Source organism: Streptomyces sp. NPDC001100, assembly GCF_053598575.1.
Genome location: NZ_JBSFKO010000031.1, coordinates 30014 through 125379, shown reverse-complemented (window position 1 = coordinate 125379; position 95366 = coordinate 30014). Strand labels below are relative to the sequence as shown.

Here is a 95366-nt window from a genome sequence, read left to right as displayed (position 1 = left end):
CAGCCACCCGGCGCCTACCCAACACCGGCCCAGCTCCCCGGCACCCACCCACCACCGGCCCAGCTCCCCGGCGCCCACCCCACACCACCCCACATCCCCGGCGCCCACCCACCCCCACCCCCCAACCCCCAGGAGCCCCCCATGTACATCGGAATCGACGTAGGCACCTCCACCGTGAAGGCCGCCGCCTTCGACCGCACCGGCCGTCAACTCGCCGTGGCCTCCCGCCCGGTGGAGCTGGCGATGCACGGCGGCTACGTCGAGCAGGACATGGACGAGGTGTACTCGGCGGTGGTCGCCGTGCTGGACGAACTCACCGCAGCGACAACCGACCCGATCGAACTGGCCGGCCTCACCGGCCAAGGCGACGGCGTCTGGCTGGTCGACACAACGGGCCGCCCCGTCCGCCCGGCCGTGTCCTGGATGGACGGCCGGGCACACGAACTGCTCGACCAGTGGCTGGCGGACGGAACCTTCGAGACGGTGTTCCGGCGGACCGGCAGCGCGATGTTCCCGGGCTGCCCCGGCCCGGTGCTGGCGTGGTTCGAGGCGCACGAGCCGAAGGCGCTGGACACCGCAACGCACGCCCTGTTCTGCAAGGACATGGTCTTCCAGCGGCTCACCGGGGCGCCTCCCACCACCGACGTCTCCGACGCCTCGATGCCGTTCCTCGACCCGAGGACGAGGTCGTACGACAACGGTGTCGTCGAACTCCTCGGCCTGACCCGCCGCAGGCGTCTGCTGGCCCGGGTCAGCGACCCGGTAGCGACGGCCGAGACCCTCGGCGAGGGGCTGCCGACCGGCACCCGCATCGCGAACGGCCCCTACGACCTCCCCGCCTGCGCGCTCGGCGCGGGCGTGACGGAACCCGGCGACGGACTCCTCATCGTCGGCACCTGCCTGGCCAGCCTGGTCGCCACCACCGACCTCGACCTCTCCGGCGAACCGGCCGGCCTGTACATCTCCCTCGACCGCCCCGGGCACTGGCTGCGCGCGATGCCGGCGATGGTCGGTACGGCGGCGTTGGACTGGGTGCTGTCGACGACGGGCGTCCGGCACGACGAGGTGGACGCGCTGCTGGCGGCGACACCGCCCGGCGCGAACGGGGTGCGGGTGCTGCCGTACTTCGCACCCTCCGGCGAGCGCGCCCCCTTCGTCGAGCCTCGGCTGCGCGCCGAACTGACCGGTGTCTCCCTGGAGTCGACGCCCGCCGATCTGGTCAGGGCGACCTGCGAGGGCATCGGTTACGCGGCCCGGCACTGTCTGGAGGCGGCGGGCCTGACGGGTTCGCTGGCGGTGTGCGGCGGCGGCACCCGCAGCCCCGCCTGGATGCGGCTCCTCGCCGACGTCCTGGGCCGGCCGCTCCGGGTGGTCGAGGGCGAGGTGGGCGCGCGGGGCGCGGTGCTCGCGGCGGCGGAGCGGTACGGGGTTCCGCTGGACGCAGCCGTCTGGACGCGGCCGACGGAGGTGGTCGAGCCGGACGCGGGGCGGGCGGCGTACTACACGAAGGGGTACGCGGACCATCTCGCGCGGCTGGCGGTGGCCCGGGGGCGGGAGCGGCACTGAGTACGGCGGGACGGATTCCGGGCTGCCGCCGTGGCCCTGTGAGACCTATGCTCGCAAGGCCACGGCCTCGGTTGTCGGGGCCCGTCCGACGGGGGACATCCCATGGTTTCCAAGCGCTGCCCCAACTGCGGCGACAGCATGGAGGACTTCAACCCGGTGACCGACGAGGAGTGGCAGCAGATCAAGGGCGAGATTCCGAAGCACGTCCGCAGGGCGGCGGTCCTCCGCTGCGCCAACGGAAACTGCCGGCGGGTCCAGCAGCGGGGCAACCGGCATGTCGGCGCCAACCTCCCGGAGCCGAAGTCCGACTGACCCCTGCTGCCCCTACAGGTTGCTGAAGTCCGGCCCCTTGGTGCGCGAGCGCTTGATCTCGTAGAACCCGGGGACGGAGGCGACCGCGACGGTCCCGTCCCACAGCCGTGCGGCCTCCTCGCCCTTGGGGGCGGGGGTGACGACCGGGCCGAAGAAGGCGATCTGCTCGCCGTCGGGGCCGGGGACGGCGATGACGGGGGTGCCGACGTCCTGGCCGACCTTGTCGATGCCCTCCTTGTGGGAGGCGCGCAGCTCGGCGTCGAACTCGAAGTCCTCCTGGTCGGCGTAGTCGATCAGGTCGGCGGGCAGGCCGACGTCCGCGAGCGCGCCGGCGATGGCCTCGACGGTGGGGCCCTCGCCGTTGTTGTGGATGCGGGTGCCGAGCGCGGTGTAGAAGGGGCCGAGGGCGTCCGCGCCGTGCTTCTGCCAGACGGCGGTGACCACCTTGATCGGCTTCCAGGCCTTGGTGGCGAGCAGCTCGCGGTACTCCTCGGGCAGCTCGTCCAGCTTGGGCTCGTTCAGGACCGCCAGGCTCATGATGTGCCAGCGGACCTCGATGTCGCGGACCTTCTCGACTTCGAGCACCCACCGGGAGGTCATCCAGGCCCAGGGGCACAGCGGGTCGAACCAGAAGTCCACGGGGGTCTTGGCGGTCTCAGACATGACGCTCCTCGGAATACGGCTGTTTCCCCACGGCAACACCGCTTCTCGCCACCTCATTCCCGGGTGCCCGCGGTCAGGGGCGCATGGCAGGATCGGCCCTGACCAGACTGCGATGTCCAACAGCGATGACCATCCGAGGGAGTGCCCCCGTGCCCGGTGAGAATCTGTCCCGCGACGAGGCCCGGGAGCGGGCCGCACTGCTGTCCGTCGACGGGTACGACGTGTCCCTCGACCTGCGCTCCGCGGTGGGCGACGAGGTCGGTGACGGGGACGGGCCGCGGACGTTCCGGTCCGTGACCACGATCCGGTTCCGCTGTGCCGAGCCGGGTGCGGCGAGTTTCGCGGACCTGATCGCGCCGGGTGTGACGGCCGTGTCGCTCAACGGCAGGGACCTCGATCCGGGCGAGGTCTTCGACGGTGTCCGGATCCAGCTGGAGGACCTGGCCGCGGAGAACGAGCTGATCGTCGACGCGCGGTGCGCGTACTCCCGTACCGGCGAGGGCATGCACCGCTTCGTCGACCCCGAGGACGGCGAGATCTACCTCTACACCCAGTACGAACCGGCCGACTCGCGCCGGGTCTTCGCCAACTTCGAGCAGCCGGACCTCAAGGCGCCGTTCCGCTTCGAGGTGCGGGCGCCCGAGGGCTGGACGGTGTGGAGCAACGGCGCCGGCGAACTGGCCGACGGCGTATGGAGGTTCGCCGAGACGAAGCCGATCTCGACGTACATCACGGCGTTCCTGGCGGGCCCGTACCACTACGTCACGGACTCCTACTCCCGTACCTTCGACGACGGTACGACGCTGGAGATCCCGCTCGGCGCGATGTGCCGCAAGGGTCTGGCGCCGTACTTCGACTCCGACGACGTGTTCCTGGTGACGAAGCAGGGGCTGGACTTCTTCCACGACCACTTCGACTACCCGTACCCGTTCGGGAAGTACGACCAGGCGTTCGTGCCCGAGTACAACCTCGGCGCGATGGAGAACCCGGGGCTCGTCACCTTCCGCGAGGAGTACATCTTTCGGGGGAAGGTGACGCAGGCGTCGTACGCGGGGCGGGCCAACACGATCCTGCACGAGATGGCGCACATGTGGTTCGGCGACCTGGTCACCATGGAGTGGTGGGACGACCTGTGGCTGAAGGAGTCCTTCGCGGACTTCATGGGGGTGTTCGCGAGCGTCGGCGCGACCCGCTTCACCGACGCGTGGATCAGTTTCGCCAACCGCCGCAAGGCGTGGGCGTATCGCGCGGACCAGCTCCCGTCCACGCACCCGATCACCGCCGACATCCGCGACCTCCAGGACGCGAAGCTCAACTTCGACGGGATCACGTACGCCAAGGGGGCTTCCGTACTGAAGCAGTTGGTGGCGTACGTCGGCCAGGAGGCGTTCCTGGAGGGCGCGCGCCGCTACTTCAAGCGGAACGCGTACGGCAACACGCGCCTCGGTGATCTGCTGTCGGTCCTGGAGGAGACGAGCGGCCGGGACATGGCGTCCTGGTCGCGGTCGTGGCTGCAGACTGCCGGGGTCAACTCCCTGACTCCGCAAGTGGTGTTGGACGTGGAGGGCGGGCGCGTCGCCGAGCTGACGGTGCTTCAGGAGGCGGCCGAGTCGCACCCCGAACTCCGCCCGCACCGGGTGGTGGTGGGCCTCTACCGGACGGAGAACGGGCGCCTCGTCCGGTACGAACGGGCCGAGGTGGACGTCGAGGGCGCGCGGACGGTCGTAGTGGAGCTGGCGGGTGCGGACGCGCCGGAGCTGGTGCTCGTCAACGACGAGGACCTGACGTATGCCAAGACCCGTTTCGACGCGGTGTCGTTGGCGACCCTGCGGGACCGGCTCGGGGCGCTGACCGACCCGATGGCGCGTGCGCTGTGCTGGTCGGCGCTGTGGAACATGACGCGGGACGCGCTGCTGCTCGCACCCGACTTCATCGACCTGGTGATGCAGTTCGGGCGCCGGGAGACCGACATCGGTGTGCTGCAGATGCTGCACGCGTGGGCGAACTCGGCACTCGTCACCTACTCGCCGCCGTGGTGGCGGGAGACCGGCGCGAAGCTGCTGGCGCACGTCGCGGAGCGGGATCTGCGGGACGCCGAGGCCGGCAGCGAGCAGCAGCTGGCCTGGGCGCGTTTCTACGCGTCGGTGGCGTCGGCGCCGGAGGAACTGGCGCTGCTGCGGGGCCTGTTGGACGGTACGGAGAAGATCGACGGGCTGGTGGTGGACCAGGAGCTGCGCTGGGCGTTCCTGGAGCCGCTGACCGCGCACGGGGTTGCCGACGAGTCCGTGGTGGCCGCCGAGCTGGCCCGGGACGACACCGCGTCCGGCAAGCGGCACCAGGTCCGCTGTCTCGCCGCCCGCCCCTCGGCGGCGGTCAAGGCGCAGGCGTGGGCGCAGGTCGTGGAGTCGGACGCGCTGTCCAATGCCTTCGTCGAGGCGACCATCGCGGGCTTCGCTCAGCCGTCGCAGCGGGAGCTGCTGGCGCCGTACACGGAGAAGTACTTCGCGGCGATCGAGCGGGTGTGGGAGGAGCGGTCGATCCAGATCGCGATGGATGTGGTGAAGGGTCTGTTCCCGGCGTTCCCGACCGCCGAGGACGGCCCGGCCACGCTGGCCGCGACGGACGCGTGGCTGACCTCCCACAAGGGTGCGGCCCCCGCCCTGCGCCGACTGGTGCTGGAGGCGCGGGACGATCTGGCGCGGGCGCTGCGGGCGCAGGAGGCGGACAACGGGGGCCGCGGCGCTCAGAACTGACAGGCCGACGGGCCGACGGGCTGATCGTTGGCCTGCGATTCGCCGCTCCGTGACCGTTACTGAATACAGGTAATCGCAGCCGTAACCCCTGGTCCACCCCATCCGGACCAGGGGTTTTCGGCGCCTACTCGGCATCCGAACGCCTGTCCTTTAGTACCGCATCGTCCGGATTTGTCGACGAGCGTGTAACAGCGGTTAGGGAGCGGATCCGGCGCGGGAAACCCCGTTGCATGAACCACAACACCCCCCTCTCCCCCCGCCCTCTCAGCCACCTCTCCGAGGTGCACCGCCGCGTTCTGACGACGGCTCAGCTCCGCGCCCACGGCATCCCGGCCGCCGAGGTGAACGAGCAGTGCCGTCCCGACGGCCCCTGGCAGCAGCTCCTCCCCGGCGTCGTCCTGCTGCACTCCGGTCCGCCCACCGGTGAGGAGCGGCTGCACGCGGTGCTGACGTACGCGGCACGGGAGCGGACGGCGGGTGTCCCGGTCCAGCCCGGCGCGGAGGAGCCGCACCGGCCGACGTACGGCGAGACGATGGTCACCGGTCTGGCCGCGCTGGCCCTGTACGGCTTCACCTCGGCCGGGCCGCTCGCCTCCCTCGACCACATCGACGTCCTGCTCCCCCGGATGCGCCGGCTGCGCTCCACGGGCTGCGCCCGCGTCCTCCGCACCCCGGCACTCCCGGCCGCGCGACAGGTGAAGGGCGTACCGGTCGCCCCGGTGCCGCGCGCGGTCGCGGACGCGGTGGCCGGACTGTCGGACGCGAACGCGGTCCGCCGGCTGCTCACCGAGGCGGTGCGCGGCGGCCACTGCGAACCGGCGGCGGTGGTACGGGAGTTGAACGACGCGAAGCTGCTGAGCCGCCCGCACGTGGTGGACGCGGTGGACTCGCTGCTGGCCGAGGGCCGCGCGATCGCCGAGGACCGCCTCTACCGGATGGTGAGCGAGTACGGCCTCCCCGACCCGGTCTGGAACGTGGACCTCCGCCTGCCCGGCGGCCCGCACCTGGGCGGCCTGGACGCGTACTGGCCCGAGCAGGCGGTCGCGGTCGAGCTGGACACCCGCGCCCCGCGCCAGGACGAGGACGCGCTGTGGTCGGAGTACGCCCGCAAGCGCGAGCACCTGGAACGGCTCGGCATCACCGTCGTCCACATCACCCCCAGGAAGCTCCGCGAGGGTCTTGAGCAGCAGGCGGCGGTGGTCCGTACGGCGCTGATGGCGGCGGCGGACCGCGATCCCGCCGCGTATGTCGTGGTGCTGCCCCGGTAGTGACGGACCGGGACGGCATCAGGAGGGGAGAGGAGGGGCCACCGGGGGTCGGTGGTCCCTCCTCATTTGTGGCTGCTTTTTTTGGTTACAGGGGTTCGGGGAGAGGGGGCGGGGTCGCGCTGGTAGTGGTGTGGCTGGTGTGGAGGCCGTCCAGGAGGGCGGCGTAGGAGGCGATCATGCGCGTACGGCTGAAGCGTTCGCGGCTGCGGGCGTGGGCCTTGGCGAACTCCGGGCGGCCGATGACCGCCTCGGTCCAGGCCGACGCGACGGCCTCCGGGTCGGGGGGCGTGATGATGCCGTGCCCGGCGACGATGGAGGCGCTGTCGCCGATGTCGGTGGCGACGGGTACGGCCCCGCACATCATGCCCTCGATGAGGCACAGCGGCGCGGCCTCGCCGAAGGACGACGTGAGCGCGACGACGTCCGACCCGGCGTAGACGGTCTCCATGTCCCGCCGCACGCCGAGCAGATGAAGCCGAGAGGCGAGTTGCTCCCGCTCCTGCCCGAAGGCGGCGTCGATGTCGGCGGCGAGGGCGGGCTGGTTCTCGGCGGTCATGCCCGTGCCGCACATGACCACGTGGCCGGCGGGTTCGCGCCGTAGCCACTCGTGGGCGGCGCCGAGGAAGAGCGGGATGTTCTTCATGGTGGCGTAGCGGGCGGCGAACACCACGACGGGAGCGGTGTCCGGAATCCCCAGGGAGGCGCGGAAGGCGAGCCGCCGGGCCGGGTCGGGCCGGAAGCGCAGCAGATCGACCCCGTTGGGGATGACGTGGAGGACCTCGGGCGGGATGCCGGCGGCCTGGTAGGCGTCGCGGGTGGACTCCGCGCAGCAGACACAGGCGACGACCTTGCCGTCGGCGATGGCGGCCTTCAGTTCGTCGAGGGCGGCGCCCTGGTGTTCGGGGTCCGAACGATGCAGGCACACGACGACCGGGCGGCGCGGCAGGCCTCCCTGGTTCAGCAGGGAGAGCGGCTGCTCCTTGAGCGACAGGACGACGTCGGCATCCGCCAGGGCGCGGGCCGCGTCGGCGAGCTCGGGCCCGGTGAAGCCGGTACTGACCTGGCCCTCACCGCCGCCGAGGCTACGGCCGAGGGTGGAGACCCCGACCCCGGCCGCGGTCAGCTGTTGATAGCAGGCGTCGTTCTCCATGGCCTGTCGGGTCGCTTCCCGATGGACCTCGCCGTGGATGCTCAGCACCGAATGATGCTGACCGCCCTCCACCAGTCCCAGAACGACGTCGCTGTGGACGATCCGGGCTCCTCCGGAGAAGAAGCCCTCGTAGACCGACAGCACGTGCAGTTCGTGTCTAGCGCGCACACGACCACCCGCCTTGCGTATGAATCGAGCCATCCCCGTGAACAGCGGGTTAGCCGTTATGAGGCGGCACGGACATTTCGCATGAATGAACTGGGCGTCTCGTATCCGAGTCCGGTTGGTTATCCCGGGGTCAATTGGTGGCGAGGCGGGCGCGGACGGTCCTGCCGATGTCGCCCCGCAGAAATCACAGGAAACTCCAGCACCGGGTCCGACACGTCGATCGTCGGCGCGGAGTTCTGTTCTTCGTCTACGGCGCCCCGAAGCCAGACCTCGTGACCGGGTCGGCGTCCGTGCCGTACCGCGGCGGCGTCATCGATGTCACCGGACCAGTTCGGGCCGACAGCGAACTGCATCGAAGCCGCCCGCCTCGGCCAGGGAACCAACTCCGCAAAAGCGTGACACTTCGACGCCAACCGTCACACTTCTACGACCCCCCTCCCCCTCCCCGGCCGGTTTGCGGACCCGGAGGTTGACGGTGGTGTGGCCCCGCGCGCCGAGGCCGAGGAGGAAGACATCGCCCAGCGTCCACGCGGAGGAGATCGGTGCGAGGTTCGCCGTACCGTCCGCGTTCTCCGTGGACAGGACCACGACGGGTGCGCCGAAGTACAGGATGCTGGGCGTGAGGACGCGGTGCGTGCCCTCGTCTGCCAGGGGGTCTGGGGAGTCATGGGCTCCATCGTGCGGGCCGGACCGTTCGACGCCGGCCGAACCATCGGACCGCGGGCGAGCCGGCCCGGTACGCCGGTGTCGCCCGCTCGACGGCCACCGAGCACCTGAACCTGCTCGTCGCCGCCGGCGTGCTCGCCGAGGAGCGTCAGGGCAGGCACCGGGTACCTGCGGCCGGCCGGCACCGGCATCGCCGAGCCGATCGAGGCGCCGGCCTCGCACACCCCGCCCCCGGCCGAGCGCCGGCACACACTGCGCGCCGCGACGACACAGGCGGCCCTGGCCCGCGCCAGGACCTGCTACGACCACGTCGCCGGAGCGTTGGGCGTCGCGATCACCGACGCAACGACCAGCAGGGCCATGCTCGTCCGGCACGACGGCTGGGCGCCCACCTCCACCGGTCTGGCCTGGTTGCGGGAGGTGGGCGTGGCCACCGGGGCACTGCGCCGGACCCGCCGCCCGGCGGTGCGCGGCTGCCTGGACTGGACCGAGCGCCGTCCGCACCTGGCCGGGGCCGCCGGGGCGGCTGTCCGCGGCCGGTTCTTCGACACCGGACGGATCGAACGGATCGGCTCCCACCGCGCGATCCGACTCGGCGCGACGGGCGGAACCGTACTGCGAGACCAACTCGGCCTGGACTGGAGCACGTTCGGCGGTCGGCACGACTCACGCGACTGACAGCAGGTCAGGCCGCCGCGCGTTCCCCGTGTGCCCGCCTGCGCAGTGCCGTTCGCTGGATCGCCGGCGGCGCGTACGCCATGTCGAGGGTGCCGACGTCCGTGCCGGGCGGGACCAACTCGTCGATCTCGTCGAGGAGTTCGTCGGACAGGACGGTCTCCGCGCCGGCCAGGAGGTCGTCCAGGTGGGCCATCGTGCGGGGGCCGATGATCGCCGAGGTGACACCGGGGTGGGCGATCGTGAAGGCCATGGACAGGTGGGTCGGGGACAGCTCCGCTTTCTCGGCGAGGGCGACCAGTCGCTCCACCGTGTCGAGCCGGCGCTCGTCGGCCAGGTACTTGAAGCCGTAGGCGGCCCGGCGGCTGTCGACGGTCCGGCCCTTGCGGTAACGGCCGGTGAGCTGGCCTCCCGCGAGCGGGCTGTAGACCAGGACGCCCATGCCGTAGCGCTCGCAGACCGGCAGCACCTCCCGTTCGACGCCCCGGTTGAGGATGGAGTACGTCGGCTGTTCCGTGCGGAAGCGGACCAGGCCGCGCCGCTCCGCCACCCACTGCGCCTCGACGATGTCCGAGGCGGGGAAGGAGGACGTGCCGACCGCCCGCACCTTGCCCGCGCGCACCAGGTCCGTGAGGGCCGCGAGGGTTTCCTCCACGTCCGTGTCGGGGTCGGGGCGGTGGATCTGGAACAGGTCGACGTGGTCGGTGCCCAGGCGGCGCAGGGAGTTCTCCAGCGCGCGGACCAGCCAACGCCGGGAGTTTCCGCGCTCGTTGGGGTCGTCGCCCATCGGGAGGTGTGCCTTCGTGGCCAGTACGACGTTGTCGCGGCGGCCCTTCAGCGCCTTGCCGACGATCTCCTCGGACTCGCCGCGCCCGTAGAAGTCGGCGGTGTCGACGAAGTTGACGCCCGCGTCCAGCGCCTTGTGGATCATCCGGACGGAGTCGTCGTGGTCGGGATTGCCGTCGGCCCCGAACATCATCGCGCCCAGGCAGTAGGGGCTGACCTTGATACCGGTGCGGCCCAGCGTGCGGTAGTGCATGGCTCTCCTCGGACGACAGATAAGCGGAACGGCGTTCCGGAACACCATACGGAACACCGTTCCGCTTACGCAAGCCCAGCCCGCCCTACGGCTCAGCCCTTCAGACCCGCCCTACAGCCCGGCCCTACTGACCGCAGAACTCCCCCACCACCACCGCCCCCGCATCCCCCGACCAGTCCCCGTTGAAGTTGAACGCCAGCGAATGGCGGCCGTCCGGCGTCGCCACCACCACCGACGACGAGCCGTGGATACCGCCGTCGTGGCCCCAGAGATGGACACCGCAGGGCAGCTTGATGTCGGAGATGCCGAGGCCGTAGCGCGTGGTCGGGCTGTCGCCCGCCGGCACCGTCGTCTGCATCTCCTTCAGCTGCTTCACCGGAAGGAGCTTTCCGCCCAGCAGCGCGCCGTAGAAGCGGTCCAGGTCGGCGGAGTCGGAGATCATCTCGCCCGCGGAGGAGGCGATGGACGGGTTCAGCTTCGTGACGTCGTACGTCGGGCCCGTCGTCTCCTCCGCCAGCTTGCTGTAGGCGCGGCTGCTCGGGTTCGGCACCGTCACCTTCGTGCCGGGGAGTGAAGTCGCCCTCAGGTGCAGAGGGTTGATGATGCGGTCGCGGATCTCCGTCGCGTACGAGTGGCCGGTGACCTTCTGGATGACCATCCCGGCGAGCACGTAGTTCGTGTTGGAGTAGTGCCACGACGTGCCCGGCGCGAAGTCCGGCTTGTGGGACATCGCGATCGCCACCAGGCCGGCCGGGGTCTTCGTGTCGTAACGGTGCTGGAAGAAGCCGTCCTTGGTGAAGTACGCGCGGCCGAAGCCTTCGTCCTCCGTGTAGTTGTAGATGCCGCTGGTGTGGTTGAGGAGTTGGCGGACGGTTATCCTGCCGCCGTCGTTGCCGTTGCCCCGGACCACGCCCGGCAGCCACTTCTCCACCGTGTCGTCGAGCGACAGGCGGCCCTCCGCCTCCAGTTGGAGCAGCACCGTCGACACGAAGGCCTTGGTGATGCTGCCGACCCGGTACCGGTCGTCGGCCGAACGCGGCTTGCCGGTGCGGAGGTTGCCCACACCGGCGGTCGCCGACCAGGTGGTGCCGCCGTCCTTCACCGTCGCCGTGACGCCGGGTACGCCGTCCCGCACGGCAGCCTTGATCGCCTGCCGGGTCGCCGCGTGGTCCCCTCCGGCGGGTGTCGCCATCGCGGGACCCGCCACTGCCACCGACAGCGCCACCGCCGTCGCACCCATCACTACCGCACGAACTGCCATGTCTTCCCCCTTCGTTGAGCCCAGTCGAAGGCTCGGTCGGGGGAAGGGACACAGCCACGCGATACGAAGGTTGCTCCGGTGTACGCCAGTTGAGCGTGTTTCAGCCGTTCTGAAGGCTCAGCCCTTCTTGAGGATCAGCCCTTCTTGAGGATCAGCTCGGTGTTGCGGTCCTTCGCGTCGCCGCCCAGGACCGTGCTGGAGCCCGGCGCGTTGTAGGAGAGTTCGCGGTAGAGGGCCGCGAGGCCGGTCTGGGTGAGGTCGGAGAAGTCGGTGCGGTGCGGGGCCGCGGACTCGATGAGCGTGGTGAAGAGGGAGAGCGTGCCGTCCTTGTTGTCCACCAGCTCGATGACCCGGGCGAGTTGGGGATAGTCGACGTGCGAGGCGGTGGAGATCTCCCAGAAGCTGCGGCCGTCGGGCGCCGAGTGCGGGGTGATGACGTTGCGGTGGATGTGGCCGTTGACCCAGGCCAGCACGTTCGGGTGGCTGCCGAGGAGGGAGACGACCGCCGAGCCCTCGTAGCGGCGCTCGGTGGGGTGCGCCGGGTCGGGGCGGGTGTTGTCCATGGTCTTGCTGGTGTGGTGGCTGAAGATCACCGCGTAGGAGTCCTTGTTGTCGCGCAGTGTCTTGTCGAGCCACCTCAACTGCGTTGCCCCGATGGACCCTTCGTAGTGGCCACCCGCGTCCGTGGTGTCGAGGCTGATGCCGATCACGTCGTCGGCGATGCGGAACGCGTAGTACTGCGTGCCCGCGTCGACGTTCGCGGAGGAGTAGCCGTGGCCGACCGGGCCGAGGCCCTGGTAGGCCGGGTCGAGGTGGGCCTTGAGGTACTCGGCGGAGGTGTAGGGGGCGCGCTTCTCGTCCGGGGTGATCGAGCGCGCGGAGCGGGCGTGGGCCTTGAGGAAGTCGCGGTAGCCGGTGCCCTTGGGGTCCTTGGCGTCCCGGATGGAGTTCTGGAGCTTCTTCGCCTCGGCCGCGGTCGCTGTCATCAACTTCTTGCCGCCGATGGCGAGTTCGGTGAGGTACGGGTCCGCGTGGGAGCCGAAGCAGCCGAGCGGGAGCGCGTCGTGGTTGCCGACCGTCGAGTACCAGGGCAGGTTGAGGCCGGGGCTGCGGACCTCGCGGATCGCGGCGGCCAGGAAGCCCCCCAGGTGCGGGAAGCCGAGCTGCTTGTCGCCGTCGCGCAGCGTGGAGTCGGGCTGCCAGTACAGCTTGAGGCCGCTGTTCTGGACGCCCTCGTAGTGGCGCGGGTCACCGGTGTTGGGGGTGAACCGGCCGCCGCTCATGATCTTCATGAACCATTCCAGCTCGGACTTGGCGTTGTTGTCCGTGTTGTCGCCGGTGGTCATCACGAAGTGCAGCGGGGAGCCGGTCACCGGGGCGCCGCGCAGCGCGTTGACCCGCTCGACCAGCGAGATCCCGCCCTGCACGGTGAGCGCCTCGTGCGGGCGCCAGGCGTGCTTGTCGGTCGAGCGCAGGTACTCCAGGCGCAGCGGGTGCTGGCTGTCCATCAGGTGCAGGTCGGTGAACTGCACGAACGACGCGAGTGCCGTACGGCGGCCCGCGCGCCCGGACTTGGCGGCGGCGAGGTCGGCGCGCACGACGCGCTTCCAGCCGGCGCCGTCGCCGAGGCGGCGGTAGCCGGAGTGGGTGCGCGGGGCGGCGACCGTGGCGAGGGTGGTGCCCTTGGTGTACGGGGCCAGGGGTGCGGCCGGTGCCACGCGGGAGTGCGCCACGGGCGCCTCGGCTGCGGCATTGGAGGCGTCGGTGGCGTCGGTCGTGGCGGCCTGGCTGTCGGTGGGCCGCAGGGCGTAGCCCACGCCCGCGGAGACGGACACGGCCGCGGTGGCGGCGAGGACGGTACGGCGGTTGACCCCCAGCGCGGAGCTGGCGACAGAGCGTGTGCGCGACATGGCGCGATCTCCCCGAGTACGAACTGCGTCGGCAGTGGTCGCGGGTGTTCGCGTCGACCGGTTTTCGATCGCGGTCGCGAACTGCCCGCTCGTACTGGATGCTTGGCATCGGGGATGACCTGCGCGTAAACGAGACGGCAACGCGTAGCGCCGATCACCGTACGTGGATCTTGGCGCCCCCTGTGCGTTCGTGAACGCTCGTCGAGTCGCCGGGAGGCGGCTACTCAGCGTTCATCTGCCGGGGTACTGAAGCTATTCCGGGACGCGTTCGACCCGTCCTACGGCCGGCCGCTCGCGCCACAGCCGCAGCGCGACGTCGATCAGCCCGACCCGGCGCAGGCTCGACACGTCGTCCAGCGGATGCCAGGCCGCCATGTCGGTGGAGCCGCCGATCTCGTGGCGGAGCTCGCCGCCGACGATCCGGGCCTCGTACACGAGCCGCAGGCCGTGCTGGTCCACCTTGCGTCGGTAGCTCCACGGAATGACGTGGTGGATCGAGTCCATGCCGAGGAAACCGGTGACCTCGATGTGGTAGCCGGTCTCCTCCTCCAGCTCGCGTACGACCGTGTCGTTGGGGTGCTCGCCGTGGTCCATGCCACCGCCGGGGAGGACCCACTCGTGGCCTCCGCCCTCGGCGGGGGAACGGGCGAGCAGGAGTTGGCCGTCACGGACGCAGACGGCGTAGGCGGCGACCCTCAGCTTTTTGCGCATCTGGAGACGTTAGGTGGTCTGTGGGAAGGGTCGCAATGTGAATTCGTTCGGCTTGCGCGCCGTTGGGGCTGGTCGCGCCCACGCGGCGGAGCCGCACATCGATACGGCCCCGCGCCCCTGACGGGGCGCCTCAGCGCGCCGGGGTTGGATTGGCAGGCGAGTATTCGGGAGGCGACCAGCGCAGCGGGATCGCTGCGGCGCTCTCGATGACCTCTTCGAGGGTGAAACGCACCCTGCGCTCCCCGTCCTCCCCGAACTCCGTCCTTGCCTCGCCGGTGAGTTGGAGGGTCGTGCCCGTCGTCCAGTCGAGGAAGAGGAGGCCCGCGCGCGGGTCGGTGTGGAGGTTGCCCAGGCTCAGGAACATGGCGTTGCCCGGGTAGTCCTGCCAGGTCAGCTCGCGGGGCGAAACGGCTTGTACGAAGCCGGAGTTGCCGCCCCGGTGGCTGGCGTCGGCGCCGTGCTGGTGGACGGTGGCGAGGAAGAAGGTGTCGGCCGCCGCGATGAACTCGGCCTGGGCGGTGGTGAGTTCGCCGCCGTGCCGGGCGGGCGCCGGCACGCGGTCCGCGACCGTCTCGTACGACTCTCTGCGCTGGATGTACTTGGGGCAGTTGGAGAACACCCGCTCCGCCTCGATCGCGAACCCCCGCCCGGTGGACCGGAGTCGGCCGTCGACTCGCATACGGCGGCGGGTGCGGGGGTCGAGGGCGATCGTGCCGACCGGCAGGTCCCGTGCGTCGGTGAGGGCCGGAGTCAGGGGGTCAGCCGGGCGGGTGCCGCCGGTGACCGAGATCTGGTGGGGGCCCGTCGCCCGTACGAAACCGGGTGGGCCGGTGAGCGGGGACGCCCAGACCCGGCCCGTCGCCGGGTCGGCGGCGCCCACGACGAGGAGTGGCTGGAGTTCGAGGAAAGCGGCGGCCACGGGTTTGATGCCCCGGCCGATGATCTGGCCGACGTGGTCGGCGATGTCACGCACTCCCGCCCGGTCCTGCACGGCACGGGATCCCGCGTGATAGGTCTGCATGGCGGCCATGGCTAGAAGAAGCCGCAGGTCGGGGCTTCGGCGTGCGGGGCCGTGGCGTGCTCGGCGCCGGTCGGCACGGAGATCTCCAGGCGGGTGCCGTCCGGGTCGTGGAAGAAGATGCCGCCGGAGGCCGCGCCCTCGCGATGGGCGACCACGCCTTCGTACGCGAAGTCGGCGCCGTAGGCCTTGAGTGCCTCCTCGTAGTGCTCGACCCGCTCGATCGAGTCGGCCGCGAAGGCGAGGTGGTGGAGGCCGGCGCGGTCGGCGCCGTACGGGCCCTGCGCCTGCTGCCAGAGGGTGAGGACGGGGTGGTCGCCGCCGTCGCCCAGGAACGCGTACCGGCGGTCGTCGTCCTCCTTGCCCTCGGCGAGGACCGCGAAGCCGAGGACGTCCCGGTAGAAGGCGAGCGAGCGGTCGAGGTCGGTGACGTTCAGGCCGACGTGGCCGGTGTGCAGGGTCATGAGAAGCCCTCCTCAGATCTAACCGTTGTCAATGACGTTAGCGGTTAGAATCGAGAGGGTCAACCGGTCACGTAGTCTTGACCGGTTAGATCAGAAGGGAGCATCTCCGTGGCCACGACCTCCGACCCCCGCCCGCTCGTCGGCGAACCGCTCGCGCTCGACCTGCTCAACACACGGTGGATGAAGGAGGGATCCGTCCAGGACCTGCTCACCGACGTCGACGGGCTCGGCGTGTGGCTGGCCGCGAACGGGCTGGACGGCGGGTACTTCCCCGACACCAGGATGCTGAGCCACACCCTCCAGGCCCGCGAGGCGCTGAGGACAGCCGTCGACGGGTCACTGCGCGAGGGGGCCCCGCTCGTCGACGCCGTACTCCGCAACGGGCGCGTCCGGGCCACGCTCACCGCCGAAGGTCCCGGCGAGATCCCCGAGTTCGACGACCCCCGGTGGGGTCCCGGCTGGCTCGCCGCCCGCAACTACCTGGAGTTGCTCGCCGCCGCCCCCGACCGCATCCGCCACTGCGCCCACGAGGCGTGCGTCCTGCACTTCTACGACACGTCGCGGAACGGCACCCGCCGCTGGTGCTCGATGGCGGCCTGCGGCAACCGCGCGAAGGCGTCCCGCCACTACACACGCGTCAAGGAGTCCTGAACCCCCATCCGGATATGGGGTTTTCCCCATACATCCATATCGATTCGGTCAACACTTCCCAAACAACTGTCCCTTGGGTAAAGCTGTGCGCTCGTCCGGCACTGGATTCTTCACCTACAAGGGATGCCGATGACCCTCACCCCCAAGAGACGCGTGGCTCGAATATCCGTGGCCGCCGGTCTCGTCGCCGCGCTGTCCGCGGCCGGGCCGATACCCATGGCCTTCTCCGCAGATGCCCCTTCCAGCACGGCGCCCACGGACGGGACCGTCAAGTCCGCCGCCGCCAAGCTCGGTTCGGACGACGCCGATCTGCTCGCCACGGCCAAGGCCGACGGCGACAAGAACGTCACGATGATGATCGCGACCGCTCCGGGCCAGACCGAGCAGGTCGCCGACCAGCTGGACGCCGTCAAGGGCGGCTCGGTGGGCCGTACTTACGACAAGCTCGGCTACGTCCGCGCCACCGTCCCGACGGGCAGGGCCGACGCGGCCATCGCGGCCGCCGCGAAGCTGTCCTCCGTGCACGCGATCGACCTGCGCCAGGAGATCGCGCTCGACGACCCGACCCCCAGCGCGGACACCGCGAAGGGCGCCGCCAGGGCGACGAAGACAGTCACCTACTCGGGGCCGAGCAAGAGCACCCCCGCCAAGAACCCGTACAACCCGTCCTTCGAGACGGGCGCCGTCGACTTCGTGAAGAAGAACCCGAAGGCGGACGGCCGCGGCATCACCATCGGCATCCTCGACTCCGGCGTCGACCTCGGCCACCCCGCGCTGCAGAAGACCACCACCGGCGAGCGCAAGATCGTGGACTGGGTCACCTCGACCGACCCGGTCAACGACGGCGACGGCACCTGGCGGCGGATGACCACGGCGGTCGCCGGCCCGTCCTTCTCCATCACCACGGCCAGCCAGGGCACCGAGGCCTTCAAGGCCCCCGCGGGCGACTACAAATTCAACTACATGTACGAGTCCGCCACCGCGGGCGGTGACGAAAAGGGCGACTTGAACCGGGACGGTGACACCACCGACGCCTGGGGCGTGCTCTACGACCCGGCCGCCGGCACCGTCCGCGTGGACCTGAACGACAACCTCGACTTCACCGACGACACCCCGATGAAGCCGTACAAGGACGGCTACCAGATCGGCTACTTCGGGACGGACAACCCTGCGACCGACGTCGTCGAGCGCGTCCCGTTCGTCGTCGAGATCCGCAAGGACGTCGTCTACAACGCCTCCGGCGCGAAGGCGGACTACGTCAACATCGGCGTCATCGAGTCCGAGCACGGCACCCACGTCGCCGGTATCACCGCGGCCAACGGCCTGTTCGGCGGCAGGATGAACGGCGCGGCCCCGGGCGCGAAGATCGTCTCCTCGCGCGCCTGCACCTGGACCGGCGGCTGCACCAACGTGGCGCTCACCGAGGGCATGATCGACCTCGTCGCCAACCGCGGTGTCGACATCGTCAACATGTCGATCGGCGGCCTGCCCGCGCTGAACGACGGCAACAACGCGCGCGCCGAGCTGTACACGCGGCTCATCGACACCTACGGCGTGCAGCTCGTGATCTCGGCCGGCAACTCCGGTCCGGGCGCCAACACGATCGGCGACCCCGGCCTGGCCGACAAGGTGATCTCGGTCGGCGCGGCCATCTCCAAGGAGACCTGGGCCTCCAACTACGGCTCGCAGGTGGAGCGGAAGTACCAGCTGCTGCCGTTCTCCTCGCGCGGCCCGCGTGAGGACGGCGGCTTCACACCGACGCTCGTCGCGCCCGGTGCCTCGATCAACTCCACCCAGACCTGGCTGCCGGGCTCCCCGGTCGCCGAGGCGGGCTACACCCTGCCGGCCGGCTACTCGATGCTCCAGGGCACCTCGATGGCCTCCCCGCAGGCCGCGGGCGCCTCGGCGCTGCTGCTGAGCGCCGCCAAGCAGAAGCACATCGCCCTCACCCCGGCGACGCTGCGCACCGCGCTGACCTCAACGGCCCATCACATCAAGGGTGTTCAGGCCTACGAGGAGGGCGCGGGCCTCATCGACATCGGGGACGCGTGGCAGTCCATCAGGGACGGCGCCACCGCCCACGACTACACCGTCAAGGCCCCCGTCGACACCGCGATCGACTACGCGCTGAAGACCCCGGGCTTCGGCACGGGACTGTACGACCGCGAGGGCGGCCTCAAGGCCGGCGCGAAGAAGACGTACGACGTCGTCATCACGCGAACCACCGGTGCGGACAAGGCCGTTCGGCACGAGCTGAGCATCGCGAACAACGCCGGCGGCACCTTCCGGATCGTCGGTTCGGACGAGGTCAAGCTGCCGCTGAACCAGCCGGTGACCGTCAAGGTGCAGGCGGCGCCGAAGAGTTCGGGCATCAAGAGCGCGATCCTTGAGGTCGACGACCCGAAGACCGAGGGCGTCGACAAGCAGATCCTGACGACGGTCGTGGTCTCCACTCCCGTCAACTACACCTACTCCAAGTCGAGTTCGGTGCAGCGCAACAGCACGCAGTCGTACTTCCTGACCGTTCCCGAGGGCGCCAAGGCCTTCGAGGTCGCCATCAGCGGGCTGAAGGACAAGAGCCAGACGCGGTTCATCTCCATCCACCCGTACGGCGTTCCGGTCGAGGACACCGGCACCCCGTACTGCTACAACAACTACCTCGACGGCAACGGCTGCAAGCCCGACGTGCGCTCGTACGCCGACCCGCAGGCCGGTGTCTGGGAGATCGAGGTCGAGTCGCGCCGTACCTCGCCGCTGCTCGACAACCCGTACAAGCTGGACGCCACCGTCCTCGGCGCGGCCTTCGACCCGGAGACCGTGACCGTGCCCGAGGCCAAGGTCGGCGTCCCGGCCACCGCCTCGTGGAAGGTGACCAACAGGTACGCGGCGCTGGACGGCACGCTGAAGGGCGGCCCGCTCGGTTCCTCGCTGACCGCGCGGCCCACCATCACCGAGGGCGTCACCCAGACCACCACGGTCGACGTGCCCGCCGGCGCCACCTCCCTGGACGTGTCCATCGGCAACGTCTCGGACACGGCGGCGGACCTGGACCTGACGGTGAAGAACGCCGCCGGTACGGTCGTCGGCCAGTCCGCCGACGGCGACTCGGAGGAGGCGGTCTCGGTCGCCAACCCGGCCGCCGGGACCTACACGATCGAGGTCGCGGGCTACTCGGTGCCGTCCGGCTCGACCGCCTACGACTACCTGGACGTGTTCTACTCGGCCGCGCTCGGCACGGTCACCGTCGACGACTCGACGCCGGTCAAGCTCGCGACGGGCGCCTCGGCGACCGTCTCCGGCAGCGTCACCGCCCTCGCGGCGGCTCCGGCGGGCCGTGAGTTCTTCGGCCGGGTCCAGCTGGTCAACGCCCACGGCACGGTCGCGGGCCTGGGCAGCGTGAAGATCGAGAAGGTCACGCCGTAGCAGTCGGTACGGCGATGAGGGGGCGGGCGTCCGTGCGGGCGCCCGCCCTTCTCGCTGTCAGCCGGTCGGGCAGGCGGCCGTGCCCGCGCCGGCTCCGGTGAGTGCCTCGACGATCGCGGCCCGGTCCGCGGCGACGGCGTCGTCGCCCACGGTCCACAGGTTCGCCGTGTCCGAGCCCTTCGGGACACCGACCAGCACATGCTGCCCCTGACGCGGCGCCGGACTCGTCCCGGCGGCCAGCACGACCGTGACGTGGGCCGGGCCGTGCGCGGGCCGGTAGGAGCGGGTGACGGCGAGCGTGATCCGCTTGCGGGGGTCCGAGCCCGGCCGCACCTCGGTCACGGTCCCCTCGACGAGCAGGCGGGAGCAGGCCACGTACAAGGCGGGGTCGGACAGCGGACTCGGGGCCGTGGAGCCCCCGCCGGAGCCGCCCGCCACCTTGGACCCGGAGTCCGCGCTGCTGCTCGACGCGGAGTTCGCGCCCCCGTTGTGCGCGACCAGCCAGGCGAGCCCGGTGATCATCCCCGCCACCACCGCCATCGCGAGCGTGCCGTAGGCGAGGGCACGCAGGGCCGGATGCCGCCGCCGGGCGGGACGCGGTGTGCGCACGGGCGCGGGTTCCGGTCGCGGCGGCGGTGCGGCCAGCGCCTCTGCGATGATCCCCAACTGCTCCCGCAACAGCGCCACATCGACCGTGGCGGCCCGGTGCTCGGCCAGGTAGGCGGCGTCCGCGCGGGCCGCCTCCGGCACCGGCTCGCCCGTGATCGCGGCCATCAGCGCGTCCACGCCGTCGTACTCCTCGTTCTGCGTGGCCACGTCACACCACCTCGTCCTCGTGCAGGCGGTCGCGCAGCGCGCGGACCGCCGTGTGCAGCCTGCTCTTGACCGTGCCCTCCGGGATGCCCAGCTCGTGCGCTATGGAACGCACCGGCAGATCGGCGAAGAAGCGGAGGACGAGGACCTGGCGCTGCTGGTCGGGCAGCTCGTCCAGGCCCTGGGCCACCGCGAGGGACAGGACGCTCGTGTCCTCGCCGGAGGGGTGCGCGAGCTGGCGCAGGGAGGCCAGCCGCTCCCCCACCCGCTCCTGGCGGCGTCTGGCCCGATGCCAGTCCATGGCGAAGTTCGAGGCGACGACCGCGGCCCACGCCGAGACGTCGCGCGGTGCCTCGTCGCCCTTCGCCGCCCGCTCCAGCAACCGCAGCCGTACCTGCTGGACCCCGTCCGGCAGATCCGCCTGCGGCACCCCGCCGAGCGCGAGCACCGCCCGCACCCGCCGCTCCTGGGCCGCGTCCAGTGGATCATCACCCTCCCGGACCCGACGGGCCATTCTGCGCAGCACAAGCCACCCCCTTCCCGCGTTTCCTCTACGACGCCGCAGCGCACGGAAACGTTCGGAGACGTAGGTCACACTGCCAGGGGCCGTGTCCCACTCCTCGGGCATGCGGGGCAAAGAATTGGACAGGTGGGCCCGGGGCGGCCGCATGATGGAAACGCCGCAGATGTACAGGAACAGGTGAAGGAGTCGCTGTGAGGGTCGGAATCGTCGGAGCCACCGGTCAGGTCGGCACGGTCATGCGCAGGATCCTCGTCGAGCGGAACTTCCCGACGACCGAGCTGCGTCTGTTCGCCTCGGCCCGTTCGGCGGGGACGGTCCTCGACGGTGTGACGGTGGAGGACGCGGCCACCGCCGACTACTCCGGGCTGGACATCGTGCTGTTCTCGGCGGGCGGCGCGACCTCGAAGGCGCTGGCCGAGAAGGTCGCCTCGCAGGGCGCCGTCGTCATCGACAACTCCTCGGCCTGGCGCAAGGACCCCGCCGTACCGCTCGTGGTCTCCGAGGTGAACCCGCACGCGATCGTCGACCGCCCCAAGGGCATCATCGCCAACCCGAACTGCACCACCATGGCCGCGATGCCGGTCCTGAAGCCGCTGCACGCGGAGGCGGGACTTGAGGCGCTGGTCGTCGCCACGTACCAGGCGGTGTCCGGTTCCGGTGTGGCCGGTGTGGCCGAGCTGCACGGCCAGGCGCTGAAGGTCGTCGCCGACGCGGACAAGCTCACGCACGACGGCTCGGCGGTCGACTTCCCCGAGCCCCAGGTCTACAAGCGGCCCATCGCCTTCAACGTGCTGCCGCTCGCGGGCTCGATCGTCGACGACGGCCTGAACGAGACCGACGAGGAGCAGAAGCTCCGCAACGAGTCCCGCAAGATCCTGGAGATCCCGGAGCTCAAGGTCTCCGGCACCTGCGTCCGGGTCCCGGTCTTCTCCGGCCACTCCCTCCAGGTCAACGCCCGTTTCGCCCGCCCCATCTCCGTGGAGCGCGCGACGGAGATCCTCGGCGGCGCCCCGGGCGTGGCCCTGTCCGAGATCCCCACCCCCCTCCAGGCCGCCGGCCAGGACCCCTCCTACGTCGGCCGCATCCGCGCCGACGAGACGGTCGACCACGGGCTCGCCCTCTTCATCTCCAACGACAACCTCCGCAAGGGCGCCGCGCTGAACGCGGTGCAGATCGCGGAGTTGGTGGCGGCGGAACTCCAGGGCTGACACCGGCCGGGTTTTCCTCGCCCCCCGCCGCCCCTACCCGCCCCATCCTCCTGGGGCTCCGCCCCAGACCCCGCTCCTCAGACGCCGGAGGGGCTGGTTCTTCAGCCCGTCCGGCGTCCGAGGACGAGGCCCCTTCAGGGCCGATAGGGGTCTGGGGGCGCAGCCCCAGGACGCTACGCCCTGCGCACCTCGAAGAAGAAACAGCCGTACTCCACCGCCCGGACGTGGACGAGAACCACGGCCGGGTCGGTGAAGGCCCTGCGGAAGGCCTCGTCGTCCAGGGTGTCGACCAGTTCGCCGCCGAGGATGCGGCCCTCGGCGGAGTAGCGGCGGATCACCCGGTGGGCGTCCGCGAAGGGGTACCCCGAGTCGGCCGCGGGCCCCCCGCACTCCTCCGCGTGGACGAACACCGGCCCCACCTCGTCGTACGCCCCCGGATCCACCCCCGTCTCCGCCGCCCGGCGCCGCAGCGGGGCGTACGAGACAAGGGCGATCCGCTCACCGCGCTCGCTGCGGCGCAGGCAGCAGCGGAGCGGAGCGCCGCCTTCCTCATCCGTCGCGGGAACCATTCCGCGCCCCGCATCGTCAGCAGAGCGCAGCTCCTTCAGAACCGTGGGGTCGATGGGTCGTGCCGTGTACGTCGTCATGACTCCAGGCTCGCGCTCGTCCACCCCGCTGACCGGCGGGATACGGACATCGCGTTCCGGTCAGGTCCCGTGGAAGGATGGCGCAACCCACACATAACGAGGAGATGACCGCGTGCCTGGCACAAACCTGACTCGCGAAGAGGCGCAGCAGCGGGCGACGCTGCTCACCGTTGACTCGTACGAGATCGATCTCGACCTCTCCGGCGCGCAGGAGGGCGGGACCTACAGGTCCGCGACGACGGTGCGCTTCGATGTGACGGAGGGCGGCACCGAGACCTTCATCGACCTGGTCGCCCCGGCCGTCCACGAGGTGACGCTGAACGGCGACCCGCTCGACCCCGACGAGGTCTTCAAGGACTCGCGGATCGCCCTGGCCGGGCTGTTGGAAGGGCCGAACATCCTGCGCGTGGTCGCGGACTGCGCCTACACCAACACCGGTGAGGGACTGCACCGGTTCGTCGACCCCGTCGACCAACAGGCGTACCTCTACACCCAGTTCGAGGTCCCGGACGCGCGCCGCGTGTTCGCGAGCTTCGAGCAGCCGGACCTCAAGGCCACTTTCCAGTTCACCGTGAAGGCGCCGACGGGCTGGACCGTCGTCTCCAACTCCCCGACGCCCGAACCCCGGGACGACACCTGGGTGTTCGAGCCGACGCCGCGTATCTCGACGTACATCACGGCGCTGATCGTCGGCCCGTACCACTCGGTGCACAGCGTGTACGAGAAGGACGGGCAGTCCGTCCCGCTCGGCATCTACTGCCGGCCCTCGCTCGCCGAGTACCTCGACTCGGACGCCATCTTCGAGGTCACGCGGCAGGGCTTCGACTGGTTCCAGGAGAAGTTCGACTACGCCTACCCCTTCAAGAAGTACGACCAGCTCTTCGTCCCGGAGTTCAACGCGGGCGCGATGGAGAACGCCGGTGCCGTCACCATCCGGGACCAGTACGTCTTCCGTTCCAAGGTGACCGACGCCGCCTACGAGGTGCGCGCGGAGACCATCCTGCACGAGCTGGCCCACATGTGGTTCGGCGACCTCGTGACCATGGAGTGGTGGAACGACCTGTGGCTGAACGAGTCGTTCGCCACCTACACCTCCATCGCCTGCCAGGCGTACGCGCCCGAGTCGCGCTGGCCGCACTCGTGGACGACGTTCGCCAACTCGATGAAGACCTGGGCGTACCGGCAGGACCAACTGCCGTCCACGCACCCGATCATGGCCGAGATCCGTGACCTGGACGACGTCCTCGTCAACTTCGACGGCATCACGTACGCCAAGGGCGCGAGCGTCCTCAAGCAGCTCGTCGCCTACGTCGGCATGGACGAGTTCTTCGCGGGCGTGCAGGCGTACTTCAAGCGGCACGCGTACGGCAACACCCGCCTGTCCGACCTGCTCGGCGCGCTGGAGGAGACCTCGGGTCGCGACCTGGGCGCCTGGTCGAAGGCGTGGCTGCAGACCGCCGGCATCAACATCCTGCGCCCGGAGATCGAGACGGACGCGGACGGTGTCATCACCGCCTTCGCGATCCGCCAGGAGGCCCCGGCCCTGCCCGCCGGCGCCAAGGGCGAGCCGACGCTGCGTCCGCACCGGATCGCGGTCGGCCTGTACGAACTCGACGAGGACACCGGCAAGTTGGTGCGCGACGAGCGCGTCGAACTGGACGTGGACGGCGAGTTGACCGCCGTACCGCAGCTGGTCGGCAAGCGCCGTCCGGACGTGGTGCTGCTCAACGACGACGACCTGTCGTACGCGAAGGTCCGCCTCGACGAGCAGTCCCTCGCGTTCGTCACCGAGCACCTCGGCGACTTCGAGTCCTCCCTCCCCCGCGCCCTGTGCTGGGCCTCGGCCTGGGACATGACCCGCGACGCCGAACTCGCCACCCGCGACTACCTCTCCCTCGTCCTGTCGGGCATCGGCAAGGAGTCGGACATCGGTGTGGTGCAGTCGCTGCAGCGGCAGGTGAAGCTGGCGATCGAGCTGTACGCCGACCCGGCCGCCCGCGAGACGCTGCTCACCCGCTGGACGGACGCCACGCTGGCGCACCTGCGCTCCGCCGAGGCCGGCAGCGACCACCAGCTCGCGTGGGCCCGCGCGTTCGCCGCCACGGCCCGTACGCCGGAGCAACTCGACCTGCTGGACGCCCTGTTGGAGGGCACCCAGACGATCGAGGGCCTGGCCGTCGACACCGAGCTGCGCTGGGCGTTCGTCGAACGCCTCGCCTCCGTGGGCCGGTTCGACGAGGCGGAGATCGCCGGCGAGTACGAGCGGGACAAGACGGCCGCCGGTGAGCGCCACGCGGCGACCGCCCGTGCCGCCCGCCCGACCGAGGAGGCGAAGGCGGAGGCCTGGGCGCAGGTCGTCGAGTCCGACAAGCTGCCCAACGCCCTTCAGGAAGCCGTGATCTCGGGCTTCGTCCAGACCGACCAGCGCGAACTGCTGGCGCCGTACACGGAGAAGTACTTCGCGGCGGTCAAGGAGATCTGGGACGCCCGTTCGCACGAGATCGCCCAGCAGATCGCGGTCGGCCTCTACCCGTCGATCCAGGTCTCCCAGGACACCCTGGACCGCACGGACACCTGGCTGACCACCGCTGAGCCCAACGCGGCCCTGCGCCGCCTGGTCTCGGAGTCCCGGTCCGGTGTGGAGCGCGCGCTGAAGGCCCAGGCGGCGGACGCGGCGGCTTCGTAGTCACTTCTTCCACGGCCATGAGGGGCGCCCGGCGTGAAGCCGGGCGCCCTTCGCCGTCACCCCGGGAACATCCCGCCGGTGACGTTGACGAACGTACCGGTGATGCCCGCCGCGTGGTCGGAGGCGAGGAACACGGCGGTCGCGGTGATCTCCGCGAGGGTGGGGTTGCGGCGCGTCATGCGCAGGCTGGACAGATGGCCGAGGATGCCCTGGATCGCCGCCTCGTTGAGGTCCGGGTTGACCTTGCCGAGCTTCTCGATCGTGAGCGTCTCGGGGATGCCCGCGGCCCACAGACCGACCGCGCGCACTCCGCGCGGGCCCAGTTCCATCGCCAGGTTGCGCACCAGGCTGTCGGTCGCCGCGTCGGCCGGACCGGTGCCGCCCATCATCGGACTGCCGTGCGCGGAACCGCTGTTGAGGGTGAGGACGACACCGCTGCCCCGCTCGGCCATCCGGCGGGCGGCGGCGCGGGCGGTGATGAAGTTGGCGCGGACGCCGTTGAGGACGGGCCGCAGGAAGTCGTCGACGGGCATGTCGGTCATCGGCAGGCCCTGGACGTCGCCGCGCGAGACGAGGTTGAAGGACACGTCCACGTCCCCGACGCGGGCGAGGTGTTCCTCCACGGCCGCCTCGTCGAGCGCGTCGACGACGGCCACCTCGGCGTCCTTGACACCGAGGTGCTCGATGTCGGCGGCCACGGCCTCCAGCGTCTCCCGGGTGCGTCCCACGAGGTGCACGCGGGCGCCCTCGGCGGCGAAGGCACGGGCGACCGCGCCGCCGATCGAGCCGCCGGCGCCGTAGACGACCGCGGTCCTGTCGGTGAGCAGCATGGTGATCTCCTTGCGGGTCGTGAGGTACGTGTCGTTCGTGTCGGCCATACAGACGCACAGGGAGCCCACCACTCATCGCTCACAACCGCAGCGGGAGTCCGAAAACCGGGAACAGGTGCGGCTCGAAGGAGGTGATCTCCACGATCCGGTCGTCGGGGCCGAAGCGGAGCACGTCGAGAACCTGGGCGCGGTAGACGGTCGTTCCGGGCCGTCGGACGTAACCACCGGCCGCGAGCTGCCCGTTGGCGCGGGCGGGGAGATGGCGCCAATGCCCGAGGAACATGGGCGAGTCGGCGTCGAGGCTGACGCTCAGGAATTCGAGGAGCGCGTCGCGGCCCGTGAACCAGAACGGGTTCGGCGGCATGGTGAGGGTGACGTCCTCGCTGAGCAGCGCGGCGACCTCGGACAGGTCGAGGCGTTCGGCGGCCGCCATGTACCGCTTGACCAGGGTGCGTTGATGCTCGGTGGGCCCGTCGGCCGTCCAGTCCGTACGCCGGCCCGGGAGCCGGTCGCGCAGGGTGGGGCGGGCGCGTTGCAGCGCGCTGTTGACCGAGGCCACGGTCATGTCGAGGGCCTCGCCGGTCTCGGCGGCGGTCAGCCCGAGCACGTCCCGCAGCACCAACACCGCGCGCTGGCGCGGCGGGAGATGCTGGACGGCGGCCAGGAAGACCAGTTCGAGGGTCTCGCGGGAGACGGCGGCGGCCTCCGGCTGCTCCTCGGCGGAGGGCAACTCGTCGTCGGGGTAGGGCTGCAGCCAGGTGATCCGGGCGGGCGGCTCCCCGCCACCGTGGTTCATGCCGGGCAGGGGTTCGTACCGCTTGGGGCGGCGGGCCGTACGGCGCTGGAAGTCCAGGCAGGCGTTGGTGGCGATGCGGTACAGCCAGGTCCGGGCACCGGCCCGCCCCTGAAAGGTGTCCCGGGCCCGCCAGGCCCGCATGAACGTCTCCTGCACCAGGTCCTCGGCGTCGTCGTAGGACCCGGTCATGCGGTAGCAGTGGACCTGGATCTCGCGACGGTGGGACTCGACGAGCGCGGCGAAGTCGCCTTCGTCTAGAGGGACTTCGGCGACGGCGGGAACTTCCGTAACGGGTGCGCGGGTGACGGATTCCTGAGCGGTGTCGCGCGCCGTGCGGGCCACTCGCCGCAGCCGCGCGACGGACGAGGACAGTTCCGTCACCCCGGAGTAGAGGACGGAGGGCGGCTGCGGCACCAGCTCCTCCACTTGCCGCCCGATCTCCTTGATCAGTCCCTCGACACCGACCTCGGCACTCCCCTGCCGCTCCCGGTAGGCCTTCTGCCGGCAGGCGGCGGAGCAGTACACGGAACGCCGGCCGGTACGGCCCGTCCGCGCGGTGAGCGGCTTGCCGCAAGTGGGGCAGGATTCATCGGCCACGGGCGCCTCCGGCGTTGCGTCACGGCGTTCCCGCGTGACGCTACTCCCCGAACGAGCACCCGAGGCGTACGCGCCCCGATCTGCCCGGCCACCGTCGTCCCGAACGCCAGCGCCATCCCCGCCAGCTGCAACGGTGTGAGCGCCTGCCCGAGCGCCGCCCAGCCGACGACCGCCGCCGTCAGCGGGGACAGCGGGCCGAGGAGGGTGACCTGGGTGGCGGAGAGCCGGCCGATACCGCGGAACCAGAGCCAGTACGCGATCGCCGTGTTCGCCAGCGCGAGGTACAGATAGCCGCCGACCGCCCGCCCGTCGAGCGCGGGCGGCGCCCCCTCGGCCAGGAAGGCGACCGGGGCGATCAACAGACCGCCCGCGGTGAGCTGCCAGCCGGTGAGGGCGAGCGGGCCGACGCCGTCCGGGCGGCCCCACCGCTTGGTCAGCACGGTGCCGGTGGACATGGAGGCCGTGGACGCGAGGGCCGCGAGCACACCGACCGGGTCGAGCGCTCCGGCCGCCTTCAGTACGACGAGACTGACGCCGAAGGCCGCGAGGGCGCCGGTGAGCACGCTCCGGACCGTGGGCCGCTGCCCCAGCAGGACCGCCGAGAGGCCCACGACGATCAGCGGACCGATCGAGCCGACGACCGCCGCCATGCCGCCCGGGAGCCGGTACGCGGACAGGAACAGCAGCGGGAAGAAGGCGCCGATGTTCAGCGCGCCGAGCACGGTCGCCCGCCACCACCAGGCCCCGCGCGGCAGCACCCGGGCCAGCGCGAGGAGCACGAGACCGGCGGGGAGGGCGCGCATCAGGCCGGTGAAGAGGGGGCGGTCGGGCGGGAGGAACTGGGTGGTGACGGCGTAGGTGGTGCCCCAGGAGACGGGGGCGAGGGCGGTGAGGACGATGGTGGCGGAGCGGTTCATGCCATCTCCTTCATAAGTAACTTGCCGCTAATTAGCTTAGCGGCAAGCAACTTTCCGTCAAGTCACTTTCTTGCGGGCGACCCGTCGACCGGCCGATACTCGACGCATGAGTGCACGCCCCGAGCAGCGCAAGGACCCCGTCGACGCGATCGTCGAGCAGTGGGCGGCGGTGCGGCCCGACCTGGACACCGCCGCGATGGAGGTCTTCGGGCGGATCTTCCGGCTCTCCCGCGCCATGGGCGACCGCATGGAGAAGGCGTACGCGCCGCACGGCATCTCGCGCGGCGAGTTCGACGTCCTCGCGACCCTGCGCCGCGCCGGCGAGCCGTACACCCTCTCGCCGCGCGAGCTCTCCGCGACGCTGATGCTCACCACGGGCGGCATGACCGGCCGTCTCGACAAACTGGAACGGGCCGGTCTGCTCCGCCGCTCCCCCGACCCGCACGACCGGCGCGGTCTCCAAGTGACCCTGACGGAGAAGGGGTTGACGCTCATCGACGAGGCGGTCGGCGCGGGGCTGGCGGCCCAGCAGGAGGCCCTGTCCGCCGCCCTCGACGCGGAACGGGCCGGACAGCTGGCCGACCTGCTGCGGGAGCTGCTGAACGGGACGGCGGCCGCCGCGCGGGAGTGACGGCTCCGGGATCGCGATGCGATGGGGGCTCTCGTGTCAGGTGCGTCGCTCGTCCCGCCGCCGGGGCGACTGCCCGTACGTGCCGCGGTAGGCGCGGCGGAAATGGCTGGGGTCGGCGAACTGCCAGCGTGCCGCGACGTCGGCGACGGTTAACGGGCTGCCCGGAAGGCCGAGTTCGCGGTGGGCGCCTTCGAGACGGCGGCGGCGCACATGGGCCATGACGGACTCGCCGTCGGCGAAGGCCCGGTGGAGGGTGCGGACGGAGACGTTCAGCGCCCGGGCGATGGCGGCCGGGGTCAGCTCCGGGTCCCTCAGCCGGCTCCGCCCAGCTGCACGCACTGCGCGCCGCCGACGACCTCGACCGCGCCGCCGCCGAGGCACGGCAGCTCACGGTCGCGGAGCGCGCCCGGATCCGTATGGACACCGCGGTCGCCGCGACCCTCAGCCGCGAGGCGGTGGACCGCCCGGTCTCCGTGTCCGGCGCGAGCACCTTCGCCCTGGCCAACCCGCTCCAGCGGATCTGGCGCGACCTGGGCACCGCCTCACGCCACGGCGTCGTCAACCCCGATCTCGGCCGCGAGATCTACGGCCGCAGCCTGCTCGGCATCGCCGAACAGCCCACGTTCATCATCTGACCGGCGGGAGAACACACCGAGAGCGTCCGCCTCACCGTGGTGGTGGGGCGGACGCCCTCGTGAAGCGTGAGGTCAGACCTTCGCGTCGGCTGCGGTGCCGGCGCCGGTCTTCGTGGCGGACTTGGCCTTCGGCGCACGGTCCTTGGACTTGTCCAGCACCAGGACCAGGCCCGCGATGATCGCGAACAGGGCCAGCGGGCACAGGACAAAGAGCCCCAGCGTCTCGGCGACGCTCAGGCCGTTGCCCGGGTCGTCACCGTCGTCGCGGGTGAGCGCGAGCGCGGGGGACGTCATGAGCAGCATCATCAGCGTCGTACCGGCAACCAGGGCACCGGCGCGCAGGGCGTTCTTCTTGTCCACACCGCAAAAGTAGCGAACGCCCGAACGAGCCGCGCGCCCGGGGGTGCCGTATGGGGCGTACGGGCGTCACGGCCCCCTGTCCGCACCCCCGTCCACACCTCCGTCCGCACCTCCGTCCGCACCTCCGCCCAAGCCCGTTCCCGCACCCGAATCCGCTTCCGTACCGGCCTCCAGCCCCACCCGCAGCACGTCCACCAGCGCGTGCAGCCGCGGTGACGCGGCGAGTTCCTCCAACGTCACGGGGCGGCCCTCCGCGTCGGCGAGCGGGAGGCGCCAGTTCGGGTACTGGTCCCACGTGCCGGGGAGGTTCTGCGGGCGGCGGTCGCCGATCGTGTCGGGGAGCCAGACGCCGATCATGCGGGCCGGGGTGCGGAGCAGGAAGCGGTGGACGGCGTGGATCTCCGCCTCCTCCTCGGACGCGGGCCGCCCGCCGCCCGTCGCGGGTTCGTAGAGACCGAGCCGGGCCAGCAGGGCCAGCCACTCCCCCACGTCGGTTGCGGCCTCGACGCGCTCCTCCTCGACCGGACGAGTCAACAGGCCCAGCCGGTAACGGAGTTCGACGTGCTCGCCGGTGAGCCGGGCCGCGGTGGGCGGCAGGTCGTGGGTGGTGGCGGTGGCGAGACAGTCGGCGCGCCACCTCTCGGGCGCGAGGGGGCGGCCGTCGCCGTCCCAGTCCCGTTCGAACCACAGCACCGAGGTGCCGAGCACCCCGCGCTCCTGCAACTCCTCGCGCACACCCGGCTCCACGGTCCCCAGGTCCTCGCCGATCACCACCGACCCGGCGCGCGAGGCCTCCAGCGCGAGGATCGCGAGCATGGCCTCGGCGTCGTGGCGGACGTAGGTGCCCTCGGTGGGCGGTCGGCCCTGGGGGACCCACCACAGGCGGAACAGGCCCATGACGTGGTCGATGCGCAGGGCGCCGGCGTAGCGGAAGAGCGCGCGGAGCAGACGGCGGTAGGGGGCGTAGCCCGACTCGGCGAGGCGGTCCGGGCGCCACGGGGGCAACCCCCAGTCCTGGCCGAGGGAGTTGAAGGCGTCGGGGGGTGCGCCGACCGACATGCCGGCCGCGAAGTGGTCCTGCTGCGCCCAGGCGTCCGCGCCGTCGGGATGCACCCCCACGGCGAGGTCGTGCACGACGCCGAGCGGCATGCCCGCTTCGCGTGCGGACCTTTGGGCGGCGGTGAGTTGGGTGTCGGTGAGCCAGGCGAGCCGGGAGTGGAAGTCGACGCGGTCCATCAACTCGGCGCGGGCGCGGGCGGTTTCGGGTGAGCGGGGGTCGCGCAGACCGGCGGGCCAGCGGTGCCAGTCCGAGCCGTGCACCTCGGCGAGGGCGGACCAGGTGGCGTGGTCCTCCAGCGCCTCGCCCTCGCGGGCGAGGAAGTCGACGTAAGCGGCCCGCCGTCCGGGCCCGAGGGGGACCCGCCGTACGAGTTCCAGCGCCTCCCGCTTGAGCTCCCACACGGCGTCGCGGTCGATCAACGCGCCCTTCTCCAGGACGGATTCGCGCAGCCGCGCGGCTCGTTCGAGGAGTCCGCGCACCTGCTCGCGCTCCTCGACGTAGGCGAACTCCGGGACGTCCTCGACGCGCAGATACACCGGGTCGGGGAAGCGGCGGGAGGACGGGCGGTAGGGCGAGGGATCGGTGGGGGCGCCGGGCACGGCCGCGTGCAAGGGGTTGACCTGCACGAATCCGGCGCCGAGCGCCCGCCCGGCCCAGGCGGTCAGCTCGCCCAGGTCACCGAGGTCGCCCATGCCCCAGGAGTGCCCGGAGAGCAGCGAGTAGACCTGCACCATCAGTCCGTACGACCGTCCGGCGGGCGTCGGCAACCGGTCCGGGGCGATGACGAGATGGGCCTCGGCGCTGCGGCCGTCCGGGGCGGTGGCGGTCAAGTGGTGGACTCCGGGCGGGAGTTGCTCGGTGTCGGTCCGGGTCTCGCCCTGTTCGGTCTCGATGTGCAGCCGGGTGCCCTCGGGCAGTGCGTCGAGCGCGGCGGGGGTGCCGCCGTGCCGGCCCACGACGGTGGGCGGCAACAGCCGCTCGGCCAGCTCCTGTTGGCGGGCGGCGAGCGCGGCGCGGACGGCCTGCGGGGTGCTCGCGTCGACGCCGAGGGCGGCCAGTACGGCGACGACGGCGCCGGGCGAGGCCGGGACCGCGTGGTCCGGGGAGGGGCTGTAGGCGGTGGCGACGCCGTGCAGTTCGGCGAGCCGGGACAACTCCTCGCCGAGGGCTTCGGCCGGCCGGGGTGCTGTCATCTAGGGCCTCGTCGAGTCCGGGTCGGCGAACACCGCGGACTCGCTGGTGAGCGGGGCCGTGTCGGCGAGCGGGGGCTCGCTGGTGAGGGGTTCGGCGTCGGTCAGCGGGGGTTCGCTGGTGAGCGGGGTCTCGGCCCAGGCGCCCTCGGAGTCGACGTGGAAGAGGTCGGGTTCGAGGACGGCGGACGGCTCCGCGGTGCGTTTGGAGCGGGCCGGGAGCGGAAGTGATGCCGATGCGGCCACGGTGGCCTCCTTGTCGGGTTGGTCGGGTCGGGCGACGGTCCGGTTACCGCAGCCCTACCCAGTGGGCGCGACGGCAGACCTCCAGGTTGGGGTACGGGCGGCACCGGGGCCACTCCCCTACCGCACACCCGCCACTTTCCCACTGATCACTATTCACTCAGTACATGTATTCAGTGTATACTGATGCCCATGAGCACCCGCCACATCCTGCTGGGCCTGCTCGCCGGAGGACCGAGCCACGGCTACGACCTCAAGCGACGCCACGACGAACGCTTTCCGCAGGCCCGCCCGCTGGCCTACGGGCAGGTCTACACGACCCTGCAACGCCTGGTCCGGGACGGTCTCGCGGAGGTCGACGGCACCGGCTCGGACGGCGGCCCGGAGCGGACGGCGTACCGCTCGACCGCCGAGGGCGCGCGTGAACTCGCCCACTGGGCGGGGGAGATCGCGCCGCCCGCGCCCTTCGTGACGAACGAGATCTTCGCCAAGGTCGTCGTCTCGATCCTGTCCGGCGGCGACCCGGAGGCGTATCTGCGGGCCCAGCGCGCCGCCCACATGGAGCGGATGCGCGAACTCACGGCACTCAAGACCGCCAAGGGCGCCGACCTGGCGACCGTCCTCTCGGCGGACTACGCCCTCAACCACCTTGACGCGGACCTCCGTTGGATGGCGACGACGGCGGCCCGGCTGACCACTCTGACCGCGGAGGTCGACACAGCATGAGCGACATCGGGGGTACGGCGGCGCCGCTGCTCGCGGCCCGGGACCTCGCCAAGACGCACGGCAGGACCCGGGCACTGGACGGCGCCTCGGTCGACCTGGCCGCCGGCGAGATCCTCGCCGTCACGGGGGCCAGCGGCAGCGGCAAGAGCACCCTGCTGCACTGCCTGGCCGGGATCGTCCGCCCCGACGAGGGGACGGTGACGTATGCCGGGGAGCGGCTGGACGAGCTGCCGGAGAAGCGGCTCAGTGAGCTGCGGCGGACCGAGTTCGGGGTGGTCTTCCAGTTCGGGCAGCTGATACCCGAGCTGACGGCCGTCGACAACGTGGGCCTGCCCCTGCTGCTGGCCGGGGCGACCCGTGCCGAGGCGCAGCAGCGGGCCGGTGAGTGGCTGGAGCGGTTCGGGGTGCGCGGGCAGGCCGAGCTGCGGCCGGGCGCGATGAGCGGCGGCCAGGCCCAGCGGGTCGCGCTCGCCCGGGCCCTGGTGACCGGCCCGAGGATCGTCTTCGCGGACGAGCCGACCGGAGCGCTGGACTCCCTGGCGAGCGAGCAGGTGATGACGGCCCTGGTGGGCACGGCCCGCGAGTCGGGCACGGCGGTGCTGCTGATCACCCATGACGCGCAGGTCGCGGCCTACGCGGACCGCGAGATCCGGCTGGCGGACGGGACCGTGGCGCGGGCGGGGGTGACGGCGTGAAGTCGTTGCTCGCCGATCTGCGGCTGGCCTGGCTGCTCACCCGGGGCTCCGACCGCCGGGAGTGGTGGCGCGTCCTGCTCACCGCCGTCGGGGCGGCGCTGGCGACCGGCCTCGGGCTGGTCGTCGCCGTGCTGCTGCCGCTGAAGGGGTACCACACCGTGTCCGTGGGCGGCGGCCTGCTCGACCGGGCCGATACCCGGATCGGTGTGGTCGCCGCGCTGCTGCTGCTGTTCATCCCGGTGCTCGGCTTTCTGGGCCAGTGCGCCCGCGTCGGCGCCGTGCACCGCGACCGGCGGCTGGCCGCGCTGCGGCTCTCGGGGGCCACCCCCGGCCAGACGCGGCGGATCGCGGCCCTGGAGTCGGGACTGGCCTGCCTGGCGGGCTCGGCGGTGGCAGCCGCCTTCGCCGTACCCGCCCTCTTGCGGCTGTGGCACAGCCCGGCCCCGCTGGCCTGGGCGGGCATCACCGTGGTGGCCGTAGGAGTGCCGGTGCTGGGCGCGGCGGTGAGCGCGCTGATGCTGCGCCGGGTGGTGACCTCTCCCCTGGGCCGGCTACGGCGGCTGCGGCCGGCCGAAGGGCCGGGGCGGCTGTTCCGGGTGGCGACGGCGCTGCTGGCACTGTCCGTGGTGTACATCGTGACCACCCCCTTCCACGACGTGCCCTTCGAGTTCGCCCTCACCCCGCTCACGATCTTCGGCGTGTGCCTGCTGATCGGTGCCGTGGCGGTGTGGCTGACCGGCGCCTCGGCCCGGCAGCTCGGTGAGGGCCTGGCCGCCCGCGCCCGGCGCCCGGCGGTGCTGATCGCGGCGGAGCGCCTGCGCGACGATCCCTGGGCGGCGGCCCGTACGCATGCCGCGGTGCTGCTGGTGACGGTCGTCGGCTCGGGCTTCATGGGGATACGGCAGGTGCTGCTGTCAGTCCTGCGCGACCGGGCGGATCAGTACCCGAAGGGCATCGGGTTCTACGAGAACGGCCTGAACCTCGTGGGCCTCGCGCTCCTTTTCGCGCTCGCCCTGGTCCTGACCGCGCTCGCCGTCGGCACCGCCGAGTCCGTCGCCACCCGGCGCCGTGGACTCGCCGCCCAGGTGGCGGCCGGAGTGCCGTACCCGGTGCTCGCGCGGGCGACCCTGCTGGAGACCGCGGTACCGCTGGCACCGGCGCTCACGGTGGCGGGCCTCGGCGGCCTGACGATCGGCATCTGGTACGGCAGCACCGCCTCGGAGCACACGGCCGTCCCGGTGCCGTACGACGCGCTGCTGGTCCCCCTCGGCGTCTACGCGTGCTGCCTGCTGGCGGCGGCCACGTCACTGCCGCTGCTGCGCCGCTCGGTGCGTCCCGGCGAACTGCGCTACGCATGACCGTCCGCCCCGGGGGCACAGGGGACTCCCGGGGCGGACCGCTCCGTACCGTCGTACGGAACCGGGTGTTGCGGGGTACAGCGGGGTACACAAAAGCCCGGATCGTCAGGCGGAGATGCCGTCGATCCGGGCCATCGCGTCCTCCGCGCCGTATGGCTGCAGGTACGGCAGCCAGCGCGGGTCCCGGTGCCCGGTCCCGATGATGCGCCAGGCCAGGCCGGTGGGTGGGGCGGGTTTGTGGCGCAGCCGCCAGCCGATCTCGAAGAGGTGCCGGTCGGCCTTCGTGTGGTTGCAGCGGCGGCAGGACGCCACCACGTTGTCCCAGGCGTGCTTGCCCCCGCGGCTGCGCGGAATGACATGGTCGACGCTGGTTGCGACGCCACCGCAGTACATGCACCGGCCCCCGTCGCGCGCGAAGAGCGCCCGCCGGGTAAGAGGAACGGGCCCCCGATAGGGAACCCGCACGAATCGCTTGAGCCGGACCACGCTGGGTGCGGGGACTGTGACGGTTGCGCTGTGCATATAGGCGCCGGATTCCTCCAGGGAGACAGCCTTGTTCTCCAGGACGAGGACGAGCGCGCGGCGGAGCGGTACGACGCCGAGTGGCTCGTACGACGCGTTGAGGACCAGGACATGCGGCACGGATGCCTCCTTGTGCGTCGGCGGCGCGTGGCTCGCGCCGGGACGATCTGTAGTCAGTCTCCCCTCATGCCTGGTGGAAGCGCCACCATGTCCCGGTAACGGGCTGGGAGTGTTTTCGACCACATGTGATCCATCCCCGGGACGGCCGTGGGTTCGTCCCACCTGTTCTTTCCCGGCTGAACACAGCCTCTCCCCAGAACACGGCAACGATCCTCACGCGTTGCCCCGATAGTGTGGTGGGTCCGCCCCTACGGTGACCTTTTCGTGACCTAGAAGCGCGTGTACGAAGACGTGTACGACGTGTATGACCCTGACCGCAGTGCCGGGGGCGGGCCGCAGCACCTGGAGGTACCTGCCGTGCCCTTGTCCGCCGTCCTACTGGCCGCCGCCTCGCCGTCGCCGTCCCCGAGCCCCTCGGAGACCACGGTGACCGTGCCCTCGCTCCAGGACGCCCAGGAGAGCGCGACCAACGCAGCCAGTTGGGTCGAGCAGAACTGGTCGACCTGGCTGGCGATAGGGCTGCGGGTGCTGCTGATCCTGGTGATCGCGGCGGTCCTGAGAATGACGGTACGGCGGGCGATCACCAAGCTGATAGACCGGATGAACCGCACGGTCGAGTCGGTGGACGGCACGGCGCTCGGCGGTCTCCTGGTCAACGCGGAGCGCCGCCGCCAGCGCTCCCAGGCGATCGGCTCGGTCCTGCGCTCGGTGGCGTCCTTCGTGATCCTGGGCACGGCCGCGCTGATGATCCTCGGCACGTTCGAGATCAACCTCGCCCCACTCCTGGCGTCCGCCGGTGTCGCGGGCGTGGCGATCGGTTTCGGCGCCCGCAACCTCGTCACGGACTTCCTCTCCGGCGTCTTCATGATCCTGGAGGACCAGTACGGCGTCGGCGACCAGATCGACGCGGGGGTCGCCTCCGGCGAGGTGATAGAGGTCGGCCTGCGCGTGACGAAACTCCGCGGTGCCAACGGCGAGATCTGGTACGTCCGCAACGGCGAGGTCAAGCGCATCGGCAACCTCTCCCAGGGCTGGGCCACGGCCGGCGTCGACGTCACCGTCAAGGCCTCCGAGAACCTGGACCGGGTGAAGGCGACGCTGGACGCGGTCTCGGAGCGCATGAGCAAGGAGGAACCCTGGAACGAGCTGCTCTGGGGCCCCATCGAGGTCCTCGGCCTCGACAGCGTCCTCATCGACTCGATGGTCGTCCGCGTCTCGGCGAAGACGATGCCGGGCAAGTCGGTGGCCGTGGAACGCGAACTCCGCTGGCGCATCAAGCGCGCTTTCGACGAGGCGAACATCCGCATCGTGGGCGGCGCGACGGCGGACCCGGCGGACGACCAGGCCGACCCGACGGAGTCGGTCGCGGCGCCTTCGGTCTACTCCAACGCGGACTCGCCCCAGGTGGCGGCGACTTCGCCCATTTCTTCGCAGCGGCCTTCTACTCGGTAGGGATACGGGGGCGGTTGCGGGGGCGGGTACGGGCGAGCCGACCCCCGAGACCGCGAGTGCGCATCAACTCCCGGTCCGCTCCGCCCCCGTAGCGAAGAACCGCCCCACATACTCACGGGTCGGCAACCCGCTCTCCCGCATGAGAGAGAACACCTCGGCACCCTCCCCCGGCTCACCACCCATCCGATACGCCTCGGCGAAGTCGGCGTACTCGACGCCGTCGAGGTCCGCGCAGTACGCGCGCACCTCCAACTCCCCCCGCCCGATGGCCTCGTCGAGGGACCGGGCCCGCCAGAGGGTCAACCGCTCCTCGTAGACGCCGAGTTTGCGATGCCGGAACACGCATCGGACGCCGTACCAGGACAGTTCACTCATCGGTGTCGCGTCGCCCCAGGTGATCTCGAAGTACCTGACACGCTCGTCCTGTCCGGCCGGCCGCATGCCCGCAGCCGTCATGACGCGGTGGGAGGCGATGTTGTCGTGGTCGGCGTCGCCCTTCACACAGGTGACGCCGTGCACCCGCGCGACCTCCAGCAGCGCACGGAGGGCTTCGGAGGCGTACCCCTGCCCCTGGGCCGACGGGACGATGCCGTAGCCGATCGTGACCCTGCCGTCCTCGTCCACGGGTCCATGAAAACCGAGGCCGCCGATCGCCCTGCCGTCCTCCCGCCGACGGATCTCGTAGTTGCCGAACGGCTGGGGATCACCGGTGTCCGCACAGGTACCAAGGAAGCGCCCGGCGGCGAACACGTCTCCGTCGGTGGGGTATCCGGGTGCCCACCGGTCACCGCCGCCCGGCTCACCCGCGACCACTCGCCCGGCTTCACCGACGGTCATCGGGTGCAGGACGAGCCGTGCCGTCACAAGATCGCTCATGGCAGGGAGCAGTATCACGCGGGGTGGTTGGGGCGCACGGGGATTGTCGGAGCGGCGATCTCATTGGCGATGCGCGGACACCCCTGCAGGGAATGTCCTCACCTTCCGCGGTTCTGAGGCCATGGCTCTTCCCGGCTCCCGCACGAAGACGACCGATGTGTGGCCACTGCCCGAAACGAGCAGCTCATCGGGGACTCGGCCGTCGTGCAACTCCTTTGCTCACGCCGCCTTCGGGACGGCGAGGGCGATGTCTTCGAGAGCGTTCCTGAGGCCCTTCTCCTAATTCCGAGGTGGAACCGAGGTGTTCAAAGACCATCGCTCAAGCCGGTTGCGTACCGCACCGGGCGGGTTCTGCTTGATCAGGTAGTAGAGGTTCTCGTAGTACCCCTGCCATTCCGCGTCGCCGTCCCGTCCTACCGCCTGCCTTCGAGCGCGATGAGCGACTACAAGTGGCGCCATGCTCTCCCAGGTGGAGATCACAGATCCGCCCAGATATCCAGAGACTGGGCCAATATCGACAATCCCATGAGCTACGAGAGCTCCGAGGTTGTCGTAGAATCACGCCAAATCGCGTACCATCTTGAGCTCTTCAGGAGACAGGCTCTGCAAGCCGTCCGAAACATCGCGACCAGGTAATTCCTGATGCACAAACCGGCGCGCTTCCGCAAGATGGGCGCTTCTGTGCTCCCGAAACAGTTCCACCAGAACGGGCAAGGTATTGGCATGCGCAGCCAGCTTGAGCTGACGATACGAAGCCGCTCCTGACACCAGCAGAGCACCGACGGAGACAAGCAGAGCTGCTACGTTCACGAGGCCCCCAAGCGTCCATGCGTCCAAGCGTCCTGCGCCCTGATCGGCACATCTGAGGCTGCCCAGCTCCAGCAGCAGGGACACATGGGTCCGCCACCCTCCGGTCGTGGCGGCGAGGGGCCGGTCAAGGAGGCAGCCCCCTTCCGCAAAGCTGGAGGGGGCTGCTTTTGTCGTCGGCGCTCAGCAGTTCACGTGCACTCGCTCGACGTAGTTGTTGCCGTCCAGGGTCCGCTGGCCCCCTGCCCAGACGTAATCCCACGTGCCGTTCACGTAATACACAGTGAAGCTGTTGCCGTGGGCCCGGGCATAGTTGAAACGGCCGTAGATCCAGTTGTCTCCGCAGCCGTCCATATTCCAGACGCCTCCGGAAGTGTCGTATACGCAGGCCCGCCCGGCATCGCACTTGTAGGTCACGTACTGGGGATGGACGTCGGCAGCCGAAGCAGTGCTGGAGCCGCCGACGAGCGCGCCGATCCCAAGAGCGAGAGCCACAGCTGTACGGGTCACGTGCTTTTTGAGCAACTGCATCCAGAAGTCTCCCTGCCTGGGGCCCCACTTCAACGCCCATTCGAGCAGACGCCCGTGAGGACCTGCCGCTCGGTCGACCGACGCAATTCGCTGTGGCCGACCTCTTCGCGCCACACCGTAGGGGCCGACCGTGGATACCAGCCATCCTTTCGAACACCATCGAAACGTGCAGTGCCCGCACCTTCGCGTGGGACCGCTTGAAAGGCTCCATCGGCCGCGATGAGGGAGGCGGGCCGTACCTCACGCGCCCTGATAGGCCGACTCCCGCCTCGTCGATGCTCAGTCGATACAGAACTCGTTGCCCTCGACGTCCAGCATCGGGATGCACGACTCGTTCTCCTCGTCGGCGTACAGCGTCCGCACGTGGGTCGCGCCGAGCGCGACCAGACGTGCGCACTCGGCTTCGAGCGCGGCGAGGCGCTCGTCCCCGACGAGCCCGGTACCGACCCGGACGTCGAGATGCACCCGGTTCTTGACGGTCTTGCCTTCGGGGACGCGCTGGAAGTACAGGCGCGGGCCCACGCCCGAGGGGTCACTGCAGGCGGACCACGCTCCCCGCTTCTCGGGAGGCAGGGTGCGGTTGAAGTCGTCCCAGGTGGTGAACCCCTCCGGTGGCGCCGGCATGACGTACCCCAGCGCTTCGCACCAGAAGCGGGCGACGCGCTCCGGTTCCGCGCAGTCAAAGGTGACTTGGAACTTCTTGATCGCAGACATCGGCGCACCGTACCGCGCACCCGGGGCCCCTGCCGCTCATTTTCCCGGGCGGATCAGCCCTCGGCCCCCACCAGCCCCAGCCCCCCGGCCACCTGACACAACGCCACGAAGGACGCCCCCGGCCGCACCCCCGAAACCCCCGTATAGGCCGCCCCCTCACGAAGGTCCAGCAGCACCGTCCCCGCCGCCTCGTCGAGGGTGATCGAGCCCCAGACCGTGTGTCTGCGGAGGCCCGGGCGCCACTGGAACCAGACCTCCTCGCGGCCCTTCTCCGCGGTGACGGAGGCGCGGTCCGACGCCTTCAGTTCCGTGCGCATCCGGTCGGGCCAGCCCACGGAGGGCCGGAGCACGCGGAGTTGGCGTGTCTGGCGGCGGGCGAGGGCGTCGGGGGCGAGGGGGACACCCGCGGTGCGGGCCCGTCGTCGCAGCGACGGGCGTACCGCTACAGCCCATGCGACCCGTACGACGTTGACGGCGGGCATGCTTCCCGCCTCCTGCCGACACTCGGCCAACACACTCATGCCCGCACCCCTCTCGCCTTTCCCCGCATTCCGCGAACGCGGTTGATCAAAAGTCAGAATTCTGTGAGGTGGCTGGCAGGCGTCGGCAGTGACATTACGAATCGGCCTCGCCGGCAGAGTCGCAGCGGCTGAAAAAGCGCCCAACAGGCCTCGCAATTGCGGCAGATCAGTCGAATCCCCGCCACCCGCTCCCACCTGCCGCTTTCCCCATCGTGACGAAGCCGTGACGCGATCACCTTCACAGGTTGATCTCATTTCCCCCGCAGCCCCCTCATGCCTAAGGTCGCCCCACGACAGGCCCTTGTTCTGGAGCGCAACGCCCAGGGGTCCGTTTCGAATGTGGGGACAAGAATGAGAAAACTCGCCATCGGTGCCGCCCTGACCGGTGCCCTGGCCCTGACCGGTCTGGCCGCGCCGCTCGCGCAGGCCGCGACGCCGGATCTGGTCTTCTCGGGTGTGACGGTCAACAATCGGGTGTGACGGTCAACAAGGGGAAGGCGATCGTCGTCGGCACCACCGCCGCGGTGAAGGTGCCCGTGACGTACACGCTGACCCGGCCGTCGGACCTGGTCATCGACAGCAAGACGACGTTCGCGGGGATCATGCTCTACCGCGGCCGGCTCGCCGCCATGGACAACGACATCGAGAGCACCCTCGCGCCGACCTGCAAGACGACGGCGACGACGGACACCACGGTCACCGAGTCCTGCTCCGACACGATCACGATCGACCCGCAGGAGAGTCTGTACGAGGCCGCCGACGCGACCACCTGGAACGTCGGCGGTTTCTACGGCCACATCGACGTCGACAACGACGACTCCGACGACAAGATCAGCTCGTCGACCGACTTCGCGGCCTGGGGCGGCAAGGGCAAGGTCAAGGTGCAGCGGGCGGCCAAGCTCACCGCCAACGCAGCCCCCGAGCCGGTGAAGAAGGGCAGGACCATCACCGTCACCGGCAGGCTGACCCGCGCCGACTGGGAGAACGAGGTCTACACCGGCTATGTGTCCCAGCCCGCCAAGTTGCAGTTCCGGGCGAAGGGTTCGAGCACCTACACCACCGTGAAGACGGTCACCTCCAGCACCGGCGGCGCGCTGAAGACGACGGTGAAGGCGACCAAGGACGGTTACTTCCGCTACGTCTTCGCCGGCACCTCCACCACCGGCGCGGCCACCGCTGCCGGCGACTACATCGACGTTCAGTAGGACAAGAAGTAACACCGGCTCCTCTCCCACCGCCCCCGCAGGTAACGAGTCTGTTGCCTCGGGGGCGGTGTCTATTGACGCCCCCTTCGTCCCGGGCTTACGTTCCTCCCACCCAATAGGAAACTTTCCTAACAGTGATCACATGACACGCTGGGTGGTTCGAGAGTTCGAGAGGCAGGTGGCGTCGACATGGCAGGAACCTCCGGTACCCCGGGCACGGGTACCCCCGGCACCCCCCGCGTCCTGCGCGCCATGAACGACCGCGCCGCCCTGGACCTCCTCCTGGAGCACGGCCCGCTCTCCCGCACCCGGATCGGCAAGCTCACCGGGCTCTCCAAGCCGACCGCCTCCCAGCTGCTCGCACGCCTCGAAGCGGCGGGACTCGTGCTCGCCACGGGGACCAGCGAGGGGCGGCCGGGGCCCAACGCCCAGCTGTACGTGGTCAATCCGGGCGCCGCGTACGCCGCCGGGCTCGACGTCACGCCGGAGCGCATCCGTGCCGCCGTCGCCGATGTCACCGGCCGCACGGTGGGCGAGTTCGAGCTCGCCACCCCCGGCCGGCGGCCCGCCCAGCCCGTCGTGCAACAGGTCACCGACGCCCTCGACGGGGCCGTCAAGGCGGCCGGGCTGGCCCGTGGTGACGTGCACCGCCTGGTCATCGGCACGCCCGGCGCCTTCGACCCGAACACCGGGCGGCTGCGGTACGCCTCGCACCTGCCGGGCTGGCACTCCCCCGCTCTGCTCGACGAACTCGCCGCCGCGCTGCCGATGCCGGTGGAGTACGAGAACGACGTCAACCTCGTCGCCATAGCCGAGCAGCGGCTCGGCGCGGCCCGCGGGCACGGCGACTTCGTGCTGCTGTGGAACGAGGGCGGCCTCGGCGCCGCCCTGGTCCTCGGCGGCCGGCTGCACCGCGGCTGGACCGGCGGCGCGGGCGAGGTCGGCTTCCTGCCGGTGCCCGGCGCGCCCCTGGTCCGCCAGGTGACCAAGGCCAACAGCGGCGGTTACCAGGCACTGGCGGGCTCCCAGGCCCTGCCCCAGCTCGCCCGCGAACTCGGCATCACCGAGATTCCGACGGGTCCCTACGCCGAGGTCGCCGCCGCCCTCGTCGCCACCGCCGCCGACCACACCACCGGCCCCCGGCGGCGGCTCCTGGAGATCTACGCGACCCACCTCGCGACCGGTCTCGCCTCGCTCGTCTCCGTACTCGACCCCGAACTCGTCGTCCTCAGCGGTGCCTCGCTGACCGCCGGCGGCGAACCGCTGCGTGCCCTCGTCCAGGCCGAGTTGGAGGAGCTGGCGGCGTCCCGGCCCCGGCTCGTCGTCGGCGACGTCCATGAACAGCCCGTGCTGCGCGGCGCGTTGGAAAGCGCGCTGGCTACGACCCGCGACGAGGTCTTCGACACCTCGCGCTGATCCCACCCGACCGACCCGGTCCTCCGTACCGACTCCGGTTCCCCCAGACCGGTTTCGGCCCACCCCGACCCACCCGGCTTCCCCAACCACCTCGCCCCGCCCCGCCCTTGGGAGACCTTGCCATGCCCGGAACGTCCCGGAAGATGTCCGTATCATCCCGGAAAGCGGCTGTCGCGCTCGCCGCCTCCGCCTCCTTCGCCCTCCTCGCCACCGCCTGTACCGGCCAGTCCTCGTCCGGTGCCTCCGACGACGCGTCGAAGGACGTCACGATCAACTTCTGGCACGCCTGGAGCGCGGCCTCCGAGCTGAGCGCCGTGAAGTCGCTGGTCGCCGGGTTCGAGAAGGCGCACCCCAACATCCATGTGAACGTCGTCGGCAACATGACGGACGACAAGATCAACCAGGCGCTGCGCACCGGCGGCGGCAAGTCCCCGGACGTGATCTCGTCCTTCACCACCAACAACGTGGGCAAGTTCTGTTCCTCGGGCGCCCTGGTCGATCTCAACCCCTTCTTCAAGAAGGACGGCATCGACCCGGAGACGACGTTCCCGAAGGCGATGAACGAGTACACCCAGTTCGACGGCAACCGCTGCACCGCTCCCCTGCTGGGCGACGCGTACGGGCTCTACTACAACAAGACGGAGTTCAAGAAGGCGGGCATCACCAGCCCGCCGAAGACGTGGTCCGAATTCGAGGCCGACGCGAAGAAGTTGACGATCAGCAAGGGCGACACCTACTCGCAGCTCGGGTTCATGCCGGACTACCACGGCTGGGAGACCACCACCGAGCACTACTTCGCGCAGTTCTCGCCGACGTACTTCGACAAGAGCGGAAAGTCGACGCTCGCCACGGACCCCGCGTTCAAGGCCGGTTTCACCCTCCAGAAGAAGCTCGTCGACGAACTCGGCGGCTTCAAGAAGCTGGAGAGCTACCGCTCCACGCTCGGCGACGAGTGGGGCGACAAGCACCCCTTCCACACCGGTCAGGTCGCGATGCAGCTCGACGGCGAGTGGCGGCTGGGAATGGCCACGGCCGCGAATCCCAAGCTGGACATAGGAGTTGCCCCACTGCCCGTCCCGGACGACCAGGTCGCCCAGTACGGCAAGGGCTACATCACCGGCACGATCGCCGGTATCGCCGCCAACAGCAAGAAGCAGAACGCGGCCTGGGAGTTCGTCAAGTACATCACCACGGACACGGACGCGGTGGTGAACTTCTCCAACGGCATCCACAACGTGCCCTCCACGCTGGCCGCCCTCAAGTCCCCGAAGCTGAAGTACGACCCGCGCTTCAAGACCTTCCTGGACATCGCGTCGAACCAGTACTCGACGACAAGTCCCGCCTCCATCAACGGCGGTGTGTATCTGACGACCATCCAGAACCTCGGATACGACTACGAGAGCGGCAAGGTCAAGGATCTCGACTCGGCCCTGAAGAGCACGGCCAAGCAGATCGACACGGACATCGCGCAGGCGAAGTAGCGACGCGATGAGCACCATTACTCTGGCGTCGAAGCGCCGCCGTTCGGCGCTCCGCACACTCGCCTTCATGTCGCCCTGGCTGATCGGCTTCGCGGTCTTCTTCGCGTATCCGCTGATCTCGACGGTCTATTTCTCGTTCATGCACTACGACGGCTTCAAGCCGCCGACGTGGGTCGGGACGAAGAACTGGACGTACGTCTTCAAGAACTATCCGTACTTCTGGCCCGCGATGCGCAACACCCTCTGGCTGGTCGTGGTGATGGTCTCGCTGCGGGTCGTGTTCGGCCTGGGCGTCGGCCTGTTGATCACCAAGATCAAGACGGCGACGGGCGTGTTCCGCACGCTCTTCTACCTGCCGTACCTCGCCCCGCCGGTGGCCGCGACGATGGCGTTCGCGTTCCTCCTCAACCCCGGTACCGGGCCGGTCAACTCGATCCTGGAGAAGGTCGGCATCCCGGCCCCGGGCTGGTTCAACGACCCCACCTGGTCCAAGCCCGCCCTCACCCTGCTCGCCCTCTGGGGCATCGGCGACCTCATGGTCATCTTCATGGCCGCGCTGCTCGACGTGCCCCAAGAGCAGTACGAGGCGGCCGAGTTGGACGGTGCCTCGGCCTGGCAGCGGTTCCGGTTCGTCACGCTGCCGAACATCTCGCCCATCGTGATGTTCGCCGTGGTCACCGGCGTGATCCAGACCATGCAGTACTACACACAGCCGCTCATCGCCGGGAAGGTCGCGTCCGGCGTCATCCAGGGCGCCGGCACGCAGTTCGAGCCCGGCTACCCGGAGAAGTCCACGCTCACCCTTCCCCAGCTCGTCTACAACCTCGGCTTCCAGCGCTTCGACTACGGCTCGGCCTGCGTGGTGGCACTCGTCCTGTTCGCCCTGTCGATGGTGTTCACCGCGTTCCTGATGCGGCGCCGGGGCGGCCTCAACCTGGCAGGTGACTGACCCATGGCCCAAGTACTGGACAAGCCCGTGGAGTTGCGGGCACCGGTGACCCCCGCCGAGCGCACCGCCCGCCGCAAGGCGCTCATGGAGTGGATCGCGGTCCACTCGCTCGGCGTCGCCGCAGCGCTCTTCTTCACGCTCCCCTTCGTGTTCGTGTTCCTGACCTCGCTGATGAGCGACAGCCAGGCCCTGAGCCGCGACCTGATCCCGCACACCTGGGAGTGGGGCAACTACCGCAAGGTCTTCGACACCCCGGGCTTCCTCACCTGGTGGAAGAACACGCTGATCTACGCCGGTCTCGGCACCGTCCTGACCGTCGTGTCGTCGATCCCGGTGGCGTACGCGCTCGCCAAGTTCCGCTTCCGGGGCAGGAATCTGTCCCTGATGCTGGTCATCTCGATGATGATGCTGCCGCCGCAGGTCGTGATCATCCCCATGTACCTGTTCTGGGCCAAGCAGTTGGACCTGTCGGGCACGCTGTGGCCGCTGATCATCCCGATGGCGTTCGGGGACGCGTTCTCGATCTTCCTGCTGCGCCAGTTCCTGATGACCATCCCGAACGAGTACCTGGACGCGGCGAAGGTCGACGGCTGCGGCGAGTTCAAGACGCTCGTGCGGGTGGTCCTGCCGATGGCCAAGCCGGGGATCGCGGCCGTCGCGCTCTTTCAGTTCTTCTACGCCTGGAACGACTACTTCGGGCCGCAGATCTACGCGTCGGAGAACCCCGGTGCCTGGACGCTGAGTTACGGCCTGGAGTCGTTCAAGGGCGCGCACCACACCGACTGGAACCTCACCATGGCCGCGACCGTGCTGGTCATGGCCCCCGTGATCCTCGTGTTCTTCTTCGCCCAGAAGGCGTTCGTCGAGGGCGTCACGCTCACCGGAGTGAAGGGTTAACCCCGTATGAAACTCACCGTGGTCGGCGGAGGCTCGACCTACACACCCGAACTCATCGACGGTTTCGCCCGGTTGAGGGACACCCTGCCCGTCGAGGAACTGGTCCTCGTCGACCCGGCACCCGAACGCCTGGAGCTGGTGGGCGGGTTGGCCCGCCGGATCTTCGCCAAGCAGGGGCACCCCGGGAGGATCGTGACGACGGACGACCTGGACGCCGGTGTCGAGGGCGCCGACGCGGTGCTGCTCCAGCTCCGGGTCGGCGGACAGGCCGCCCGCGAGCAGGACGAGACCTGGCCGCTGGAGTGCGGCTGCGTCGGTCAGGAGACGACCGGCGCGGGCGGCCTCGCCAAGGCGCTGCGCACCGTGCCGGTGGTCCTCGACATCGCGGAACGGGTCCGCCGTACCAACCCGGACGCCTGGATCATCGACTTCACCAACCCGGTGGGGATCGTGACCCGCGCCCTGCTCCAGGCCGGCCACAAGGCGGTCGGGCTGTGCAATGTGGCGATCGGCTTCCAGCGGAAGTTCGCCGGACTTCTCGGGGTCACCCCGACCGACGTGCACCTCGACCATGTGGGCCTCAACCACCTCACCTGGGAGACCGGTGTGCGGCTCGGGGGCCCCGAGGGCGAGAATGTCCTGCCCAAGCTGCTCGGCGAGTTCGGCGACGACATCGCCGCCGACCTGAGCCTGCCCCGGGTGCTGCTCGACCGGCTCGGCGTCGTCCCGTCGTACTACCTGCGGTACTTCTACGCGCACGACGAGGTCGTACGGGAACTCCGCACGAAGCCGTCGCGGGCCTCCCAAGTGGCCGAGATGGAACGCGAGTTGCTCAAGATGTACGCCGATCCGGCGCTCGACGAGAAGCCCGCGCTGCTCGCCAAGCGCGGCGGGGCCTACTACTCCGAGGCCGCCGTCGACCTCGCGGCCTCTCTGCTCGGCGGGGGCGGGAGTCCCTACCAGGTGGTGAACACGTACAACAGGGGGACGCTGCCGTTCCTGCCGGACGACGCAGTCATCGAGGTGCAGGCCGCCGTCGGCGCGAAGGGTGCGATGCCGCTCGACGTGGCCGAAGTCGACCCGCTGTACGCGGGGTTGATGGCCAACGTGACGGCGTACGAGGACCTCGCCCTGGAGGCCGCGCTGCGCGGTGGCCGGGACCGGGTCTTCCGGGCGCTGCTCTCGCATCCCCTGATCGGCCAGTACGAGTACGCCGAAGCCCTGACCGACCAGCTGATCGCGCACAACCGGGAGCACCTCGCGTGGGCCTGACCGCAAGTGTCCTCGCCATCGACGCGGGCAACAGCAAGACCGACGTCGCGGTCGTGGCGGCCGACGGGGAGATCCTCGCCACGGCCCGCGGCGGCGGGTTCCGGCCCCCGGTCGTGGGCATCGGGGCGGCCGTGGACAACGTCGCCGAGGCCGTCGTCCACGCCTTCGCGGACTCGGGGGTGAGCGCGGTCCGGCATGTGTCGGCCTGTCTCGCCAACGCCGACTTCCCGGTGGAGGAGGAGCAGTTGGCCGCCGCGCTGCACGCGCGCGGGTGGGGCACGAGTGTGGAGGTGCGCAACGACACGTTCGCGGTGCTGCGGGCGGGCATCCCCGAGCCGCGCGGCGTCGCCGTCGTGTGCGGGGCCGGCATCAACTGCGTCGGCATGCGGCCCGACGGCCGTACCGCCCGCTTCCCGGCGCTGGGCCGTATCTCCGGTGACTGGGGCGGCGGTTGGGGCCTGGCGGAGGAGGCCCTGTGGCACGCGGCCCGCGCCGAGGACGGCCGCGGCGGCCCTACGGCCCTGGCGCGCACGCTCCCGGCGTACTTCGGCATGGACTCGATGTACGACCTGCTCGAAGCCCTGCACCTCGAACACGTCGCGCACCGCCGCCGGCACGAGTTGACGCCGGTGCTGTTCGCGACGGCGGTGGACGGCGACCCGGTGGCCCGCTCCATCGTCGACCGGCTGGCCGAGGAGGTGGTGGCGATGGCGACGGTCGCGCTGACCCGCCTGGAGCTGCTCGACGAGGAGGCACCGGTGCTGCTCGGCGGCAGTGTCCTCGCCGCCCGGCATCCCCAACTGGACGACGGTATAAGGGAGTTGCTGGCCGCCCGGGCACCCAAGGCGGTGGCGACGGTGGTGACGGCGCCACCGGTCCTCGGCTCGGTGCTGCTGGGCCTGGACCACGTGGGAGTTCCGCCCGAGGCGCATGTGCGGGCGCGGGGGTACTACGAGCACTGACACCCGGGAACCGAACAGATTCCCACGGCGTATTCATGGACAAGGGGGCGGTGGGGGGCGTTGTGTGGTGCCGGAAATCCGGTCATCACGCTGCGATCCGATCAAGATCCAGTGAAGGCCCGTGCGGAATGTCAGTCCTGGCGGCGATACTTGCGGCGACGGGATGACCCTGGGGGAGGTCAGCGGTGACACAACCGCCGAAGAGCAGTACGGCGCCACCGGGCTCCGGTGTGCCCACGATGCCCGTGCTGCCACCGCAGCCGGGCCGGCCGGGGGCGCCCGCGCCCCGGCGTACGCCGGACGCGGAACCCGCGCGCCGTACGGCGATCGCCGAGGGCGTCGACCGGCTGCGCGCTGCGGCCGTCACCGAGCCGGGCCGGCTGCGGGCCATCGGCGCGCTGCTGGCCGTACTGGTGGTGGCGTTCGGCGCGGTCACCGCCTGGCAGACCAACAGCCGGGCCACCGCGGCCGACGACGTGCTCCACCACAGCCAGCCGCTCAGCTCGGACGCGGCCGACATCTACCGCTCGCTCGCGGACGCCAACACCATGGCGGCCACCGGATATCTGGCGGGTCTGCAGGAGACGCCGAAGACCCGCGCCACGTACGAGGGCGACATCAAGAGGGCCGCCGCGAAGCTGGTCACGGCCGCCGCCAACACCGACCCGGGCTCGTCGTCCGCGGCCATCATCACGGATCTCAACGAACTCCTGCCGCAGTACAAGGGCCTGGTCGAGTCGGCCCGCGCGAACAACCGGCAGGGCTTCCCGGTGGGCGGCGCCTATCTGCGCGCCGCGAACGACACCATGCAGAACAAGATGCTGCCGAAGGCCCAGCAGCTCTACCAGAACGAGAACGCGCGGCTGAGCACCGACTACGGGAACGCGAAGCCGTATCCGTGGTTCGCGATCGCCCTCGGGCTCGTCGCGCTCGGCGGTCTCGCCTGGGCTCAGCGGCGCAACTACCAGCGCACCAACCGGGTGCTGAACCACGGCCTGGTAGCCGCCTCCGCCACCACCGCGGTCGTCCTGCTGTGGGTGGTCGTCGGCCACACCTTCGCCCGCGCGGGCCTGAACGACTCCTACGACCACGGGGTCAAGTCGCTCAACGTGCTGCACGACGCCCGCATCGCCTCCCTGAAGGCGCGCAGTGACGAGAACCTGATCCTGATCAGCCGCGGTGCGGAGACGAAGAAGCTCGCGAACGACGAGGTCGTGGACGCCTACGACTGGGGCTACGACCACGAGATCGCCACACTGGGCAAGGGCCTGAAACTGGCCGACTCGCTCGCCGACGACTCCGCGGGCCGTAAGCCCGTCGCGGTCGCCAACAGTTCCATGCTGGTGTGGATCTCCCGCCACAAGCAGGTCAGCAAGGACAACACCGAGGGCGACTACCAGGCGGCCCGCGACGGTGTCATCGGCGCGAACGATGCGACGGCCGAGTGCTTCCAGGCCGTGGACGCCTCGCTGGAAACGGCGCTGGCCCACGAGACCAAGGAGTTCCAGCGGTCCGCGGGTGACGGCCTGGACGCCATGACCGGCCTCACCGTCGGCGCCGCGGTGCTCGCCGTGCTCGGCGCGGCCGGCGCCGTACTGGGCATCGGGCGCAGGCTGTCGGAGTACCGGTGAAAGGGGGCGTGACCATGCGAGCACGCAGTGACTTTCTTCGCCGCCTGAGGGCTGTACGACGCCTGCGGATCAGCCTGAGGGGCTGGGGCGGGGTGGGTGCGATGGCGGTCGTCTGCGTCCTCGCGGTCGCGTTCGTCCTGCTGCTGCCGCTCACCCAGTCGCGCGGCGAGGCCGGCGCGGACGCCGGCGGACAGCACATGACCCAGGGCGTCCAGGCCAGGGCCCCCAAGTGCGACGACAGCACCGTCCAGGACCAGAGCCCGCCCCCGTCGGACGCCGAGGGCACCACGGTCAAGGCCATCAAGGACCGCGGCTATCTGCTCGTGGGCGTCGACCAGAACAGCTACCGCTGGGGCTACCTCAACCCCAACGGCTCCGGTGACCTGGAGGGCTTCGACATCGATCTCGCCCACGCCATCGCCAAGGACATCTTCGGCAGCTCCTACACCCCGAACAAGGTCCGGCTCCTGGCCATCCCGACCGACCAGCGCATCCCGGCCGTCCAGAAGAAGCGCGTCGACATGGTCGTCCGCACCATGACGATCACCTGCGACCGCGCCGCGCTGGTCGCCTTCTCCGCCCCGTACTTCGTCACCGGCCAGCAGGTCCTGGCCCCGAAGGTGTCGTCGATCACGGGCTACAACGACACCCTCGCGAACAAGCGGGTGTGCTCGGCGGCGACCTCCACGGCGAACAAGCATCTGAACGCGGACAAGGGCCACAAGATCCCCGCCGGCGTCAAGATCATGGACCCCGTCCCCAACCAGCTGGACTGCCTGGTGAAGCTCCAACTCGGCGAGGCGGACGCGGTGGTGACCGACGGCGCGCTCGCCGCCAGCCAGGCCGCGCAGGACCCGACGGTGGAGCTGAAGGGCAGCCCCTTCACCACCGAGTACTACGGCGTGGCGATGAACCTGAAAGCCACCGATCTGGTACGCCGGGTCAACCGAATACTGGAGACCTACCGCACCGACCCCAACGGCTGGCGGGCGTCGTACGCGAAGTGGCTGCGGCCCACCCTGCCCCCGGACTCGACGTCGGCCAACCCGCCCGTACCGCACTACAAGTGACGGACCGTCAACCACCGAACCGAACAGACACGGACCACCGACGGAACACAACGCAGCGAGAGGTGATCGATGGGCGTCACGGGACCCCCCGGGCCGGTAATGGACCGGGACGAGGTGGACCGTGCGCTGGCGCGGCTCGGCGCGGAGCACGAGGCCATCGAGACCTCGCTCCTCGCCCTGCAGGACCACGCGGGCCGCAGACTACTCGAAGGCGCCGAGCTCACCGGCACCACCAAGGAGCGCTGGGCGGCCACCGAGGCGTCGATCACGCTGCTGTGGGCGTACTTCGACGCGTACACGGACGCGTTCCACGCCGCCCAGAGCATCCGTTCCCGGCGCCGCTGGTCCAGCCGTGAGGACCTGGTCGAGCTGACCGAGCTGCTGCGCGGCGAGTCCGTCACGGTCGCCGGATCCACCACGGCGACGGCCAACGCCGCGACGCTGACGGGCGGTTCGAGCAAACTCAGCCACCAGTTCTCGCTGAGCGCGCTGGTCGACGAGATGAACGAGCTGTACGCGACCTCTCTCGACCTGGTCGTCACGGCCGACGCGGTGTGGTCGGCGCTGCCCGCCCGGATCGATTTACTGGCCGCGGAGTTGCAGCGCACCCGGCAGCTGGCCCACTCGGTCGGCGTCCGCCCGGGCGAGCACCCGGCGGGCGACGACCTGGAGCGCATCACCACCACGCTGACCGAACTGCGCGAGCGGGTCATCTCCGACCCGCTGGCCTTCTGGGTGCGGGCGCAGGGCAGTTCGGCACCCGGCGGCGGCCGGCCCGACACCACGGTCTACGACCGGGAGGCGCGCGCGCTGGAGGAGGTGCGCCGGGAGATCGACGCGGTGCTGACCGTCCGGCAGGACGCCGAGGCGCGGCTGGTGAAGCTGCGGGACGTGCTCTCCCGCGCGGACCGCACGCTCGCCGAGGCGCGCACCGCGCGCGGTGAGGTCCTGGCGAAGATCGCGGCCACGGAGGTGCCGGTCGTCAGCGGACCGCCGACGGTGCTGCAGGAGCAGCTGTCGACGGCCGCGGAGTACCGCAGACACGCCCAGTGGCACCGGCTGTCGCCGCTCCTGGAGTCCCTGGAGCAGAAGGCGGAGGACGAACTGCTGCGCGCCCGCGAGTCGTTGACGGCGGTCACCCAGCCGCTGGCGGTCCGCGCGGAGCTGCGCGGCCGGCTCGACGCGTACAAGGCGAAGGTCGCCCGGCACGGCCTCGCGGAGGACCCGTTCCTCATCGAGCGGTACGACGCGGCGCGCCGCATGCTGTGGAGCGCGCCCTGCGACCTGCGCGTCGCGGAACAGGCGGTGCTGCGCTACCAGCACGCCGCCGCCGAGCAGTTGAGCGCTTCCCGGACCCCGCCGCAGGGCGGTCCCGAGGACTTGAGGGGGCCGGGCGCGTGAGTGACGAGGGAGAAGCGGGGTCGGTCATGAGTGAGGCACAGCGGAAGTGTCAGCGGCCCGGCTGCGAGGGGTCGTACGAGGACGTGGGCGGCGGCGAGCTGTACTGCGACACGTGCGGTCTCGCGCCGGTGGTGTCGGCCAACGGCGCGCTCGGTTCGCCGCCCACCGGGATGACCGGCGGCGGCAAGGGCTCGCGGGGTTCGGGCAGCAGTTCCCGTAGCAGCGGCCGCAGTTCGCGTACGTCCTCGCAGTCGTCCAAATCGCGGCGCTCGGTGTCGGGCCGACTCTCGCGCTCGGTGTCGGGCAGCTCCTCCGGCCGCTCGGTGTCGGTGCGCAGCTCCGGTTCGTCGTCGGCGTCCTCGACGCGCGGCCGGCTCGGGGTCGGTCTGGTGCAGGTGCCGGACGTGCCGCGGCCCGACCCACGCGCGATGGTCCTGGAGAACCCGGAGGTGCCCGAGCGCAAGCGGTTCTGCTCGCGCTCGGACTGCGGTGCGCCGGTGGGGCGGGCGCGCGGCGACAGCCCGGGGCGCACGGAGGGCTTCTGCACCAAGTGCGGCAACCCGTACTCGTTCACGCCCAAGCTGACCGGCGGTGACGTCGTGCACGGCCAGTACGAGGTCGTGGGCTGTCTGGCGCACGGCGGTCTGGGCTGGGTCTATCTCGCCGTGGACCGCGCGGTCTCCGACCGCTGGGTGGTGCTCAAGGGGCTCCTCGACACCGGCGACGAGGACGCGATGGCCGCCGCGATCTCCGAGCGGCGCTTCCTCGCCGAGATCGAGCACTCCAACATCGTGCGGATCTACAACTTCGTGGAGCACCTGGACCAGCGGACGGGTTCGCTCGACGGGTACATCGTCATGGAGTACGTAGGCGGCAAGTCCCTGAAGGAGATCGCCAACGACCGCCGTACGGCGACCGGGAAGCGCGATCCGCTGCCGGTGGAGCAGGCCTGCGCCTACGGCATCGAGGCCCTTGAGGCGCTCGGCCACCTGCACAGCCGCAACCTGCTGTACTGCGACTTCAAGGTCGACAACGCGATCCAGACCGAGGACCAGCTCAAGCTGATCGACATGGGCGCGGTGCGCAGAATGGACGACGAGGAGTCGGCCATCTACGGCACGGTGGGATACCAGGCGCCGGAGGTCGCGGAGATCGGCCCCTCGGTGGCGTCCGACATCTACACCGTCGGCCGCACCCTCGCCGTCCTCACCTTCGACTTCCAGGGCTACACGAACGTCTTCGTGGACTCGCTGCCCGACCCGGACAACATCGAGGTCTTCCGCCGCTACGAGTCGTTCTACCGGCTCCTGGTGCGCGCCACCGACCCGGACCCGGCCCGCCGGTTCGCCTCCGCACAGGAGATGGCCGAGCAGCTGACGGGGGTGCTGCGGGAGGTCGTCTCGCTGCAGACCGGCCGCGCCCGCCCGGCGCTGTCCACCCTGTTCGGCCCCGAACTCAAGGTCACGGACACGGAGTTGTTCCCGCAGCTGGACGAGGACGTCTCGCTCCTGGGGGCGCGGGTGGTGCGGCCCCGGAAGAAGGCGGCCACGCGCGTCGACGCCGCGCTGCCCGTCGCCGTGCCGCATCCCGTCGGCACCGCCGCCGCCAACGGGGCGGCCCATGGGTCGGCGGGTGCCACCCCGGACATCGTCAAGCAGGTCGACTCCCCCGCCGTGGCGCTCGCCCTGCCCGTGCCGCACGTCGACCCGACCGACCCCAACGCGGGCTTCCTGGCGGGGCTGATGACGACCGCCGCGACCGAGCTGCTCGGCGCCCTCGCGTCCGCGCCCTCGCCGTCCGTGGAGACCCGGCTGCGGCAGATCCGGGCCTGGCTGGAGAACGGCGACTCGTACACCGCGCTGGACGCCCTGGCGAAGCTGGAGGACGAGCGGCCCGACGACTGGCGGGTGGTCTGGTACCGGGGCGTGGCAGCCCTCGCGACCCGTGACTACGAGGCCGCCGCGCTGTCCTTCGACGCGATCTACGACGCCTTCCCGGGCGAGCCCTCGCCGAAGCTGGCCCTCGGGCTGTGCGCCGAGGTGCTGGGCCAGCTGGACAACGCGGCCGAGTACTACCGGCTGGTGTGGTCGACCGACCCGAGCTATGTGAGCGCGGCCTTCGGCCTGGCCCGCGTCCAGCTCGCGACCGGCGACCGCGCGGGGTCCGTACGGACGCTGGAGTCGGTCTCGGAGGCCTCGATCCACTACACGGCGGCGCGGGTGGCGGCCGTACGGGCGCGGCTTCGGCGGCGGACCGCGACGGCGGGCGACACGCCGTTCCTGGACGATCTGACCGCGTCCGCCGGACAGGTGGAAGCGCTGGAGGGATACGGTCTGGACGCGGTGCGGCGCGAGCAGTTGTCGGCCGAGGTCCTCGGCTGCGCCCTCGACTGGATACTCTCCGGAGGCCAGGGTTCCGTGCCGCCGACGCGGCGGGAACTGCTCGGCAACGAGCTGGACGAGCGGGGACTCCGCTTCGGCCTGGAGCGTTCGTACCGCACGCTGGCCCGGCTGGCACGGGGCGGCGAGGAGAGGATCGACCTGGTGGAACGTGCCAACCGTTACCGCCCCCGGACGTGGGTGTAGTTGATGTCCCAGATGCCCCAGCTGTCCGCCTGCCCGAGCTGCGAGGAGCCGCTCGAATCGGGTGACCGCTTCTGCGGTGCGTGCGGGTACGACCTGTCGGCCGTGCCCGCGCCGCCGGACGACCACCCGACGCTCACCATGAACGGCGCGGGTGCGCTCCCGCCCGAGGAGGCCACGGACGTGAACTGGCCCGTGATCCCCCCGCCGGAGGGCTCCGAGACCGCGCCGACGGTCCATCTGCCCACCGATCTGCCCGGCACCGACTCGGGCGGCACCCCGCTGCCGTCCAACTCCCCGCTGCCGCCGACCGGTTCACCGGTCTCCCCGGCCACGGGCGTACGGTTCGACCGACCGCCGGAGCCCGACGAGTACCCGCTCCAGGCGCCGGACCCGCGGGTCGCCGCCGATCTGCCGACCCCGGCCGAGGGCACCAAGGTGTGCGTGGCCTGCCGGTCGGGCCGGGTCGATCCGGACGGCTACTGCGAGAACTGCGGGCACGCCCAGCCCCGCGAACGCGACCACATGGAACAGGAGTCGGGCCCGCTCGCGGCGGTCAGCGACCGCGGGCTGCGCCACCATCGCAACGAGGACGCCTTCGCCGTAGGACAGTGCGCGCTGCCCGACGGGGCGCCCGCGCTGGTCGCGGTCGTGTGCGACGGGGTGTCCTCGGCGACCCGGCCCGACGCGGCCTCGCTGGCCGCCTCGCAGAAGGCCGGCGAGTCGCTGCTGGCCGCGCTGCCGCAGGGCACGCATCCGCAGCAGGCGATGCACGAGGCGATCATCGCGGCCTCGCACGCCGTCAACTCCCTTGCCGAGGAGCCCGCGACGGCCCGCGAGCACGCCCCGCACCAGAACGCGCCGGCCTGCACCCTGGTCGCCTCCGTCGTCACCCCGGCGCTGCTCGTGGTCGGCTGGGTCGGCGACAGCCGCGCCTACTGGATCCCGGTGGACCGCAGTTCACCGCCGGCCCGGCTCACCGAGGACGACTCGTGGGCGGCGCAGATGGTCGCCGCGGGCCTGATGAGCGAGGCGGAGGCCTACGCCGACGAGCGCGCCCACGCGATCACCGGCTGGCTCGGCGCGGACGCGTACGAACTGGAGCCGCACACGGCTTCCTTCAAGCCGGACCGGCCGGGTGTAGTGGTGGTGTGCACGGACGGCCTGTGGAACTACGCGGAGTCGGCCGAGGAGATGGCCGAGGTCGTGCCCCCCGATGCCATGGTCCGCCCGCTGCACAGCGCCCAGGTCCTGGTCGGTCACGCGCTGGACGGCGGGGGCCACGACAACGTAACAGTGGCCGTCGTGCCGTTCCCGGCCCCGCCGCAAGGGGCAGTAATCGGCTGAGGCCGCACAAACGGGGACGGTCTCGGACCGGAGGGGACCGGTCCGCTCATAGTCATCGCCCCATCCAGGTGGGGCACTTGAGGGGGATCAGAGTAGGCATGGCCAATTTCTCGAAGTCGAACGTGCCGCAGTTCTCGGTGGACGTGTACCAGAACGAGTACCTGCCCGAGGGCGGCCGTGAGGTCAACGCGATCGTCACCGTGACCTCGACCGGCGGCGGCACCGTGGGGAGCGCGGTCGCCGCGCCCCATCTGTACGCGCCCGGTCAGGGCCCGGACGCGGCCGTCGCGATCATGGTCGACTGTTCGGGGTCGATGGACTACCCGCCGACCAAGATGCGCAACGCCCGGGACGCCACCGCCGCCGCGATCGACACCCTGCGCGACGGGGTGCACTTCGCGGTGATCGGAGGCACCCACATCGCCAAGGAGGTGTACCCGGGCGGCGGCGCGCTCGCGGTCGCCGACTCCAGGACCCGCGACCAGGCCAAGCAGGCGCTGCGCAAGCTGAGCGCGGGCGGCGGCACCGCGATCGGTACCTGGCTGCGCCTCGCCGACCGGCTGCTGTCCTCGGCGGACGTCTCCATACGCCACGGCATCCTGCTCACCGACGGCCGCAACGAGCACGAGGCGCCGGAGGACCTGAAGGCCGCCCTCGACTCCTGCGCCGGACGCTTCACCTGTGACGCCCGCGGTGTCGGCACCGACTGGGAAGTGAAAGAAGTCACAGGGATCGCCTCCGCTCTGCTCGGCACGGCCGACATCGTCGCCGACCCGGCGAACCTCGCCGCCGACTTCACGAAGATGATGGAGACGGCGATGGGCAAGGAGGTCGCGGACGTCGCGCTGCGGCTGTGGACGCCGGTGGGCACGGCCATCAAGTTCGTCAAGCAGGTCGCGCCCAGGGTCGAGGAGTTGACCGACCGCCGCACCGAGGCGGGCCCGCGCGCCGGGGACTACCCCACCGGTTCCTGGGGAGACGAGTCCCGTGACTACCACGTCTGCGTCGAGGTCCCCGAGGCCGGCATCGGCCAGGAGATGCTCGCCGCCCGGGTCTCGCTGGTGGTTCCGCAGCCCGACGGAAGTTTCCAGAACCTGGGCGCCCAGGGGCTGGTGAAGGCCGTGTGGACCGACGACATGGTGGCGTCCACCTCCATCAATCCGCAGGTCGCGCACTACACCGGCCAGGCCGAACTGGCGGAAGTCATCCAACAAGGGCTCGATCTCCGCAAATCGGGAGATGTCGACGGAGCAACGGCCAAACTGGGGCGGGCGGTTCAGCTCGCCAGCGTCTCCGGAAACGCGGATACTGCGAAACTGCTTGCGAAGGTGGTGGACGTGGTCGACGCCGCGGCAGGTACTGTGCGACTGAAGGCGAAGGTCGCGGAGGCCGACGAGATGACTCTCGAGACACGGTCCACAAAGACTGTTCGTGTAAAGAAGTGACCTAGCCGGCACCACCCGTGAGACCTAGAACGACCCTGTGAGAAAGGGGGACGCGCCGACATGCCGACCTGCCCGAACGGACACCAGTCGGGTTCCGACGACTGGTGCGAGGTCTGCGGTCACCGCATGGCCGGTGCCGTACCCCCGCCCCCTCCACCGCCCCCCGGCGGCGGCTACGGCTTCCCGCCGCCCGCGCGCCCCGGCAACGGGCCGAGTGCCGAGGCCGAGCTCTGCCCGCAGTGCCGCACGCCCCGTGAGGGCGGTGCGCCCTTCTGCGAGGAGTGCCGGTGGAACTTCCTCACCAACACGGCGACCTCCTACACCCCGGCGGCCCCGCGCCCGTCGAACCCCGGCCCGAGCCCGGCGGCCCGCTTCCAGCAGCCGCCGCCCGGTCCGACGTACGGCGGTGACTCCTACGAGTACCAGGGCTCGCGCCCCTCGCAGATGAACCGTCCGGCCGAGCCGATACCCCCCTTCGGCAGCGAGCCGACCAACCGGTCGGGGAGGCCGGGGAGTGCGGGTGGTCCCGGAGGACCCGGGGGCGCTGGTGGTCCTGGGAGTCCGAACGGCCCCGGTGGTTTCGGTGGGGAGCGGCAGCAGGGTGGGCCCGGCGGTCCGGGCGGGGCGCAGGGCTTCGGCGGCGAACGGCCAGGCGGACCGGGCAGTCCCGGTGGCCCGGGCGCGCAGGGCTTCGGCGGTGAGCGGCAGGGCGGCCCCGGTGGGCCTGGTGGTCCCGGCGGCCAGGGTTCGCAGGGCTTCGGCAATGAGCGGCAGGGTGGCCCCGGCGGCTCCCAGGGCTTCGGCGGCGAGCGGCAGGGCGGTCCTGGCGGTCCGTCGGGCTTCGGCGGGGAACGTCAGGGCGGTGGCCCGGGCGGCTCCTCCGGCTTCGGTGGTGAGCGCCAGGGCGGCGGTCCCGCGCCCTTCGGCGGCAACGACCCGTCCGGTCCGCCACGGCCCTTCGGCAGTGACCCCGCAGGCCCGCCTCCTCCCCCTCCCTTCGGCAACGAGGCGTCCGGTCGGCGGCCGTTCGGCAATGAGCAACCCCCGGGCCCCGGCGGCCAGTTCGGCAACGAGCGCCCCGGTCAGGGCGACTTCGGCGGTGGCCGTCCCGGTGCGTTCGGCGGCGAGCGGCAGGGCGGCGGCCCCGGCGGCGCGCAGGGCTTCGGCGGCGACCCGTCCGGTCCGCCGCGGCCGTTCGGCAACGAGCCCTCGAACCCGCGGGGTCCCTCCAACTTCGGCCCCGACCCCTCGCGGCCGGTCCCGCCGCCCGGACCCACACCCCCCGCGGGCCCGGGTCAGACCAGCGGCGCCCCGCAGGCCTTCCAGCAGTCCGCCCCGCCGGCCCCGCCCGGATTCCCGCAGGAGACGAGCCGTCCGCAGCAGGGCGGCCCGTCCTTCGGCGGCGGTGACGACGACTGGGTGATCTCCCCGCCGACCCCCGGCTCCCCGGGCGGTCCCGGCGGTCCCGGACAGGGCGGCTACGGCTACCCGCAGCCCGGTTCCACCCAGGCCCCGCCCCCGCCCCGCCCGGCGTACCAGCAGCCGACGACCTGGCTGGCGACGATCGGCCCGGACCGCGAGTACTTCATGGCGATGATGCAGCGCTCGGGCCCGGAGGCCGCGGGTCTCAACCTGCCCGCGTACTCCCCCGAGCAGCAGCGCCAGCTCACCGGCAACCAGATCACCATCGGCCGCCGCCGGCACTCCACCGGCGAGTCCCCCGACATCGACCTGTCGGTGCCGCCGGAGGACCCGGGCGTCTCGCACCAGCACGCGGTACTGGTCCAGCAGCCCGACGGCAGCTGGGCGGTCGTCGACCAGAACTCGACGAACGGTACGACGGTCAACGGCGGCGAGGAGCCCATCCAACCCTTCGTCCCGGTGCCCTTGCAGGACGGGGACCGGGTGCACGTGGGCGCGTGGACGACGATCACGGTCCGCAGGGGCTGAGGCCGGGACCGGTCAGCGGAGGGGCCAGCGGTACGGCCCCTCCGGATCGTCCAGCCACGCCCGCACCCGGCCGCCCTCGACCGTGACGCCGTAGCGCTCGCGCCCGGGCCGCAGCTCGCGCTCCCACAGCTCGTGCGCGTCCTGCGGGTCGAGGGTGCCGTGCGTGAGGGTGAGCAGGAAGCGGAGGAGTTCGTGGTCGGCGGACCGGTGCGGGATCTCGTCCGCCGGGTCGGGACCGGTGCCGCGCAGGGGCACGAAGTACGCGGCGGTGTCCAGGAAGCGGCCCTCGGCGTACTCCGCGTCCCGCACGGTGAGCGCGATCAGTCCGGTGGCGAGCGGGGCCAGGATCCGGGCGCCGGGGCTGCACCGGGCGAGCCAGGCGGGCGGCACCGAGGGCAGGGCGCAGGTCGCGATGATCCGGTCGTAGGGCGCGTGTTCGGGGACTCCGCGGGCGCCGTCGCCGGTGACGACTCTCGGGCGGTACCCGGCGTCGGCGAGATGGGCGCGCGCGGACTCGGTGATCTCCGGTTCCAGGTCGACGGTGGTCACCAGGCCGTCGCCGAGCCGGTGGGCCAGCAGCGCCGCGTTGTAGCCCGTGCCCGCTCCGATCTCCAGCACCCGGCAGCCGTCCGTCACCGCCAGTTCGACGAGCATCCTGGCCATCAGCGAGGGCTGGCTGCTGGACGACACCAGTTCCCCGTCGCGCAGCCGGGTGGCCAGCGGGGCGTCGGCGTACACCCCGCGCAGCCAGCGCTCCCGGACGCGCGGATCGGGACTGCCGGCCCACAGCCGCTCGTAGCCGCCGGCCACACCGACGTAGTAGTACGGCACGAAGAGGTGCCGCGGCACCGCCTCGAACACCGCCCGCCACCCCGGGTCCGCGTCCCACACCCCGCTCAGCCCGATCCGCCGCACCAGCTCCGCCCGCGCGGGGCCGGCCACGGCGTCCAGTTCCCTGCCGAGAGCGTGCGCGCCCATACCTCCACTGTCCTGCGGTCCGGCCGGAGAGGCGAGCGGTCCTAAGTCCGAAGTCCTCCGCCACGGCGTCTGAGACCATGGGAGCGTGAAAGAGATTCGGCGCGGCACGCTTCAGGAGCAGACCTTCTACGAGCAGGTCGGCGGGGAGGAGACCTTCCGTCGGCTCGTTCACCGTTTCTACGAGGGTGTCGCCGGGGACCCGCTGCTGAAGCCCATGTATCCGGAGGAGGACCTGGGCCCGGCCGAGGAGCGCCTGACCCTCTTCCTGATCCAGTACTGGGGCGGTCCCACGACGTACAGCGACAACCGCGGCCACCCGCGACTGCGCATGCGCCACGCCCCGTTCCAGGTCGACAGGGCCGCGCACGACGCCTGGCTGAAGCACATGCGGGTCGCCGTCGACGAACTCGGCCTGTCCGAGGAGCACGAGCACACGCTGTGGAACTACCTGACGTACGCGGCCGCCTCGATGGTGAACACAGAGGGCTGAGCACAGCAGGCCGAGCACCGCAGGCTGAGCACGGCAGGCCGAACGCGGAGGGCTGAACGCCCTTCGCCGCGCGGGGAGTCGGACGGCGCGCTCAGCGCACGCTGACGCCGAGTGCGCCGACTCCCGCCCTGCGTACGGCGATCGAGCCGTACGGCGTGCGCAGCCGCAGCCAGGCACCGGACGAGAAGAGGCCCGGCTCCCCGCCGGGGCGCAGGAATCCGAGCGACTGGGCGGCGTGCACCGCACGCACCGGCAGCGAGGTCTCCCCGACCGTGCGGGACCAGATCTCCCGCCCTATGCGGTCGAGTTCGGTGCGGGTACGCCCCTCGGGCGCCAACTCCTGCGTACGGGACCGGAATTCGGCGACCCCGGCGGCGATCATCCCGCGCAGCGCCTGCGGTCCGGGCAGCCCGGACTCGGGAGCCCAGCCGCCGCGCGGCGGCAGCACCCCGGCCCACGGCGGGCCGGTCACCGCGGCCGGCACCCGGGCCGTGGCCGCCGACTCGTCGAGGGATTCCAGGAGTTCACCGGCGGAGACGGTCACGTCGAGCGCGGCGTCGAGGCCGTTCTCGTACGGCTTGGCGAGGCGCACCGCGCGGATGGCGAGCACCTCGAAGGACGGCGGACGCCCGAAGACGGCGAGGGCCGTGCCGGCCGCCTGGAGGCGGACCGCGGCGGCTCGGTCGTAGTGGAGCAGTCGGGAGAGGAAGGCCGCGAGGTCCGCCGCCTCCCCTTCGTCGGCGAGGTGGAGGACCGTCATGCGGCGACGGCCTCCTCCTCGGCGTCGTCCCGGTACCCCTCCAGGAACTCGCGTTCCTCGGCGGTGATCCGGCGCGGCCGTTGTGCCTCGAAGTCGAACGGCACGATGACCGTGGAGGCACGGACGTAGACCTGGTCGCCGTCCTTCACCTCGTAGGTGAGGGTGAAGGACGCCGCCCTGATCTCGGTGACCCACAGCTCGATGTCGACCGGGTGGTGCCGGTGGACGAGCTGGCGTTTGTAGTCGATCTCGTGGCGCGCCACGACCGAGCCCTGCTGGAAGTCCTTGTCCGGGCGGAACAGGAAGTCGATACGGGCTTCCTCCAGGTAGCGGAGGAAGACCACGTTGTTGACGTGGCCGTACGCGTCCATGTCCGCCCAGCGCAGTGGGCAGCGGTAGATGTGGCGCAAGAAGATCAGCCCCGGGTCAGCTTCTTGTAGGTGGCACGGTGCGGACGCGCCGCGTCCGGGCCGAGCCGCTCGACCTTGTTCTTCTCGTAGGACTCGAAGTTGCCCTCGAACCAGAACCACTTGGAGTCACCCTCGTAGGCGAGGATGTGGGTGGCGACCCGGTCCAGGAACCACCGGTCGTGGGAGACGACCACGGCCGCACCCGGGAACTCCAGCAGCGCGTTCTCCAGCGAACCCAGGGTCTCGACGTCGAGGTCGTTCGTCGGCTCGTCGAGGAGGAGCAGGTTGCCGCCCTGCTTGAGGGTGAGCGCGAGGTTGAGGCGGTTGCGCTCACCGCCCGAGAGGACGCCGGCCGGCTTCTGCTGGTCGGGGCCCTTGAAGCCGAACGCGGAGACGTAGGCGCGGGAGGGCATCTCGACCTGGCCGACGTTGATGTAGTCCAGCTCGTCCGAGACGACGGCCCACAGCGACTTCTTGGGGTCGATGTTCTCGCGGCTCTGGTCGACGTAGGAGATCTTGACGGTCTCGCCGACCTTGATGGAACCGGAGTCCGGGGTCTCCAGGCCCTGGATCATCTTGAAGAGGGTCGTCTTGCCGGCGCCGTTCGGGCCAATGACGCCCACGATGCCGTTGCGCGGGAGCGTGAAGGAGAGGTCGTCGATGAGGACCTTGTCGCCGAAGGCCTTGGAGAGGTTGCTGACCTCGACGACGATGGAGCCCAGGCGCGGGCCCGGCGGGATCTGGATCTCCTCGAAGTCCAGCTTCCGCATCTTGTCCGCCTCGGCGGCCATCTCCTCGTAGCGCGACAGACGCGCCTTGGACTTGGCCTGACGCCCCTTGGCGTTGGACCGCACCCAGTCCAGCTCTTCCTTCAGGCGCTTGGCGCGCTTGGCGTCCTTCTGGCCCTCGACCTTGAGGCGGGAGGCCTTCTTGTCGAGGTAGGTGGAGTAGTTGCCCTCGTAGGGGTGGGCGCGGCCGCGGTCGAGTTCGAGGATCCACTCGGCGACGTTGTCCAGGAAGTACCGGTCGTGGGTGACGGCTACGACGGTGCCGGGGTACTTCGCGAGGTGCTGCTCCAGCCACTGGACGGACTCGGCGTCCAGGTGGTTGGTGGGCTCGTCGAGCAGCAGCAGGTCGGGGGCTTCGAGCAGCAGCTTGCAGAGCGCGACGCGGCGGCGCTCACCACCGGAGAGGTTGGTGACGGGCCAGTCGCCGGGCGGGCAGCCCAGGGCGTCCATGGCCTGCTCCAGCTGGGTGTCCAGGTCCCACGCGTTGGCGTGGTCCAGGTCCTCCTGGAGCTTGCCCATCTCGTCGAGCAGGGCGTCGGAGTAGTCGGTCGCCATCAGCTCGGCGACCTCGTTGAAGCGCCTGAGCTTGCCCATGATCTCGGCGGCGCCGTCCTGCACGTTCTCCAGGACCGTCTTCGACTCGTCGAGCGGGGGCTCCTGGAGCAGCATGCCGACGCTGTAACCGGGCGACAGGAAGGCGTCGCCGTTGGAGGGCTGCTCAAGCCCCGCCATGATCTTGAGAACGGTGGACTTACCGGCACCGTTAGGTCCGACCACACCGATCTTCGCGCCGGGCAGGAAGCTCAGCGTCACATCGTCAAGGATGACCTTGTCGCCGTGCGCCTTGCGCGTCTTGCGCATGGTGTAGATGTACTCAGCCAAGAGAAACCGTCCGGCAGCTTGAAATCTGGAGTGGGCAGATGTAGTCCATACTGCCTGACCCCTGCCCCTCGGGGGAAACGCGTATGGACAACGGGGCTGTGAGCTGGGGCTTGGTCGTCTGCCGTACCGCTCAGCCCTGCTGCCCGGGCTTGCGGTCCCGCAGCAGGATCAGGGCCGTGGCGCCGATGCCGACCAGGCCGAGGGCGACGACCGTGATCATCGGGGTGATGGTGGAGCCGCCCGTCTCGGCGAGGTTGGTGTCGGCGGCGGTGCCGCCCACCGTGGCGGGGCTGGGCTCGCTGAGCGTCTGCGTCACGGCGCCGCCCGCGTCGCTCTGCGTCCGGCAGTCGAGGACCCCGGCGAACCGCTTCTCGTAGCCGTGCGGCGCCGTGATCGTGAAGTCGTACGCCTGGTCCTCCTGGAGCGGGATCGTCACCGTCTGGGAGTCCCCGGCGTCGATGCCGTGCTCGACCCCCATGAGATCGAAGGTGAACGTCGCGTCGCCCTCGTTGGCCGCGGTGATGTCCAGGCCGCCCTCGACGCAGTTCTTCCGCGCCGACAGTGCCGGTACGGCCCCCGTCTTCGCCCAGTCCGCGTCGGCGGCCGCGGAGACCGTCGACTCGCTGGAGCCGGCGAGGATCTGCGTCTGGCTCCTGTTCTCCGAGGTGAAGGCCCGGCCGACGGGCACGGTGGTGGAGGCCTGCACGGTCAGCTCGGCCGACCCGTCCGCCGCGTCCTCGGGGACGTCGAAGAAGACCTGGCCGCCGTCCGCCGCTGACGTGACGGCCTTGCCGTCCTTGTCGACGATCCGCACCCCGGTCGTGACGGCGTCCGCGGGCGGTGTCAGCGTCACTCCGTTCGCGTTGGTGTGCACAGTGACCGGGCCGATCCGCTCGCCGGGGTGGCCGGAGACCGCGGGCGGGTCGAGGGTCAGCGAGGCCTGCGGCTCCGCCACGTCACGCGCGCTCTTCTGCAGATAGTCCGCGAGCTTCTCGGCCTGCGGGTCGACCGCGTCGACGTCGGCGCCGTCCGAGTAGCGCCAGATGGCCACCTGGGTGCCGGCCGCCGCGTCGCTCTCGGTCAGGCCCTTGGTGCCGGCCTTCGCGGAGAGCGCCGCGAGGTCGTTCACCTGCGGGTAGGAGTGCTGCAGGATCCAACTGATCCTGCCCGCGCTCTTGTTGGTGCCCAGCGATGTGCCGCTCCACGCGGTCTCGTGGTACTTGGCGTCGCGCTGGGTGGGGTTCCGGAGATCGACGCAGTACGTCTGCAGGGTGCCGCCGCCGTCCACCGACATCTCGAACAGGCCCGCGGAGACCTGCACATCGCTGCCGCCGGCGTCGTGGATCACGGCGTCGCCGTACGTCTTGAGCCCGCCTATCGTGGCCGTCGCCCCGCCCTGGGTCTGCGGTGTCTCGTCGGCGACGGCCAGGCCCGCGCCGGCCAGCACACCGGCGGCGACGAGTCCGCACGCCCAGGTCGCGGCGACGAAGCGCACGGCGCCCCGGCCACGTACTGACAGCGCGGAGAAGACAGACAACGCAGAAGACACGGAATTCCCCTTCGAGCAGGACCCATGGGCGTGGGGGGCGTGGCGTGGTCCCACCAGCAGAATCTGTAGCGCCGAGAGCTGTGCCCGAGCTATGTCCGGCATCCTAGGGACGCGGGCGCACCACGTTCTCCAGTCGGGTGATCCGATAACCGTTCCGAATCGGAATCGTTATCGCCAAGATCACCCGCGAGCGTGGCTTATCGACAAATCCACCGAGCCATTCGGAACGCATTCATCGATAAGCCGCGGAAAAGCCGTAGTTCGATCAGCTCGGGGCATTCACTGACATCACGTCACCGCGACCGGCTCGGCCCGGCGCTGCCGGTCCGGTTGCTCGGTGGCGTCGGCGGAATCCCCGGCCGGGGTCTGCCAGTCGGGCTCGGGCCGGGGCGGAGAGGCCGCCGTGTCCGGCCTGTTGGCCCGCCGGAAGGCAGAGGTGCCGCGCGCCAGGTCGTGGCCGATCGCCACGGCGTCGAGATCCACCGAGGAGCGGTTCGGCTGCCCCTCGCGCGCCTCCTCGCGGACCTTCAACCGGCCCTGGACGAGGACCGGGTCACCGACCGTCAGCGACGCCGCCACGTTCGTGGCCAGCTGCCGATTGGCCCACACCGTGAAGAAGTTGGTGTGGCCGTCCGTCCACGCACTCTTCTCTCGGTCCCAGTAGCGCGAGGTCACCGCGAGCCGGAACCGCGCCGACGGTCCGGTCGCCATGTCCCGGTAGATCGGCTGGGTCGCTACGTTCCCGACCGCGCACACCATCGTCTCGTTCATCGCGTGTCCCTCCCTGACCCGGCCCCGCGAGGCCGGGCGAAAACGCGTACGGGCCCGTCCCGTACGGCTGCAGTCAGACTGCCTCCGCCGAGCCGGGCCCGCTGCGCCCTGTGCACCGCCGCCCACCTGTGGAAAACCTCATCACCCGGACGAGCGAACGACGTTCGGACCGAGGTTCACCCGGCCCCGACCCCGGCCCCCGTGACCCGCGCGTACTGCTCCCGCACCTCCCGGTACCGCAACAGCTCGGCGGCCAGCGGATCGAGCACCCGCGCCCGGCCGCAGCCCGCCGCGGCCTCCCGCAGTCGCCGCTCCGCGTCGAGGCCGTAGCGCCGGGCGGGTCCGCGGGCCGCCATCCGGCAGCTCCACTCGACGAGCGGGCCGCCGATGATGCCGGCCACCATCAGCAGCACCGGCACTCCCAGGTTCGGCGCCATGAACCCGATGATCTGGCCCAACAGCCATAGTCCGCCGACGACTTGGAGGATCGTCATGGACGCCTGCGCCAGTACGGCCGCCGGCCACCACCCCGGCCGCGGTGGGCGCCCCACCGGCAGCCCGGCCCGCGCCGCCAGCTCGTCCAGCGCCTCGGGCAGCCCTTGCGCCCCGCGTACGGCCGCCTCCCGCACCGCCTGCGCCCAGGGCGCGGGCAGCCCACCGGAGGCCCGGTCGGCGACCGTACGGACCGCCTGTTCGACGCGCTGGCGTGCCGTGGCCTCCTCGTCCGGCTGGGCGCGGACGGGCAGTCGGCCGGTGGTCGGTTCGCGCCGGTCGTTGTACCAGCGCCACAGCCGCAGCCAGGGTGTGCCGCAGGCCCGGTTGGCGTTGCGCAGCCAGGCGCGTTCGGCCGCCTCGCCCGCCGCGGTGGCGCCCACCGAGTCCGCGAGCCGCGCGGCGAACTCGTCCCGGGCCTCCTCGCTGAGCCCGGTGCGCCGCCCCGTGGCGTAGACGGGCCGCAGCCGCCAGGCCGCCGCGTCGACATCGGCTGAAATTCGCCGTGCCGCGGCTCCACGATCCGCCACGAACTGGCCCAGAACCTCCCGCAGTTCGGGGATGCCGTCACCGGTGAGCGCGGACAGGGAGAGCACGGTCGCGCCGGGTTCGCCGTACTCCCCCAGGGCGATCCCGTCCTCGTCGAGCAGCCGCCGCAGATCGTCGAGGACCTGGTCGGCCGCCTCCCCGGGGAGCCGGTCGATCTGGTTGAGGACGACGAACATGACCTCCGCGTGGCCCGCCATCGGCCGCAAGTAGCGCTCATGGAGGATCGCGTCGGCGTACTTCTCCGGGTCGACGACCCAGATGACCGCGTCGACGAGGGCCAGCACCCGGTCGACCTGTTCGCGGTGCGCGACGGCCGCCGAGTCGTGGTCGGGCAGGTCCACCAGGACGAGCCCGCGCAACTGGGCCTCCATCTCGGCGCTCTGGAGGGGCCGCCTGCGCAGTCGTCCCGGGATGCCGAGCCGGTCGATGAGGGTGGCCGCGCCGTCGCTCCAGCTGCACGCGATGGGCGCGGCGGTGGTCGGCCGTCGTACGCCGGTCTCCGAAATGGCCACTCCGGCGAGCGCGTTGAAGAGCTGCGACTTGCCGCTGCCGGTGGCGCCCGCGATGGCGACCACGGTGTGCTGCCCGGAGAGCCTGCGCCTCGCGGCGGCCTCGTCGAGGACCCGCCCGGCCTCCGCGAGAGTCCCGCTGTCGAGCCGGGTCCTGGAGAGCCCCACCAGTTCGCGCAGCGCGTCGAGACGGGACCGCAGCGGCCCGTCGTACGCCAACGGGGCCGGGACGTTGGCGGTGTGGTGCGCGGTGTGCGCCGCCTGCCGGGAGGCCCTGATCTCCACGGCGGCGGCCTGCTGCGCGGCGGTGGCCTCGTTGACCCGCCGCGCGATGAGCCCGTCGTCCCAGGAGCCGGTCGATTCCTCGGAGTCGGCCGGGTCCGCGGACTCCCTGGGTTCCGTACGGCTGGAAACGTCGGCCCGCACGCGCGCGTGGTCGTCGGTGTCCTCCGGGTCACCGATTTCCTGTGCGTCCTCTACGGGAGGGGGGTTTTCGGGGCGCTCGTCCTTGGCGTCCGCGGCGCGGCCGTCGTCGGCATGGTCGGCGTGGTCCATCTCGTCCGTGTGGTCCTGGTCAGTGACGGCAGTCACCGGTCACCTCTCCTTCTGCAGTACGGACAGCGCGGCGATGAGTTCGGCCTGGGGTTCGGGGTGCACGTCGAGGGCGTCGAGCGGGGCGAGCCGGCGTTCGCGCTCGGTGTGCACGACCCGGTCCACGTGGTCGTTGAGGAGCCGTCCGGCCCGGTCGCGCAGCCGCAGCGCGCCGTGGGCGCCGATCCGCTCGGCGAGCCCCTCGCCCGCGGAGCGCGCCCTGCGGCCGCCCAGCAGCGCGGTGGCGACGAGGGCGGCGACCACCTCGGGGTCGGGGGCGATGCTCCGTTCGAGGTCGGCGACCTCCTCCTCGGCGTACTCCTCCAGCTCGCGCCGCCACCGTCGCACGGCCATTCCGATGCGGTGCTCGGCGCTCTCCAGCGAGGGGTCGCGGTCGGTGAGTTCGGGGGCGCCCGCGGCCGGTTCACGGCGCCAGGCGTCGTCGACGCGTTCGTCGGCGGCGGTGACGGCGCACAGGAGCAGGGCGGCGAGGCTTTCGGCGAGGGCGTCGAGGAGTTCACCGGCGGAGCAGTCGAGCGGGAAGGCGCGCCAGCGCTTCAAGGCGTCCCCGGCGAGCACGGCCCCGCCCTGCAGACGACCCCGCACGCGCGCGTGCTCGCTGTCGTACGCCCCGTCGACGGCGGCCGTGAGCCGCAGCGCGGCGGCGTACTGGGCGGCGGCGGCACCGGCCAGCTCGGGCATCCGCGACTTCAGCGAGTCGAGGACGCCGTAGGCCGTGCGCGCCATCGACTGGTGCCGGGCACCGGGGTCCTGGGCCTGCTGCACGAGCCAACTCCGCAGTGTCGCCACGGCGCTGGCCGGGAGCAGACCCCCGCCCCAGGCGGACTCGGGGAGTTCGGGCACCGTGAAGCGCGGTACGTCGCCGAGCCCGGCCTTGGCGAGGAGGGCGCCGTACTGCCTGGACACCTCGGACACCACCTGGTGGGGCACCCGGTCGAGGACGGTCACCAGGGTCGCGTTGTGCTCCTTGGCGCTGCGCAGCAGATGCCAGGGCACGGCGTCGGCGTAGCGGGCGGCCGTGGTGACCATCACCCAGATGTCGGCCGCGCAGATCAGTTCGGCGGCCAGCACCCGGTTGTCGGCGACCAGGGAGTCGATGTCGGGCGCGTCCAGGAGGGCGATTCCGCGCGGGAGGGAGTCGGCGGTCTCGACCCGCAACACGCGCATACCGTCCTCACCGGGGAGGAGCAACTCGTCCCCCGGGTCCTGATGGGGCACCCACACGCGCGTGAGGTCGGGCAGCACGCGCATCCCGCTGAACCAGTGATGGTCCTCCGGATGGCAGACGAGCACCGGTGTGCGGGTCGTCGGCCGCAGCACGCCGGCCTCGCTGACCCGGCGCCCCACAAGGGAGTTGACGAGCGTCGACTTGCCCGCGCCGGTGGAACCGCCGACCACGGCCAGCAGGGGCGCTTCGGGCTCTTTCAGGCGGGGCACCAGATAGTCGTCGAGCTGGGCGAGCAGTTCGTCGCGGTTGGCACGCGCGCGTGGAGCCCCCGCGAGGGGCAGCGGGAAGCGTGCGGCGGCGACACGGTCGCGCAGGGCGGAGAGTGCGTCGAGCAGCTGAGGCCGTACGTCCAAGGTCACCACATGTGAAGAATGCCCAATTTTGGGGGAATTCTGAAGCATATGAGCATGTCTGCGCGCCGACAGAACACAACGGACGGAAGGGATGACTGGGGCATGGGCACAGTCCAGGCATAACGAGTGCACAACACCCGTGGCGCGGCGCACCAAAAGCGATGCACGATTCGTACCTGCCTGCGATTATCAGGACCGCTTCACTGAACCTCCACATCGAGCCACGGAGGGGAAGCAACAGGGACAAGGACCCGGGAGCCCTATCCTTGTCCCCGGCAACGTCACGGACCGGCCCACACCCGGGCACACCACGACCGAGGCCACCACACCCGGCCCCCGTAGCTCAGTGGATAGAGCAGGCGCCTTCTAAGCGCTTGGCCGCAGGTTCGAGTCCTGCCGGGGGCGCAAACACCCTCTCACCAGCAAGAGCAGTGAGGGGCTTTTTCATGCCGGGACCCCACAACACCTTGCGGCCAAGCGCCTTGGTGACGCACGGAGTGGCAGCACCCGAATGCCGAACGGACTCGCGCGCACGTCCCGGCCGCCCCACCTCCCCGTCTCCACAGCGCCCCCTCCTCCCCCTCCCCGATCACCCCCACGTTTCCCCCCGATTTCCGTTACGCCCCAATGGACACGTAATGGTCAAGACTTGCCCCCGAACGCTTGTGGGGTTCCCCATGGGCATCGATCATTGGCCGAATCCCGCCCCTCGTCCCCGCAGGAGCCCCCGGTGGCCGCTGGTCAGACAGCTTTTGAGCCGGCCGACATGCCGACCGCAGTACAGACGGAGCGGCAGAAGCTGCGCAAGCACTTCGGCCGTTTCGACATCCTCTTCTTCCTTCTCTGCACCATCGTCGGCGTGGACACGATCGGCACGGTCGCCTCCTCCGGCGCCGAGGCGTTCACCTGGCTCATCGTGTTGGCCGTGGTGTTCTTCATCCCCTCCGCGCTGCTGACCGCCGAGCTCGGCGCCGCGTTCCCGGAGGAGGGCGGCCCCTACATCTGGACGAGCCGCGCCTTCGGCCGCCTCGCGGGCGCCGTCAACAACTTCCTGTACTGGATCACCAACCCGGTCTGGCTCGGCGGCACCCTCGCCGTCGCCGCCGTCACCGCCTTCACGACCTTCTTCAACGACGGCAAGGACCTGAGCACCCCGGCCTTCTACGCCTTCGCCCTCGTCTTCATCTGGGTGGGCGTCCTCGCCGCGATCCTCTCCTTCGACGTCGGCAAGTGGATCCCCACCATCGGCGCCTGGAGCCGCTTCGTCCTCCTCGGCGTCTTCACGGTCACGGTCGTCGTCTACGGCATCGAGCACGGCCTGCACGGTTTCGGCGCCGGCGACTTCTCCCCGACGTACGCCGGCTTCGTACTCCTCGTGCCCGTCCTGATGTTCAACTACGTCGGCTTCGAGCTGCCCAACACCGCGGGCGACGAGATGACCGACGCCCAGAAGGACGTGCCGTACGCGATCTTCCGCAGCGCCGCCCTGTCCGTGCTCCTCTACGCGCTGCCCATCCTCGGCATCCTGCTGGTCCTTCCCGTCAAGGCCATCACCGGCCTAGGCGGTTTCCTCGACGCGATCCGTCAGGTCTTCACCGTCTACGGCGGCGACGTGGCCGCGGACGGCACGGTCACCAGCAGCGGCGCGGGCACGGTGCTCGGGGACATCGCGGCGGTGCTGTTCATCCTCACCGTGCTCTCCTCCGGCGTCACCTGGGTGATGGGCTCCGACCGCGCCCTCGCCGTCTCCGGCTACGACGGCGCCGCGCCCCGCTTCCTCGGTGTCATCTCCAGCCGCTTCGGCACACCGGTCCGGGTCAACATCCTCAGCGGGCTGGTCTCCACGCTCGTCCTGGTCCTGGCCCACGAGCTCACCGACGGCAGCGCGGCCAAGCTCTTCGGCGCCGTCCTCGGCCTCGCCATCTCCACCACGCTCATCAGCTATCTGGGCATCTTCCCGGCCCTCGCGGTACTGCGCCGCAAGGCCCCGGACGTCCCCCGCCCCTACAAGGCACCCGCCCCCGTCCTGATCAGCGTGGTACTCACCCTGCTCATCCTGTTCGCCAGCGTGCAGCTGATCGCCCCGGGAGTCGGTGACCACTGGTTCAGCGGCGCCTACCTCCCGGACGGCTGGACCCACGCCGAGCGTGTGAAGTACCTCCTCACGGAGGCCGTGCCGCTCGTCGGGTTCATCCTCCTCGGCGTCCTGTTCTGGGCCCTGGGCAAGCCGACCCGCACGGCGAACGCGCTGGCCAAGGAGTAGCGTTTCTCCGTGACCTTGCGCTGTGTTGTCCTGGACGACTTTCAGGACGTGGCGACCGAACTCGCCGACTGGTCGCCCGTCGAGGATGCGGTGGAGGTCGTCAGCCTGCGGGAACACCTCGACGGCGAGGGCGAGTTGACCGCCGCCCTCGCCACCGCCGACATCGTGGTCACCCTGCGCGAACGCGTCCGCTTCCCCGCCTCGCTGTTCGCCCGACTCCCCCGGCTGAAGCTGCTGATCGCCTCCGGCATGCGCAACACGGTCATCGACTACGCCGCCGCCGAGGCGCACGGCGTCACCGTGTGCGGCACGGCAAGCTCCTCGGCCCCGCCCGTCGAACTGACCTGGGCGCTGCTGCTCGGCCTGGCCCGGGGCATCGTCGAGGAGAGCAACTCCCTTCGCACGGGCGGCCCTTGGCAGCAGACGGTCGGCGCCGACCTGCACGGCCGTACCCTCGGACTGCTCGGACTCGGGAAGATCGGCAGCCGGGTGGCCGCGATCGGGCTCGCCTTCGGCATGCGCGTCACCGCGTGGAGCGAGCACCTCACCAAGGAGCGGGCGGACGAGGTGGGCGTCCAACTCGCTTCGTCCAAGGAGGAGTTGCTCGCGGACAGCGACTTCGTCTCGGTCCACCTGGCCCTCGGCGACCGCACCCGCGGGCTCCTGGGCCCCGCCGAACTCGCCCTCCTCAAGCCGACCGCGTATCTCGTCAACACGTCCCGCGCGGCGATCGTCGACCAGGACGCCCTGCTCGCCGCGCTGCACGAGGGCCGCATCGCGGGCGCCGGAATCGACGTCTTCGACATCGAGCCCCTCCCCGCCGACCACCCGATGCGCACGGCCCCGCGGCTGCTCGCGACACCCCACCTCGGCTATGTGTCGCACGCCAACTACACGACGTACTACGGCCAGGCCGTCGAGAACATCCGGGCCTACCTGGCGGGTTCGCCCGTACGGCAGCTGCCGTAGAACCAGGCACCCATGCCTCGGCGGCCGTAGAACCGCTCGCCCGCAGGGCAGTTGCCGTGGATCACGCCTCGACGCGCCGGTACATCCCGTCGCCCCGCCGCAGATGGTGCAGGTCCACCAGGTAGCGGCGGAGCGTCACATGGTCGACCTCGCCCTCGTCGCACCAGGCGCGCAGCTTCTCGTTGACGGTCCGCTCGGGGTATTCGACGCCGGGGGCGAAGGTCTGCTCGGCGATGTGCCGGAGCACCACCTGCTTGCGGGTCCACTGGGCGGGGAGGCGGATCAGCCGGCCGCCCCGGACGAAGGTCCGCAGGATCATGTCGGTGTGCTCGTCGCCGGTGACCGGGCCGTCCTCGGCGGGCTCCCCGCCCTCGCGCGCGAGGTTCCTGAACAGGTCGTAGTCGACGCGGAGTTCGCCGTCGTCCATGGTCTTCACCACGCCCTGCTCGCGCAGCTTCAGCAGGGCGAGGGCCGTGCCTTTCGGGGTCAGTCCGGCCACCTCGGCGACCTGCTCGGTGGTCTCCGCGCCCAGGGCCACCGCCGCGAAGGCACGTACGCGGTTCTGCTCGGCGAACAGACGGAACAGTTGGTCGGTTGCCATGCCGGGAGGCTAATCGACGCGCAGCCGCCGGCAACACCGAATTACCCGCCGTCGAACATCCACTCCCGGCGCTCGAAGTCCTGTTCAAAACGGGTGATCTCCCGGTCGGCGCCGTTACCAGGCATGGGCCGCCGCGTTGAACCCGAAGTGCGACGGCGAGTCCTGCCGCCGCACTCACCGAAACCAAAGGAGAACGTGATGTCTCGCATCGCGAAGGCGGCCGTGGTCGCTCTCGGCACGGGCGCCGTGGCGCTCGGCGGCGCCGGTCTGGCCATGGCGGACGCGGGCGCGCAGGGTGCGGCCGTCGGTTCGCCCGGCGTCCTGTCGGGCAACGTCGTGCAGGTGCCGGTGCACATCCCGGTCAACGTCTGCGGCAACACCGTCAGCGTGATCGGCCTGCTGAACCCGGCCTTCGGCAACACCTGCGCCAACGTGAGCGACCACGGCAAGGGCGGCCACCCCGGCCCGGGCGGCTACGGCGACAACGGCTACGGCCACTGATTCGACCGCACACGCGGACGGACGTACGCGAAGAGCCCCGGCACCTCAGGCGCCGGGGCTCTCCCCGTGTCTCCCGCTCCCCACCCCGCCGGTCAGGCGTACCGGTAGATCCTGCTCACGTCCTCCAGCTGCTCCGGTGTCACGTCCCACGGCGGCATCCGCTGCTGCCGTGCCACGATCCGCCTCTCCTGGTCGTCGCCCGGCCCCGGCGGCCTCGCCGGCAGATAGCGGGCGCCGCGGTGCCGGTTCTGCCAGCGGGACCACTGGAGGTCGATGAAGGCGTGGTGCAGCCAGAACACCGGGTCGTTGACGGAGGCGCCGCCGAGCATCACGCCCCCGACCCACTTGTGGACCCGGTTGTGATTGCGCCAGGACGCGCTGCCGGACCCGGTGCCCCACCCTTCGAGCCGGTTGCGGAACCCGGTGCGGGAGGTCGAGTCCCAGGGCGCGGTGTCGTAGACGGGGTCGGCCAGCGCCCCGTCCAGGTCGCTCTTCGTCGGCAGCGCGATCGGGGCACCGGCCCGGCCGAGGTCCCGGGTGAGGTACGGCTCGTCGGTGATCCCCTCCTTGATCGTCCAGTTGCCCGCCGTGTAGGCGAACGGCCCGGTCGTCACCTGGTGGTCGGAGCGCCGCCCGGTGCCACCGAGCAGGTCCTTCGTCCAGGGCAGGGCGGTCGCGGAGCGGTCCCGCGTCCAGTCCCAGTAGGGCACCGTCACCGAGGAGTCGACCCGGCGCAGCGCCCGCTCCAGGTCCAGCAGGAACTGCCGGTGCCAGGGCAGGAAGGAGGGCGCCATGTGCGCGGAGCGCAGTCCGTACTCCCCGTCGGGCACGAAGTACTCGATGTGCGTGCGCACGAACTCGTCGTACTCGCCCCGCCGTTTGATCTCAAGGAGCGCCGCCACGAACCGCCGTTTCTCGGCGGCGGTGAGTGTGCTGACGTCCTTACGCGTGTACGCCATGGTCTCCCCCCATGTGCATCTGCTCCGTCGGCCCGTCCGCCTCGCGCAGTTCACGGCCGGGGCTCAACTCGTCGACGGCGGCGCGGGTCGCCTCCAGGGCGGTGGGATACGAGCGGTAGTGGTCGACCATGCTCAGCCAGGTGCCGTCGGCCCGCCGCATGAGATGCAGCGGCCGCCCGTCGACCGTCACCTGCCAACCGCCCTTCAGCACACCGCGGATACGACGTCCCCGGTACGTCTCGTCGAAGGCGGTGTCCCCGGGATCCTCACCGGAGCGGGTGGGCCGGGAGGCGGCGACGACCGGCACCAGCGCCACCGCGAGCACCGCACCGAACGCCCCGCGCAGCGCCTCCCGCCGCGTCCTGCGCACCGACCCGGGTCTGACCGGCTCCCGGCCCACGGATACTCCACCGACGCTCACGCTCATGGCCCAACTCCCTCGTCCGTTCCGACCGTTCGAGGGGCTAACCGTCCGACCCCCCGCACGGTCACCGTCCGAAACCACCCATGCCATGCGGAAGGGCCCGGGTCGCACCACCCGGGCCCTCTCCTCCACACTCCGGCGCTACGACCGCCTTCGTTCCCTCGCTACGGCCTAGAGGCCCGCGCCGGTGACCAGGTCCGCGCCCGGCACGGTCTGCAGGACCGGGGCGAGGACGCCCGCCTGGGGCGCCTTCAGGTCCGGGAGGCCGAAGTTGTCGGGGTTGGGCGGGGTCAGCGGGGCGTCCAGGGCGAGGCCCGGGGCCAGCGTGCGCAGGTCGGAGGCGGGGGTGCTGACGCCGATGTGGTCGAAGCCGTCACCGAGGACGTGCGGCAGCGGGGCGCGCAGGCCGATGCCGGGCAGGCCGCCGTGGACCGGGAGCTGGGGCAGCGCGTGCTCCGGGATGAGCCGGCCCTCGACGTACCGCGGGCCATCGGGGGTGCCCGGCATGGGCACCGGGATCTCGCCGCCCAGCTTGGGGAGTTCCATGCCGAGGGCGCTCTCCGCGCCCCCCAGGGGCACGGGCACCGGGACCGTGCCGAGCGCGGCGGCGGGGGTCGCGGCGGCGGCGCCGGTCGCGGCCGCCACGGCCGTGATGACGGCGGCGATGGTTCCTCGGGTGGTCGACTTCATCGTGAGTACGGTCCCTTTCGGAATTCGGAGGCTCTGTGTGCTGACCGGGTAACGATCCCGGGAAGAGGACCAGTTCAAGATTCCCCCGGGTGCCGCAGTAATCAGCTTTTCCCGAATTCCCATCAGCGGGCCGGAACCGGTGTTCCCGCCCGCTGTCCGGTCGTCAGCCGCGCAGGCTGCGGGCGGGCAGGACGACGTGCGCGGCGGCGGTCAGGGTCTCCTCGGCGCCCGCGAACTCGGCCAGCGCCTCGGGGGTGACGGGCTTGCCCGGCTCGGCCTCGGGCCAGGGGCGGGTGGTGAACACCAGGTAGGCGAAGCCGCGTTCGCCGACCGCCGCGAGCCACTCGGGCGGCGGCACGCACTGGGCGTTGAGCTGCGGCATGTTGAGGACGGCCTGCCCGGACTCGACGAGCATGGTGATCGGCAGGCTGGGCCGGGATGCTCCGTCGACGACGTCGCCGCCGACCGGGAGTCCGTTGTCGGTCAGCAGTCGTTCCACCGCGGCGCTTGCGGCCTCGGGGCCGTCCGCGGCGTCGCCCAGGGTGTAGGCGAGGAGGTAGGGCATGTCCCCGTCGGGGGCCTCGCCGCTCCACGCCAGGACGACGAGGGTGCCGAGGTCGGCGACGCGGAAGGGGCGCGTTTCGCTTGAGGTTGAGGTCACCGCGCGACCTTATCGACGGGCCGGAAGGCCACCGGACGCGTTCTCACCCGTCCGGCCGATGGCGCGGTCGACCCGCCACACGAACGAGGGACGCCTCGCGACGCCCCTCGAACACCACCGGCGAGCTCAGCCCTGCAGCGGCAGACCGCCGAGCAGCGGGTTGTGCTGGTTCAGCGCGCCGGCCGCACCCTTGACGGTGCTGAGCGGGGACTGCTTGTTCTCGGTGTCGAGCGCGTCCGACTGGTGCTGCAGCGGCATCACGTCGACGGGCTGGATCCGGCCACTGGTGAGGGTGTTGACGGCGCCGGTGAGGCTGGTGGGCGTCACGTCGGCGGGGCTGTAGGCGAACGCGGGCGCGGCGGCACCGGCGAGGGCGACGGACCCGGCAACGACAGCGGCAGCCTTCAGGGACTTCATCGTGTTCCTTTCTTCGGCAACTCATGTCACCAGAGGGAATTCTGTCGCCGTGTGTAACGAGTTCCGGCCGGGCCGGAAACCCGTGCGCAGAAACTTTCTGCTCCCCCACCCGAATGCGGTGTGTGTCTCATCGGCGTTTCTCATCCTCATATGAAAAGGCCGTTGGGCCGGTCCCGGAAAGGATCGACCCAACGGCCTTTCTACGGCTGTTCGCCTCGGCTGTCCGCCTCACACTCCCGGAACCGCGGGCACCGCCGGCAGGGCCGGTGCCGCGGGCACCGCGGGAAGCGAGGACGTGGACGGCAGCGCGGAGGTGGACGGCAGTGCGGGCAGCGCCGGCAGACCGGCCAGGCTCGGCGCGGGCAGCCCGCCGCCCAGCAGCGTGGCCGCGACCACGTTGACGAGGCCCGTCACCACACCGGTGACCGCCGGGACGACCGCGCCGACATCGCCGGAGGTGACGGCGGTGAGCAGGCTGGCGACCGCTTTCTGCAGAGAGGCGAGGGCGTCCCCGGCGAGGTCGGCGGGCGCCTTCTTCCCCTTGGAGTCGTCACCGCTCCTCGGCAGCGCGGGCAGGGCGGGAGTCGCGGGGAGAGCGGGGGTGGCGGGCAGCGCGGGCGTCGCCGGAACGGCCGGAACCGCCGGTACAGCGGGGGCCGCGGGCACGGCCGGGGCCGCGGGAACCGCCGGAGCGGCCGGAGCCGCCGCGGTGATCTTGGCGACGGCCTCGTTGACGGCGTCGACGAGCTTCTGCGCCTGGTCGGCGGAGAGTTGGCCGTTGTCGGCCTTGAGCACCTGGTTGAGCAGGTCGGTGACCGGGGTGAGCACGCTGCCGACATTGCCGAGGCCCTTGACCTGGGCGAGCAGCCCGTCGGCTCCAGGGACCGGCACGCTCGACGCGGCGTGGACGTGCTTCCGCGCCGAGTCGTTGTCGGCCGCGACGGCCGCGGGGCCGGCGATTCCGATCAGGACGGTGGCGCAGAGTACGGAGGACGCGATGCGCCGTGCGGGCAGACCACGCATGGGGTGTTCCTTTCGGTGGTGCTTTCGGATCTTGAGCCCACCGTGAAAGCGCTCACCACCATCTGCAACCGGTCGATCGCGCCGGGTGACCGCCCGTCAGCCGTACGGACGACGTCGTGCCTGGTGAGGGCCATGTCAAGACCGGACCGCCGGACCGGCGCCGCTACCGCCCATTCGGGGCAACGGCCTTCGCCGCCGCCCCAACGCCAACCGGCCGTCTCCCCGTGGAAGGACCACGGGGAGACGGCCGGCCGAAGGGATGCGCGCGGACGTCAGCCGTTGACGCAGGTGTTGCCGAACGCGGGGTTCAGCAGACCGATGACGTTGACGGTGTTGCCGCAGACGTTGACCGGGATGTGAACCGGAACCTGGACGACGTTGCCCGACAGCACGCCCGGGGAGTGGGCGGCGGCGCCGTGCGCGTCGCTGTCGGCGGCGGCGATGCCGGCGGTGCCCGCCATGGCGGCGGCGGCAACGGAGGTCAGGACCAGGCCCTTCGCGATACGCGACATGGAGAGGTGCTCCTTGGGGTTGAAACAAACACCCGGGCGGGGATGCCCGGCGCTGTGTCAACGCGCGGCACCCACGGGGGTTGTGCCGCCAATGGGGTGATGTGCCACAGGGTCGAACTTCACCATTCCGACACACTTGTCACGTTTCACCGCATTAATCCGGATAGCTACTAGAGTTGCGCACCTCCCGAAGTACCCCTATAGCCAGCAAATCGCATATAGGGGCCGTACTTCCCGAAAGGGCACCGCCGGTCATGCGCAATTCCCAGGGTCCGCTGCTGCGCCGGGCGTCGACGGTCGCCTTCGCCCTCGCCACGATCTGGGCCCCGGCCGCCTCCGGCGCCTCCGCCCCGCCCGCCGCCGAGACGGAACGCATCCCCCCGGCCCAGCGCTACCAGGCCCTCCAGCACGGCGGCTTCGTCCGCGCGGCCAACACCTCCGTCAGCTGCCGCACCGACTCGGCCGCCTGCCTCTCCGTGCGCGAGGGGGAGGCCGCGGTCAACGGTGACTTCGACATGTTCTACGTGGACGTCGACCGCGATCCCAACACCTACAACTCCTCCCGCGCGGAGGTCCGGCTGCCGGAGGGCGCCCGGGCCACCTACGCACGCCTGTACTGGGGCGGCAACCTCCGGGTGGGCGAGCAGAAGCCGGCCAAGGACAACGGGCGGGTGCTGATCGCGGAGCCCGGCGGCGACTACAAGGAAGTGCTCGCGGACACGGTCGTCGGACACCGGGTGGCGGACGGCGCCGACGCGTTCCAGGCCTCGGCGGACGTCACCAAGCTGGTCCGGGCGAGTGGTTCCGGCCTCTACACGGTGGCCCAGGTCAACACGGCGATGGGGAAGTCGGCGGCCGGCGCGTGGGGCGGCTGGACGCTCGTCGTGGCGTACGAGAAGCAGCAGGAGCCGCTGCGCCGGCTGGAGCTGTGGGACGGGTTCGACGCGCTGAACTCCCGTACCGGCGCGGAGATCCGGTTGCGCGGCCTGCGCACGCCCGCGCACGCCGGGGGACGCGCGGGCGTGGTGGCGTACGACGGGGATCGCGGCCGGACCGGGGATTCGCTCACGCTCTCGACCGGTCGTACGAACGCCACCGCGCTCGGTGACGGCGCCAATCCCCGTGACGACGTGCTGAATTCCACGATCAGCGACCCGGCGGCGGCGCCTTCGGAGCGTGCGCCCGCGTATGCGAACACCCTCGGCTACGACTCCGATGTGTTCGATCTCGGCAAGGCACTGCGTCCGGGCGGTGACCAGCTGGCCTTCCGGCTCGTTTCCCAGCGGGACGCGGCGTGGTTCGGGGCGCTCTTCGTCGCCGTCGACGCCCAGCAGTGAGGCGCGTTCCCGCCCGCAGTCCCGAGCGCCACCCGTGAGCGAGGAAACCGCGCAATGCACCAGTCAGCAACCGACCCTCGGCCACGGGTCCTGCACCTCGCCCAGCCCGTGGACGGCGGGGTCGCCCGTGTCGTCACGGATCTGACGCGGGCCCAGCTCGCGGTCGGCCTGCACGTCACGGTCGCCTGCCCCGAGAGCGTCCTGGCGGACGGCCTGCGGGCGCTCGGCGCCGACGTACGGCGGTGGGAGGCCACCCGTTCGCCGGGTCCGGCGCTCGTCTCCGAGGTACGGCGGCTCACCCGGGTGGTCGAGGACGTGCGGCCCGATCTGGTGCACGCGCACAGCGCGAAGGCCGGTCTTGCCGGGCGGCTCGCCGTGCGTGGGCGAATCCCGACCGTGTTCCAGCCGCACGCCTGGTCGTTCGAGGCGGTAGGCGGGGTCACCGCCGCGCTCGCCGTCGGCTGGGAGCGGTGGGGCGCCCGGTGGGCGACGCGGACGGTGTGCGTGAGCGAGGCGGAGCGCACGACCGGGCTGCGGGCCGGGGTCCGGAGCCGCTGGAGCGTGATCCCCAACGGCATCGACGCCGAGCGTTTCCACCCGGCCGCCGTGGACACCGTACGGGCCGGGATCGAGCAGCTCGCCGGGGTCGATCCGGCCGCGCCGCTGGTGGTGTGCGTGGGGCGGCTGTGCCGGCAGAAGGGCCAGGACGTCCTGCTGAGGGCGTGGGACGCGGTGCTCCGGCGGGTGCCGAAGGCGCGCCTGGTGCTCGTCGGCGACGGGCCCGACCGGGACGCGCTGCGCCAACTCGCCCCGGAATCCGTGCTGTTCGCGGGTGCCGTCGCCGATGCGGTGCCCTGGTACCAGGCCGCCGACCTGGTCGTCCTGCCCTCGCGCTGGGAGGGCATGGCGCTGGCCCCGCTGGAGGCGATGGCCTGCGGGCGCCCCGTCGTCGTCACCGACGTGGCCGGCGCCCGCGAGAGCCTGCCCCCCGGGCTCGCCCCGCGCTGCCTGGTCCCGGCCGACAACCCGGCTGTGCTGTCCGGGGCGATCGCCGAGCTGCTGCTCGACCCGCTGCTGCGCGAGTCCCTCGGCCACCAGGGACGCCGACACGTCCAGTCCACGCACGACGTGCGGCACAGCGCCGAAGCGGTCGCGGGGGTATACCGCGAACTGCTCGGCGCCCCGGAGGCGAAACAGAAGGACACGTCCGTCGTGCCCACCGAGTGCAGGGAGTCCATCCACTCGTGACTGCGGAAAGCACCGTCCCCTCCCCCGGCGGACAGCCACGGGACCACGGATCCTCGAACGTCTCGGTCATCCCCCGGCGCACCGGCGGCGGTTTCCGGTTCCCGGTCCGCCGCCCGCCGGCGCGCCCGGCCTCACCGCTGCCGCTGCTCGGCGCGGACCTCGCCGCCGCCCTGCTCGGCGCGCTCGCGCTGACCGGCGGCCGGCGCCGGCCGCTCCTGGTGGCGCTGCTGATCGCCGGCTCGATACTGCTGCGCCCGCACCTCCCCCGGGCCGTACCGCGCGTCCTCGACGAACTGCCCGCCGTCTGCGGGCGGATCGCCGTCGCGTGGCTCGCGCTCGGCACCCTCACTGCGGCCTACGACCCCGACCGCGCCCTGTCCGCACGCACCCTGCTGCTGGGCTTCGCCCTCCAGACGGCGGCCGCCTGCGTGGCCCGCGGCGCGGTCCACCTCCGCCACCGCAAGGCCCTGCTCAACCACCCCCGCGCCGCCCTGGTCATCGGCCCGGCGACGACCGCGCAGCGCGTCGCGGCGGCGGTGCTACGGCACCCGGGGTGCGGGATCGAGCCGATCGGCATCGTCGCCGACCACCCGGACGGCACCGAGGGCCTGCCCGTGCTGACCACCGGCGAGGAGGTCGAGCGCGCCCTCATCCAGAACGGCGTACGCGCGGTCCTCACCGTGCATCCCTCCGTACGGTCCGAACGCGGGCCGCTGCTGCGGGCGTTGGCGGAGTCGGGCTGCACGGTCTGGGAGGTGGACGCCGACTCGCCCTCGTACGAGATGCGCGACCAGCTCGCCGGATTCGCCTGCCGGCGGCTGGAGTTGGGCTCCCGCAGGCGCGGCAGCCTCGGCAAGCGGACACTGGACGTGCTGGTGTCCGGGATCCTGCTCCTCCTGGTCAGCCCGCTGCTGCTGGTGTGCGCGACGGTCCTCCGCCTCACCGACGGACCCGGCGTCGTCTTCCGCCAGGAACGCATCGGCAAGGACGGACGCCCCTTCACCCTCCTCAAGTTCCGCACCCACCGCCCGGTCGACGAGCACGAGGCGGCGACCCGCTGGAGTGTCGCGGGCGAACACCAGATGAGCCGCTTCTGCCGCTTCCTGCGCCAGACCTCGCTGGACGAACTGCTCCAGCTCTGGAACGTCTTCCGGGGCGACATGAGCCTGGTCGGCCCCCGCCCCGAACGCCCTTACTTCGTAGCGCAGTTCAGCCAGACCTACCCCGGCTACGCGGCCCGCCACCGGATGCAGACCGGCATCACCGGCCTCGCCCAGATCCACGGGCTGCGCGGCGACACCTCGATCGAGGACCGCTGCCGGTTCGACAACGCGTACATCGACAACTGGTCGCTGTGGCAGGACATCTGCATCCTCGCCCGCACCGCGACCGCGCTCGTACGTCCGACGGGGAGCTGAGCCGTGAACCACCGCCTGCGCACGTTCGCCCCGGTCCTGCCGGTCATCGCCGTGATCGCCCTCCTCGGCCTGCCGCTCGCCCCGGGCGCGGGCGGCGCGGGCCCGGCCGACGCGGTCTCCGGGCTGGTGGTGCTGCACTGCGGGATCCGGCTGCTCCGGGAGCGCAGGCGCCCCCTGACCCCAACTGCCGTGGCGGTCATGGGACTTCCGGTCCTGGGCCTGTCCGTCGCGGCGATGGGCGCGTCCTCGCCTGGGGCGGGGCTGAGCGGCCTGGGCCGCTACCTCCAGATCTTCGTCCTCGTCCCGGCGGCCGTGGTCCTCCTGGTCCGCGACCGGCGCGACTTCCGCCTGCTGGCCTGGTCGTTCGTCTCCCTCGCCCTGTGGCAGGGGGCGATCGGCGTCAAGCAGTACGTCACCGCGACCGGCGCCTCCTACCAGGGCGAGGACATCCGCGCGGTGGGCACCTTCGGACCGACCGACGTGATGGGCATGGCGACGGTCGTGTCCTTCGGCCTGATCTGCGCGCTCGCCCTGGCCCTGGGACTGGGAACGGACCTGGGCCGAAATGACGTACGGCAGCGGGCCGTTGCCGCAGGTTGCGCGTTCGCCCTGTTGCTGCCGCTGGCCCTCTCCTTCAGCCGCGGCGCGTGGATCGCGACCGCCGCGACCTGCGCGCTGCAACTGGCGCTGGCCGGACTGCGCCGCGCCCTGAAGGTGGCCGCGGCGGTCACGGCGGCGGGCGTGGTGCTGGTCGGCGGCTTCGGGGTCGGTTCGGCGATGCTCCAGGAGCGGATCAGCAGCATCACCCAAGTCGCCGACGCGCCCGACCAGTCGGTGACCGACCGCTACACGATGTGGGCGGCGGCCACCGCGATGTGGCGTGAACACCCGCTGACCGGCGTCGGGTTGAAGGGCTTCCCCGAACACCGCGACGGCAACGCCTCATTGGCCCTGTCCTCGGGCAGCGACACCGACGGCGCGGGCGCCGGATTCCTCAAGCAGCCCCTGCTCTCCCCCCACAACATGTACCTCCTGGTCCTCAGCGAACAGGGCCTGATCGGCCTCCTCACCCTGGCCGGCAGCTGGCTGGCCCTCCTGGTCTGCGCCCTCCGCGGCCTCTACCGCACCCACCGCGCCGGACTCCCGGGCCTGGACTGCGCGTTGGTCTCCTCCGGCCTCCTGATCTGGCAGCTGATCGACTTCATGTACGCGGACATCGGCGGCCCGTCGACGGTCCTGACGGCGGTGGTGTTCGGGGTGGCGGCGTGGTGGTCGCTGGTGGGGGCGAACGAGCAGGAGCGACCTACGGCGGCAACTCCGGTGCGAGCAACCGCCGAAGGGGCCATGGCCCAATGACGGTGACGGGAAACGCCGCCAAGGACAGCGCCCCAAAGGGGCGCGGGGAACTGCGCGCCCAGCCCCCACGGCGCAGCACCCAACACCCAACCGAACCACCCCTGATCCCATCCCCCTCACAAGAAAACCCCGCCCCCGAATCCCGCCGCTTTCTCGCCAAAGCCGCCCTCATCACCGCCGCCCTCTCCATCACCGGCTCCCTCCTGGGCCTGGCCAGAGACCAGTCCCTCGCCCGCCTCTTCGGCGCCGGCAGCGAGACCGACGCCTTCCTCGTCGCCTGGACCATCCCCGAGTTCGCCGCCACCCTCCTCATCGAGGACGGCCTCGCGTTCGCCCTGATCCCGGCGTTCAGCATGGCGCTGGCCCGCGGAGCGCAAGGCGCCCCCGGCGACCCGGTCCGCGCCCTGGTGAAGGCCACCCTCCCCCGCCTCACCCTGGCGTTCGTCGCGGTATCGGCCCTGCTCATCGCGACAGCTCCCTACCTGGTCGAAGCCCTGGCCCCCGGCCTCCCCCACCCCGCGCTCGCCGTCAGCTGCACCCGCATCACCGCCACCTGCGTCCTGAGCTTCGGCCTCGCCGGCTACTGCAGCGCGGCGCTCCGCGCCCACCGCCGCTTCGTCGCCCCGGCGGCGATCTACGTGGCGTACAACATCGGCATCATCGCCGGGATGTACGCCTTCGGTGCCCACTGGGGCGTACGGTCGGCGGCGCTCGGCGTGGCCGCGGGCGGCTGCCTGATGGTGGCGACGCAACTGCCCGCACTGGTACGCCAGTTGAGGAGCCACCAGCCGACGACACCGGACGTCGTCGCCGACGACACCACCGAGACCCCCCGCCCGATGAACTTCGCGTTGATGGCGACGGTGCTGCTCTTCGCGCTCTGCCGTCAGTCCCAGGTCCTCATCGAGCGCTTCCTCGCCTCCCACCTCCCGGCCGGCGCCATCTCGCATCTGAACTACGCGCAGAAGGTCGCCCAGATGCCGATGGTGCTGTCGCTGATGCTGTGCACGGTCACCTTCCCGGTGGTCGCGCGGGCGCTCGCCGAGGGCGACACGGAGAAGGCCCGCAACCGGGTGGAGCGGGACCTCGCGCTCGCCGCCTGCCTTGTCCTGCTCGGCGCCGCCACGGTGATCGCCTGTGCCCCGCAGATCATCGAACTCCTCTTCCAGCGGGGCGCGTTCACCGCCCACGACACCGCGGCCACGGCGGGCGTCATGCGCGTGTACGCGCTCGGCCTGCTCGGCCAGACCCTGGTCGGCGTCCTGGTCCGCTCCTACTTCTCCGCGGGCCTCCCGACCTGGTACCCGGTCGGCGCGATGGCCGCCGGCATCGTCGTGACCTCCTGGATCGGCGCCTGGACGGTCGGCCCCTGGGGCGTGATCGGCATCGCCGTCGCCAACGCCACCGGCATCACCGTCACCGCCGTACTCCTGCTGTGCGGCAGCGGCCCGCGCAGCGTCCCGATCCGCACCCGGCAGGTCCTGGTGGAGCTGAGCCGGCCGGTGCGCGCGGCGGCGGTCGCCACGGTCGCCGGGGCGTTCGCCGCCCGCGCGATGCCCGCACCGCTGCCCGGTCTCGCCGTCGGCTGCGCGACCGTCACCGTCGTCTTCGTCCTGCTCGGCCGGGCCCTGGGCGCCCAGGGCTTCGCACCCGCACTGGAATCCGTCCGCTCCGTCACACGAAGGCTCATCCATGGCCGCTCCCGCTGATTCCCCGACCACCGGCAGTCGCGTCACGGGCCCGGTCCCGTGGGTGGCGATGTACCACTCCGTGGGCGACTGCTCCGACGACCCCTACCGGATCACGGTCACGCCCGACCGCCTGGACCGGCAGCTGCGCTGGCTGAGCCGGCGCGGGCTGCGGGGTGTGTCCATGGCCGAGCTGCTCGCCGCCCGCGCCCGGGGCGAGGGCCACGGTCTGGTGGGGCTGACCTTCGACGACGGCTACGCCGACTTCGTCGACAACGCCCTTCCCGTGCTGGCCCGTTGGGACTGCGGCGCCACCCTCTTCGTGCTGCCCGGCAGGCTCGGCGGCGACAACGCCTGGGACCCACTGGGCCCGCGCCGGCCGCTCCTCACCGCGGACGGCATCCGCCAGGCCGCCGCCGAGGGCGTGGAGATCGGCTCGCACGGCCTGACCCACGTCGACCTGGCCAATGCGGACGACGCCACTCTGAAGGCCGAGGTCGCCGAAAGCCGTTCCGTACTAGCCGAGTTGACCGGCACGACCGTCGACGGCTTCTGCTACCCGTACGGCACGATCGACGCGCGCGCCGTGGCCGCCGTACAGGAAGCCGGTTACACCTACGCCTGCGCGATCGATCCGGGCGACCTCAACGGCGTCCACGCACTCCCCCGCGTGCACATCGGCCAGAACGACACCGCCGTCCGCCTCTTCCTCAAGTACCGGCTGCACGGCCTGCGCCGCCGCCCGGTGGAGGGGCTCGCATGAAGGCCCTGCACATCATCACCGGGCTCGGCATCGGCGGCGCCGAGCAGCAACTCCGCCTGCTGCTGCGCCACTTGCCGGTCGACTGCGATGTCGTGACGCTCACCAACCCGGGCGCGGTCGCCGACGGTCTCACGGCCGACGGGGTGCGCGTCCACCACCTCGGCATGACCGGCAACCGCGACCTGGCCGCCCTCCCCCGCCTGGTCAAAATCATCCGCACCGGCGGCTACGACCTCGTCCACACCCACCTCTACCGCGCCTGCGTCTACGGCCGGCTCGCCGCCCGGATCGCGGGCGTGAAGGCGGTCGTCGCCACCGAACACTCCCTGGGCGACTCGCAGATGGAGGGCCGCAGCCTCAACTCCGGGGTCCGCGCCCTGTATCTCGCCAGCGAACGCCTGGGCCGCTCCACGGTCGCCGTCTCCCCCACGGTCGCCGAACGCCTCAAGCAGTGGGGTGTGCCGGGCCCGCGCATCGAGGTCGTCCCCAACGGCATCGACCTGCCCCGCTTCCGCTTCGACCCGGTCCAGCGACTGCGCACCCGCCAGCGCCTCGGCCTGCCCGAGGGCGCGTACGTCGTCGGCGGCATCGGCCGGCTCGCGGCCGGCAAACGCTTCGACGTCCTGATCCGCACCCTGACCCAACTCCCCTCCGACTACTGGCTGTTGCTGGTCGGCGGCGGCCCCGAGGAGAACCTCCTGCGCCGCACCGCCCACGACTGCGGAGTGGCCGACCGGGTGCTGTTCACCGGCGAACGCCCCTACGTCCCGGACGGCACCCCGGGCCCCGACCTGCCCTCCCTCACCGCGGCGATGGACCTGCTGGCCTCGCCGTCCCCCGAGGAGGCCTTCGGCCTGGCCGTCGTAGAGGGTCTGGCGTCCGGGCTGCCCGTGCTCTACGCCTCCTGCCCCGCCGTAGAGGACCTCCCGCCGCAGGCCGCCGCGGGAGCACACCGGGTCCAGGGCGGGCCCGAGGTCTTCGCCCGCGCGCTGGCGGCGGCCCGCGCGCGGGGCCCGCGCCCGCGCACGGCGCCGGACGCCGCCCACCACTACTGCATCACCCGCAGCGCCGCCCAACTCATGGACGTGTACGCGGCGGTCTCCACCTCGTCGCCGACCCCCGCACCCCAGGGAGCCAGTTCCTCATGACCGAGATCCGACAGCACCGCCCGCTCGCCCGCGCGAAGACCCTCCCCGCCTGGTCCCTCCTCGCGGCCGGCGCCGTGACCGGCGGACTCCTCGGCGCCGGCTACGGCCTCGCCAAGCCGCCGACGTACACGGCCACCAGCTACGTCATCGCCGTACCGACGGACAAGGCCGACTCCTCCACCGCGCTCGGCTTCGCGCAGGCCTACGGCCGGGTCGCCACGCAACTCGCGGTGCTGGGGGACGCGCAGGTGTGGGCGGGCGTCCCGGTGAAGACGCTCCAGTCGAGCGTGCAGACGGCGACCTCGCCGGACGCGCCGATGGTCGCCGTCACGGCCACCTCCTCGCGCGCGGACCTCGCCGCCGACATGGCCAACGCCGTGTCCCGCTCACTGACCGCGCACGCGAACGACGCCAAGGCCTCCACCCACGTCGAACTCCAGACCTTCGCCCGCGCCATCAAGCCGGCCGCGCCCTCCTCGCCCTCGGCCGCGGTGACCGGCCTGGTCGGCGCGAGCGCGGGCGGCCTCCTCGGCGGCCTGCTGCTCCTGGTCCGGCCGCGCCGCACCACCGACGAGACCGGCCGCCCGGCCTCCGTGCCCAGCCCGGCCACCGCGGCCGACGTCCTGTGACACCGGTGTACTCGACCGAACTCGTCACCGACGCCCAGGCCTTCGCCGAACTGGCCCCGGCCTGGGGCCGGTTGTACCGGAAGTGCGGCGCGGCGACCCCGTTCCAGTCCCACGCCTGGCTGCACTCCTGGTGGCTGTCGTACGGCCGAACGGGCCGACTGCGCCTGCTCGTTGTGCGCGAGGGCCGCGAACTCGTCGCCGCCGCGCCCCTGATGCTCGTCCGCCGTCCGGTCCCCTCGCTGGTCCCGCTCGGCGGCGCGATCTCCGACTACGGCGACGTCCTGCTGGACGACGACCACGGCGACCCGGCGGTAGCCGCGCTCACCGAGGGCCTCGCGTCCGCCGCCCGCACCGCGCTGATCGACTTCCGCGAGGTGCGGCCCGGCGGCGCGGTCGAGCACGTCTACGACCACTGGCGCGGCCCGCGCCGCCGCGTCCACGACTCGCTCTGCCTGGAGCTGCCCGCCGTACCGATGGACGAACTGGTCGCCCGACTCCCCTCCTCCAAGGCCCAGCGCGTCCGCGCCAAACTCCGCAAGCTGACGGCATTGGGCGTCGAGCGCGCCGTCGTACAGCCGGACGGGGTGGACTCGGCGCTGCGGCGGCTACTGGAGCTGCATCAACTCCAGTGGCAGGGGCGGAAGGTGACGTCCGAGCATCTGCAGACCCGGTTCTGCGAACACCTGGTCCGCTCGGTCGGGCCGATGGTCCGCTCCGGGGACGCCGTCGTCACCGAGTTCCGGCTCGACGAGGACGTGGTCGCCGTAGATCTGACGCTGTTGTCGCGGCGGCTCGCGGGCGGGTATCTCTACGGCGCGCATCCGCGGCTGCGGGAGCGGAAGGCGGACGTCGCGGTGATGCTGCTCGACGCGTGCGCCGAGCACACCGGGACCGACGGGCCCGGCACGCTCAGTCTGCTGCGGGGCAACGAGCCGTACAAGCACCACTGGCGGCCCGAACCGGTCGTCAACCAGCGGCTGTTGCTGGCCCGGAAGCGCACTGCCCCGCTGATGGCGGCGGTCGTCTGCGACGTGGCCGCGCGCCGGCGGGGCAAGGCGTTACTGCGGAAGTGGAGGGAGCGCGGTGGCGACGGACCGTGAGCGGCCCGCCGCCACCTCTGGTTCAGCGGTCGCGCTGCCACCAGTCGAACTTCACGCACAGCTTCCCGCCGAGCCAGTACTCGACCCAGTCGCCGAGTTCCACGGGCGAGCAGTTGGCCGGGTGCGCCGGGGTGGGAGGCGTGGTCGGCTTGGGCGGCTCCGGCGTGACCGGGGGCGTGGGAGTCGTGGGTGTCGTAGGCGTGGTGGGTGTGGTCGGGGTCGGCTCCTCGGTGCGGCCGAACAGGACCGAGCGGTAGACCTTGGACGACTTCGGGTTCTGGGAGCACTGCCACACACCGTGCGGGCAGTAGTCGGTCACCGTGTTGTACAGCGGCTTGTGCTCGTCCATCCAGGCGAGCATGCGCTTCATGTACTCCGCGTTGTCGCCATTGCGGAAGAGTCCCCATTCAGGATAGGAAATGGGCTTGCCGTGGGATTTGGCGAAGTCCACGTGTTCCTGGAGTCCGTAGGGCTCTTTCACCTGCTCGTCGAACGTCAGCCCGGAAGGCTGGTCGTACGAATCCATTCCGACGATGTCGACCGTGTCGTCCCCCGGATAGCACTGCGTCCAGGGAACGGCGTCCCGGCCGCGGCTCGGAGTGAAGTCGAACCGGAATTTCTGGCCCGGCACAGAGCGCATCGTGGTGACGATCCTGTTCCAGTACTTCTTCCAGGCCTCCGGGTCCGGCCCGCAGCGAGAGGTGTACGTGGTGCCGTTCATCTCCCAGCCGAGCACGATCACCGTGTCCGGCACCTTCAGATCGACCAGCCGTTCGGCCAGGGCCCTGAAGTGCTGATCGAACTGACCGGCCGCGCCCAGCTGGAGCAGCCGCCGGACCTGCCAGTCGGAGACACCGTCCTCGTTGCGCTCCTGCATCGGCACGTTGAGGACGAGCATCCGGTCCGTCTTCTCCGTCCGCCAGTCCGCCCATACGTCGAGGAGGCCGGGGGCGCCCTCGATGTCGCTCCAGTGGTTGCCGGGCAGGTAGGTGTGGCCGACGCGCAGTTCGGCACCGCCCAGCCAGCTGCTCAGGGCGGCCATCCGGGCCACACCGCGGGCACCGGAGTCGAGGAAGGCGCCGAAGGCCGGAGTCTCCTTCGGCACGGGCGTCTTCACCGGTGCGACGACGGCGGGGGTCGTCGGTGCGGTGACCGCGGGTGCGGTCGTCGTAGGCGTGGTCGGCACGGTGCTCGTGGGCGCGGTGGTCACAGGAGCAGGCGGATCGGTGGCCCGCGCCACCTCCGCTCCCGCCGCGAACCCGGGACCCGACGCGAAAACCGCCGACGCGGCGACCGTGGCCGCGACGAAGGCCAGCCGGGCGGTCCGGGACCGTCGTTGCTGTGGGGCCATGCCTGCTCCTCTCTCCACTCTCGTACTCCGTTCCGACTTTGCTTTTCCTTCTACTGACACTCAGTCATATGAATATGAATTACGCCACCGCCGTTACGGCTTCCGAGTTCCTCCATCGCCCGCACGGGTGAACCGAACCGAAGGAAACAGTCCGTGTCGCTGCTCGACATCCGTGTCCCCGCAGTCCTGTTGCGGATCGACCGGAATCCCTTTCACCACGGAACGCTGGGGGCCGTGCGTTCGCTCGGCCGGGCGGGAGTGGAGGTGCATGTGGTCGCCGATTCCTCGGGAAGTCCCGTACGCAGCTCCCGCTTTGTCTGCCAGATGCACCCCCCGCCGGCGCCCGGCGCGTCCCTGGGCGAGATCGCCGTCACGCTGCGCCGGGTGGCCGCGCGGATCGCGCGTCCCGCCGTGCTGATCGCGATGGACGACGCGAGCGCCGTCGCCGTCGGCCGGCTGCGTGAGGAACTCGCGCCCTCCTATCTGCTGCCGCAGCAGCCCGGCGCGCTGGCCGAACGGGTCGCCGACAAGGCGGAACTGGCCGCCGTGTGCGCGAGCGCGGACATCCCGCACCCGGTGACGCTGATCCCGGAGAGCCCGGCGCAGGCCGCTAGCGCCGCCTGGCAACTGGGGCTGCCGGTGGTCGCGAAGTGGAGCCGGCCGTGGCTGGTGCCGTGCGGGACCGGGCTGCGCAGCACGGTGGTGGTGCACAGCGCGCAGGAGGCGCGCGAGTTGTTCCTGCGCGCCGAGGAGGCGGGCAGCCAACTGCTGTTGCAGGCGTTCCTGCCGTCCGGGCCCGACCGCGACTGGTTCTTCCACGGCTACGTCGACCGCACCGGCGCCGTGCGCGGCGGCGGGCCGGGCCGCAAGCAGCGGGCCTGGCCGCGCGGGGCCGGCCTGACGGCGGTGGGCCGCTGGACGCCCAACCCGCAGGTGCAGGCGCTCGCCGAACGCCTCACCGCCGAGCTCGGCTACCGCGGCATCTTCGACCTGGACTTCCGCCGCTGCGGCACGAGCGGCCGCTACCACCTGCTCGACTTCAACCCGCGGCCCGGCGCGCAGTTCCGCCTCTTCACCGACAGCGCGGGCCTCGACGTGGTCCGCGCGCAGCACCTGGACCTGACCCACCGTCCGCTGCCGGACGGGTCGCCACGGCCGGGCCGCTCCTTCGTCGTGGAGAACTACGCGCCGCTCAGCGCGCTGCGCCCGGCGCCCGCCGGACGCGAGCTGGCCTGGTACGCGCCGGACGACCGGGCGCCGGGCCGGGCGATGTGGGGCCTGTGGGCGGGGCACGTGCTGCGCAAACTGCGGGGGCGGCTGGGCAGCGAGCCCGCTCCGGCGCGAACGGCGGTGCGGGTGGTCCGGCAGTCGGCCACGAGCCCCCTCGACGAGCCTGCCGAAAAAGCCGAGTTGACCAAGTTGACCGAGTTGTCCGACGACGAGAAAGCGAGCAGTTGCTGATGTACGACCTGCTGGTGGTGGGCGCGGGCCCGTACGGCCTGTCCATCGCGTCCCACGCCGCGGCCGCCGGGCTGAACCTGCGCGTCTTCGGCCGGCCCATGGCGTCCTGGCGCGACCACATGCCCCGGGGCATGTTCCTCAAGTCGGAGCCCTGGGCCTCCAACCTGTCGGACCCGGACGGCCGTTGGCCGCTCGACGCGTACTGCGCGACGCAGGGCGTTCAGGCCCGGCACGGCGAGCCGATCCCGGTCGAGATGTTCGCCTCGTACGGCCTGTGGTTCGCGCGCAACGCCGTGCCCGAGGTGGACGAGCGGACCGTGGAGCGGATCGCCCCGGTTCCCGGCGGCTTCGAGGCGGTGACCGACGACGGCCGGGTGCTGCACGCCCGGACCGTCGCCCTCGCGGTCGGTGTCATGCCGTTCGTCGAAATCCCGTCCGCGCTAAGGGGGTTGAGCCGGTCCCTCGTCTCGCACAGCAGCCACCACAGCACGCTGGACGACTTCCGCGGCAAGGACGTCACGGTGATCGGCGGCGGCCAGGCGGCCCTGGAGACGGCCGCCCTGCTCGCCGAACAGGGCACCCGGGTAAGGGTGTTGGCGCGCGCCGACGAGCTGCACTGGAACGACGTGCCGCCGGCCTGGGAGCGCCCGTGGTGGCAGGAGGCCCGCTCCCCGCACAGCGGCCTGGGCCCCGGCTGGCGCAACTGGTTCTACGCCGAGCGCCCCGACCTCTTCCGCCGCCTTCCGGAGTCGACCCGGGCCAGGATCGCGGCCAACGCCCTTGGTCCGGCGGGTGCCTGGTGGGTACGGGACCGGTTCGAACCGGCGGTGGAGGTGCTCCTCGGCCACGAGGTCGCGGCGGCCGATCTGGTGCCGGGCGGGGTGCGCCTGGAGACGGTGGGCGGGGCTGGCGGGACACGCTCCCTGGAGACCGAACACGTCATCGCGGCAACGGGGTTCAAGGCCACGACCGGCCGACTCGGGCTGCTCTCAAGCGAGTTGAGGGGGTCGCTGGCCACGGTGGGCGACGGTTCCCCCGAGGTCGGCCGGGACTTCGAGTCCTCGCACCCCGGCCTCTTCATGGCGGGCCTGTTGACGGCCTCGGGCTTCGGCCCGGCGATGCGCTTCGTGCACGGCGCGACGTTCACCGCGGGCGCGCTGCTCCGGGGAGTCCGACGCCGGCTGCGCTCGGAGCCGCGCGGCGGGATGATCCCGGCGCCGGGGCGGCGGGGCGCACTGGATTTCGTACGACGGTGACCGCGTAGTGCGGCGCGGGTGTGCCGGGCGGTGACGTCCGGCACCCCGTGCGCCTTACCTACGGGACGCGGCCCGGCCTCGTCGGTAGAGGATCGTGCCACCCGCGATCAACGCGGCACTGACGGCGGAGGTGGCCAGCATGGCCTCACTGCCGGTGTGCGCCAGAACGGGCGGCGGGGTGTGACTCCCACCGTGCGGAGGCGGGGTGTGGTCGCCGCCCGTGGGAGGCGGCGTGTGGTTGCCACCGGTGGGCGGAGGGGTGTGGTTCCCGCCGATCGGAGGCGGGGTGTGGTTCCCACCGGTCGGAGGCGGGGTGTGATTTCCGCCCGTGGGCGGAGGGGTGTGGTGGTCGCCGCCCGTGGGAGGCGGCGTGTGGTGATCCCCGCCCGTGGGCGGAGGGGTGTGGTGGTCGCCACCGGTGGGAGGCGGCGTGTGATGGTCACCGCCGGTGGGCCG

The 95366-nt window shown here is 71.3% G+C and carries 85 protein-coding genes, 1 tRNA gene and 1 pseudogene; 46 read left to right on the top strand and 41 right to left on the bottom strand.

Annotated elements, in window-relative coordinates; genetic code table 11:
• Positions 1–141 precede the first annotated feature (141 nt).
• Complete coding sequence (locus tag ACWDEW_RS35210; protein WP_450518372.1) at positions 142–1566, top strand: FGGY family carbohydrate kinase; 1425 nt, start codon at positions 142–144, stop codon at positions 1564–1566.
• Between the two features lie 102 nt (positions 1567–1668).
• Positions 1669–1878, top strand: a complete 210-nt coding sequence (locus ACWDEW_RS35205; protein WP_450518362.1) for a hypothetical protein — start codon at positions 1669–1671, stop codon at positions 1876–1878.
• 12 nt (positions 1879–1890) lie between these two features.
• On the opposite strand, the gene ACWDEW_RS35200 is transcribed toward ACWDEW_RS35205, so the two are convergent.
• Positions 1891–2541 (bottom strand): mycothiol-dependent nitroreductase Rv2466c family protein, encoded by a 651-nt coding sequence (locus tag ACWDEW_RS35200; protein ID WP_450518360.1) that lies wholly within the window; start codon positions 2539–2541, stop codon positions 1891–1893.
• 149 nt (positions 2542–2690) lie between these two features.
• Here ACWDEW_RS35200 and pepN (ACWDEW_RS35195) point away from each other — a divergent pair, with 149 nt between their 5' ends.
• Complete coding sequence (gene pepN, locus ACWDEW_RS35195) at positions 2691–5294, top strand: aminopeptidase N (protein ID WP_450518358.1); 2604 nt, start codon at positions 2691–2693, stop codon at positions 5292–5294.
• A gap of 230 nt (positions 5295–5524) precedes the next feature.
• Complete coding sequence (locus ACWDEW_RS35190; RefSeq protein WP_450518357.1) at positions 5525–6562, top strand: hypothetical protein; 1038 nt, start codon at positions 5525–5527, stop codon at positions 6560–6562.
• Positions 6563–6647: 85 nt separating this feature from the next.
• Here ACWDEW_RS35190 and ACWDEW_RS35185 read toward each other — a convergent pair whose 3' ends face one another.
• A complete protein-coding gene (locus ACWDEW_RS35185) occupies positions 6648–7856 on the bottom strand; it encodes a glycosyltransferase family 4 protein (protein WP_450518371.1) in 1209 nt (402 codons plus the stop codon).
• A gap of 1050 nt (positions 7857–8906) precedes the next feature.
• Here ACWDEW_RS35185 and ACWDEW_RS35180 point away from each other — a divergent pair.
• Positions 8907–9224 (top strand): hypothetical protein, encoded by a 318-nt coding sequence (locus ACWDEW_RS35180; protein ID WP_450518355.1) that lies wholly within the window; start codon positions 8907–8909, stop codon positions 9222–9224.
• Between the two features lie 7 nt (positions 9225–9231).
• Here the strand turns inward: ACWDEW_RS35180 and ACWDEW_RS35175 are convergent, their stop codons facing one another.
• The 6 genes from ACWDEW_RS35175 to ACWDEW_RS35150 all read right to left on the bottom strand — a co-directional run bounded on the left by ACWDEW_RS35175 (position 9232) and on the right by ACWDEW_RS35150 (position 15624).
• Positions 9232–10260 (bottom strand): aldo/keto reductase, encoded by a 1029-nt coding sequence (locus tag ACWDEW_RS35175; protein ID WP_450518353.1) that lies wholly within the window; start codon positions 10258–10260, stop codon positions 9232–9234.
• A gap of 124 nt (positions 10261–10384) precedes the next feature.
• Entirely contained in the window at positions 10385–11521 is a 1137-nt protein-coding gene (locus tag ACWDEW_RS35170; RefSeq protein WP_450518352.1) for a serine hydrolase domain-containing protein, read from the bottom strand.
• Between the two features lie 134 nt (positions 11522–11655).
• Positions 11656–13431 (bottom strand): TIGR03767 family metallophosphoesterase, encoded by a 1776-nt coding sequence (locus tag ACWDEW_RS35165; protein WP_450518350.1) that lies wholly within the window; start codon positions 13429–13431, stop codon positions 11656–11658.
• Between the two features lie 252 nt (positions 13432–13683).
• Positions 13684–14142: an NUDIX hydrolase gene (locus ACWDEW_RS35160; protein ID WP_450518348.1), complete on the bottom strand. Its 459-nt coding sequence runs from the start codon at positions 14140–14142 to the stop codon at positions 13684–13686.
• Positions 14143–14272: 130 nt separating this feature from the next.
• Entirely contained in the window at positions 14273–15163 is an 891-nt protein-coding gene (locus tag ACWDEW_RS35155; RefSeq protein ID WP_450518369.1) for a pyridoxamine 5'-phosphate oxidase family protein, read from the bottom strand.
• 11 nt (positions 15164–15174) lie between these two features.
• Entirely contained in the window at positions 15175–15624 is a 450-nt protein-coding gene (locus ACWDEW_RS35150; protein ID WP_450518346.1) for a VOC family protein, read from the bottom strand.
• 108 nt (positions 15625–15732) lie between these two features.
• Here ACWDEW_RS35150 and ACWDEW_RS35145 point away from each other — a divergent pair, with 108 nt between their 5' ends.
• Positions 15733–16275, top strand: coding sequence for a CGNR zinc finger domain-containing protein (locus ACWDEW_RS35145; protein WP_450518345.1), 543 nt, complete (start codon positions 15733–15735; stop codon positions 16273–16275).
• Between the two features lie 129 nt (positions 16276–16404).
• Positions 16405–19698, top strand: a complete 3294-nt coding sequence (locus ACWDEW_RS35140; RefSeq protein WP_450518344.1) for a S8 family serine peptidase — start codon at positions 16405–16407, stop codon at positions 19696–19698.
• Positions 19699–19755: 57 nt separating this feature from the next.
• On the opposite strand, the gene ACWDEW_RS35135 is transcribed toward ACWDEW_RS35140, so the two are convergent.
• Positions 19756–20514 carry a hypothetical protein gene (locus tag ACWDEW_RS35135; RefSeq protein WP_450518342.1) on the bottom strand — a complete coding sequence of 253 codons (759 nt, stop codon included), beginning with the start codon at positions 20512–20514 and terminating at the stop codon, positions 19756–19758.
• A 1-nt stretch (position 20515) separates the two neighbouring features.
• Positions 20516–21025: a sigma-70 family RNA polymerase sigma factor gene (locus tag ACWDEW_RS35130; RefSeq protein ID WP_359614267.1), complete on the bottom strand. Its 510-nt coding sequence runs from the start codon at positions 21023–21025 to the stop codon at positions 20516–20518.
• 200 nt (positions 21026–21225) lie between these two features.
• On the opposite strand from ACWDEW_RS35130, the gene ACWDEW_RS35125 reads away from it, so the two are divergent.
• Positions 21226–22242 carry an aspartate-semialdehyde dehydrogenase gene (locus ACWDEW_RS35125; RefSeq protein ID WP_450518340.1) on the top strand — a complete coding sequence of 339 codons (1017 nt, stop codon included), beginning with the start codon at positions 21226–21228 and terminating at the stop codon, positions 22240–22242.
• Between the two features lie 173 nt (positions 22243–22415).
• Here ACWDEW_RS35125 and ACWDEW_RS35120 read toward each other — a convergent pair whose 3' ends face one another.
• Complete coding sequence (locus ACWDEW_RS35120; protein ID WP_450518338.1) at positions 22416–22889, bottom strand: DUF1203 domain-containing protein; 474 nt, start codon at positions 22887–22889, stop codon at positions 22416–22418.
• A 112-nt stretch (positions 22890–23001) separates the two neighbouring features.
• On the opposite strand from ACWDEW_RS35120, the gene pepN (ACWDEW_RS35115) reads away from it, so the two are divergent.
• Positions 23002–25575: an aminopeptidase N gene (pepN, locus tag ACWDEW_RS35115; RefSeq protein ID WP_450518336.1), complete on the top strand. Its 2574-nt coding sequence runs from the start codon at positions 23002–23004 to the stop codon at positions 25573–25575.
• Between the two features lie 56 nt (positions 25576–25631).
• Here pepN (ACWDEW_RS35115) and ACWDEW_RS35110 read toward each other — a convergent pair whose 3' ends face one another.
• From ACWDEW_RS35110 to ACWDEW_RS35100, 3 genes are all read right to left on the bottom strand, one after another.
• Positions 25632–26405, bottom strand: coding sequence for an SDR family NAD(P)-dependent oxidoreductase (locus tag ACWDEW_RS35110; RefSeq protein ID WP_450518368.1), 774 nt, complete (start codon positions 26403–26405; stop codon positions 25632–25634).
• A 79-nt stretch (positions 26406–26484) separates the two neighbouring features.
• Positions 26485–27726 carry a sigma-70 family RNA polymerase sigma factor gene (locus tag ACWDEW_RS35105; protein WP_450518366.1) on the bottom strand — a complete coding sequence of 414 codons (1242 nt, stop codon included), beginning with the start codon at positions 27724–27726 and terminating at the stop codon, positions 26485–26487.
• On the bottom strand, positions 27648–28715 hold the full coding sequence (locus ACWDEW_RS35100; RefSeq protein WP_450518334.1) for an EamA family transporter: 1068 nt from the start codon (positions 28713–28715) through the stop codon (positions 27648–27650). Before ACWDEW_RS35100 ends, ACWDEW_RS35105 begins: the two co-directional genes overlap by 79 nt.
• A 106-nt stretch (positions 28716–28821) precedes the next feature.
• On the opposite strand from ACWDEW_RS35100, the gene ACWDEW_RS35095 reads away from it, so the two are divergent.
• On the top strand, positions 28822–29346 hold the full coding sequence (locus ACWDEW_RS35095) for a MarR family winged helix-turn-helix transcriptional regulator (RefSeq protein ID WP_450518333.1): 525 nt from the start codon (positions 28822–28824) through the stop codon (positions 29344–29346).
• 36 nt (positions 29347–29382) lie between these two features.
• Here the strand turns inward: ACWDEW_RS35095 and ACWDEW_RS35090 are convergent, their stop codons facing one another.
• Complete coding sequence (locus ACWDEW_RS35090; RefSeq protein WP_450518331.1) at positions 29383–29685, bottom strand: helix-turn-helix transcriptional regulator; 303 nt, start codon at positions 29683–29685, stop codon at positions 29383–29385.
• Between ACWDEW_RS35090 and ACWDEW_RS35085 the strand changes: the two genes are divergently transcribed.
• Complete coding sequence (locus ACWDEW_RS35085; protein WP_450518364.1) at positions 29676–29981, top strand: hypothetical protein; 306 nt, start codon at positions 29676–29678, stop codon at positions 29979–29981. The genes ACWDEW_RS35090 and ACWDEW_RS35085 overlap by 10 nt on opposite strands.
• Before the next feature lie 72 nt (positions 29982–30053).
• Here ACWDEW_RS35085 and ACWDEW_RS35080 read toward each other — a convergent pair whose 3' ends face one another.
• The 3 genes from ACWDEW_RS35080 to ACWDEW_RS35070 form a co-directional block, all read right to left on the bottom strand.
• Entirely contained in the window at positions 30054–30341 is a 288-nt protein-coding gene (locus ACWDEW_RS35080; protein ID WP_450518330.1) for a hypothetical protein, read from the bottom strand.
• 66 nt (positions 30342–30407) lie between these two features.
• Positions 30408–32594: a 4-alpha-glucanotransferase gene (gene malQ, locus ACWDEW_RS35075; RefSeq protein ID WP_450518328.1), complete on the bottom strand. Its 2187-nt coding sequence runs from the start codon at positions 32592–32594 to the stop codon at positions 30408–30410.
• Complete coding sequence (locus ACWDEW_RS35070) at positions 32595–32837, bottom strand: hypothetical protein (protein WP_450518326.1); 243 nt, start codon at positions 32835–32837, stop codon at positions 32595–32597.
• Positions 32838–33026: 189 nt separating this feature from the next.
• On the opposite strand from ACWDEW_RS35070, the gene ACWDEW_RS35065 reads away from it, so the two are divergent.
• The 3 genes from ACWDEW_RS35065 to ACWDEW_RS35055 are packed head-to-tail and all read left to right on the top strand — an operon-like array spanning position 33027 to position 35613.
• Positions 33027–33560 carry a PadR family transcriptional regulator gene (locus ACWDEW_RS35065; protein ID WP_450518325.1) on the top strand — a complete coding sequence of 178 codons (534 nt, stop codon included), beginning with the start codon at positions 33027–33029 and terminating at the stop codon, positions 33558–33560.
• Positions 33557–34255 (top strand): ABC transporter ATP-binding protein, encoded by a 699-nt coding sequence (locus tag ACWDEW_RS35060; RefSeq protein ID WP_450518324.1) that lies wholly within the window; start codon positions 33557–33559, stop codon positions 34253–34255. The genes ACWDEW_RS35065 and ACWDEW_RS35060 overlap by 4 nt, the downstream gene beginning before the upstream one ends.
• On the top strand, positions 34252–35613 hold the full coding sequence (locus tag ACWDEW_RS35055) for an ABC transporter permease (RefSeq protein WP_450518322.1): 1362 nt from the start codon (positions 34252–34254) through the stop codon (positions 35611–35613). Before ACWDEW_RS35060 ends, ACWDEW_RS35055 begins: the two co-directional genes overlap by 4 nt.
• Positions 35614–35718: 105 nt before the next feature.
• On the opposite strand, the gene ACWDEW_RS35050 is transcribed toward ACWDEW_RS35055, so the two are convergent.
• Complete coding sequence (locus tag ACWDEW_RS35050) at positions 35719–36255, bottom strand: HNH endonuclease (protein WP_019065631.1); 537 nt, start codon at positions 36253–36255, stop codon at positions 35719–35721.
• A gap of 357 nt (positions 36256–36612) precedes the next feature.
• Here ACWDEW_RS35050 and ACWDEW_RS35045 point away from each other — a divergent pair, with 357 nt between their 5' ends.
• Positions 36613–37707 carry a mechanosensitive ion channel family protein gene (locus tag ACWDEW_RS35045; protein WP_450518320.1) on the top strand — a complete coding sequence of 365 codons (1095 nt, stop codon included), beginning with the start codon at positions 36613–36615 and terminating at the stop codon, positions 37705–37707.
• Positions 37708–38091: 384 nt separating this feature from the next.
• Here the strand turns inward: ACWDEW_RS35045 and ACWDEW_RS35040 are convergent.
• From ACWDEW_RS35040 to ACWDEW_RS35020, 5 genes and pseudogenes are all read right to left on the bottom strand, one after another.
• Positions 38092–38583: pseudogene (locus ACWDEW_RS35040) on the bottom strand (GNAT family N-acetyltransferase); the annotation flags it as partial.
• A gap of 558 nt (positions 38584–39141) precedes the next feature.
• Positions 39142–39477 (bottom strand): hypothetical protein, encoded by a 336-nt coding sequence (locus tag ACWDEW_RS35035; RefSeq protein WP_450518319.1) that lies wholly within the window; start codon positions 39475–39477, stop codon positions 39142–39144.
• 96 nt (positions 39478–39573) lie between these two features.
• Entirely contained in the window at positions 39574–39921 is a 348-nt protein-coding gene (locus ACWDEW_RS35030) for a hypothetical protein (protein ID WP_450518317.1), read from the bottom strand.
• 279 nt (positions 39922–40200) lie between these two features.
• Complete coding sequence (locus tag ACWDEW_RS35025; RefSeq protein ID WP_450518315.1) at positions 40201–40635, bottom strand: VOC family protein; 435 nt, start codon at positions 40633–40635, stop codon at positions 40201–40203.
• Positions 40636–40688: 53 nt separating this feature from the next.
• The gene (locus tag ACWDEW_RS35020; RefSeq protein WP_450518313.1) at positions 40689–41117 is read right to left on the bottom strand and encodes a hypothetical protein; all 429 of its coding nucleotides are present in this window, start codon (positions 41115–41117) and stop codon (positions 40689–40691) included.
• A gap of 390 nt (positions 41118–41507) precedes the next feature.
• Between ACWDEW_RS35020 and ACWDEW_RS35015 the strand changes: the two genes are divergently transcribed.
• From ACWDEW_RS35015 to ACWDEW_RS34945, 15 genes are all read left to right on the top strand, one after another.
• Complete coding sequence (locus tag ACWDEW_RS35015) at positions 41508–41636, top strand: hypothetical protein (protein WP_450518311.1); 129 nt, start codon at positions 41508–41510, stop codon at positions 41634–41636.
• Complete coding sequence (locus ACWDEW_RS35010; protein ID WP_450518310.1) at positions 41633–42361, top strand: hypothetical protein; 729 nt, start codon at positions 41633–41635, stop codon at positions 42359–42361. The genes ACWDEW_RS35015 and ACWDEW_RS35010 overlap by 4 nt, the downstream gene beginning before the upstream one ends.
• 189 nt (positions 42362–42550) lie before the next feature.
• Positions 42551–43777, top strand: a complete 1227-nt coding sequence (locus ACWDEW_RS35005) for an ROK family transcriptional regulator (protein ID WP_359614242.1) — start codon at positions 42551–42553, stop codon at positions 43775–43777.
• A 143-nt stretch (positions 43778–43920) separates the two neighbouring features.
• Entirely contained in the window at positions 43921–45258 is a 1338-nt protein-coding gene (locus ACWDEW_RS35000; protein ID WP_450518309.1) for an ABC transporter substrate-binding protein, read from the top strand.
• Positions 45259–45265: 7 nt separating this feature from the next.
• The gene (locus ACWDEW_RS34995; RefSeq protein WP_262058107.1) at positions 45266–46207 is read left to right on the top strand and encodes a carbohydrate ABC transporter permease; all 942 of its coding nucleotides are present in this window, start codon (positions 45266–45268) and stop codon (positions 46205–46207) included.
• A 3-nt stretch (positions 46208–46210) separates the two neighbouring features.
• Positions 46211–47104: a carbohydrate ABC transporter permease gene (locus tag ACWDEW_RS34990; protein ID WP_019065642.1), complete on the top strand. Its 894-nt coding sequence runs from the start codon at positions 46211–46213 to the stop codon at positions 47102–47104.
• A 6-nt stretch (positions 47105–47110) separates the two neighbouring features.
• Positions 47111–48376: a 6-phospho-beta-glucosidase gene (locus ACWDEW_RS34985; protein WP_450518307.1), complete on the top strand. Its 1266-nt coding sequence runs from the start codon at positions 47111–47113 to the stop codon at positions 48374–48376.
• Entirely contained in the window at positions 48367–49338 is a 972-nt protein-coding gene (locus ACWDEW_RS34980; RefSeq protein WP_450518305.1) for an N-acetylglucosamine kinase, read from the top strand. The genes ACWDEW_RS34985 and ACWDEW_RS34980 overlap by 10 nt, the downstream gene beginning before the upstream one ends.
• Positions 49339–49523: 185 nt before the next feature.
• Entirely contained in the window at positions 49524–50969 is a 1446-nt protein-coding gene (locus ACWDEW_RS34975) for a hypothetical protein (RefSeq protein WP_450518303.1), read from the top strand.
• Between the two features lie 14 nt (positions 50970–50983).
• Complete coding sequence (locus tag ACWDEW_RS34970; RefSeq protein ID WP_450518301.1) at positions 50984–52039, top strand: glutamate ABC transporter substrate-binding protein; 1056 nt, start codon at positions 50984–50986, stop codon at positions 52037–52039.
• A gap of 69 nt (positions 52040–52108) precedes the next feature.
• Positions 52109–53440 (top strand): hypothetical protein, encoded by a 1332-nt coding sequence (locus ACWDEW_RS34965; RefSeq protein ID WP_450518299.1) that lies wholly within the window; start codon positions 52109–52111, stop codon positions 53438–53440.
• A gap of 26 nt (positions 53441–53466) precedes the next feature.
• Positions 53467–56025 (top strand): tetratricopeptide repeat protein, encoded by a 2559-nt coding sequence (locus ACWDEW_RS34960; protein WP_450518297.1) that lies wholly within the window; start codon positions 53467–53469, stop codon positions 56023–56025.
• Complete coding sequence (locus tag ACWDEW_RS34955; protein ID WP_450518296.1) at positions 56026–57369, top strand: PP2C family serine/threonine-protein phosphatase; 1344 nt, start codon at positions 56026–56028, stop codon at positions 57367–57369. It begins immediately after the preceding gene.
• A 98-nt stretch (positions 57370–57467) separates the two neighbouring features.
• Positions 57468–58814 carry a vWA domain-containing protein gene (locus ACWDEW_RS34950; RefSeq protein ID WP_450518294.1) on the top strand — a complete coding sequence of 449 codons (1347 nt, stop codon included), beginning with the start codon at positions 57468–57470 and terminating at the stop codon, positions 58812–58814.
• Between the two features lie 60 nt (positions 58815–58874).
• Positions 58875–60764 (top strand): FHA domain-containing protein, encoded by a 1890-nt coding sequence (locus ACWDEW_RS34945; protein WP_450518292.1) that lies wholly within the window; start codon positions 58875–58877, stop codon positions 60762–60764.
• Between the two features lie 12 nt (positions 60765–60776).
• Here the strand turns inward: ACWDEW_RS34945 and ACWDEW_RS34940 are convergent, their stop codons facing one another.
• Positions 60777–61742, bottom strand: a complete 966-nt coding sequence (locus ACWDEW_RS34940; RefSeq protein WP_450518290.1) for a methyltransferase domain-containing protein — start codon at positions 61740–61742, stop codon at positions 60777–60779.
• Positions 61743–61827: 85 nt separating this feature from the next.
• On the opposite strand from ACWDEW_RS34940, the gene ACWDEW_RS34935 reads away from it, so the two are divergent.
• Positions 61828–62232, top strand: coding sequence for a globin (locus tag ACWDEW_RS34935; protein WP_093626885.1), 405 nt, complete (start codon positions 61828–61830; stop codon positions 62230–62232).
• 91 nt (positions 62233–62323) lie between these two features.
• Here ACWDEW_RS34935 and ACWDEW_RS34930 read toward each other — a convergent pair whose 3' ends face one another.
• The 7 genes from ACWDEW_RS34930 to ACWDEW_RS34900 form a co-directional block, all read right to left on the bottom strand.
• The gene (locus ACWDEW_RS34930) at positions 62324–62992 is read right to left on the bottom strand and encodes a hypothetical protein (RefSeq protein WP_450518288.1); all 669 of its coding nucleotides are present in this window, start codon (positions 62990–62992) and stop codon (positions 62324–62326) included.
• Complete coding sequence (locus ACWDEW_RS34925) at positions 62989–63402, bottom strand: acyl-CoA thioesterase (RefSeq protein WP_450518286.1); 414 nt, start codon at positions 63400–63402, stop codon at positions 62989–62991. Before ACWDEW_RS34925 ends, ACWDEW_RS34930 begins: the two co-directional genes overlap by 4 nt.
• Positions 63403–63407: 5 nt before the next feature.
• Positions 63408–65072, bottom strand: coding sequence for an energy-dependent translational throttle protein EttA (gene ettA, locus ACWDEW_RS34920; RefSeq protein WP_450518284.1), 1665 nt, complete (start codon positions 65070–65072; stop codon positions 63408–63410).
• Between the two features lie 130 nt (positions 65073–65202).
• Positions 65203–66621, bottom strand: coding sequence for a Cys-Gln thioester bond-forming surface protein (locus tag ACWDEW_RS34915; protein WP_450518282.1), 1419 nt, complete (start codon positions 66619–66621; stop codon positions 65203–65205).
• Between the two features lie 288 nt (positions 66622–66909).
• The gene (locus tag ACWDEW_RS34910; RefSeq protein WP_450518280.1) at positions 66910–67392 is read right to left on the bottom strand and encodes a single-stranded DNA-binding protein; all 483 of its coding nucleotides are present in this window, start codon (positions 67390–67392) and stop codon (positions 66910–66912) included.
• 176 nt (positions 67393–67568) lie between these two features.
• A complete protein-coding gene (locus ACWDEW_RS34905) occupies positions 67569–69533 on the bottom strand; it encodes a GTPase (RefSeq protein ID WP_450518279.1) in 1965 nt (654 codons plus the stop codon).
• Between the two features lie 3 nt (positions 69534–69536).
• Positions 69537–71144: a dynamin family protein gene (locus ACWDEW_RS34900; protein WP_450518277.1), complete on the bottom strand. Its 1608-nt coding sequence runs from the start codon at positions 71142–71144 to the stop codon at positions 69537–69539.
• 323 nt (positions 71145–71467) lie between these two features.
• Between ACWDEW_RS34900 and ACWDEW_RS34895 the strand changes: the two genes are divergently transcribed.
• From ACWDEW_RS34895 to ACWDEW_RS34885, 3 genes are all read left to right on the top strand, one after another.
• A tRNA-Arg gene (locus ACWDEW_RS34895) sits at positions 71468–71540 on the top strand.
• 361 nt (positions 71541–71901) lie between these two features.
• Positions 71902–73398 carry an APC family permease gene (locus ACWDEW_RS34890; protein WP_450518275.1) on the top strand — a complete coding sequence of 499 codons (1497 nt, stop codon included), beginning with the start codon at positions 71902–71904 and terminating at the stop codon, positions 73396–73398.
• Positions 73399–73407: 9 nt separating this feature from the next.
• Entirely contained in the window at positions 73408–74367 is a 960-nt protein-coding gene (locus ACWDEW_RS34885; protein WP_450518273.1) for a D-2-hydroxyacid dehydrogenase family protein, read from the top strand.
• A gap of 61 nt (positions 74368–74428) precedes the next feature.
• Here the strand turns inward: ACWDEW_RS34885 and ACWDEW_RS34880 are convergent, their stop codons facing one another.
• Positions 74429–74968 carry a DUF2087 domain-containing protein gene (locus ACWDEW_RS34880; RefSeq protein WP_450518272.1) on the bottom strand — a complete coding sequence of 180 codons (540 nt, stop codon included), beginning with the start codon at positions 74966–74968 and terminating at the stop codon, positions 74429–74431.
• A 198-nt stretch (positions 74969–75166) separates the two neighbouring features.
• Here ACWDEW_RS34880 and ACWDEW_RS34875 point away from each other — a divergent pair, with 198 nt between their 5' ends.
• Positions 75167–75469, top strand: coding sequence for a chaplin (locus ACWDEW_RS34875; protein WP_362970039.1), 303 nt, complete (start codon positions 75167–75169; stop codon positions 75467–75469).
• A 92-nt stretch (positions 75470–75561) separates the two neighbouring features.
• Here the strand turns inward: ACWDEW_RS34875 and ACWDEW_RS34870 are convergent, their stop codons facing one another.
• The 7 genes from ACWDEW_RS34870 to chpG form a co-directional block, all read right to left on the bottom strand.
• Positions 75562–76428, bottom strand: a complete 867-nt coding sequence (locus ACWDEW_RS34870) for a tyrosinase family protein (RefSeq protein ID WP_450518271.1) — start codon at positions 76426–76428, stop codon at positions 75562–75564.
• A complete protein-coding gene (locus tag ACWDEW_RS34865; RefSeq protein ID WP_450518270.1) occupies positions 76412–76855 on the bottom strand; it encodes a tyrosinase family oxidase copper chaperone in 444 nt (147 codons plus the stop codon). Before ACWDEW_RS34865 ends, ACWDEW_RS34870 begins: the two co-directional genes overlap by 17 nt.
• A gap of 168 nt (positions 76856–77023) precedes the next feature.
• Complete coding sequence (locus tag ACWDEW_RS34860) at positions 77024–77542, bottom strand: hypothetical protein (protein WP_450518268.1); 519 nt, start codon at positions 77540–77542, stop codon at positions 77024–77026.
• A gap of 163 nt (positions 77543–77705) precedes the next feature.
• A complete protein-coding gene (locus ACWDEW_RS34855; protein WP_450518267.1) occupies positions 77706–78203 on the bottom strand; it encodes a DUF5949 family protein in 498 nt (165 codons plus the stop codon).
• A gap of 126 nt (positions 78204–78329) precedes the next feature.
• Entirely contained in the window at positions 78330–78620 is a 291-nt protein-coding gene (locus ACWDEW_RS34850; RefSeq protein ID WP_019065677.1) for a hypothetical protein, read from the bottom strand.
• Positions 78621–78848: 228 nt separating this feature from the next.
• Complete coding sequence (locus ACWDEW_RS34845; protein WP_450518264.1) at positions 78849–79643, bottom strand: hypothetical protein; 795 nt, start codon at positions 79641–79643, stop codon at positions 78849–78851.
• Between the two features lie 272 nt (positions 79644–79915).
• Positions 79916–80155, bottom strand: coding sequence for a chaplin ChpG (gene chpG, locus ACWDEW_RS34840; RefSeq protein WP_266768802.1), 240 nt, complete (start codon positions 80153–80155; stop codon positions 79916–79918).
• Between the two features lie 254 nt (positions 80156–80409).
• Here chpG and ACWDEW_RS34835 point away from each other — a divergent pair, with 254 nt between their 5' ends.
• From ACWDEW_RS34835 to ACWDEW_RS34795, 9 genes are read left to right on the top strand one after another with little or no spacing between them, the layout of a single operon-like run.
• Positions 80410–81492, top strand: coding sequence for a DUF3344 domain-containing protein (locus tag ACWDEW_RS34835; protein WP_450518262.1), 1083 nt, complete (start codon positions 80410–80412; stop codon positions 81490–81492).
• Between the two features lie 54 nt (positions 81493–81546).
• Positions 81547–82740, top strand: a complete 1194-nt coding sequence (locus tag ACWDEW_RS34830) for a glycosyltransferase (protein ID WP_450518260.1) — start codon at positions 81547–81549, stop codon at positions 82738–82740.
• Entirely contained in the window at positions 82737–84158 is a 1422-nt protein-coding gene (locus ACWDEW_RS34825; RefSeq protein WP_450518258.1) for an exopolysaccharide biosynthesis polyprenyl glycosylphosphotransferase, read from the top strand. The genes ACWDEW_RS34830 and ACWDEW_RS34825 overlap by 4 nt, the downstream gene beginning before the upstream one ends.
• Positions 84159–84161: 3 nt before the next feature.
• Positions 84162–85514, top strand: coding sequence for an O-antigen ligase family protein (locus ACWDEW_RS34820; RefSeq protein WP_450518256.1), 1353 nt, complete (start codon positions 84162–84164; stop codon positions 85512–85514).
• Positions 85511–87223 (top strand): murein biosynthesis integral membrane protein MurJ, encoded by a 1713-nt coding sequence (gene murJ / locus ACWDEW_RS34815; protein WP_450518254.1) that lies wholly within the window; start codon positions 85511–85513, stop codon positions 87221–87223. The genes ACWDEW_RS34820 and murJ overlap by 4 nt, the downstream gene beginning before the upstream one ends.
• Positions 87207–87965, top strand: coding sequence for a polysaccharide deacetylase family protein (locus tag ACWDEW_RS34810; RefSeq protein ID WP_450518253.1), 759 nt, complete (start codon positions 87207–87209; stop codon positions 87963–87965). Before murJ ends, ACWDEW_RS34810 begins: the two co-directional genes overlap by 17 nt.
• Positions 87962–89113, top strand: a complete 1152-nt coding sequence (locus tag ACWDEW_RS34805; protein WP_450518251.1) for a glycosyltransferase — start codon at positions 87962–87964, stop codon at positions 89111–89113. The genes ACWDEW_RS34810 and ACWDEW_RS34805 overlap by 4 nt, the downstream gene beginning before the upstream one ends.
• A complete protein-coding gene (locus ACWDEW_RS34800; protein WP_450518249.1) occupies positions 89110–89742 on the top strand; it encodes a lipopolysaccharide biosynthesis protein in 633 nt (210 codons plus the stop codon). Before ACWDEW_RS34805 ends, ACWDEW_RS34800 begins: the two co-directional genes overlap by 4 nt.
• Positions 89739–90842, top strand: coding sequence for a GNAT family N-acetyltransferase (locus ACWDEW_RS34795; protein WP_450518247.1), 1104 nt, complete (start codon positions 89739–89741; stop codon positions 90840–90842). Before ACWDEW_RS34800 ends, ACWDEW_RS34795 begins: the two co-directional genes overlap by 4 nt.
• Positions 90843–90864: 22 nt before the next feature.
• Here ACWDEW_RS34795 and ACWDEW_RS34790 read toward each other — a convergent pair whose 3' ends face one another.
• The gene (locus ACWDEW_RS34790; protein ID WP_450518245.1) at positions 90865–92193 is read right to left on the bottom strand and encodes a glycoside hydrolase family 26 protein; all 1329 of its coding nucleotides are present in this window, start codon (positions 92191–92193) and stop codon (positions 90865–90867) included.
• 153 nt (positions 92194–92346) lie between these two features.
• Here ACWDEW_RS34790 and ACWDEW_RS34785 point away from each other — a divergent pair, with 153 nt between their 5' ends.
• Both ACWDEW_RS34785 and ACWDEW_RS34780 read left to right on the top strand, forming a co-directional pair.
• Entirely contained in the window at positions 92347–93654 is a 1308-nt protein-coding gene (locus ACWDEW_RS34785; protein ID WP_450518244.1) for a carboxylate--amine ligase, read from the top strand.
• Complete coding sequence (locus ACWDEW_RS34780; RefSeq protein ID WP_450518242.1) at positions 93654–94910, top strand: NAD(P)-binding domain-containing protein; 1257 nt, start codon at positions 93654–93656, stop codon at positions 94908–94910. The genes ACWDEW_RS34785 and ACWDEW_RS34780 overlap by 1 nt, the downstream gene beginning before the upstream one ends.
• Positions 94911–95366: the final 456 nt, after the last annotated feature.

Excerpts from the sequence above, each read along its gene's own strand:
- ACWDEW_RS35155 (WP_450518369.1), bottom strand. The coding sequence starts at position 15,163 with ATGCAGACCTATCACGCGGGATCCCGTGCCGTGCAGGACCGGGCGGGA.
- ACWDEW_RS35120 (WP_450518338.1), bottom strand. The coding sequence starts at position 22,889 with ATGACGACGTACACGGCACGACCCATCGACCCCACGGTTCTGAAGGAG.
- ACWDEW_RS34875 (WP_362970039.1), top strand. The coding sequence starts at position 75,167 with ATGTCTCGCATCGCGAAGGCGGCCGTGGTCGCTCTCGGCACGGGCGCC.
- ACWDEW_RS34990 (WP_019065642.1), top strand. The coding sequence starts at position 46,211 with ATGGCCCAAGTACTGGACAAGCCCGTGGAGTTGCGGGCACCGGTGACC.
- ACWDEW_RS35005 (WP_359614242.1), top strand. The coding sequence starts at position 42,551 with ATGGCAGGAACCTCCGGTACCCCGGGCACGGGTACCCCCGGCACCCCC.
- ACWDEW_RS34965 (WP_450518299.1), top strand. The coding sequence starts at position 52,109 with ATGGGCGTCACGGGACCCCCCGGGCCGGTAATGGACCGGGACGAGGTG.
- ACWDEW_RS34960 (WP_450518297.1), top strand. The coding sequence starts at position 53,467 with ATGAGTGAGGCACAGCGGAAGTGTCAGCGGCCCGGCTGCGAGGGGTCG.
- ACWDEW_RS35110 (WP_450518368.1), bottom strand. The coding sequence starts at position 26,405 with ATGCTGCTCACCGACAGGACCGCGGTCGTCTACGGCGCCGGCGGCTCG.
- ACWDEW_RS35065 (WP_450518325.1), top strand. The coding sequence starts at position 33,027 with ATGAGCACCCGCCACATCCTGCTGGGCCTGCTCGCCGGAGGACCGAGC.
- ACWDEW_RS34890 (WP_450518275.1), top strand. The coding sequence starts at position 71,902 with ATGCCGACCGCAGTACAGACGGAGCGGCAGAAGCTGCGCAAGCACTTC.
- ACWDEW_RS35060 (WP_450518324.1), top strand. The coding sequence starts at position 33,557 with ATGAGCGACATCGGGGGTACGGCGGCGCCGCTGCTCGCGGCCCGGGAC.
- ACWDEW_RS34970 (WP_450518301.1), top strand. The coding sequence starts at position 50,984 with ATGCGAGCACGCAGTGACTTTCTTCGCCGCCTGAGGGCTGTACGACGC.
- ACWDEW_RS34880 (WP_450518272.1), bottom strand. The coding sequence starts at position 74,968 with ATGGCAACCGACCAACTGTTCCGTCTGTTCGCCGAGCAGAACCGCGTA.
- ACWDEW_RS35190 (WP_450518357.1), top strand. The coding sequence starts at position 5,525 with ATGAACCACAACACCCCCCTCTCCCCCCGCCCTCTCAGCCACCTCTCC.
- ACWDEW_RS35150 (WP_450518346.1), bottom strand. The coding sequence starts at position 15,624 with ATGACCCTGCACACCGGCCACGTCGGCCTGAACGTCACCGACCTCGAC.
- ACWDEW_RS35015 (WP_450518311.1), top strand. The coding sequence starts at position 41,508 with ATGAGAAAACTCGCCATCGGTGCCGCCCTGACCGGTGCCCTGGCCCTG.
- ACWDEW_RS34950 (WP_450518294.1), top strand. The coding sequence starts at position 57,468 with ATGGCCAATTTCTCGAAGTCGAACGTGCCGCAGTTCTCGGTGGACGTG.
- ACWDEW_RS34790 (WP_450518245.1), bottom strand. The coding sequence starts at position 92,193 with ATGGCCCCACAGCAACGACGGTCCCGGACCGCCCGGCTGGCCTTCGTC.
- ACWDEW_RS34995 (WP_262058107.1), top strand. The coding sequence starts at position 45,266 with ATGAGCACCATTACTCTGGCGTCGAAGCGCCGCCGTTCGGCGCTCCGC.
- ACWDEW_RS34805 (WP_450518251.1), top strand. The coding sequence starts at position 87,962 with ATGAAGGCCCTGCACATCATCACCGGGCTCGGCATCGGCGGCGCCGAG.
- ACWDEW_RS34985 (WP_450518307.1), top strand. The coding sequence starts at position 47,111 with ATGAAACTCACCGTGGTCGGCGGAGGCTCGACCTACACACCCGAACTC.
- ACWDEW_RS35210 (WP_450518372.1), top strand. The coding sequence starts at position 142 with ATGTACATCGGAATCGACGTAGGCACCTCCACCGTGAAGGCCGCCGCC.
- ACWDEW_RS34845 (WP_450518264.1), bottom strand. The coding sequence starts at position 79,643 with ATGCGTGGTCTGCCCGCACGGCGCATCGCGTCCTCCGTACTCTGCGCC.
- ACWDEW_RS35000 (WP_450518309.1), top strand. The coding sequence starts at position 43,921 with ATGTCCGTATCATCCCGGAAAGCGGCTGTCGCGCTCGCCGCCTCCGCC.
- murJ (WP_450518254.1), top strand. The coding sequence starts at position 85,511 with ATGACGGTGACGGGAAACGCCGCCAAGGACAGCGCCCCAAAGGGGCGC.
- ACWDEW_RS34865 (WP_450518270.1), bottom strand. The coding sequence starts at position 76,855 with ATGAGCGTGAGCGTCGGTGGAGTATCCGTGGGCCGGGAGCCGGTCAGA.
- ACWDEW_RS34800 (WP_450518249.1), top strand. The coding sequence starts at position 89,110 with ATGACCGAGATCCGACAGCACCGCCCGCTCGCCCGCGCGAAGACCCTC.
- ACWDEW_RS34780 (WP_450518242.1), top strand. The coding sequence starts at position 93,654 with ATGTACGACCTGCTGGTGGTGGGCGCGGGCCCGTACGGCCTGTCCATC.
- ACWDEW_RS35030 (WP_450518317.1), bottom strand. The coding sequence starts at position 39,921 with ATGCAGTTGCTCAAAAAGCACGTGACCCGTACAGCTGTGGCTCTCGCT.
- ACWDEW_RS35160 (WP_450518348.1), bottom strand. The coding sequence starts at position 14,142 with ATGCGCAAAAAGCTGAGGGTCGCCGCCTACGCCGTCTGCGTCCGTGAC.
- ACWDEW_RS34930 (WP_450518288.1), bottom strand. The coding sequence starts at position 62,992 with ATGACGGTCCTCCACCTCGCCGACGAAGGGGAGGCGGCGGACCTCGCG.
- ACWDEW_RS35140 (WP_450518344.1), top strand. The coding sequence starts at position 16,405 with ATGACCCTCACCCCCAAGAGACGCGTGGCTCGAATATCCGTGGCCGCC.
- malQ (WP_450518328.1), bottom strand. The coding sequence starts at position 32,594 with ATGACAGCACCCCGGCCGGCCGAAGCCCTCGGCGAGGAGTTGTCCCGG.
- ACWDEW_RS34870 (WP_450518271.1), bottom strand. The coding sequence starts at position 76,428 with ATGGCGTACACGCGTAAGGACGTCAGCACACTCACCGCCGCCGAGAAA.
- ACWDEW_RS34945 (WP_450518292.1), top strand. The coding sequence starts at position 58,875 with ATGCCGACCTGCCCGAACGGACACCAGTCGGGTTCCGACGACTGGTGC.
- ACWDEW_RS35025 (WP_450518315.1), bottom strand. The coding sequence starts at position 40,635 with ATGTCTGCGATCAAGAAGTTCCAAGTCACCTTTGACTGCGCGGAACCG.
- ACWDEW_RS35175 (WP_450518353.1), bottom strand. The coding sequence starts at position 10,260 with ATGCACTACCGCACGCTGGGCCGCACCGGTATCAAGGTCAGCCCCTAC.
- ACWDEW_RS34835 (WP_450518262.1), top strand. The coding sequence starts at position 80,410 with ATGCGCAATTCCCAGGGTCCGCTGCTGCGCCGGGCGTCGACGGTCGCC.
- ACWDEW_RS35200 (WP_450518360.1), bottom strand. The coding sequence starts at position 2,541 with ATGTCTGAGACCGCCAAGACCCCCGTGGACTTCTGGTTCGACCCGCTG.
- ACWDEW_RS35180 (WP_450518355.1), top strand. The coding sequence starts at position 8,907 with ATGCTCGTCCGGCACGACGGCTGGGCGCCCACCTCCACCGGTCTGGCC.
- ACWDEW_RS34850 (WP_019065677.1), bottom strand. The coding sequence starts at position 78,620 with ATGAAGTCCCTGAAGGCTGCCGCTGTCGTTGCCGGGTCCGTCGCCCTC.
- ACWDEW_RS35100 (WP_450518334.1), bottom strand. The coding sequence starts at position 28,715 with ATGAACCGCTCCGCCACCATCGTCCTCACCGCCCTCGCCCCCGTCTCC.
- ACWDEW_RS34860 (WP_450518268.1), bottom strand. The coding sequence starts at position 77,542 with ATGAAGTCGACCACCCGAGGAACCATCGCCGCCGTCATCACGGCCGTG.
- ACWDEW_RS35095 (WP_450518333.1), top strand. The coding sequence starts at position 28,822 with ATGAGTGCACGCCCCGAGCAGCGCAAGGACCCCGTCGACGCGATCGTC.
- ACWDEW_RS35165 (WP_450518350.1), bottom strand. The coding sequence starts at position 13,431 with ATGTCGCGCACACGCTCTGTCGCCAGCTCCGCGCTGGGGGTCAACCGC.
- ACWDEW_RS35020 (WP_450518313.1), bottom strand. The coding sequence starts at position 41,117 with ATGCCCGCCGTCAACGTCGTACGGGTCGCATGGGCTGTAGCGGTACGC.
- ACWDEW_RS35205 (WP_450518362.1), top strand. The coding sequence starts at position 1,669 with ATGGTTTCCAAGCGCTGCCCCAACTGCGGCGACAGCATGGAGGACTTC.
- ACWDEW_RS34910 (WP_450518280.1), bottom strand. The coding sequence starts at position 67,392 with ATGAACGAGACGATGGTGTGCGCGGTCGGGAACGTAGCGACCCAGCCG.
- ACWDEW_RS35130 (WP_359614267.1), bottom strand. The coding sequence starts at position 21,025 with ATGGCCCGTCGGGTCCGGGAGGGTGATGATCCACTGGACGCGGCCCAG.
- ACWDEW_RS35170 (WP_450518352.1), bottom strand. The coding sequence starts at position 11,521 with ATGGCAGTTCGTGCGGTAGTGATGGGTGCGACGGCGGTGGCGCTGTCG.
- ACWDEW_RS34810 (WP_450518253.1), top strand. The coding sequence starts at position 87,207 with ATGGCCGCTCCCGCTGATTCCCCGACCACCGGCAGTCGCGTCACGGGC.
- ACWDEW_RS34940 (WP_450518290.1), bottom strand. The coding sequence starts at position 61,742 with ATGGGCGCGCACGCTCTCGGCAGGGAACTGGACGCCGTGGCCGGCCCC.
- ACWDEW_RS34830 (WP_450518260.1), top strand. The coding sequence starts at position 81,547 with ATGCACCAGTCAGCAACCGACCCTCGGCCACGGGTCCTGCACCTCGCC.
- chpG (WP_266768802.1), bottom strand. The coding sequence starts at position 80,155 with ATGTCGCGTATCGCGAAGGGCCTGGTCCTGACCTCCGTTGCCGCCGCC.